The sequence below is a fragment of the Pseudomonas knackmussii B13 genome, from assembly GCF_000689415.1.
GTDB classification, from domain to species: domain Bacteria; phylum Pseudomonadota; class Gammaproteobacteria; order Pseudomonadales; family Pseudomonadaceae; genus Pseudomonas; species Pseudomonas knackmussii.
Genome location: NZ_HG322950.1, coordinates 2319981 through 2434767 on the forward strand (window position 1 = coordinate 2319981; position 114787 = coordinate 2434767).

99 protein-coding genes and 2 pseudogenes (2 of these 101 only partly in view) are annotated in these 114787 nt (G+C 65.8%); 41 read left to right on the forward strand and 60 right to left on the reverse strand.

Translation table 11 applies throughout. The features are described from left to right. Positions 1-1625, reverse strand: partial view of an ATP-dependent nuclease gene (locus PKB_RS29065; protein WP_084166611.1) — the 5' portion only. Its footprint begins 478 nt before the window's first position; only the first 1625 of its 2103 coding nucleotides appear in the window; the start codon lies at positions 1623-1625; its stop codon lies off the left edge, out of view. 594 nt (positions 1626-2219) lie between these two features. On the opposite strand from PKB_RS29065, the gene PKB_RS11015 reads away from it, so the two are divergent. Then, positions 2220-2714: a BRO-N domain-containing protein gene (locus PKB_RS11015; protein ID WP_242411217.1), complete on the forward strand. Its 495-nt coding sequence runs from the start codon at positions 2220-2222 to the stop codon at positions 2712-2714. A 203-nt stretch (positions 2715-2917) separates the two neighbouring features. Then, the gene (locus tag PKB_RS11020) at positions 2918-3478 is read left to right on the forward strand and encodes a nitroreductase family protein (RefSeq protein WP_043251682.1); all 561 of its coding nucleotides are present in this window, start codon (positions 2918-2920) and stop codon (positions 3476-3478) included. Between the two features lie 140 nt (positions 3479-3618). On the opposite strand, the gene PKB_RS11025 is transcribed toward PKB_RS11020, so the two are convergent. Continuing rightward, entirely contained in the window at positions 3619-4620 is a 1002-nt protein-coding gene (locus tag PKB_RS11025) for a zinc-dependent alcohol dehydrogenase family protein (protein WP_043251684.1), read from the reverse strand. A gap of 107 nt (positions 4621-4727) precedes the next feature. On the opposite strand from PKB_RS11025, the gene PKB_RS11030 reads away from it, so the two are divergent. Continuing rightward, on the forward strand, positions 4728-5606 hold the full coding sequence (locus PKB_RS11030) for a LysR family transcriptional regulator (RefSeq protein ID WP_043251686.1): 879 nt from the start codon (positions 4728-4730) through the stop codon (positions 5604-5606). Positions 5607-5678: 72 nt separating this feature from the next. Here PKB_RS11030 and PKB_RS11035 read toward each other — a convergent pair whose 3' ends face one another. Beyond that, positions 5679-6092, reverse strand: coding sequence for a nuclear transport factor 2 family protein (locus tag PKB_RS11035; protein ID WP_197539250.1), 414 nt, complete (start codon positions 6090-6092; stop codon positions 5679-5681). A 747-nt stretch (positions 6093-6839) separates the two neighbouring features. On the opposite strand from PKB_RS11035, the gene PKB_RS11045 reads away from it, so the two are divergent. Next, positions 6840-7748 (forward strand): LysR family transcriptional regulator, encoded by a 909-nt coding sequence (locus PKB_RS11045; protein WP_043251691.1) that lies wholly within the window; start codon positions 6840-6842, stop codon positions 7746-7748. Here the strand turns inward: PKB_RS11045 and PKB_RS11050 are convergent. Together PKB_RS11050 and tcuC are read right to left on the reverse strand one after the other, a co-directional pair. Then, positions 7734-8510: a substrate-binding domain-containing protein gene (locus tag PKB_RS11050; protein WP_043251693.1), complete on the reverse strand. Its 777-nt coding sequence runs from the start codon at positions 8508-8510 to the stop codon at positions 7734-7736. The two genes, PKB_RS11045 and PKB_RS11050, sit on opposite strands and share 15 nt — an antisense overlap. 16 nt (positions 8511-8526) lie before the next feature. After that, entirely contained in the window at positions 8527-9828 is a 1302-nt protein-coding gene (tcuC, locus tag PKB_RS11055) for an MFS transporter (protein ID WP_043251696.1), read from the reverse strand. 193 nt (positions 9829-10021) lie between these two features. Between tcuC and PKB_RS11060 the strand changes: the two genes are divergently transcribed. Further along, positions 10022-10327 carry a BRO-N domain-containing protein gene (locus PKB_RS11060; RefSeq protein WP_156958024.1) on the forward strand — a complete coding sequence of 102 codons (306 nt, stop codon included), beginning with the start codon at positions 10022-10024 and terminating at the stop codon, positions 10325-10327. Here PKB_RS11060 and PKB_RS11065 read toward each other — a convergent pair. Continuing rightward, a complete protein-coding gene (locus tag PKB_RS11065) occupies positions 10287-11159 on the reverse strand; it encodes a LysR family transcriptional regulator (protein ID WP_043251702.1) in 873 nt (290 codons plus the stop codon). The two genes, PKB_RS11060 and PKB_RS11065, sit on opposite strands and share 41 nt — an antisense overlap. Before the next feature lie 103 nt (positions 11160-11262). Here PKB_RS11065 and PKB_RS11070 point away from each other — a divergent pair, with 103 nt between their 5' ends. From PKB_RS11070 to PKB_RS11075, 3 genes and pseudogenes are all read left to right on the forward strand, one after another. Then, positions 11263-12795 (forward strand): NADH-quinone oxidoreductase subunit L, encoded by a 1533-nt coding sequence (locus PKB_RS11070; RefSeq protein WP_043251705.1) that lies wholly within the window; start codon positions 11263-11265, stop codon positions 12793-12795. A gap of 98 nt (positions 12796-12893) precedes the next feature. Continuing rightward, positions 12894-13559 (forward strand): annotated as a pseudogene (locus PKB_RS30325) (putative inorganic carbon transporter subunit DabA); the annotation flags it as partial. Positions 13560-13570: 11 nt separating this feature from the next. Then, positions 13571-15274, forward strand: coding sequence for a putative inorganic carbon transporter subunit DabA (locus tag PKB_RS11075; protein ID WP_339325541.1), 1704 nt, complete (start codon positions 13571-13573; stop codon positions 15272-15274). A gap of 37 nt (positions 15275-15311) precedes the next feature. On the opposite strand, the gene PKB_RS11080 is transcribed toward PKB_RS11075, so the two are convergent. The 3 genes from PKB_RS11080 to PKB_RS11090 form a co-directional block, all read right to left on the reverse strand. Then, positions 15312-16256 (reverse strand): L-threonylcarbamoyladenylate synthase, encoded by a 945-nt coding sequence (locus PKB_RS11080; RefSeq protein WP_052355237.1) that lies wholly within the window; start codon positions 16254-16256, stop codon positions 15312-15314. A gap of 234 nt (positions 16257-16490) precedes the next feature. Next, complete coding sequence (locus tag PKB_RS11085; RefSeq protein ID WP_043251707.1) at positions 16491-17453, reverse strand: YbgA family protein; 963 nt, start codon at positions 17451-17453, stop codon at positions 16491-16493. A gap of 93 nt (positions 17454-17546) precedes the next feature. Next, the gene (locus PKB_RS11090; RefSeq protein WP_043251710.1) at positions 17547-17762 is read right to left on the reverse strand and encodes a TIGR02450 family Trp-rich protein; all 216 of its coding nucleotides are present in this window, start codon (positions 17760-17762) and stop codon (positions 17547-17549) included. 282 nt (positions 17763-18044) lie between these two features. Between PKB_RS11090 and hemH the strand changes: the two genes are divergently transcribed. Further along, positions 18045-19070 carry a ferrochelatase gene (hemH, locus tag PKB_RS11095; protein ID WP_043251712.1) on the forward strand — a complete coding sequence of 342 codons (1026 nt, stop codon included), beginning with the start codon at positions 18045-18047 and terminating at the stop codon, positions 19068-19070. A gap of 112 nt (positions 19071-19182) precedes the next feature. Here hemH and glsB read toward each other — a convergent pair whose 3' ends face one another. Then, positions 19183-20091, reverse strand: a complete 909-nt coding sequence (glsB, locus tag PKB_RS11100; RefSeq protein WP_043251714.1) for a glutaminase B — start codon at positions 20089-20091, stop codon at positions 19183-19185. A gap of 502 nt (positions 20092-20593) precedes the next feature. On the opposite strand from glsB, the gene PKB_RS11105 reads away from it, so the two are divergent. From PKB_RS11105 to PKB_RS11140, 8 genes are all read left to right on the forward strand, one after another. Next, positions 20594-21853 (forward strand): cystathionine gamma-synthase family protein, encoded by a 1260-nt coding sequence (locus PKB_RS11105; protein ID WP_052355238.1) that lies wholly within the window; start codon positions 20594-20596, stop codon positions 21851-21853. A gap of 144 nt (positions 21854-21997) precedes the next feature. Next, positions 21998-23437, forward strand: coding sequence for an amino acid permease (locus PKB_RS11110; protein WP_043251716.1), 1440 nt, complete (start codon positions 21998-22000; stop codon positions 23435-23437). A 47-nt stretch (positions 23438-23484) separates the two neighbouring features. Further along, a complete protein-coding gene (locus PKB_RS11115) occupies positions 23485-24375 on the forward strand; it encodes a LysR substrate-binding domain-containing protein (protein ID WP_043251719.1) in 891 nt (296 codons plus the stop codon). A gap of 19 nt (positions 24376-24394) precedes the next feature. After that, a complete protein-coding gene (thrC, locus tag PKB_RS11120; protein ID WP_043251722.1) occupies positions 24395-25780 on the forward strand; it encodes a threonine synthase in 1386 nt (461 codons plus the stop codon). Then, on the forward strand, positions 25777-26214 hold the full coding sequence (locus tag PKB_RS11125) for an Lrp/AsnC family transcriptional regulator (RefSeq protein WP_043251723.1): 438 nt from the start codon (positions 25777-25779) through the stop codon (positions 26212-26214). The genes thrC and PKB_RS11125 overlap by 4 nt, the downstream gene beginning before the upstream one ends. 195 nt (positions 26215-26409) lie before the next feature. Next, positions 26410-27453 carry a homoserine dehydrogenase gene (locus tag PKB_RS11130; protein WP_043251724.1) on the forward strand — a complete coding sequence of 348 codons (1044 nt, stop codon included), beginning with the start codon at positions 26410-26412 and terminating at the stop codon, positions 27451-27453. Between the two features lie 12 nt (positions 27454-27465). Then, positions 27466-28884: an aldehyde dehydrogenase family protein gene (locus PKB_RS11135; protein ID WP_043251725.1), complete on the forward strand. Its 1419-nt coding sequence runs from the start codon at positions 27466-27468 to the stop codon at positions 28882-28884. A gap of 96 nt (positions 28885-28980) precedes the next feature. After that, positions 28981-29328 (forward strand): RidA family protein, encoded by a 348-nt coding sequence (locus tag PKB_RS11140; protein WP_043251726.1) that lies wholly within the window; start codon positions 28981-28983, stop codon positions 29326-29328. 294 nt (positions 29329-29622) lie between these two features. On the opposite strand, the gene PKB_RS11145 is transcribed toward PKB_RS11140, so the two are convergent. After that, complete coding sequence (locus PKB_RS11145; RefSeq protein ID WP_043251727.1) at positions 29623-30609, reverse strand: GlxA family transcriptional regulator; 987 nt, start codon at positions 30607-30609, stop codon at positions 29623-29625. 112 nt (positions 30610-30721) lie between these two features. On the opposite strand from PKB_RS11145, the gene PKB_RS11150 reads away from it, so the two are divergent. Further along, positions 30722-31363, forward strand: a complete 642-nt coding sequence (locus tag PKB_RS11150) for an HD domain-containing protein (RefSeq protein ID WP_043251728.1) — start codon at positions 30722-30724, stop codon at positions 31361-31363. A 97-nt stretch (positions 31364-31460) separates the two neighbouring features. Next, on the forward strand, positions 31461-32111 hold the full coding sequence (locus PKB_RS11155; protein WP_043251729.1) for an HD domain-containing protein: 651 nt from the start codon (positions 31461-31463) through the stop codon (positions 32109-32111). A gap of 35 nt (positions 32112-32146) precedes the next feature. On the opposite strand, the gene PKB_RS11160 is transcribed toward PKB_RS11155, so the two are convergent. From PKB_RS11160 to PKB_RS11185, 6 genes are read right to left on the reverse strand one after another with little or no spacing between them, the layout of a single operon-like run. Then, positions 32147-33109, reverse strand: a complete 963-nt coding sequence (locus PKB_RS11160) for an aldo/keto reductase (RefSeq protein WP_043251730.1) — start codon at positions 33107-33109, stop codon at positions 32147-32149. 22 nt (positions 33110-33131) lie between these two features. Further along, positions 33132-34739 (reverse strand): gamma-glutamyltransferase family protein, encoded by a 1608-nt coding sequence (locus tag PKB_RS11165; protein ID WP_043251731.1) that lies wholly within the window; start codon positions 34737-34739, stop codon positions 33132-33134. 16 nt (positions 34740-34755) lie between these two features. Beyond that, positions 34756-35535 (reverse strand): amino acid ABC transporter ATP-binding protein, encoded by a 780-nt coding sequence (locus tag PKB_RS11170; protein WP_043251732.1) that lies wholly within the window; start codon positions 35533-35535, stop codon positions 34756-34758. A gap of 1 nt (position 35536) precedes the next feature. Next, the gene (locus PKB_RS11175; RefSeq protein ID WP_043251734.1) at positions 35537-36304 is read right to left on the reverse strand and encodes an amino acid ABC transporter permease; all 768 of its coding nucleotides are present in this window, start codon (positions 36302-36304) and stop codon (positions 35537-35539) included. An 11-nt stretch (positions 36305-36315) separates the two neighbouring features. After that, entirely contained in the window at positions 36316-37125 is an 810-nt protein-coding gene (locus PKB_RS11180) for an ABC transporter substrate-binding protein (protein WP_043251736.1), read from the reverse strand. 60 nt (positions 37126-37185) lie between these two features. Then, positions 37186-37851 carry a GntR family transcriptional regulator gene (locus PKB_RS11185; protein ID WP_043251738.1) on the reverse strand — a complete coding sequence of 222 codons (666 nt, stop codon included), beginning with the start codon at positions 37849-37851 and terminating at the stop codon, positions 37186-37188. A 444-nt stretch (positions 37852-38295) separates the two neighbouring features. Between PKB_RS11185 and PKB_RS11190 the strand changes: the two genes are divergently transcribed. Both PKB_RS11190 and PKB_RS29070 read left to right on the forward strand, forming a co-directional pair. Further along, the gene (locus PKB_RS11190) at positions 38296-38526 is read left to right on the forward strand and encodes a hypothetical protein (protein ID WP_043251741.1); all 231 of its coding nucleotides are present in this window, start codon (positions 38296-38298) and stop codon (positions 38524-38526) included. 213 nt (positions 38527-38739) lie between these two features. Further along, a complete protein-coding gene (locus PKB_RS29070; RefSeq protein WP_084166789.1) occupies positions 38740-39096 on the forward strand; it encodes a YkgJ family cysteine cluster protein in 357 nt (118 codons plus the stop codon). 248 nt (positions 39097-39344) lie between these two features. On the opposite strand, the gene PKB_RS11195 is transcribed toward PKB_RS29070, so the two are convergent. The 3 genes from PKB_RS11195 to PKB_RS11205 all read right to left on the reverse strand — a co-directional run bounded on the left by PKB_RS11195 (position 39345) and on the right by PKB_RS11205 (position 42053). Beyond that, entirely contained in the window at positions 39345-40385 is a 1041-nt protein-coding gene (locus PKB_RS11195) for a sterol desaturase family protein (protein WP_052355239.1), read from the reverse strand. A 314-nt stretch (positions 40386-40699) separates the two neighbouring features. Continuing rightward, positions 40700-41389, reverse strand: coding sequence for a GNAT family N-acetyltransferase (locus PKB_RS11200; RefSeq protein ID WP_043251743.1), 690 nt, complete (start codon positions 41387-41389; stop codon positions 40700-40702). 322 nt (positions 41390-41711) lie between these two features. After that, positions 41712-42053, reverse strand: a complete 342-nt coding sequence (locus PKB_RS11205; protein ID WP_043251745.1) for a YciI family protein — start codon at positions 42051-42053, stop codon at positions 41712-41714. A 297-nt stretch (positions 42054-42350) separates the two neighbouring features. Here PKB_RS11205 and PKB_RS11210 point away from each other — a divergent pair, with 297 nt between their 5' ends. The 3 genes from PKB_RS11210 (at position 42351) to PKB_RS11225 (ending at position 44762) form a co-directional block, all read left to right on the forward strand. Further along, the gene (locus PKB_RS11210) at positions 42351-43277 is read left to right on the forward strand and encodes a cation diffusion facilitator family transporter (protein ID WP_043251747.1); all 927 of its coding nucleotides are present in this window, start codon (positions 42351-42353) and stop codon (positions 43275-43277) included. Between the two features lie 337 nt (positions 43278-43614). After that, positions 43615-44172, forward strand: a complete 558-nt coding sequence (locus PKB_RS30330) for an EthD family reductase (protein WP_084166612.1) — start codon at positions 43615-43617, stop codon at positions 44170-44172. Positions 44173-44252: 80 nt separating this feature from the next. Next, positions 44253-44762, forward strand: a complete 510-nt coding sequence (locus tag PKB_RS11225; protein WP_043251748.1) for a ProQ/FinO family protein — start codon at positions 44253-44255, stop codon at positions 44760-44762. Between the two features lie 193 nt (positions 44763-44955). Here PKB_RS11225 and PKB_RS11230 read toward each other — a convergent pair whose 3' ends face one another. The 5 genes from PKB_RS11230 to PKB_RS11250 form a co-directional block, all read right to left on the reverse strand. Then, positions 44956-45951, reverse strand: a complete 996-nt coding sequence (locus PKB_RS11230; protein WP_043251749.1) for an AraC family transcriptional regulator — start codon at positions 45949-45951, stop codon at positions 44956-44958. Positions 45952-46156: 205 nt separating this feature from the next. Beyond that, positions 46157-48079: an alkyl/aryl-sulfatase gene (locus PKB_RS11235; protein ID WP_052355431.1), complete on the reverse strand. Its 1923-nt coding sequence runs from the start codon at positions 48077-48079 to the stop codon at positions 46157-46159. Positions 48080-48336: 257 nt separating this feature from the next. Beyond that, positions 48337-49005 (reverse strand): DUF3313 domain-containing protein, encoded by a 669-nt coding sequence (locus tag PKB_RS11240; RefSeq protein WP_043251752.1) that lies wholly within the window; start codon positions 49003-49005, stop codon positions 48337-48339. Positions 49006-49074: 69 nt separating this feature from the next. Further along, the gene (locus PKB_RS11245) at positions 49075-50316 is read right to left on the reverse strand and encodes an OmpP1/FadL family transporter (RefSeq protein ID WP_242411218.1); all 1242 of its coding nucleotides are present in this window, start codon (positions 50314-50316) and stop codon (positions 49075-49077) included. Positions 50317-51049: 733 nt separating this feature from the next. Then, positions 51050-52486, reverse strand: a complete 1437-nt coding sequence (locus PKB_RS11250) for an IS1182 family transposase (protein ID WP_043251757.1) — start codon at positions 52484-52486, stop codon at positions 51050-51052. Positions 52487-52733: 247 nt separating this feature from the next. On the opposite strand from PKB_RS11250, the gene PKB_RS11255 reads away from it, so the two are divergent. Then, positions 52734-53306 (forward strand): TetR/AcrR family transcriptional regulator, encoded by a 573-nt coding sequence (locus PKB_RS11255; RefSeq protein ID WP_043251759.1) that lies wholly within the window; start codon positions 52734-52736, stop codon positions 53304-53306. After that, entirely contained in the window at positions 53303-54259 is a 957-nt protein-coding gene (locus tag PKB_RS11260; RefSeq protein WP_043251761.1) for a DMT family transporter, read from the forward strand. Before PKB_RS11255 ends, PKB_RS11260 begins: the two co-directional genes overlap by 4 nt. A 171-nt stretch (positions 54260-54430) precedes the next feature. Here the strand turns inward: PKB_RS11260 and PKB_RS11265 are convergent, their stop codons facing one another. Then, positions 54431-55234, reverse strand: coding sequence for a lytic transglycosylase domain-containing protein (locus PKB_RS11265; RefSeq protein WP_043251763.1), 804 nt, complete (start codon positions 55232-55234; stop codon positions 54431-54433). A 495-nt stretch (positions 55235-55729) separates the two neighbouring features. Between PKB_RS11265 and PKB_RS11270 the strand changes: the two genes are divergently transcribed. The 3 genes from PKB_RS11270 to PKB_RS11280 all read left to right on the forward strand — a co-directional run bounded on the left by PKB_RS11270 (position 55730) and on the right by PKB_RS11280 (position 56960). Next, the gene (locus PKB_RS11270) at positions 55730-56080 is read left to right on the forward strand and encodes a DUF3147 family protein (RefSeq protein ID WP_043251765.1); all 351 of its coding nucleotides are present in this window, start codon (positions 55730-55732) and stop codon (positions 56078-56080) included. A 73-nt stretch (positions 56081-56153) separates the two neighbouring features. After that, entirely contained in the window at positions 56154-56441 is a 288-nt protein-coding gene (locus PKB_RS11275) for a metal-sensing transcriptional repressor (protein WP_043251767.1), read from the forward strand. 81 nt (positions 56442-56522) lie between these two features. Continuing rightward, a complete protein-coding gene (locus PKB_RS11280) occupies positions 56523-56960 on the forward strand; it encodes a YqaA family protein (protein WP_043251768.1) in 438 nt (145 codons plus the stop codon). Between the two features lie 5 nt (positions 56961-56965). Here PKB_RS11280 and chrA read toward each other — a convergent pair whose 3' ends face one another. The 4 genes from chrA to PKB_RS11300 all read right to left on the reverse strand — a co-directional run bounded on the left by chrA (position 56966) and on the right by PKB_RS11300 (position 61149). Further along, positions 56966-58330, reverse strand: a complete 1365-nt coding sequence (gene chrA / locus PKB_RS11285) for a chromate efflux transporter (RefSeq protein ID WP_043251769.1) — start codon at positions 58328-58330, stop codon at positions 56966-56968. Positions 58331-58412: 82 nt separating this feature from the next. After that, positions 58413-58895, reverse strand: coding sequence for a BRO-N domain-containing protein (locus tag PKB_RS11290; protein ID WP_043251770.1), 483 nt, complete (start codon positions 58893-58895; stop codon positions 58413-58415). A gap of 446 nt (positions 58896-59341) precedes the next feature. Continuing rightward, positions 59342-60418 (reverse strand): ATP-binding protein, encoded by a 1077-nt coding sequence (locus PKB_RS11295; protein ID WP_043251771.1) that lies wholly within the window; start codon positions 60416-60418, stop codon positions 59342-59344. Then, entirely contained in the window at positions 60415-61149 is a 735-nt protein-coding gene (locus tag PKB_RS11300; RefSeq protein ID WP_043251772.1) for a response regulator, read from the reverse strand. Before PKB_RS11300 ends, PKB_RS11295 begins: the two co-directional genes overlap by 4 nt. 162 nt (positions 61150-61311) lie before the next feature. On the opposite strand from PKB_RS11300, the gene PKB_RS11305 reads away from it, so the two are divergent. From PKB_RS11305 to PKB_RS11315, 3 genes are read left to right on the forward strand one after another with little or no spacing between them, the layout of a single operon-like run. Beyond that, entirely contained in the window at positions 61312-62466 is a 1155-nt protein-coding gene (locus PKB_RS11305) for an efflux RND transporter periplasmic adaptor subunit (protein ID WP_043251773.1), read from the forward strand. Positions 62467-62482: 16 nt separating this feature from the next. Further along, positions 62483-65620: a multidrug efflux RND transporter permease subunit gene (locus tag PKB_RS11310; protein WP_043251776.1), complete on the forward strand. Its 3138-nt coding sequence runs from the start codon at positions 62483-62485 to the stop codon at positions 65618-65620. After that, entirely contained in the window at positions 65620-67056 is a 1437-nt protein-coding gene (locus PKB_RS11315) for an efflux transporter outer membrane subunit (RefSeq protein ID WP_043251778.1), read from the forward strand. Before PKB_RS11310 ends, PKB_RS11315 begins: the two co-directional genes overlap by 1 nt. A gap of 443 nt (positions 67057-67499) precedes the next feature. On the opposite strand, the gene PKB_RS11320 is transcribed toward PKB_RS11315, so the two are convergent. The 4 genes from PKB_RS11320 to PKB_RS11335 all read right to left on the reverse strand — a co-directional run bounded on the left by PKB_RS11320 (position 67500) and on the right by PKB_RS11335 (position 73444). Then, on the reverse strand, positions 67500-68297 hold the full coding sequence (locus tag PKB_RS11320; RefSeq protein WP_043251780.1) for a class I SAM-dependent methyltransferase: 798 nt from the start codon (positions 68295-68297) through the stop codon (positions 67500-67502). A 271-nt stretch (positions 68298-68568) separates the two neighbouring features. Next, positions 68569-69948 (reverse strand): purine-cytosine permease family protein, encoded by a 1380-nt coding sequence (locus PKB_RS11325; protein WP_052355240.1) that lies wholly within the window; start codon positions 69946-69948, stop codon positions 68569-68571. A 596-nt stretch (positions 69949-70544) separates the two neighbouring features. Then, the gene (locus tag PKB_RS11330) at positions 70545-71177 is read right to left on the reverse strand and encodes a response regulator transcription factor (protein ID WP_043251781.1); all 633 of its coding nucleotides are present in this window, start codon (positions 71175-71177) and stop codon (positions 70545-70547) included. 11 nt (positions 71178-71188) lie between these two features. Beyond that, positions 71189-73444: a PAS domain-containing sensor histidine kinase gene (locus tag PKB_RS11335; protein WP_043251783.1), complete on the reverse strand. Its 2256-nt coding sequence runs from the start codon at positions 73442-73444 to the stop codon at positions 71189-71191. A gap of 204 nt (positions 73445-73648) precedes the next feature. Here PKB_RS11335 and PKB_RS11340 point away from each other — a divergent pair, with 204 nt between their 5' ends. Together PKB_RS11340 and PKB_RS11345 are read left to right on the forward strand one after the other, a co-directional pair. Then, positions 73649-75271, forward strand: coding sequence for an acyl-CoA synthetase (locus PKB_RS11340; protein ID WP_043251785.1), 1623 nt, complete (start codon positions 73649-73651; stop codon positions 75269-75271). A gap of 57 nt (positions 75272-75328) precedes the next feature. Continuing rightward, the gene (locus tag PKB_RS11345) at positions 75329-77104 is read left to right on the forward strand and encodes an acyl-CoA dehydrogenase C-terminal domain-containing protein (protein ID WP_043251786.1); all 1776 of its coding nucleotides are present in this window, start codon (positions 75329-75331) and stop codon (positions 77102-77104) included. Positions 77105-77230: 126 nt separating this feature from the next. Here the strand turns inward: PKB_RS11345 and PKB_RS29570 are convergent. After that, positions 77231-77508 (reverse strand): annotated as a pseudogene (locus tag PKB_RS29570) (ArsB/NhaD family transporter); the annotation flags it as partial. Positions 77509-77537: 29 nt separating this feature from the next. After that, a complete protein-coding gene (pdxR, locus tag PKB_RS11350) occupies positions 77538-79058 on the reverse strand; it encodes a MocR-like pyridoxine biosynthesis transcription factor PdxR (RefSeq protein WP_043251788.1) in 1521 nt (506 codons plus the stop codon). A gap of 140 nt (positions 79059-79198) precedes the next feature. Between pdxR and PKB_RS11355 the strand changes: the two genes are divergently transcribed. Together PKB_RS11355 and PKB_RS11360 are read left to right on the forward strand one after the other, a co-directional pair. Continuing rightward, entirely contained in the window at positions 79199-80404 is a 1206-nt protein-coding gene (locus tag PKB_RS11355) for an NAD(P)/FAD-dependent oxidoreductase (protein ID WP_043251790.1), read from the forward strand. Positions 80405-80678: 274 nt separating this feature from the next. Beyond that, positions 80679-81326, forward strand: coding sequence for a TIGR02466 family protein (locus PKB_RS11360; protein WP_043251791.1), 648 nt, complete (start codon positions 80679-80681; stop codon positions 81324-81326). 21 nt (positions 81327-81347) lie between these two features. Here PKB_RS11360 and PKB_RS11365 read toward each other — a convergent pair whose 3' ends face one another. From PKB_RS11365 to PKB_RS11395, 7 genes are all read right to left on the reverse strand, one after another. Further along, complete coding sequence (locus PKB_RS11365) at positions 81348-82451, reverse strand: hypothetical protein (RefSeq protein WP_043251793.1); 1104 nt, start codon at positions 82449-82451, stop codon at positions 81348-81350. Continuing rightward, the gene (locus PKB_RS11370; RefSeq protein WP_043251795.1) at positions 82452-83858 is read right to left on the reverse strand and encodes a DUF2252 domain-containing protein; all 1407 of its coding nucleotides are present in this window, start codon (positions 83856-83858) and stop codon (positions 82452-82454) included. Positions 83859-83993: 135 nt separating this feature from the next. Then, complete coding sequence (locus PKB_RS11375) at positions 83994-84185, reverse strand: hypothetical protein (RefSeq protein ID WP_043251797.1); 192 nt, start codon at positions 84183-84185, stop codon at positions 83994-83996. 12 nt (positions 84186-84197) lie between these two features. Next, positions 84198-86240, reverse strand: a complete 2043-nt coding sequence (locus PKB_RS11380; RefSeq protein WP_043251799.1) for a pyridoxamine 5'-phosphate oxidase family protein — start codon at positions 86238-86240, stop codon at positions 84198-84200. A gap of 54 nt (positions 86241-86294) precedes the next feature. After that, positions 86295-86921: a glutathione S-transferase family protein gene (locus PKB_RS11385; protein WP_043251801.1), complete on the reverse strand. Its 627-nt coding sequence runs from the start codon at positions 86919-86921 to the stop codon at positions 86295-86297. 136 nt (positions 86922-87057) lie between these two features. Next, positions 87058-87960, reverse strand: a complete 903-nt coding sequence (locus PKB_RS11390) for a LysR family transcriptional regulator (protein ID WP_043251802.1) — start codon at positions 87958-87960, stop codon at positions 87058-87060. A gap of 3 nt (positions 87961-87963) precedes the next feature. After that, the gene (locus tag PKB_RS11395) at positions 87964-88878 is read right to left on the reverse strand and encodes a LysR family transcriptional regulator (protein ID WP_043251804.1); all 915 of its coding nucleotides are present in this window, start codon (positions 88876-88878) and stop codon (positions 87964-87966) included. Positions 88879-89127: 249 nt separating this feature from the next. On the opposite strand from PKB_RS11395, the gene PKB_RS11400 reads away from it, so the two are divergent. Further along, positions 89128-91053: a tyrosine-protein phosphatase gene (locus tag PKB_RS11400; protein WP_043251806.1), complete on the forward strand. Its 1926-nt coding sequence runs from the start codon at positions 89128-89130 to the stop codon at positions 91051-91053. Between the two features lie 99 nt (positions 91054-91152). Here PKB_RS11400 and PKB_RS11405 read toward each other — a convergent pair whose 3' ends face one another. Next, positions 91153-92133, reverse strand: coding sequence for an AraC family transcriptional regulator (locus PKB_RS11405; protein ID WP_242411219.1), 981 nt, complete (start codon positions 92131-92133; stop codon positions 91153-91155). Between the two features lie 199 nt (positions 92134-92332). On the opposite strand from PKB_RS11405, the gene PKB_RS11410 reads away from it, so the two are divergent. Next, positions 92333-93214, forward strand: a complete 882-nt coding sequence (locus tag PKB_RS11410) for a helix-turn-helix domain-containing protein (protein WP_043251809.1) — start codon at positions 92333-92335, stop codon at positions 93212-93214. A 374-nt stretch (positions 93215-93588) separates the two neighbouring features. Then, positions 93589-94539 (forward strand): IS110 family transposase, encoded by a 951-nt coding sequence (locus PKB_RS11415; protein ID WP_043248478.1) that lies wholly within the window; start codon positions 93589-93591, stop codon positions 94537-94539. Positions 94540-94833: 294 nt separating this feature from the next. Here the strand turns inward: PKB_RS11415 and PKB_RS11420 are convergent, their stop codons facing one another. The 7 genes from PKB_RS11420 to PKB_RS11445 all read right to left on the reverse strand — a co-directional run bounded on the left by PKB_RS11420 (position 94834) and on the right by PKB_RS11445 (position 101287). Beyond that, positions 94834-96129 (reverse strand): NAD(P)/FAD-dependent oxidoreductase, encoded by a 1296-nt coding sequence (locus tag PKB_RS11420; protein ID WP_043251811.1) that lies wholly within the window; start codon positions 96127-96129, stop codon positions 94834-94836. A 14-nt stretch (positions 96130-96143) separates the two neighbouring features. Then, positions 96144-97241, reverse strand: coding sequence for a polyamine ABC transporter substrate-binding protein (locus tag PKB_RS11425; RefSeq protein WP_043251813.1), 1098 nt, complete (start codon positions 97239-97241; stop codon positions 96144-96146). 43 nt (positions 97242-97284) lie between these two features. After that, positions 97285-98643: a glutamine synthetase family protein gene (locus PKB_RS11430; protein WP_043251815.1), complete on the reverse strand. Its 1359-nt coding sequence runs from the start codon at positions 98641-98643 to the stop codon at positions 97285-97287. A 295-nt stretch (positions 98644-98938) separates the two neighbouring features. Beyond that, a complete protein-coding gene (locus PKB_RS11435) occupies positions 98939-99421 on the reverse strand; it encodes a BRO-N domain-containing protein (protein WP_043251817.1) in 483 nt (160 codons plus the stop codon). A gap of 412 nt (positions 99422-99833) precedes the next feature. Next, positions 99834-100229, reverse strand: coding sequence for a sulfurtransferase (locus PKB_RS29975; protein ID WP_197539251.1), 396 nt, complete (start codon positions 100227-100229; stop codon positions 99834-99836). 73 nt (positions 100230-100302) lie between these two features. Next, on the reverse strand, positions 100303-100839 hold the full coding sequence (locus PKB_RS29980; protein WP_197539252.1) for a sulfurtransferase: 537 nt from the start codon (positions 100837-100839) through the stop codon (positions 100303-100305). Positions 100840-100909: 70 nt separating this feature from the next. Continuing rightward, positions 100910-101287, reverse strand: a complete 378-nt coding sequence (locus tag PKB_RS11445) for a sulfite exporter TauE/SafE family protein (protein WP_043251818.1) — start codon at positions 101285-101287, stop codon at positions 100910-100912. 327 nt (positions 101288-101614) lie between these two features. Here PKB_RS11445 and PKB_RS29085 point away from each other — a divergent pair. Then, a protein-coding gene (locus PKB_RS29085; RefSeq protein WP_371365441.1) for an IS3 family transposase occupies positions 101615-102756 on the forward strand; the annotation gives its coding sequence in 2 pieces (ribosomal slippage) (positions 101615-101867 and positions 101867-102756; 1143 coding nt in all). A gap of 81 nt (positions 102757-102837) precedes the next feature. On the opposite strand, the gene PKB_RS11460 is transcribed toward PKB_RS29085, so the two are convergent. Beyond that, positions 102838-103257, reverse strand: a complete 420-nt coding sequence (locus tag PKB_RS11460; RefSeq protein ID WP_043251821.1) for a hypothetical protein — start codon at positions 103255-103257, stop codon at positions 102838-102840. A 331-nt stretch (positions 103258-103588) separates the two neighbouring features. On the opposite strand from PKB_RS11460, the gene PKB_RS11465 reads away from it, so the two are divergent. After that, complete coding sequence (locus tag PKB_RS11465) at positions 103589-103981, forward strand: GFA family protein (RefSeq protein WP_043251823.1); 393 nt, start codon at positions 103589-103591, stop codon at positions 103979-103981. Here PKB_RS11465 and lipA read toward each other — a convergent pair. From lipA to PKB_RS11505, 8 genes are all read right to left on the reverse strand, one after another. Then, positions 103978-104937 carry a lipoyl synthase gene (gene lipA, locus PKB_RS11470; protein WP_043251826.1) on the reverse strand — a complete coding sequence of 320 codons (960 nt, stop codon included), beginning with the start codon at positions 104935-104937 and terminating at the stop codon, positions 103978-103980. The genes PKB_RS11465 and lipA overlap by 4 nt on opposite strands. 99 nt (positions 104938-105036) lie before the next feature. Then, positions 105037-106158: a glycine cleavage system aminomethyltransferase GcvT gene (gene gcvT / locus PKB_RS11475; RefSeq protein ID WP_043251827.1), complete on the reverse strand. Its 1122-nt coding sequence runs from the start codon at positions 106156-106158 to the stop codon at positions 105037-105039. 40 nt (positions 106159-106198) lie between these two features. Continuing rightward, a complete protein-coding gene (locus PKB_RS11480) occupies positions 106199-107575 on the reverse strand; it encodes an L-serine ammonia-lyase (protein ID WP_043251828.1) in 1377 nt (458 codons plus the stop codon). A 227-nt stretch (positions 107576-107802) separates the two neighbouring features. Beyond that, positions 107803-109056 carry a serine hydroxymethyltransferase gene (glyA, locus tag PKB_RS11485; RefSeq protein WP_043251829.1) on the reverse strand — a complete coding sequence of 418 codons (1254 nt, stop codon included), beginning with the start codon at positions 109054-109056 and terminating at the stop codon, positions 107803-107805. A gap of 62 nt (positions 109057-109118) precedes the next feature. Beyond that, positions 109119-111992 (reverse strand): aminomethyl-transferring glycine dehydrogenase, encoded by a 2874-nt coding sequence (gene gcvP, locus PKB_RS11490; RefSeq protein ID WP_043251830.1) that lies wholly within the window; start codon positions 111990-111992, stop codon positions 109119-109121. Between the two features lie 10 nt (positions 111993-112002). Beyond that, positions 112003-112380, reverse strand: a complete 378-nt coding sequence (gene gcvH, locus PKB_RS11495; protein ID WP_043251831.1) for a glycine cleavage system protein GcvH — start codon at positions 112378-112380, stop codon at positions 112003-112005. A 331-nt stretch (positions 112381-112711) separates the two neighbouring features. After that, positions 112712-114232, reverse strand: coding sequence for a sigma-54-dependent transcriptional regulator (locus PKB_RS11500; protein ID WP_043251832.1), 1521 nt, complete (start codon positions 114230-114232; stop codon positions 112712-112714). Positions 114233-114259: 27 nt separating this feature from the next. Continuing rightward, positions 114260-114787: the 3' portion of a LysR family transcriptional regulator gene (locus tag PKB_RS11505; RefSeq protein ID WP_043251833.1), read on the reverse strand. It continues 387 nt past the right edge of the window; 528 of the gene's 915 nt are visible here — the last part of the coding sequence; the start codon falls outside the window, past its right edge; its stop codon occupies positions 114260-114262.

The following is a 114787-nucleotide window of genomic DNA, read 5'->3' on the forward strand; positions in this document are numbered from 1 at the left end:
TTTACCATCGTTCCTTTCTTGTTCTTCCTTTCAACAGCTTTTGTCGAATCTAGGTCGGTAATGATGAGTGTTTTTAGTTCAAGGAAATCGAGTAGGGGGTAGAATATGTGTGCGTGGGCCCCACCTACCTCGACACAAGTTACATACTGTCTTGCAAGTTTGTTTTTTTCGTCGAGTGATTTGTCAGCAATCTCGCACAATCGAGGCATTAGGAGACGCTCTGTGGTTCCCTCTACCATAATTGCTTTGTCAGCAAAATAGAGGTCGCATTTGGTCAGTGTCATGTATTGATGCAAGAAATATTGGTCGTCAGATGATATGCTGGTCATTCCTTTTTTGAAGTCCTTTACCTTTGTCTGCCGGTTTCCGGTTTTATTTGGAGATTCATGCAGGAAGTATCGTACTGCTTCAAAGGATGCGGCGTTCGCGACATGGGGCGAATGCGTTGTGATGACGAATTGGACTTTCCAGGCAGGCTCGTCGGGATAACTCGCTGACAGCTTCCCAATTGCTGCGTTTAATTGATTTATGAAGACTTCTTGCATCTGAGGATGCAGGTGAGCTTCCGGCTCTTCGATAAAAATAAGGTGGGTAACAGGACGGGTCACTTTTGCGCGATAAGCCTTGTGGTAACTCTCAAGCTGCAAAAGCATATAAATCAGGTTGCGGGTTCCTAGTCCATTATAGCCTTCAGGTAAATGAACCCCATCTGAGCCGGTGTAGACGATTCTTGTATGGTCCGATAGAAGCGCTTCAACATTCAGCGCAGTTTCTGGACGAAGCTCGGTGTCATTGAGGCTCGGGAATCCCATGACTTCCATGGCAGGTAGTAGCTTTTTCAGCATTACATCGAAATCGCCTTGAACGCTCCGTTCAATGCCTTCGACGGATGCTTTTAGTTTGGATGCAAGCTCTTGGTCAGCAGCTGCAGCTGTCGGAGCAGTGGCAGTCTTAAAAAGAGTACTTAGTAATTTCCCAATAACATCTGTGTCGCCATGCTTCGCATGGTCGAGAGTGCGTTGGGCGCGTACGAAGTTGCACTGTATCAGTGCAGTGAGAGCGGCCGTTCCGTCGAAGTCGCGGCGATTGGTGTCGTCTGTAGGGTCTATGGCGCAGACGTGGACAGCGTACGCCTTAGGGAGCGTTTCGCGCAAAGAACGGAGAAAGTGCGCACTCGGATCAGCATCTTTTGGCGGAGGTTGCACGTCGAGCAAGGTGTGGAGCGTTGCTAACGTTGGTGCGTACTCAACACGCACAATGGCCTTAGTTGATGACACATCTAAGTCGATGACGAATGGAGCAAGTGGGCCCAGATTTGGCGCGGCAGCGTCATAAGCGAAGGTAAGCGTCAGGGCGATTTTCGGAAGTGCAGCGAGCACTGCTTCCGAGCTTGCTTCCTTTAGTCTTAAAGCTTTGGCATCAAAAAACTTACCTCGCGCACTCGCCGAGAAGTCCTCCAATCGGAAACGGGGCCCATTCTCTCCTGTGAAGCGATCAAATATTTCGGTGAGCGATGTCTTGCCGCTATTGTTCCGCCCCACAATCACTGTGGAGGTTGACTCCAGCAGGATCTCGACATCTTGAAGCAGTCTAAATCCCTCGACCCTTACCTTCTCAATACGCATTTTTGCTCCTTGAAGTACTATCCGTAACACTTCTTCAGTTGTCAGACGTGCGCGCGGTTTCTGTGCACGCCTGGTTAGATCGCCAATTTTGATTCTGTAGTTGGTCAATCATACATGCGGTGTGTGTTTGCCGGCTGTGCCGCGCCAGGGCTTTTGCTGCGCCAGAGGGTCGCATCATCAATTCATTGCCAGGCAATAACTGCAATCTATATCAAGCGGCCAATTGAGCTGGCAGTTCTAGCGGAGCGCTTTGGTAACCACGTTCCTGCTGGCAAATTTGATATGCCCGGTGGAGTCCCTCCCAACCACCCCCAGGGGTCTTGTACAAGGTTACCCGGTTGTCCTGCTCGGACAGCTCCAAGCTGATCGAAAGGGGGACAGGAAAAAGGGGAAGATCTCTTTTCCCTATCCAATATGTCTGCTTTTGGCCGGCTGCGGACCTTTAGAAGGTCCACACTGGGCCCAAATCCCTCCCCAGTTGACCCCCTCCCCACAACCTACTAAATTCCGCCCCCGGTGCTGAACACACCTCTCGTAGCGGTCCCTCCATGCCCGACAGCATGCGAATCACCTGACTTTCAGGAAACCGCACAAATGACTATGAATACCTTCACTGCCCCCGCGCAGTCCCTCGCTGCACCCCTCGTTCCCACCCACTTCTACCGCCACAAACGCCGCCTGCGTGCCCTGTTGATCGACGGGCAGGCGTGGTTCGTCGTGCGGGATCTCGGCAAGTTGATGAATGCCTGGCTGGAGGAGCGCGCCGTGCGCAACCTCGATGCGGATCAGGTTTGCCGTGCCGTGATTCGCGATGACAACGGCTTGGCCGAGGAGGCTGAGCTGATGAGCGAGTCCGGCGTGTATGCCACGCTCATTCACTTCCACCATCCGGAGAACCGCTGCATTCGGCAGTGGCTCAGCCATTCGGTGTTGCCGAGCCTGCGGGATGTGGCGCTGGGCGCGCCGGGGGAAGTGCCGCGTCGGCGGTTGCTGCGTTGGGAACAGCAGCAGTTGAGCGTGCTCGACTGGCAGGGGCAGATGTGGGTGCCGCTGGGTGAGTTGCCGCAGGTGATGCGGATCGGGTCGTAAGCTCGGCACTGCCCGGCTACGGAGAACTCGCCGGGAACGTAGGGCCGCATAACCCTCCGGGTTATGCGCCGATTGGCCGTGGCCATGCCCCGCTCGGGATCGAGCCCGGAAGAGCCCGCTGTCTCGCGCCGACTTGATCGGCATCAAGGATGCGCCCGCCAGGGAGCGCAACGTGGAGGCTCGGCAACAGGGAGCCCCCGTCCATGAACATCTACGAAGCCCTCTACGGCCGCCGTTCGGTCCGTAACTACAGCGCCGAACCGCTCGACGACGAGCTCATCCGGCGCCTGATCGACGCGGCCATCCAGGCGCCCAGCGCAGTCAACGAGCAGCCGTGGACATTCACGGTGGTGCGCAACCAGGCGCTGCTGGAGCGCATCTCCCACGACGCCAAGGCGTACATGCTGGAGAACCTGCCCGCCGTTCCCCAGTCCGAGCGCTTGCGCTCGATGCTCGGCGACGCGGGCTTCCAGATCTTCCACCATGCGCCGGCGCTCATCCTGGTATCCGGCCGGGCCGAGGAGCCCTGGATAGTCGAGGACTGCACCCTGGCCGCGGAAAACCTCATGCTCGCTGCCCACGCCGACGGCCTGGGCACCTGCTGGATCGGCTTCGCCCAACGCTACCTCGACACGCCGGAAGGCAAGGCCGCGCTGGGCATTCCGGCGCAGTGGAAACCGGTGGCGCCGATCATCGTCGGGCGCCCGAGGTCGGTGCCGTTGCCGGTTTCGCGCAAGGCGGCGGAGGTGATGTGGCTGGATTGAGGGCCTGCACTGCGGGTTGCCTGAATCATGGGCGGCAGGCCAAGGAGCGTCTGGCCGGTTTCTGCAGGTCGTGACAGGCAGGGATCGGCCGGAAGCGGAAGCTTCCGGCCATGGGCATTTATCGAGAAAGGGTCTGGCGATTATTCACTCACCAATCGAATGACCGTCTTGCCCTTGCCGCGACCTTCCGCGACCTGACGAAACGCCTCATTGACCTCATTCAGTGCAAAGGGCTGCTGATCCACTCGGATCGTCAGTTGCCCGTTGTTGGCCAGCTCAGCCGCCGCGCGCAGGATAGCTCCGTGGTGTTCCCGTCCCTTGCCTGTGAGCAGCGGCGTCAGCGTGAAGACGCCCGAATAGGTGGCGCTCTTGAACGACAGCGGCGCGAGGCTGTGCTGGCCCCAGCCGAGGCAGCTCAGTACGTGCCCGGTATAAGGCTTCACGGCCTGGAAGGAGGCATCCAGGGTGCTGCCGCCTACCGTGTCGTAGACGATGTCGAAACCTTCGCCGGCCGTGTATTGCTCGACATAGGCCTCCACGCTCTGCGCCTGGTAGTTGATCGCCGTGGCACCAAGCGAGCGAATGAAGTCGAGACTCGCCGCCGAACCGGTGGCGTACACCTGGGCACCACGCGCCTTGGCCAGTTGCACCGCGACCTGGCCGACGCCACCTGCGCCGCCATGAATCAGCACCCGCTGGCCGGCGCGGACGTTGGCGCGATCCACCAGGCCTTCCCAGGCGGTGATGAACACCAGCGGCAGGGCGGCTGCCTCAGGCATGCTCAAAGCGTGCGGCTTTGCCGCGATCAGCCGGGCATCCACGGCGATGTACTCGGCCATGGTGCCCTGGGCTCCGCCAATGCCACCGGCCATGCCGAAGACTTCCTGGCCCGGCGTGAAGCCCTCGACCGCCTCGCCCAACTCGACGACCGTGCCGGCGAGATCCAGCCCGAGCACCGCCGGCAGCGCCTGGCGGGCATGCGCCCCTGCGCCGGTGGCGATCTTGGTGTCGAGGGGGTTGACCCCCGCGGCGTGAACCCTGACCAGCACCTGCCCCTTGCCGGGAACGGGGCGGGCGATGTGGCGCACAGCCAGAGGGGTTTGGGCGGACTCGGCGATGGCGGCAAGCATGGTCTGATTCATGACGGGGACCTCGGATTGAATGGACGCCTTCAGATTGCCCCGCCTTGCCAATTCCGATAAGAAACTAAATTCGGATATGACTTATTCCCCAAAGAGGCCTAATTACGATGGATCTGTTCGACAGCATGCGCATCTTCGTCCGCGTCGTGGAGCGCGGTTCGTTCTCGGCGGTTGCGCGCGAACTGAACCTGGGGCAACCGGCAGTCAGCAAGCAGATCCGCGCCCTGGAGCAATACCTGGGCGGCCCGGTATTCGCCCGCAGTACCCGGCACTTGGCCCTGACCGACCAGGGGCAAGGTTTCTACAGGCACTGCCAGGAGATCCTCGGCCAGCTCGACGCTGCCACCCGGAGCTTCGCCAGCGGCCAGGAGCAGATCGCCGGCCCCCTGCGCATCACCGCACCGGTCAGCTATGGGCGGCTGTGCATTGCACCGCTGATCCCGGGTTTTCTGCAGCGCTATCCCGAGGTGCGGATCGACCTGCGCCTGAGCGATCACAACGAAGACCTGCTCAAGGAAAACATCGATCTGGCCATCCGCATCGGCGTGGTGAAGAGCGAGGGGCTGGTGGCCGTGTCCCTCGGCACCAGCACCCGGCGGGTCTATGCCTCGCCCACCTATTTGCAGCGCCACGGCCTGCCACGCGAGCCCGCCGAACTGGCAGGCCACAACTGCATCGCTTTCACCTTGCTGGAGCACTACGACCGCTGGCACTTCAGCCACGGTGCGCAAGCGCTGGATGTCGTCATCAAGGGCAACGTCACCAGCAACAGCAGCGAGGCCATTCGGGAAATGGTCCTCGGCGGCCTGGGCGTTTCACTCTCGCCGGATTGGCTGTTCGCCGCGGATCTCCAACAAGGCAGCGTGTGCAGCCTGCTCGACGATTACCAGACCACTGCGCTGCCGGTCAGCGCTGTCCTGAGTCCTGAACGGCGACGGTCGGCGCGGACTATGGCTTTCATCGACTTTCTTCGCGTGCACTTGTAGGTTCGCCCGACGCTGCCGGGGATGGTTTCCCGGGAAACGACCCCGCGAGGAGCCCGTGTTCAGGGCAGGCGTTCACTCCAGATCAGCGTCGATGCGAATGATCAGCCCGTCACTGTTGACGGCAATTTGCAGCACGCCGATCTCGTGGCCGAAATCTCCGGTGAAGTCGACCCGCACGCTGGCACGGTTGGCGCCCAGAGGCTCGATCGACAGCATGCGAGTCACCGTCTTGTAGCCAATGAAGTACTGCTCTACGTAAGTGCGAATGCCCGCATGGCCGTCGAACCGATGCCCGGTGGACGGGTCATCGATCAACGCATCCGCTGTGAACAGTTTCAGAACACCCTCGACGTCGAATGCATTGGTAGCGCCGATCAGGGCATCAGCGACCCTGTGCAGGTTGTCTTTCTCCGGGGTCATCGCATCAGCTCCCATGCTGCCAGTCTTGTTTGGTTGAAAGTGACGCTGCAGCCACATGAGATCCATGGCTGCATCGCGCAATGCTCAAAAGCGGCGTGAAGGGGGCAACCCTCTCGCATACCCGTGCTTGGTCGTAATAGTCGTGCGTATACATCCCGCCACCTCTTGAGCCACCGCAAGGCGGGTACAAAGCGGGCGACTATGGGGTGACGAAGCGGGGGCGGGACAGGCTCAGATTGGCGGAAAAAATACGGAGCAGATGGCATGCGTCCGACAACCGGGGCGACGCGACTGAAATCGGCGGATTCAATCGCGCCGTGCAGGCTCGCGGGAAAGCCTGCCTACCTCGCCCTTGTACAGACGCCCAAGAGTAGATTGCGCAGCCAACGAGGTGCCGGATCAGCGCTGTTCGCCTAAGCGCCGCGTTCGCGGACATGATGTAGGGGCGTCCGTACTTCACCTCGTCACCCCCGCGAACGCGGGGGCCCAGAAATGACGGCGATGGAGCAGGGCCCTTCCGACCTATGGCCGGCGCATCTCACCCCTTGCCCACAGGACGGGGCCGTCGATGCGGACCGGCCCGGCGACGTTGCTTCCAGGCGCCATTGCCTAGGCAGTTCGCTTCAGTTGTTCAGCCAGGTCGAGCGCTCGGACCTTCGCTTGGCATCCGGAAATGCCTGGCAACGGCATCGGCACGGCCAAGGGCCACCGGTGGCGGCGAGCGCTGACGTCGTCACCGAGTTGTTGCGCTTTTCCGAGCGCGACCGAACGTGTTATTGATGCCGTTCAATTATCAATCCCCCGTTCGATCCGATGAGCATCAACTTCGATCTAGACGATCTCCAGGCGTTCCGGGCCATCGTTGAAAACGGCAGTTTTCGCAAGGCGGCCGAGGCGGTGAAGATCACCCAGCCGGCGCTCAGCCGGCGTATCGAGAAGCTGGAATCCGCCTTGAACGTGCGGCTGTTCGACAGGACGACCCGCAAGGTCAGCCTGACCGCTGTGGGCCGTGCCTTCGTGCCGGAGGTCGAGCGGGTGCTCGACCAGCTGGACAATGCGTTGATGAGCATTGCGGACGTCGCCTCCAGCAGGATGGAGCGCGTCACCATCGCCTGCGTGCCATCGGCTGCCTATTACTTCATGCCCACCGTCATCAGCGAATTCCATCGCCTGTACCCACGCATCAAGATCATGGTGGTGGACTCCAGCGCGCATGAGGTAAACGTCGCCGTGGCGACTGGCGAAGCTGATTTTGGCGTGACCTTCAGTGGCAACCTGAGCCCGGAAGTGAGCTTCGATCTGTTGCTCGAAGAGCGCTACGTGATGGCGTGCCGACGCGATCATCCCTTGGCCAGTCGAAACGCGGTGACCTGGTCCGAGATGTATGAGCACGACTACATCTCACTGGACAGGACCTCCGGCAACCGGCTCATCCTGAGCCAGGCGCTGAAACGCATTTCCCCCTCCAGGCACAGCATCTGCGAAACGCGGCATGTCACGACCGCGATCGGGCTGGTGGAAGCCGGCCTGGGTGTGGCAGCCGTGCCCTCCATAGCCATGCCCCGGACCAGCCACCCCATCCTCAAGGCCGTTGCATTGGAGGAGCCCGAGGTGGTGCGCAGCGTAGGCTTGATCAAGCACCGCGGGCGCACGTTGACGCCCGCCGCGCTCGAGCTTGAGCGGCTTCTCAGAAGTACGCCGGTGAAATCACCGGGGGACTGAGTCCAGGCCGGTGGATTGCACGATGGGCTGCGCAGCGGCGGACGACAGGTACGACAACAGTTCCTTCGCCTTCTCCGGGTGTTTCGCATGACGCGGAACGCCGGCGGCGTAGCGGGTAACGGATTGCAGGCTTTCTGGAATCTTGCCGACGAAGGTCACCCCGGGAACCGGCAGCAGCTCGGCGACCTGCTGGAAACCGACCTCGTACTGGCCCGACGCAACGACCGAGGCAACCGGAATCCGCTCGATCATCTTCGCCTTCGAGCCGACCTGTTGCTCCAATCCAAGCTTCTTGAACAGTTTGCCGCTGATGTAGACCCCGCTGGCGCTGTCCGAGTACGCAATCGACCCGGCGTCCAGCAGGCTTTTCCTGAACGCCTCTTCCGAATCGATCCTGGGCTTGGGCGCGCCCTGCCTGACCACCATGCCGATGCGCGAGTCCGCCAGTTCCACCCTGGATGCCGGATCCACCACGCCCTGCTTGATGAGTTCATCCAGCGCGTAGCCGACCATGATCACCACATCGGCATTTTCCCCGCGCGCCAGGCGATTGGGGATCGCTTTCGCGGCCTTGCCCATGGACGGACCGAGGATGGTCTGGATGCTGTCGCCGCTGTCCTGGGCATACTTCGGACTCAGCCGCTGGAAGGCTGCGGTGAACCCACCCGACGTCATGACGTCCAGCTCTTCGGCATGAGCGGCGGTGTTCAGCGCGCAGAGGCCGATTGTCAATGCGGCAAGGTGCTTCGTCAGTGCTTTCATTCGGGATGCTCCTCGATCAGGCAGGAATGGGGGTGCGCGAGGAGCTCCCGCGGTAGAGCACCAGGGTCGAGCAAAGCGCGCAGAGGGCGGCGAAGGTCATCCAGTATCCAGGTGCGCTCTTATCGCCGCTCAGATGGATGAGCCACGTGGAAATGGCGGGGGTGAATCCGCCGAACACGGCGGTCGCCAGGCTGTAGGCCAGCGAGAAGCCGGCGACCCGAACCTCCACCGGCATGATTTCGGTGAGCGCCGGAATCATCGCCCCGTTGTAGAGGCCGTAGATGAACGAAAGCCAGAGCAGCACTTGCAGCATGTGGCCGAAGCTCGGGGCCTGAGCCAGGAAGGACAGCGCTGGATAGGCCGTGAAAATGGCCAGCACGGTCATTGCGACGAGCACGGGCTTGCGTCCGAACCGATCGCTCAGATGCCCGCCGATGGGCAGCCAGACGAAGTTCGAGATGCCGACAAGCAGCGTGACGAGCAGGGCGTCGGTCGTACTCAGGTTGAGGACCGTTTTGCCGAAGGTCGGCGCGTATACCGTGATCAGGTAAAAGGCCGTGGTCGTCATGGCCACCATCAGCAGGCCTGCCAGGACGACACGCCAGTTTTCACCCAGCGTGGCGAACACCTGCTTCATGCTCGGGCGCTGGGAGCGGCGTGCGAACTCCTCGGTTTCCTCGAGGCTGCGACGAAGCACGAAGATGAACGGGACGATCATGCAGCCGACGGCAAAGGGAATTCTCCAGGCCCAGTCCGCGATAGTCGCAGGCGACATCAGTTGGTTGAGCCCGTAACCCAGGGCTGCCGCAACGACAATCGCCACTTGCTGGCTCGCGGATTGCCAACTGGTATAGAAGCCCTTGCGCCCGGCCGTGGCCATCTCCGCCAGGTAGACCGAGACGCCTCCCAGTTCGGCGCCGGCCGAAAAGCCCTGGAGCAGTCGTCCTGCCAGCACGAGCAAAGGCGCCCATAAGCCGATGCTGGAATAGCCCGGCACCAGGACGATCAGCAGGGTGCCGCTGGCCATGATCGACAGGGTGACGATCAAACCCTTCCTGCGGCCAACATCATCGATGTACGCCCCGAGAATCACCGCTCCCAGCGGACGCATCAGGAAACCTGCGCCAAACACGGCGAAGGTCATCATGAGCGAAGCGAACTCACTCGACGCGGGGAAGAAAACGGCCGCTATCTGCGTGGCGTAGAAGCCAAACAGAAAGAAATCGAACTGTTCGAGAAAATTGCCCGAGGTGACGCGGAACACGGCGCCCGCCTTGGAGCGGGCAGGTGACGAGCCGGGATGGGGAGAGGCATGCATGGGGTTGTTCTCCAGCGATCTTATTTAGGCTTGTTGGCGCTTGCGGTCGCTGGATTCTGCTCGACACACTTTGAAACGATAAGTGCTATGTTTGCATCCATTGATGCATGGAAGTTATCAGTTGGTCATTTGCCGGGCATCGAACACGCGGTCCGCTGTCGTCTTTGCAAACCGTCTTCGGCTCGGGCGAGCCATGAGCGGCTGCTTCGCGTCCTTCTTCCACCACAAACACCGCCTGCGCGCCCTGTCGATCGACGGGCAGGCGTGGTTCGTCGTGCGGGATCTGGGCAAGTCGATGAATGCCTGGCTGGGGAAGCGCGCCGTGCGCAACCTCGATGACGTGGGGGCGCCGGCACTTCACCTCGTCACCCTCGCGAACGCGGGGGCCCGGAAACACGGGCGCACAACCCGCCGGGGCATGCGCCGCCTGGCCGCCGCACTTGGCCACCCGGACGCCTTTAGCCTGCGCGAAGCAGCTCGTCGAGAATGCTCAGGCTGAACTGTCGTTGCAGCGTGACGGCGAAGAACTGTTCGGCGATCTCGGGAATTTCCGCGTAGAGCTGGAGCGAGCCGCTCTGCAGTTCGTCCTGCACCACCACCGCCGGAAGCAGCGCCAGATCGCCGGAGTCGCGGGCCAGCAGGCGCAGCATGGCCATGTCGTCGACTTCTGCGCAGATCACCGGAGCGAGGCCGTGGCTATTGCAGTAGACCTCGAACTGGCTGCGGATATCGCTGCTGCGCCCCGGCACGATCAGGCGCGCCCGGTCCAGGTCGCGGCTCAGTTCGAAGGCTTGCCCGGCCTGCCGCGGCGGCCCGACCAGGCACAGGGTCTGGCGATCCAGCAGGCGGCATTGCCAGGTGCGCTGGGCGTCGGCGCTGACGGCCTTGTTGGTTAGCACGACATCCAGCTTGTGCAACGCCAGGCGTTCCAGCAGCTCGTCCAGGCTGCCGGATTCGAGGGTGATGCGCAGGTCCTCGCGCCCCAGGAAGGGGCGCAGGAGATTCTCCTGGAAGTTTCGCGACAGGGTTGCCACGGCACCGATGCGCAGCGCCTGGCTGGCCTGCTGGTTGCCCTGCAGTGTCGTTTGCAGCTCGCTGCCGAGGGCGAAGATGGTGTCCGCGTAGTCCAGGGCCATCCGGCCCGCCTCGGTCAGCTGCAGGCTCCGGCCGGAGCGGATGAACAGCGGGTGTCCGAGCTGTTCCTCCAGCGCGCGGATCTGGGTCGACAGGGACGACTGCGAAACGTGCAGGGACTGTGCGGCACGGGTGAGGTTGCCTTCCTTGGCCACGGCCCAGAAGTAGTGCAGGTGGTGGAAGTTCAGTCGGCGCATGGTCTGTTCTTCAAAAGGGAACGATAGATTCTGATCTATCTATTTTTCATGGATCAAGCGCTGCCGGAGACTATCGCCATCGATTCGCCGTGGAGATGCTCCGATGCCAACCGTGTTTTCCCACCTCGCTGCGCTCTTGCCCTGGGTCTATGCCCTGGCGCTGTTACCGGCGACCTGCAGCCGCAGCCCGGCGCGCTTCTGGCTGCCCGCCCGCGTGGCCGCTCACCTGGGGTTGGTCCTGGTGCTGGGCGCCTGGCTGCAGGCGGCGCTGGACGGGCGCGACAACGACCGCCTGGGGTTGGCGATGGCGGGCCTGGTGAGCCTGCTGGCGCTGGTCATCGTCGAATACTCCCGGCGCTACCTGGAAGGCGAACCGGGCCAGCGGCGCTATGTGCTGTCGCTGCTGGGCACCCTGAGCGCGGTGGCCACGGTGGTGACCGCCGGCGATCTGTGGCTGCTGGTCGGCGCCTGGATCGTCTCCAGCCTGTGCCTGCACCAGTTGCTCACCTTCTACCCCGACCGTCCCATGGCCCTGGTGGTGGCGCACAAGAAGTTCCTCGCCAGCCGCCTGGCCGATGCCTGCATGCTGCTGGCGACCCTGTTGCTGGTGCGCGCGGCCGGCGGCAGCAGCCTGGAGGTGATTCTCGAACAGGTCTCGACGCGCCTGCAGGCGTCCGCCGCCCTGGGCTGGGACCTGCACCTGGCCGCCGTGCTGCTGGCCCTGGCGGTGATCCTCAAGTCCGCGCAGCTGCCGGTGCATGGATGGCTGATCCAGGTGATGGAAGCGCCCACCCCGGTCTCGGCGCTGCTGCACGCCGGGCTGGTCAACCTCGGCGGTTTCCTGTTGCTGCGCTTCGCGCCGCTGATTTCCGCAGCGCCGCCCGCGCAGACCCTGCTGGTGGTCATCGGCGGCCTCACGGCGGTGCTCGCCGCCCTGGTGATGATGACGCGCATCAGCATCAAGGTCCGCCTGGCCTGGTCCACCTGCGCGCAGATGGGTTTCATGCTGGTGGAGTGCGGCCTGGGGCTCTATGAGCTGGCCCTGGTTCACCTGCTGGCCCACTCGCTCTACAAGGCGCACGCCTTCCTGGCGGCGGGCGAGACGGTCGCCCAGGCGCGGCACCATGCGCTGCAACCGCAAGCCCCCGCGATAGGCCTGGGCGGGTTCCTGCTGGCGCTGCTGCTGGCGGCCGTGGGGCTGCTGCTGGTTCAGGCGGCCTGGCAGCTGTTGCTTCCCGGATACGCGCTGCCCCAGGTGGCCCTGGTGATTCTCGCCATCGGCCTGGCGCCCTGGAGCCTGCGCCAGGGTAGCTGGCTGTACGGGCTGGCCATGTTCAGCCTGCTGCTGGGGGCCTACCTGCTCTGGCACCAGGCCGCGGCCTGGATCCTCGGTGCGAGCCCCGCACACGCGGTTCATCCGCCGTACCTGACCCTGCTGGCGCTGCTGCTTTTCGCCGCGCTCTACCTGCTGCAGGCGGTGATCCTTGCCCGCCCGCAGGGGGCGCTGGTTGGCCGGCTGTACACCCAGGCCTTCGCCGGCTTCTACCTGGACGAGCACTTCACTCGCCTGACCTTCCGCCTGTGGCCGGTGCGCCAGCCCCAGTCCACCCCGTCCTTCGCCGGAGACCGCCCATGACCGCGCTCGAACCCCTCGCCAACCTCCACCGGGATGCCCTGCTCGCGGCCGCTCGCCAGGCCTGCGCGCGCATTGCGCCGACCTGGCCGCTGGACCGCATGATCGCCGTCAGCCCGCTCTGGGAACGCCGCGAGCAGCCTTGGGGCGAAGTCGCCGAACAGCTCTGGCGACGTGCCGGCAGCCGCCTGACCCTGGGGCCCGACGACTATCGCCAGGCCTGGCAGGAGGGGCATATCGCCGAGCGCCACCTGCGCCAGGCCCTCGCCGAGTCCGGGCTGGACTGGACTCCGGCGCACCTGCTGCAGGCCCTCGACGGCCCGGCAGCGCAGCCCCGCCGCCTGCCGCTGCTGGAAGACGTGGCCGAGCCTGGCCTGCCTCTGCCGGGCTGGCCGGTGCTGATCACCCAGCAGATCGGCCAGTGCTGCGCGGCCTGGTTCGACCGGGAGCAGGCCGACTGGCGTCCGGGCGAGGCGGGCGGGCTCTACCGGGCCTGGCGGGCGACCCTGCGGGAAGACCGGGGCCTGAGCGTGCTCAGCGACTGCCCGCGTCTGGGTGAGCGCATCACGGAGCTGCCGGAGGCGCCGGAGGCGGCCCTGGAAGCGGCGGTGCAGCACCTGGGCCTGGCTGCGCAGGAGTGGGATGAATGGTTCGACTGCCTGCTGTTGCGCAGCATCGGCTGGGCCTCCTGGTGCGCCTACCGGCGCTGGCAGGCGCGACTGCAGGGCGGCGACGACGATACGTTGCTGGATCTGCTGGCCATTCGCGCGGCCTGGGAGTGGTTGGTGGACGACCGCCAGCGCGAGCCGCAAAGCCGCTGGCACGGCTGGGGGGGGGGCCGGGGGGGGGCCGCTGGCACGGCTGGCGGGCGGCCTGGCAGGCGGCGCGCCGGCAATCGCCCGGAACGGCCTGGCAAGCGCTGCAACTCTGGCAGCGGGCCGATGAGCTGGCCTGGCAGGAGCAGCTGCAGCGGCGCCTGTGCCGTGCCGAGGCGCCCGCGCCGGCGCAGGCGCCACTGGCCAAGCTGTTCTTCTGCATCGACGTGCGTTCCGAACCGCTGCGCCGTGCGCTGGAAGCGGCCTGCGCGGATCTGGAAACCGGCGGCTTCGCCGGATTCTTCGGCCTGCCCATCGCCTACACCCCGCTGGGGACCGCCGCCACGCGGCCGCAACTGCCCGGCCTGCTCGCGCCGCAGCTGCAGGTCGGCGACAGCACCGGCGATGCGCGGCAGGACCATCTGCTGGCGCAGCGGCGCCAGGCCCGCCTTGCCCGTAATGGGCGCTGGCGGCTGTTCGAGCGCGTGCCGGCGTCGACCTTCACCCTGGTGGAAAGCATCGGACTGAGCTATGCCGGCGCACTGCTCGGGCGCACCTGGGGGCTGCTCAAGGACAGCGGCGAAGCGCACCGTGCCGCCTGGCGCGGGGCGGAGTGGCAGCGGCTCAAGCCGGTGCTGCCGGCGCTGACGCTGCCCCAGAAGGCCGAGCTGGCCGCACGCATCCTGCGCGCCATGGGGCTTGGCGCGACGGTCCCGCCGCTCCTGGTCCTGCTCGGCCACGGCAGCCAGAGCGCCAACAACCCCCAGGCGGCGGGGCTCAATTGCGGCGCCTGCTGCGGCCAGAACGGCGAGGTCAACGCCCGCCTGCTCGCCGACCTGCTCAACGATGCCGAGGTGCGCCGCGCGCTGCGCGAACAGGGCCTGGACCTGCCGGACCACTGCCATGTGCTCGCCGGCCTGCACAACACCAGCACCGACGAAGTGCAGGTGTTCGCCCCCGAGACCGTGCCGCCCGCGCTGCAACCGGCCTGGCAGCGGGTGCGCCAGGCGCTGGACGAGGCGGGCGCCCGGGTGCGCCGCGAGCGGGCCGGGCGCCTGGGGCTGGCGCCCTTGGCGGAGCGTCCGCAAAAGCTGCTTGCCACGCTTCGCCGCCGCGCCCGCGACTGGGCGCAAACCCGCCCGGAATGGGGGCTGGCGGGCAACGCGGCATTCATCGCCGCGCCCCGCGCGCGCACCCGCGGCGTGGATCTGCAGGGCCGCGCCTTCCTGCACGACTACGACTGGCGCCAGGACGGCGAAGGCCAGCTGCTGGAACTGATCATGACCGCGCCCATGGTGGTGGCGCACTGGATCAACCTGCAGTACTTCACCTCGACCACCGACAACCTGCGCTTCGGCAGCGGCAACAAGGTGCTGCACAACGTGGTGGGCGGGCATATCGGCGTGTTCGAGGGCAACGGCGGCGATTTGCGCATCGGCCTGTCACGCCAGTCGCTGCACGACGGTCAACGCTGGGTCCATCGACCGCTGCGCCTGTGCGTGGTGATCGAGGCGCCGCGGAACATGATCGACAAGGTGATCGACAAGCATGAGGTCGTGCGCCACCTGGTCGATCAAGGCTGGCTGTACCTGCTGCGCCTGGATGGCAGTCCGGCGCGACTGGAACAGCGCGTGGCCTCGGGCTGGAAAGCGCTGGAACAGGCCTGAGGCGCCTTGCCGACCCCGACTTTGGGCGGATAGCCGGTCAGTCCGGCCGCTGGCAGGCCCGGGCCAGGCGGTCGTGCACCGCTGCCCAATCGTCTTCCCGGGGCGGCAGCTGGACGTAGAGGCGCTCCAGGCCCATGGCGTCCAGCCGGTAGAGCGCCGCGTACAGGCCGGCCGCGTAGTCCTGCGCGGCATCGCCCAGGTCGATCGCCGGCCCACGGCTGGGTTGTGGCCGACCGCACCAAAGCCAGCCGCAGCGTGGCGAGGCGAGCGCGTCCACGGGAGCCTGGTCGAAGGCCAGCGTCGGAGTGTTCGGCGCATAGTGCCGATGATGCTGGCCGGGCGCGCGCACGCCGCCCGCGCGATCCGCCAGCGGCTGGCCAAGCACGGCCTCCAGGTGGGCCTGGCCGAGCATGCCGCGCCTGAGCAGGCGCGGACTGTCGCCCGGCAGCAAGCTGACGATGGTCGATTCGAGGCCGACCTGGCAGGGGCCGCCGTCGAGGATCCACAGGTCGCTGTCGGCGAATTGCCGGGCGACATGGTCCGCGCTGGTAGGGCTGATGGACATGTAGCGATTGGCCGAGGGCGCCACCAGGCCGCCGCCGAAGGCGCGCAGAAGCTGGCGCGCCACGGGGTGCGCCGGCACCCTGAGCGCCACGCTGTCCTGTCCGGCGGTGACGCTGCGCGATACCTCGTCGCGGACCGGCAGGACCAGGGTCAGGGGCCCCGGCCAGCACGCGGCCATGAGGCGCTCGGCTTCGGGGGGAATCAGGCTTGCCCACTGCGAGGCCCGTTCCGCGTCTTCCAGATGAACGATCAAGGGATTGCTGCTCGGGCGCCCCTTGAGGCTGAAGACCCGCTGGATGGCCTCTTCCTGCCGTGCGTCGGCCGCCAGGCCGTAGACGGTCTCCGTGGGCATGGCGACCAATTGGCCGGCTCGCAGGATGCGCGCGCAAGTGTCGATGCTGTGGGTGATGGTTGGCATGTTCGGATGTCGATCGAGTTGGCGACCGGGATGCTGCCGCGTGAAGGCTTTGCTCTGGCAGGCACGCCCGGGGTTCAGATTTCCGGTCGCGATTCTAGGGGTATTGAAGCCGTGGTGAAGCCCCTTGTGCGACGCTGCGGTCGAGCGCAGTGGCGAGCGGATCGAGCCGCTCCTTGCCTGGCCGTTTGCCGGGCACGCCGCCGGCGCAGAGGCCGGCCAGGGCGGGGCTGGCTGTCAGATCGCATTGCGCAGGCTGAGCGCTTCGGGGTGCGGCTGCAGGTAGGCCTGGCCGTCGACGTAGGAGCCGGGGTGGCGGCGCAAGTGGTGCTTGAACAGGGTCAACGGCACCACCAGCGGCACGATGCCTTGTCTGTACTGGTCGATCAGGTGCCGCAGTTCCTGCCGTTCCTCCTGGCTGATCCGACGGCGCAGGTAGCCGACCAGGTGGTGCAGCACGTTGGTGTGCGTGCCGCGGCTGGCGTTGACCCGCAGGCCGCGCATGAACTCGGCGAAGTAATCGTCGGCCAGGCGTTCGAGATCCTGTCCGGCCAGGTTGGCCAGCTTCCGGCCCAGGCTCCGGTAGTGCGCCGGGCTGTTGGCCAGCAGCTGGAGCTTGTAGCGGCTGTGGAAGGCGATCAGCGCCTTGCGGGTGAGGCCGGCCCGGCGCAGGTCGCGCCACTGTGCGTAGGCGTAGACCCGCGTCAGGAAGTTCTCGCGCAGCACCGGGTCGTTCAGCCGCCCGTCCTCCTCGACCGGCAGTTCAGGACGGCAGCGCATCAGGGCGGCGGCGAATATCCCGCTGCCGCCCGCTTGCGCCGGATGGCCGTCGGCCTGGTAGACCTTGACCCGCTCCATGCCGCAGGAAGGCGACTTCTGCATCAGGATGAAGCCGCAGATGTCCTCCAGCTCACCCGCCATGCGCTCGCCGAATGCGTCCAGCGCCGCGGTGACGTCCAGCTCGGGGCGCCGGCTGCCCACCGCGCGCGGCGCACGGGTGTCGCCCACCAGGCGGATGGCCTCGCGGGGCGTGCCCAGGCCGATGGCCACCTCGGGGCACAGCGGCACGAATTCGAAGTGTTGCGACAGCATTTCGCTGCACAGGCGCGATTCCTTGTGGCCGCCGTTGAAGCGGACCGGCTTCCCCAGCAGGCAGGCGCTGATGCCGAGGCGGATGGGGGCAGGGGCGGGGCAGGGCATGGGGACCTCGTACGGGCAAGGCGAGATGATCGGGTGCGGCAATGACCTTTAGGGGTCAATAATTGTACATTTAAGTTGCGATGTACAAGTTTATCAATGCCAACCGATGATCCAGGTCTCCGCGTCGCGCAGCGTTCGCCAGTCCAGCCATTGGCTGCGGCCGCTGTGCACCGCTTGCAGCTCCACGCGCAGCAGGACGCCATCGTCGTCGAACTCCAGGTCCGTCACCAGGAAATGCCTTTCGCGGTTCTGGGGGTGCCGCGCGGTCCATTTGGAGAGCTTCAGTTTCGCGGGGGCGAAGCGATTCATCGGGGGTTCCTCGGGCGGCTGAGGGTGGCTGTTGCGTGCCTCGCCCGGCGCGGGACGGTCGGACGACGAATACACGTAGGCGGACGCCCGGACGCCAGGCTTACGCCGTATTGATGAAGGCTAAAACTGTACATTAGTTTTATTTTGTATAACATCGCCGCTCGGGTCGTCCGCTCGTCTCCCTGCATAGCGGGGAGTCCGGCCGGCCTGCGGACCGCTTCGGTTCGCCACCTGGCGCCGCCCCGGCGCGCAGGCTCAGTCCCACACCGTCAGGAATCTCCCATGGCCAAGCAGGCACTGCTGTTAGTCAACCTAGGCTCGCCAGCCTCTACCCAGGTGGCCGATGTGCGTCGCTACCTGAACCAGTTCCTGATGGATCCCAACGTGATCGACCTGCCCTGGCCGCTGCGTCGCCTGCTGGTTTCGCTGATCCTGGCCCGGCGGCCCGCCCAGTCGGCGCATGCCTATTCCTCGATCTGGTGGCCGGAAGGCTCGCCGCTGGTGGTGCTCAGCCAGCGCCTGAAGGAGGCCGTCGAGCAGTCCTGGCAATGCGGCGTGGTCGACCTGGCGATGCGCTATGGCGAGCCGTCCATCGAGCGGGTCTTGCTGCGCCTGGCCGGGCAGGGCGTCGAGGACGTCGTCTTCGCTCCGCTGTATCCGCAGTTTGCCCAAAGCACCACTACGACCGCGGTGGAGGAGGCAAGGCGCGTGGTTCGCAGGCACGGCCTGACGCTGCGCTTGCAGGTTCTCCCGCCGTTCTACGACGAGCCGCTGTATCTGCAGGCGCTGGCCGATAGTGCACGCCCCTACCTGGAGCAGGGCTACGACCACCTGTTGCTGAGCTTCCATGGCCTGCCCGAGCGGCACATCGAACGCAGCGACCCCAGCGGCAAGCACTGCCTCAAGAACCCGGATTGTTGCCAGCGGGCGTGCGGCGAGGTGCTTGCCAGTTGCTACCGCGCGCAGTGCATGCGGACTGCCGAGGGCCTGGCCCGGGCAGCCGGGCTGGAGGCCGGTCGCTGGTCGGTGGGCTTCCAGTCGCGCCTGGGGCGGGCGAAGTGGATCGAGCCCTATACCGAGAGCCGCCTCGACGAGCTGGCCGCGGCGGGCGTCGAGAAGCTGCTGGTCATGTGCCCGGCCTTCGTCGCCGACTGCATCGAAACGCTGGAGGAGATCGGCGACCGAGGGCGCGAGCGCTTCCTCGCCGCGGGAGGCAAGGAGCTGGTTCTGGTGCCCTGCCTGAACGACCATCCCGCCTGGGTCAGGGCTTTGACCGAGTTGGTGAGCCGCGTGCCGCGCGAGAGCTAGGAGGGGTGGGAAAAGGGCAAGGGGAAAGGGGGCCGATTCGTTGCTCTTGCTCCCACGTTGTCGTGGTGGCCAGGCTCAGCGTCAATGGAATGAATCTTCCCCTGCCTGCTGATCAGAACACCGACCAGCCGATCCGCGCACTCAGCAACTCAAGCGCCGCCATCCCGGCGTAGGAGTTGCCCGCGGCATTCAACTCCGGCGACCACACGCATACGCTGAATTGACCCGGCACGATTGCCACGATCCCGCCACCCACGCCGCTCTTGCCTGGCAACCCCACGCGGTAGGCGAAATTGCCTGCTTCGTCGTACAGCCCGCTGGTCGCCATGATCGAGTTCACCTGCTGGGTCTGGCGCCGGGTGAGAATTTGCTCACCGCTGTGTTTGCAGAACCCATCGTTGGCCAGGAAACAGAACGCCCGGGCCAGATCGAGGCAATTCATTTGCAGCGCGCAGTAACTGAAGTAACTGCGCAGTACCGTCTCGACCTCGTTATGGAAGTTGCCGAAAGACTGCATCAGGTAAGCCATGGCAGCGTTGCGCGCGCGGAACTGGTACTCCGAGTCGGCTACACGGGCATCCATCGTCACGTGCGGATTGCCCGACAGGCGGCGCACGAAATCGCGCATCGACAAGATGGGGGCGGCGAAGCGCGATTGGTTGATATCGCAGATCACCAGCGCACCGGCATTGATGAAGGGATTGCGCGGGCGCCCGCGCTCGAACTCCAACTGCACCAGCGAGTTGAACGGCTGGCCCGAGGGCTCATGACCCAGCCGCTCCCAAATGGCTTCGCCGGAGTGGCCAATCGCCTGGACCAGGCTGAACACCTTGGAAATGCTCTGCACCGAGAACGGCACCAGCGCGTCGCCTGCGCAGTAATAGCTGCCATCGTTGCCATAAACCGCGATGCCCAACTGCTGCGCCGGCACGTCGGCCAGCGCGGGAATGTAGTCAGCCACTTTGCCCTTGCCGATCAAGGGACGCACTTCTTCGAGAATCTCGTTCAACAGCGTTTGCATGGAAGGCCCTGTTAGCAGTCCCCAGACGACGGAGCGGGGTAGCATCCTTGACGCAGGTTGCGTAGGAGAAATCACACATTCCGATTCCGGAAAAGGACAAGCGGACGGATTCATTTTTCCGTATGCGGCAGGGCGCAATGCAGCACCCTGCCGGCTTTGTCGCCGTGATACTCGATCAGGCGCTGCAACGGGCCGGCATCGGCGAAAGGCGTTCATCCTGCCCGGGCTGGGATTCGCCGTGAGACCTGTCGCGGCTTCCTGGTGGCCGTCGACCAAGCGAGGACCCTCGCCCTGCGCACCCGCGATCGAGTTCAGCAGGTCCAGGAGATGCCACGCCCGGCAGGTGGCCCGCCAGCCGAAACCGGAGGGCAGCCGGAGCCATTAAAAAAAACGGCTCTTAGACCCGGATAACATCGTTTTTCACCGCTCCGCCGCCTCCCTATAGTCCCCGCAGACAGACCCACGGGTCAGTGAAGTCATCTCAGCGTTGCGGGAACCGGATATGAACAAGAAAGTGGAAGTCGAACAGGGCAACACCGCCAGCATCGAGACCCGAGTGGTCTGGGGCGGTGAGCAGGTCCAGCATCCGTACAATGCGACCCAGACGCCGATCGTGGTCAGCGCGGCCTACGGCTACCAGGACATCGATGCCTGGTACGACGTCGCCCTGGGCAAGCAGCCGGGTTACATCTACAGCCGCATGAGCAACCCCACGGTGGCGACCCTGGAGGCCAAGCTCTGCGACCTGGAGCAGGCGGAATCGGCGGTGGCCTTCAGCAGCGGCATGGCAGCCATCAGCGCGGTGCTGCACACCTTCCTGGCAACCGGCAAGCGCGTGGTCTCGACCCGCGACAGCTACGGCGGCACCAACAAGATCTTCGAGGAGTTCCTGCCGCGCATGGGCGTGCAGGTCTGCCTGTGCGACACCCTGGACACTGAAGCCATCGAGCGCGAAATCGCCCGCGGCTGCGACCTGCTGTACCTGGAAACGCCCACCAACCCGACCCTCAAGGTGCTCGACATCCAGCGCCTCGCGGCGGCAGCCAAGCGCGTCGGCGCCCTGGTGGTGGCCGACAACACCTTCGCCACGCCGCTGAACCAGAATCCGCTGGCGCTGGGCGTCGACGTGGTGGTGCACAGCGCCACCAAGTTCCTCTCCGGCCATGGCGACGTGCTCGGCGGCGTGGTCTGCGGCGACGAATCGCTGATGGCGCAGGTGCGTCACTACCGCGAGATCAACGGCGCGTCGCTCGACCCGTTCTCCGCCTTCCTGATCATTCGCGGCATCAAGACCCTGGCCTTGCGCGTGCGCCAACAGCAGGCCAGCGCCCAGGCGCTCGCCGAGTACCTGTGCGGTGAGCCGCTGGTGGAGTCGGTGAACTATCCGGGCCTGCCGCAGCACCCCGGGCATGCCGTGGCGCGGGCGCAGATGCGCGGCTTCGGCGCCATCGTCAGCTTCGTGCTCAAGGGCGGCATGCCGACCGTGACCCGCCTGCTGCCGCGCCTTCAATACGCCCACCGGGCCGGCAACCTGGGCGCGGTGGAAACCATCTACGGACCGGCGCGCACCACCAGCCACGTGGAGAACACCCTGGAAGAACGCCTGGCCCTCGGGATTTCCGAAGGGCTGGTGCGGATCTCCGTGGGCATCGAGGACACCGCCGACCTGCTGGCGGATCTCGCGCAGGCTTGCGCCGCGGTACGCGAGGAACTGGCCAGGGAGGCTGAAGCGGTGGTTCGCCACCCCGAGCCACAGGTCTGAGACCTGTCTTGCGACGCCTGCCGCTCGGCGGGGGGCCGTTCATGAAGTCGAACAACAACAAGACGCCAAGGCAATTCGATTCGCTCTGCCCAGATGCAGGTCGTAGCTACGTCCTTGCCCGCCCACTTTCATGAGAGTCCAACAATGTCCGTGCAGACCACAACAAGCAAAAATGCGCCGGCGCATTCCTTCAAACAGGACATGCAAACCCGCCATATCGTCATGCTCGCGCTCGGTGGCGTCATCGGCACCGGCCTGTTCCTGACCTCCGGCTACACCGTCAACCAGGCCGGACCGCTGGGCGCCGTGATCGCCTACATCATCGGCGCGATCATGGTCTACCTGGTCATGATGTGCCTGGGCGAGCTGGCCGTGCAGATGCCCGAAGTCGGCTCCTTCAGCAGCTATGCCACCCGCTACCTCGGCCCCGGCACCGGCTACACGGTGGCCTGGATGTACTGGCTGACCTGGACCGTGGCCATCGGCTCGGAATTCACCGCCGCCGGCATGCTCATGGTGCGCTGGTTCCCCGATACGCCTGTGTGGATCTGGAGCGCGCTGTTCGGCATGGCGGTGTTCATCAGCAACATCGTCTCGGTGCGCACTTTCGCCGAAACCGAGTTCTGGCTGTCGCTGGTCAAGGTGCTCGCGGTGATCGCGTTCCTGGTGATCGGCGGTGGCGCCATCCTGGGCATCTTCGACATCAAGCAGGCGCACAGCGTCGGGCTGGGCAACTTCACCCGCGAGGGGCTGTTCCCGACCGGCTTCTGGTCGATCGCCATGACCCTGCTGGCGGTGTCCTTCGCCTTCTCCGGCACCGAGCTGATCGGCATCGCCGCCGGCGAGACCCGCGACCCGCAGAAAAACGTGCCCAAGGCCATCCGCACCACCGTACTGCGCCTGGCGCTGTTCTTCGTCGGCACCATCTTCGTCCTGGCCACGCTGTTGCCGCGTGAGCAGGCCGGCGTCGTGGAGAGCCCCTTCGTGATGGTCTTCGAGACGATCGGCATTCCCTACGCCGCCGACATCATGAACTTCGTCATCATCACCGCGCTGCTGTCGGCCGCGAACTCCGGCCTCTACGCCGCCGCGCGCATGCTCTGGACCCTGAGCGACCAGGGCAACATGCCGCGCAGCTACGCCTCGCTGTCGCGTCGCGGTACGCCGTTCAACGCCATCGTGCTGAGCATGGTCGGCGGCATGGCTTCCCTGCTGAGCAGCGTGTTCGCGCCGGACACCATCTACCTCGCGCTGGTGTCGATCTCGGGCCTTGCCGTGGTGGTGGTGTGGATGAGCATCGCGGCCAGCCAGATCGCCTTCCGCCGCCACTACGTGGCCAACGGCGGCAAGGTGGAGGACCTGAAGTTCCGCGTGCGCGGCTACCCCTTCGTGCCGCTGGCGGCGCTGTTCTGCTGCGTGCTGTCCTGCGTCGGCATCGCCTTCGATCCGTCGCAGCGGGTGGCGCTGTACTTCGGCTTGCCGTACATCGCCTGGTGCTACTTCGTGTTCTGGCTCACCCGCAAGGGCCGCGAGCAGCGCAAGGCGTCGCAGTTGGCGGCGGTCGGCGGTTCCGAGGTTGCCTGAGCGACGCGATACTAGGCTGCTGGAACAGTTGCCATGAGGAGCCGTCGTTGAGCCAGAAAGCCTTGCCCCCGTTGAACTGGCTGCGCGCCTTCGAAGTGTCGGCGCGCCACCTGAACTTCACCCACGCGGCGGAGGAGCTGCACCTCACCCAGGGCGCGGTGAGTCAGCAGATCCGCCAGCTGGAAGGCCAGCTCGGGGTGGCGCTGTTCAAGCGCCTGCCCCGGGGGCTGGGCCTGACCGAGGAGGGGCAGTCGTACCTCCCGGTCGTGCAGGACGCCATCAGCCGCCTGGCGGTGGGCACCAACGAGATCTTCGGACAGCGCCAGCGCCGGCCGCTGAAGGTGCGCGGCAGCCTCTCGTTCCTGCACTTCTGGCTGGCGCCGCGCCTGGAGGACTTCCGCCGGGCGCATCCGCAGATCGACATCCGCTACATCAGCAACCTGTGGGTCAAGGAACTCGATGCCGAGGACGACCTGGAGATCCGCTGGGGCAGCGGGCAGTGGGCCGGCGTCGAGGCGCAGCGACTGACCTGGGATTACCTGGTGCCGGTCTGCTCGCCGGCGCTGATGAGCGCCTCCGGCCTGCGCGAGCCGCGCGATGTGGCGCGGCTGCCGCTGCTGCACGTGCTGGGCTACGAGGAGGGCTGGGGCTACTGGCTGAAAAGGGTCGGGGCCGGCGATGTGGATTATTCGAGCGGCATGCAGTTCGACACCCTGGTCTCCACGCTGCGCATGGCGGAGCTGGGGCTGGGGATCGCCCTGGCGCGCTCGTCGCTGGTCGAGGACCTGCTGGGCGAAGGCCGCCTGGTGGCGCCTTTCGCCCAGCGCATCGAGGCCAGCGAGTCGTTCTACCTGGTGCGTGGCCTGGGCGAGGCGCTGACCCCGGACGCACAGGCCTTTTCCAACTGGCTGGTGGCGATGGTCCACCGCCAAACATGAGTACGAACCTGGAGTGACGATGCAGTACACAAGCACGCGCGGCGCCGCGACACGAGTGGATTTTCGCACGGTGGTCCTGTCCGGCCTGGCCGAGGACGGCGGGCTCTACGTACCGGTGTCGCTGCCGCAGTTCAGCGCGAACGAGATCGCCAACTGGTCCTGGCTGCCGTTCGACGAGCTGGCCTGGCGCGTCATCTCGCCCTTCGTCGGCGACAGCATCGACGAGGCGAGCCTGAGGTCGCTGGTGAGCGACAGCTATAGCCGCTTCCGCCACCGGGCCATCGCCCCGCTGCAGCAGATCGGCCACAACGAATGGGTCTTGCAGCTGTTCCATGGGCCGACCCGCGCGTCCAAGGATTTCGCCGCGCAATTGCAGATGCGCCTGGTGCAGCATTTCCTCGGCGAGAACGGCGACCGGGCGATGCTGGTCGGTGCGAGCAATGGCGATACGGCGGTGGCGGCCATCGAGGCGCTCGATGCCTGCCCGGGGGCCAGGCTGCTGGCGCTCTATCCGCGCACCGGCACTCCGGGCGACCGCATGGCGATCCTGCAGGCGGCGGATTCCGGCCGTGTCTGCGCGCTGGCGGTGGACGGCAGCTTCGACGATTGCCAGTCCCTGGTTTCCCGGTTGTTCCGCCAATGGCCGTTGCCGGACGTGGTGCCCATCAGCTTCAACTCCACCAACTGGGTCGGCGTGCTGGCGCAGATCGTCTTCTACTTCCACGCCGCGCTGCAGTTGGGCGGGGGCCTGCGTCCGGTGGGCTTCAGCGTGCCGGCGGCCAGCTTCGCCGAGATCTACGCCGGCTTCATCGCGCAGAAGATGGGCCTGCCGATCAACCAGATCATCGTGTCCACCAACCGCAACGACGCGCTGCACCAGTTCATCCATAGCAACCGCTACAACACGGGCTCATCCAGCCACACGCTGTCGCCGGCCATGGACTTCTCGCTGTTCTCCAACCTGGAACGCTTCGTCTGGGAGCTCTACGAGCGCAACGGCCCGGCGACCCGCGCGCTGATGGAGCACTTCGAGTACTGCGGCGAGCTGAGCATCGGCAACCGCCAGTGGCTGCAGGCTCGCATGCTGTTCGACTCCTACGCGGTGGGCGATGCCCAGACCCGCGAGGAGATCGCCACGCTGTTCCGCGAAACCGGTTGCGCGGTGGACCCGCACACAGCCACGGGCGCCTTCGCCGGGCGCCTGCACCGGCGCAACATCGGCGCGCCCATGGTGACGCTCGGGCAGATCGCGCCGGAGAAGTCGGCGGCGCTGCTCGCCGAGCTCGGGGCCTGGCACGGCGAGGTGCCGGCCAGCGCCGCCCTCGGCGCCCCGGCGCGGGTGCTAGGCCGTGACGACCTGCAGGGTCTCGGCGAAATCCTGGCGCAGTTGCAGGCCGGCCGATGAAGCGAATCCTCGACCCGCTCGACGAACGCATCCTCGCCGAACTCACGGCCAACGCGCGGATCGCCCACGCCGAGCTGGGCGCGAAGGTCAACCTGTCGCGCAATGCCGTGCGCCAGCGCATCGAGCGCCTGGAGCGCGATGGCGCCATCCAGGGCTACACGCTGCGCATCGGCGAAGGCCGGCGCCCGGCCTCGCTGATCAGCGCGGTGATCTTCGTCTACCGCTACGACCGCATGCGCGGCGAGGCCGTGCTCGACGCGCTGCGCGGCATCCCCGAGATCGTGCAGTGCGAGGTGCTCAGCGGCGAGTTCGACCTGATGCTGCGGGTCGAGGCCGCGAGCCCCGAGCGCGTTCACCTGGTCTGGAAGGAAATCGCCGCCATGCCCGGCGTCGAGAACACGGTGACTTCGTTCGTTCTCTCGGCGGTGATCTGACCCTTACCGCCCCAACCGACCGCTGTTTCGCCAACGCCGCCCGGACGCTGTCCGGGCGGCGTTTTTTCGTTGTGGCGCGGGCTGCCCGGGACTGGGCAAAACGCCCAACAAATACAGCGTTTTGACCTATTCAACTGCCATGGCCCGAACCCTAGGCTGAGCTCCATCGAACAACAGCCTGGAGGAAGGCAAACCATGACCGAATACAAGATCGCCCTCGTTGGCTTTGGTGGTGTGAACCGTGGCCTGGCCCAACTGATCGCCGAGCGCAACGCCACCTGGCAGGCCGAGCTGGGCTTCAGCCTGAGCATCGTCGGCGTCACCGACCTGTTCCTGGGCTCGATCATCGACCGCAACGGCCTGGACGCCTCGACCCTGGCCAGCCTGCCGGCAGCCAAGGGCGCCTTCGCGCAACTGCCGGGCGGCTCCGCCGAAGCCTTCAACGAAGCGGTGATCAAGCAGTCCGGCGCCGACATCGTCGCCGAAGCGACCTTCACCAACCCGGTGGACGGCGAGCCGGCGGCGACCTTCTGCCGCTGGGCCCTGGAGGCCGGCAAGCACGTGGTCACCACCAACAAGGGCCCGATCGCCCTGCATGGCGCCGAGCTCAAGCAACTGGCCAAGGCCAACGGCGTGGCCTTCGAGTACGAAGGCTCGGTGATGAGCGGCACCCCCGTCCTGCGCCTGGCGAACAAGACCCTGGCCGGTGCCGAGGTGCGTGGCTTCGAAGGCATCCTCAACGGCACCTCCAACTACGTGCTGACGCGCATGGAGGAGGGCCTGAGCTTCGACGAGGCGGTGGCCAAGGCCCAGGAGCTGGGCTACGCCGAGGCCGACCCGAGCGCCGACGTGGACGGTTATGACGTGCGCCTGAAGGTCGTCATCCTGGCCAATGAACTGCTCGATGCGCACCTGCAGGTCAGCGACGTCGCCTGCAACGGCATCCGCGGTATCAGCTCCGCCGACATCGAGCGGGTGCGTGACTCGGGCGCGCGCTGGAAGCTGATCGGTTCGGCCCGCCGCGAGGACGACGGTTCGGTGCGCGCCAGCGTCGAGGCCCGCCTGCTGCCGAGCTGGCACCCGCTGATCGGCATTTCCGGCGCCACCAATGCGGTGTCCTTCGAGACCGCGCTGCTGGGCGCAGTAACCGTTTCCGGACCGGGCGCCGGACGCATCGAGACGGCCTTCGCGCTGCTCTCGGACATCGTTGCCATCCACGCATCCCGCCACAAGGCCTGAGGAACGAAGCCCATGAGCCCGACTACCGCATCCCTGGCCGCGACCCCGCAGCCCACCCAGATCGACGTGTTCAGCCCCTTCGACGGCAGCCTGGTCGGCAGCGTGCCTTGCCTCGGCCCGCAGGACGTCCCGGGCCTGCTCGCCATCGCCCGCCAGGGCGTGCGTGAAAGCGCGGCACTGCCACGGCACCGCCGCGCGAGCATCCTCGAGCGCACCGCGCAGCTCATCGAACGCGATGCCGCCGATTTCGCCGGGCTGATCGTCGACGAGGCGGGCAAGACCCTGCGCCAGGCGGAAAAGGAAGTGAAGCGCTGCATCAACACGCTGAAGCTTTCCGCCGAGGAAGCGCGACGCAATGCCGGCGAGGTCGTGCCCTTCGACGCCTATGAGGGCTCGGAGTCGCGCCACGGCTGGTTCACCCGCGACCCGCTGGGGCTGATCCTCGCCATCACGCCCTACAACGACCCGCTGAACCTGGTCGCCCACAAGCTGGGCCCGGCCATCGCCGGCGGCAACTCGGTCATCCTCAAGCCTTCGGAGCTGGCGCCGCTGTCCGCGCTCAAGCTGGTCCAGTACCTGGTGGAAGCCGGCCTGCCGGAATCGGTGGTGACCGTCGCAACGGGAGGCGCCGACCTTGGCCGGGCGCTGGTGGCGGTGCGCGAGGTGCGCATGATTTCCTTCACCGGCGGTTTCGCCACCGGCGAGCAGATCGCACGGGGCGCCGGCCTGAAGAAGCTCGCCATGGACCTGGGCGGCAACGCTCCGGTCCTGGTGCTGGAGGACTGCGACCTGGGCGCCGCCGTCGAGTCCTGTGTATCGGGCGCCTTCTGGGCGGCCGGGCAGAACTGCATCGGCACCCAGCGCATCCTGGTCCAGGCGTCGATCTACGAGCAGTTCCGCGAGCGCTTCGTCGAACTGACCCGCGCCATGGTGCTCGGCGATCCGGGGCGGCGCGAGACCGATATCGGCCCGATGATCACCGAGGCGTCCGCGCGGCGGACCGAGCAGCTGGTGAGCGAGGCGCTGGTCGAGGGTGCGCGCCTGCTGTGCGGGCACAAGCGCCAGGGCGCGCTCTACGCGCCCACGGTGCTGGAGAATGTCGGCCACGACAGCCGCCTCTGGCGCGAGGAGGCCTTCGCCCCGGTGGTCATGCTGGAGCCGTTCGACGACCTGGAGCAGGCGGTGGCGGCGGCCAATGCGCCGGAGTACAGCCTGCACGCCGGCCTGTTCACCCGCGACCTGTCCCTGGCGCTGTCGCTGGCCCGGCGCATCGAGGCCGGCGGGGTGATGGTCAACGATTCCTCCGACTACCGCTTCGACGCCATGCCCTTCGGCGGCTCCAAGTACGGCAGCCTGGGCCGCGAAGGCGTGCGCTTCGCCTACGAGGACATGACCCAGCCCAAGGTGGTGTGCATCAACCAGCTCGATTGAGTTCGGCTGACGACCTTCACGGCCGTCATTTTCACCGGGTGGGTCCGCTCGCCGCGCCACCCGGTGTTTTTTCAGCGCATCGACAGGGAGCAAGCGATGATCACGCGTTATGCAGAAGGCGCCAGGATGTCCCTGGCGGCGGCCTTCGGGCCCTTTTTCGAGACCGCCGGAGTGGCGGCGGAGGATACGAGCCAGGATGTGCAGGGGCAGCTCAGGGAGGTGCTGGCAACCATCGACGGGTTGATGGCCGAGGCGGGTGTCGGCAAGGAGCAACTGACCCGGGTGCAGATCTGGCTGGCCGATTACGCCCACTTCGATCAGGTCAACGCCATCTACGACGCCTGGCTGCAGGGCTATCCGAAGCCCGCTCGCGCCTGCGTCGGTGCCGATCTGGGGGAGGGCTACCAGGTGGAAGTGCAGGTGTTTGCCATCCGCGCTGTCTAGCTCGCCTGGCGCCTCTGGCTGGAGCATCGCCAGCCTCCTGGGGGGAAGGCGGGCCATGGATTCAACCGGTTGACGCAACAGTCCATGGCGGTATGCCGCGAAGGGCTGGCCTGGTGCTGTTATGGACTCGCCCAGGAACCACCTGTGCTCTTGCGGCCATGCGCCGCGACTTTGCCCTGGCGCCGATGGCCCTGGCTAATAGTCGCGGTCCCCGCGAAGCGCCAGCGCCGGCCAGGCCTGCCTTGCGTAACGCGACCAAGTGGGCGAAATGAATACCGAACAGGGCATCCTGTCTCACTCCAGCACCGTTGCGTGACGCTTGCGATACTCCGCCGGCGTCACCCCCACGACGCGCATGAATGCCCGCCGCAGCGTGTCGACGCTGGAGAAGCCGCATTCCGCCGCCACCTGCTTGGGCACGATGTTTCCCTCCTCGAGCAGGAGCCTCGCCGCCGACACCCGCGCGGCCTCGACCCAGCTGGCAGGCGTTAGGCCCACTTCATCGCGAAACAGGCGCGACAGGTGCCTTGGGCTGACGCCGATGCGCGCCGCCAGGCTCCGCACATCGTGGGGTTGCGCCGGGTGCGCCGCGACCCAGCGCTGCAGCTCCTGCAATGCCGAGCGATTCGCCGCCGCGGGCGCTTCGCGGCGGCTGAACTGCGCCTGGCCGCCGGGACGTTTGAAATACATCACCAGCTGGCTGGCGACCTTCAGGGCGATGTCGCGGCCCAGGTCTTCCTCGACCAGGGCCAGTGCCAGGTCCATGCCGGCGGTGACGCCCGCTGCCGTGCGCAGCTTGCCGTCGCGCACGTGGATCGCATCGGCATCCACCGTCACCTGCGGATAGCGCCTGGCCAGTGGATCGGCCATCGCCCAGTGCGTGGTGATTCGCCGGCCATCGAGCAGGCCGGCCTCGGCCAGGAGGTAGGCTCCGCTGCAGACGGAGCCGAAGCGGCGGGCCAGGGGCGCCGTGCGACGGATCCAGTCGAGCACCCGCGGCTCGGCGGGCGCGTCGCCCACGTGCGGCGCGCCGGCGACCAGCAGCGTGTTGAACCTGGGCAGGCTCGTCGCTTGGGGATCGTCCTCGATCACGATGTCCGGCAGCAGCCTGGCGCCCGACGACGCCCGCAGCGGACCGTGGCGCAGCGCTACCACCTGCAGGCGGTAGATCTCGGCGCCGGCTTGCACGTTGGCTTCGGCGAAGACGTCGAGCGGGCCGGATATGTCCAGCAACTGGAAGCCTTCGATGGCCAGAAGGCCGATGTTGCGTGCGCTAGGCATGGCGGGTGTCCGGAATGTTCGTGGATGGCTCGATTCGTCGTGTTAAGACGATTGAAGACATTGTGCGGCGACTCATAGACTCGAAACAACCCCCACCGAACAGGAGTCGACCATGAGCCTCACACTCGGCGACATCGCCATTCCCGACAGCAAGCTGGCCCGCGAAATCACCGAGCTGGTGCGCGATACCGAATCGCCTTTGCTGTTCCACCACTCCAGCCGCGTCTACTACTGGGCCGCGCTGGCGGCCCGGCATCGCGGGTTGCGCTACGACGCGGAACTGCTTTACGCCGGCGCCATGTTCCACGACATGGGGCTGACCGCTGCGCACAGCAGCCATGACAAGCGCTTCGAGGTGGATGGCGCCAATGCGGCCGCGGACTTCCTGCGCAGCCGCGGCATCGGCGAACGCGAGGTGGAGAAGGTCTGGACCGCCATCGCCCTGCACACGACGCCGGGCATTCCCGAGTTCATGGCGCCGGAGATCGCGCTGGTGACGGCAGGCGTGGAGATGGATGTGCTCGGCATCCGCTACCACAGCTTCGCCGAGGCTGACCGCGAAGCCGTGGTGCACGAGCATCCGCGTACCGAGCAGTTCAAGGAGGACATCATCCAGGCCTTCTACGACGGTATCCGGCACAAGCCCGAGACCACCTTCGGCAACGTCAAGGCCGATGTGATTTGCGACAAGGAGCCGCATTTCTATCGAGGCAACTTCTGCAGCGTGATCCGCGCATCGGCCTGGAAGGGCTGAGCGGGCCACCCGGGAGATGAACGCCCCCGGCGTTGCCCGCTCCCTCGGCAACGTCGGGGTAAGCAGGTAGACGAACCAGACGAAGGAGGTAGTGACCATGCAAACGAAAACCACGCGCGGCGCTGCGCTGCCGGACAGCCAGTTGGCACGCGAGGTCAGGCAGCTCATCCGGGACACCTGCAGCGAACTGCTGTTCGCGCATTCCACGCGCGTCTATCTGTGGGGCGCGTTGCTCGGCGAGCGACGGGGCCTGACCTTCGACCCCGAACTGCTCTATGTCGCCGCCATGTTCCACGACATCGGCCTCACGACGCTCTATCGCGACAGCCAGCTGCGCTTCGAGGTGGATGGGGCGAACGCCGCGCGCGATTTCCTGCGCAGCCATCGCATCAGCGAATCCGACATCGACAGGGTCTGGAATGCCGTCGCGCTGCATACCACGCCGGGGATTGCGGAGCACATGCATGCCGAAATCGCCCTGCTGCAGGCGGGGGCGGGCATGGACGTGGCCGGGCGGGGATTCGAACAGTTCACCGATGAAGAAAGGAGCCTGGTCCTGGCGGACTATCCCCGCGAGCGCGATTTCGCCAACCGGATGATCGACACCTTCTACCAGGGCATGAAGCACCGCCCCGCGAGCACCTTCGGCACCTTCAACGACGACTTCCTCGCCCACCGGGATCCCACCTTCGAGCGGGTGGACCTGTGCAACATCATTCTCCATTCCCGGTGGGAAAAACCGTGCTGAGCGCTGGCCGGCTCGCCCAGCACGGAGCGCCTTCGCTATGCCGTTGCGGCGCGGCTGGCGCCGTTCAGGAGTGCCAGGCTGTCGCTATCGAGCTGCAAGGTGCTGGCGCGGATCAGTCTGGCCATCTGGCTTTCGCTGGTGGCGCTGGCGATGGGTGCGGTGATTCCCGGCTGCTGGCGTAGCCAGGCCAGCGCGGCTTCCGAGGGGGCGATGCCGTGGCTTTCGGCGACCTGGTCGAGGGCGGCCAGGATGCGCATGCCGCGCGCGTCGAAGTACTTCTCCAGGTCTTCGCGGCGGGCGCTGTCGCCGAGGTCGGCCAAGCGACGGTACTTCCCCGAGAGGAAGCCGGAGGCGAGGCTGAAATAAGTCACCACCGCGCAGCCTTGCTGGATGGCGATTGGCAGGCTTTCGGACTCGAACCCCGCGCGGTCGTAGAGGTTGTATTCCACCTGCAGCGCCGAGTAGGGCGGCAGGTCCAGTTCGTCGGCGGTCGCCCTGGCCGCCTGCAACTGGGCCGGGCTGAAGTTGGAGGCGCCGATGGCGCGGACCTTGCCGGCGGCGACCAGGTCCTCGTAGGCGCGCAGGGTTTCCTCGTGCGGCGTCTGCGGGTCCGGGTAGTGCGAGAAGTAGAGGTCGATGTAGTCGGTCTGCAGGCGTCGCAGCGAATCCTCCGCCGCCTGCAGTATCCAGCGTCGCGAGAGTCCCTTGCGGGTCGGCGAGAGCTCGGCGCCTACCTTGGTGAATAAGGTAATGCGGTCGCGCTGCCCGGGCCGGGAGGCGAGCCACTTGCCGATGATGCGTTCGGACTCGCCGCCGCTGTGGCCTGGCACCCAAGTCGAATACATGTCCGCGGTGTCGATGCTGTTCAAGCCGGCATCGAGGAAGGTGTCGAGCAGGCGCAGCGAGCGGCTCTCGTCGATCGTCCAGCCAAACACGTTGCCGCCCAGGACGAGCGGGGAAATGGCCAGCTCGCTGGCCGGAATGGATTTGAGGGGCATGTTGGCTCCTGGCCGATAGCTGTCAGCAGACCGCGATGTGCGAGTCGGCCCGTGGTTCAGTCCCGCCGCAGAGAACGCCGGTTTCTGGGTCGCGAACGATGATCTGGCCGCGACCGTAATCGGTCAGGTCGCATGCCACTTCCACCTCGTGGCCGCGGCGGGCGAGGGCGAAGGCCAGGTCGCGCGAAGCGCTCTGCTCGATGCCCACCTTCATCCCGCCCAGCCATTGCCAGCGCGGGGCGTCCAGCGCGGCTTGCGGGTTGAGGCCGAAGTCCACCAGGTTCATCACCACCTGCACGTGGCCTTGCGGCTGCATGTAGCCACCCATGACGCCGAACGGGCCGACCGCCACGCCGTCCTTGCTGAGGAAGCCGGGGATGATGGTGTGGAAGGTCTGCTTGCCCGGGGCCAGCGCATTGGCGTGGGCCGGGTCGAGGCTGAACTCCGAGCCGCGGTTCTGCAGGGCGATGCCGCTGTCGGGCAGCACCACGCCCGAGCCGAAGCCGTGGTAGGCGCTCTGGATGAACGAGACCATGTTGCCTTCGCCGTCGGCGGTGGCGATGTACACCGTGCCGCTGGCGTGCGGGTCGCCGTGCTGCGGAGCCTGGGCGCGCTCGCCGATCTCGGCGCGGCGGCGGGCGGCATAGTCGTCGCTCAGCAGGGTGCTGGCCGCCACGCGCATGTGTTCCGGGTCGGTGATGTAGTGCAGGCCGTCGGCGTAGGCCTTCTTCATCGCTTCCAGCTGGCGGTGCCAGGTGAGCTGGCTGTCGCGCTGGTCGAAGTCAAAACCCTGGAGGATCTTCAGGGTCATCAGGGCGATCAGGCCCTGGCCGCTGGGCGGGATCTCCCAGACGTCGTAGCCACGGTAATTGGCCTTGATCGGCTCGACCCATTTCGGCCGGTAGCCGGCGAGGTCCGCTGCGCTCAGTTGGCCGCCGGTGGCCGCCGAATGTGCTGCCAGGCGTTGGGCGATGCTGCCGCGATAGAAGCTTTCGCAGCGGGTCTCGGCCAGTTCGGCGAGCGTCCGCGCTTGCGCCGGGTTGCGGAACAGCTGGCCGGCCCTGGGCGCTTGGCCGTCGATCAGGAAGGTGTCGAACCAGGCTTGCAGCACCGGCTCGCGTTCGCGGCTGGCCTGGTATTCCGCCTGGGCGATGCGCCACTGGTGGGCGACAACTGGCGACACCGGGAAGCCGTCGCGGGCCAGGGCGATGGCCGGTTGCAGCAGGTCGGCGAAGGGCAGCTTGCCGTAGCGTTCGGACAGCTCGGCCCAGGCCGAGGGAATGCCCGGCACCGTGACCGGCAGCCAGCCGTGCACCGGCATCGTGGCGTGGCCCGCGGCCTTCACCTTGTCGATGGACAGCGAGGCCGGGGCGTAACCGCTGGCGTCCAGGCCGTGCAGTCGGTCCTTGATCCAGACGAGGGCGAAGGCGTCGCCGCCGATGGCGCAGCCGGTGGGCTCGACCACCGTCAGCGCTGCAGCCGTGGCGATGGCCGCATCGATGGCATTGCCGCCGGCGCGCAGCATGGCGATGCCGGCCTCGGCGGGCCGCGGCTGGGGCATGCCGTTGCGGGCGAACACGCTCTGGCGCTGGGAGGCATAGGGGTATTCGTGGGCAGAAAAGCTCAGCATGGAGAGAGTCCTTGAATCACAGCACGCGGCTGAGGAATTCCCGCGTGCGCGGATGATGGGGGTTGCCGAACACCTGGGCTGGCGGACCTTCTTCGATGAGCTCGCCCTGGTGCAGCACCACCACGCGGTCCGCCACTTCGCGCGCGAAGCCCATCTCGTGGGTGACGACCACCATGGTCATGCCTTCCTCGGCCAGCTCCTTCATCACCTGCAGCACCTCGCCCACGGTTTCCGGGTCGAGCGCGCTGGTGGGTTCGTCGAAGAGCATCGCCTGCGGCTTCATCGCCAGGGCGCGGGCGATGGCCACGCGCTGCTGCTGGCCGCCGGAGAGCTGGGCAGGGTAGTGCTCGGCCTTGTCCGCCAGGCGCACCCGGGCGAGCAGGCGGCGGGCCAGTTCGAGGGCTTCGCCGCGCGGCACGCCGAGCACCTGTACCGGCGCCTCGATGATGTTCTCGAGCACCGTCATGTGCGGGAACAGGTTGAAGCGCTGGAACACCATGCCGATGTCGCGGCGGCGCCGGGCGATGTTGCTTTCCGAGTCGCGCACGAGCTTGCCGTCGGCACGCTCGCGGTAGCCCATCAGCTCGCCGTTGACGCGAATGCTGCCGCCCTGGATGTCTTCGAGCAGGTTGATGCAGCGGATGAAGGTGGTCTTGCCCGAGCCGGAGGCGCCGATCAGCACCACCACCTCGCCCTTGTGTACGTCCAGCGACACGCCCTTGAGAATCTCCAGCTCGCCGAAGGCCTTGTGCACGTCGCGGGCCTGGATCACCACGTCTTTCGCGGTCGGGATCATCTCAACGCCCCCTCAGCAGTTTCATGGCCTGCTGGCCGAACATCCGGCTAGGCGCCGGCGCGTGGCCCTCGGACTTGCCGAAGCGATTTTCCAGCCAGCGCTGGAAGAAGCCCCAGAGGGTGGTCAGCAGAAGGAAGTAGATGGCCACCACCAGGTACAGCTCGAACACGCGGAAGGTCGCCGAGGTGACCATCTGGGTGCTCAGCAGCAGTTCCTGCACGCCGATCACGCTGACCAGGGTGGTGTTCTTCAGCATCACGTTGAACTCGTTGCCCAGCGGCGGAACGATGACGCGGAAGGCCTGGGGCAGGACGATGCGCCGCATCAGCTTGGCGAAGGTCATGCCCAGGGAACGCCCGGCCTCGTACTGGCCCTTGTCCACCGCGCCGATGCCGGCGCGGATGATCTCGGCCATGTAGGCGCCCTCGTTCAGGCCCAGGGCGATGATCGCCGCCTGGATGTTGCCCGGCAGGATGAACAGCCCGAGGTTCAGGTCCTCGAAGCGGAACACTCCGCCGGCGGCCAGGGCCGTGTAGAGGAAGACGATCTGCACCAGCAGCGGCGTGCCGCGCATCAGCCACACGTAGAAGCGCACCGGGTATTGCAGCAGCGGGTTGGACGACAGCCGCATCAACGCCGCGAGCAGCCCCAGCACGCAGCCCAGGAGCATGGCGCCGACGGCGATCACGCAGGTCAGCCAGAGGCCGTACAGGTAGATGTCGCTCGGCTTGAGCAGGTATTGCCAGAACACGTCCCAACTGAAGTTCATGACCGGTCACCTCAGTCGAGTTTGTCGCCTTCGATATGCCATTTGGCGAGCAGCGCGTGGTAGCTGCCGTCGGCCTGCATGTCCTTGATGATCTGCTGCACGGCTTCGCTCAGCTGCTTGTCTTCCTTGCGAATGCCCAGGCCGGTACCGATGCGCGCGAACGCCGGTACGCCGATCTCGAAGAGGTCCGGTGCCATGCCCTGGTAATAGCCCGCCGTCTCCACGGTGGTGCCGTAGGCGTCGGCTTGCTGGATGCGCAGGGCCTGGAAGGCATCGGTGTCGGTGTTGTAGACGACCACCGTCATCGGTGCCTTGCCGGCCTTCTTCAATTGCTCGTTATGGGCGTCGAGCAGGGTGCGGATGGTCGAGCCGTTGAGCACCGCGACCTTCTTCCCGGAGAGGTCGTCCAGGGTGTGGATCCCCTTGGGATTGCCCTTGGTCACCACCACGGCCTGGCTGGAGTACATGTAGTTGACCATGTCGATCACCTGGCGCCGTTCGGGCTTGTCGAACAGCTGGTCGACCAGCATGTCGCACTGCCTGGCCAGCAGCGCCGGGATCAGCCCGGAGAAGGGCGTCACCCGCCACTCGATCTTCTTGTCGCCCAGCCGCTTGGCGATGGCTTCGCCAAGGTCGACGGTGACCCCGGTGAGCTTCTGCGAGCTGTCGTAGAAGCCCATGGGCGGGGAGTCCATGCCGCCGCAGAACACCATCTTGTCGGCGTTCTGCAGGCGGTCGGGGATCTTCACCGTGTCGGCGTGGGCGAGCGGGGCGGCCAGGCAAAGGGCGATAAGGCACTGCGGAATCCTGCGTACGAACATGTTCAGCTCCAGTGGGTGAGGTTGCCGGGGCAGTTCAGTGGGACAGGCGAAGGTCGGGTCTCAGGCGCCCGTTGCTTCGAGGAACCGGGTGAGCGAGGGCACGGTGCCCTCGATGTGCTCGCAGAGCACCCGCTCGGCTTCGCGGGCATCGCCCGAGCGCAGGGCGTCGAGGATCACGGCGTGCTCCTCGCGGGCGCTCATGGGCTTGTCGACGTGCTGCAACCACAGGCGCATGTGCGGTTCGATCACCGAGTACAGCGCGGTGATCTGGCGCATCAGCCGCGGGCGCCCGGCCAGGCTGCAGAGGTATTCGTGGAAGGCGCGGTGACGGCTGACCCATTCGGCGCTGTCGTCGCGGTAGTCGTCCATTTCGTCGAGCATCCGCTCCAGGCGGGCGATGTCGCGCTCGGTGAGCTTGGGGACGGCGACGCGGATCGCCAGCCCTTCGAGGGCGCTGCGCATCTCGAAGACTTCGTGCATCTCCTCGATGTTCAGGCCGCTGACGATGGCCCCGCGGTTCGGCCGCAGGGTAACCAGGCCCTCGGCGTCCAGGCGTTTGAAGGCGCCGCGCACCGGCATGCGGCTCATGCCGATGTCGCTGGCGATGTCTTCGGCGACCAGGCGGTCGCCGGTCTTGTAGCGGCCGGTACAGATGGCTTCGAGCAGGTAGTCGTAGGCCTCGTCTTCGGCGCTCATGGGTTGGCGCGGGGCAGGTACCAGGCGCATGGGGTCGCTCCTTTTGGATGTTTGGATCCAATTATCCATGAATTCAAAAAGGCAAAACCCATGCCACGAGCCTGTGAATGGGCTCAAGTAATTGATTTTGTGGAGATTGATCGGGGGAGGGCGGTTTGCCTGAAGTGGGGTGCTGGGGTGGAATGTAACGATGGCGTGCACGCATGGCCTTGTTCTGGTGCGTGACGGGCTTCTTCGTAACAGGCCTCCGGGATGACCCGGCAAGGAACATCGCCCCGTCCCCATTCGCAGCCCGGGTACCGCAGTCATCTCAGGCTCATCAACTGGGGAATGTGAATTGCATTATCATGTAATGATAATGGTTGATGCCCGGCGCTGGCGGCTCCAGCAGGAAGGCCGGCCGGTGCTGAAGTGAGTCCCCGGTTGCCGCAGCCACCGGGCCGCCGAGTAGCAAGACGCAGAGGGGTGCAATGAATGAGACGAACTGATGTGAGGGCCCGGCATGCCGAGGGTGTATCCTTCGACACCCATGTGATTGCCAATCCCACCAACACCAAAGAGTGGATCGTGTTCTTCAAGAAGAACGCCGGGAGAAGCTTTTTCCTGGTGGATGAGAACGAGGAAGTCGAGTCGTTCGCGCACCTGGATGACCTGATCCACGAACTGCGTGACCTCGGAATCAAGAGCGCAGAGATCCATATCTGAGTTGCCGGCCATTGGGATGCGACTTTCTGGCCAGTGAAACGCGAGCAGCTGACCGGCCAGGGTGAAGGGTTCTGGATGGTCTGCCCGGGAATCGGCCTGGTGCGGTTTGGCCACGAGCGCTGCGCCTGGGAGTTCCTGGCGAGCGCAAGGCGCGCGTCGAGGCACCGCCTGGCTTCCGCTAACGATGAATGACGAAATGAGTTGGCCAATCAAGTGAGCTGTACAACCCGTCGAAAGATCGAGCACTTGCGTCGGCAGATTCCGGCTTTCGCCTGCGTGCCAGGCTGCCACGACTGCTGTGGGCCGGTGACCGCCTCGTCCGAAGAAGTGTCGCGACTCCCCGTGAAAAGCGACGCTGAGCATGACGCGGCCCTGGCGCAATGGAATTGCGTGCATCTGGGGGCGAACGGCTGCGAAGTCTACGAGGAGCGTCCATTGATCTGCCGCCTGTTCGGGACTACTCCGAGCTTGCCCTGCCCACGCGGCCGCGGTCCGGAAACGCCGACAGAGGCGCATGTCGAACGCCAGGTGCATGAATTGATTGCCAGCACCCGCCAAGTGCTGGTCTAGCGGACCTGCGCGAAGTTCATCGCCACGCTGGATGAATCGGCAGCGCACAGGCTGCATGGAGGCTTGGTCACATCGGGTGTCCTTCTTCCGGGCTTTTTGCTGGCAGGGCTGCAGAACAGAAGAGAGCAGGGCCGCGCAGATGCAGGGCGCCTGGTATTGCCCAACCCTGGACGTGAGCGACAAGCGCTTGCCTGGCGGGCGACGCGACGTTCAGGGTCATCGCGGGCTGCCGTTTCGCTCGTCGCCCGCTACGAATACTGCGTAGACGCTGCCTCGGTCGGCGCAGCCTTGGGCTCCTTCGCCGGGCGGAGCTTGCGGATCGTTTCCACGAAGGGCGCGGCGATCAGGCTGTAGATCGTCAGGTAGCGGTCTTCATGCTGCTCGCCGACGCCGAAGCGGATGTGCTCGGGCGTTGGGCTGGTGACGTAGAGCGTGCCGAACATCCAGTCCCACACCGACAGGTTGGTGCCGAAGTTCTTGTTGAAGTGCCGGGGGGAGTCGCTGTGGTGCACCTGGTGCTGGGCGGGGCTGTTCAGCACGTGCTCGATGATCGGCCCGAACGACAGCCAGACATGGCTGTGGCGCAGGTTCGAGGCCAAGGCATTGAAGATGAAGACCAGGTAGGTCACGCCGAACAGGGTGTAGCGGCTGACCTCTTCGCCGCACAGGTACCAGAAGACCCCCGCGTAGGCGCCAACGGTGATGGACGTCACCAGGTTTTCAACGATGTCTTCGACGAAATGGATGCGACTCGCCGTCACCGGCACCAGCACGGGCGCCGAGTGGTGCACCTTGTGGAACGCCCACAGCCAGCGGCTGTGAAACGCCCGGTGGACCCAGTAGTTCCTGAGGTCGTTCAGCAGGAACAACCCCAACCCGTACAGCAGCGAGAGGGAGAGGCCCGCGCCCGTGCGTGGGCGTTCGCCCCACAGGCGGGTGAAGAAGGCGATGTAGTCGCCCGATTCCAGGATGTAGGGATCGACGAGACCCGCGATGGGCACTACCCAGGCGACGGTCAGGATGGCCCGCACGAAGTAGTAGCGGTAATCCAGCAACGCCGAGCGATGGAAGTGCACGCGGTTGCCGCCGATGAATTGCCAGAACGAAGGGGCGTCCGTCTGCCCGCGTTGCTTCCTGGATCGGTACAGGCCGTAGGCGACTGCATAGGAGATGAAGAGAAAGAGCACGCCGAGGCGACCGTTCAGGTCGAAGATGCCGCAGAACTGGTTGGAGACGGGCTCGATCACCAGTTCGCTCAGGTGGTGGTAGATCTGCGAGAAATCATTCACGGCGAATCGGTCTTCGTCGAAGGGCAGTGGCCAGTAACCGGCCTGCCCGCGGGTGCTGGGGCGGACCGGGCAGCAGGCTCGACCCTGTTCGGTTGTGGCTCTGAGTGCCTAAGGATCGCTTCTTGTTTTTGCGGCGATCCACCGACCGCGCCGGCGCGGCTACGATGCGCTTCGGGCTACGCGCGCCTTGGGGTGGATCTTGCGTGAGTCGCAATCCTATTTGTTAGTGATTCCTAACGTCAAACGGCACGGCGCGTCAGCGCGTTTCGCTTGGGCTGGATGCCGATGGGGCGGCAGGCTTCGCCCCCGGGGCGTCAGTGAATCGTGGGGAAGCGCTCTTTAACCAGCGCCTGGGCCTGGTAGGCCATCTGGTCGAGCAGGCGGTCGCGCTTGTCTTCGGCCTCGCTCATGGCCTTCTTGCCGCGTTGCTGCAGCAGGTAGGCGTGGATCTGCCGTACTTCCTTGGACTGGAAGATCGGCGCCAGGTCCTGCACGGCGACCATGCCGTTCGAGCGGTGGTCGCGGGTGTTCAGCAGCACGTGCGGCCCCTGCGCCGCCAATACCCGGAAGCCCATCGACTCGAACACCGGCACCTTGCTCGCCGCGCAGGCCAGCTCGACATGCGGGCGCTGCTCGATCATCTGCTGCAACAGGGCCCGGGCAATGCCGTGCCGGCGGTGGCTGGCCTGCACGGCCAGGTAGGCGAGGGTGCAGGCTTCGGCATCGTCCTGGCTCGGCAGGTACAGGGCGAAACCCAGCACCTGCGACGGGTCTTCGTCAGCCAGTGCCAGGATCAGGCGCGCGGGGCTTTCCGGGGTGCCGTTCATGGTCTGCAGATACAGGTGCACCTCGTAGCCGATCACGTACTGATACAGCTGGTACAGCGGGTTGCTGGGCGTCAGCGGCACCGGGCTGATGTCGCTGAAGTAGTCCACCACCATCTGCAGCACCTGGCTCTTCAGGGCTTCGGGCGGGGTGGTGTCCAGGTTTACGAGGGTGAACATCTGCAGCGGGCTCCGGGCGTGCCCGATCCGGGGGATCGGGGAGGGGCGCCATTGTAACGCCCGCGCGCGGTGAGCGTTGCGGGCTCGCCACATCCCTCGCATGCCTTCGCCGGTCTGGCGCCCTGCGCCTCGGCTCGACGGGGGGCTGCCCGGACCGCTCCAGGCTGATCGGCACCTGCTGCGCTGGAGCCGGCGTTCAGTGGGGGGCGCTTGCGCGAAGGCGGGGCGGGGTGTCGAGCGCACCGCATGTTGGTTCGCCGGCCGGGGACTATCCGTGGGCGGCATGGGTCTGCGGTCCATGCCTGGAGCAGCCAACAACCCCTCAGGACTGCGGGTCGAACCCGAAGACGCGAAGTTCTTGCTGGCACCGGCAGGCCTTCGCGATACGCGCGGCCCACGCAATGGCGTCCTCGCGAGAGCGCAGCTCGAGCACGGTGAAGCCGCCGTCGAGCGAGGGGGCCCAGGGGTAGCCGCCCTCGGCGAACGAACCGTCGGCGCAGACGAGCAGGGGTGGCACGGCTTCGTCGATGCCGCCGGCGAAGACGTAGACGCCGGCGGCCTTCGCGTCTTCGATCACGGCTCGCGCGTCGCGGCCCACGGCCTCCAGCTCGCCGTCGGGCACGATCATCGCGGCGCTGGGGAAGGAGATCAGGTACTTGGCCATGGTGCGCTTTCCTCGGGGGTGATGACGGTCGTGGCGTGAGGATTATGGGCCAGGCATTTGCGTCCGCGAGGCTTCGCTTCCGGCCGGTAGCGGCATGCCACGCGGGGTTGCCATGGGGCGGATGGGCATGCCCCGAATAGCGGCCAGCGCACTTGCGACAATGCACAGCGACATTGCCCGGGCGCCGATAGCCACGGTTTGGGCCCTGGCTTATAGTCGCGCCCCCCAGCGAAGCCGCCAGCGCCAGCCAGGCCTGCATCGGGCGACGTGACCCCGGAGGCGCAAGGAGCCCCTGCAATGAAAACCGAACAAGGCATCCTGCGCCTTTCCATCCTCGTGACCGTGCTGCTGGCCGGTTTCGGTATCGTCGTCGGCCTGCTTTCGGGCTCCTTCTCGATCGTCTTCGACGGCGTCTACTCGCTGGCCGATGCCAGCATGAGCGGCCTGGCGCTTATGGTGGCGACGCTGATCCGCCGCCACACCACCGAAGGCGACGCCAGCCGGCGCCTGGCCGAGCGCTTCAACATGGGTTTCTGGCACCTGGAGCCGATGGTCCTGGCGCTCAACGGCACGCTGCTGTGCGGCGTGACGCTGTACGCGCTGATCAACGCCATAGGCCGGCTGCTCAGCGGCGGTCACGCGCTGGAGTTCGGTTTCGCCATGCTCTATGCGGCGGTCGCAACCGTGGCCTGTTTCGCCCTGGCCGCCGTGCAATTCCGTGCCAATCGGCGCATCGGCTCGGACTTCGTCGCCCTCGACGCCAAGTCCTGGGTGATGTCCGGCAGCATCTCCCTGGCGCTGTTGATCGCCTTCGTCGTCGGCGACGTTGCCACGGCGAGTGGCCATGCGCAGATCGGCCCCTATGTCGACCCGGCGGTCCTGGCGCTGATCTGCCTGGCCATCCTGCCGATACCGCTGCTGACCATTCGCCAGGCCTTCAAGGACATCCTGCTGGTCACCCCGCCTGACCTGAAGCAGCACGTCGACGAGGTGGCCGCGGCCACTGTCTCGAAACACGGCTTCGTTGACTATGAGGCCTATGTCGCCAAGGTCGGGCGGGCGCAGCAGATCGAGCTGTACTTCATCGTCCCGCCGGGCTGGCCGGCACAGACCCTGGACGAGTGGGACCGGCTGCGCGACGAAATCGGCGAGGCCATCGGCGGCGAAGGCCCCAACCGCTGGCTGACCATCACCTTCACCACCGATCCGCTCTGGACCAAGTAACCCCGCTCAGGCCGCTGGATCGCGGCGCCTCACGCCGCGATCAGTGGGGCAGGGGGGGCCGAGACTGGCACGGGCTTGCATCGCACCTGACCAACCAATCGCATTGCCGCTGACCAGTCGGTTGCATCCGTGCTGACCGCCGTTTGCACCCGACTTGATCCGTACATGCCCAGGAGGCGAACGGCGGAGAACGGCCAGAAACGGTCGCTGAAGCCGCCTTGGCGCAGGGGTGGCAGGCTGGCGCGTGAGGGCAAAGGCCAGATTGCTGCCAACCGTGGCCGCAAGCGGGCATGATAGGCAGGAATGCAACCCGGTCCTAATCGTTGGAGACTTGCCCATGATCAAAGTTAGCGTGATGTACCCCAATGCCCCAGGCGTTCGATTCGACCACGACTATTACCGAGACATCCATATGCCTCTGGTGAAGGAACGCATGGGAGACAAATGCAAGTACTACACGATCGATAAGGGACTGGCCGGTGGAGAGCCCGGAGCCCCGGCGACATACGTTGGGATGTGCCACATCTTCTGTGACTCCGTGGAGGCCTTTCAGGCGGGCTTCGGTCCACACGCAAAAGAGATTCTGGCGGACATCGCGAATTACACCGACCAGACGCCAGAATCTCTCGACCACGACTATTACCGAGACATCCATATGCCTCTGGTGAAGGAACGCATGGGAGACAAATGCAAGTACTACACGATCGATAAGGGACTGGCCGGTGGAGAGCCCGGAGCCCCGGCGACATACGTTGGGATGTGCCACATCTTCTGTGACTCCGTGGAGGCCTTTCAGGCGGGCTTCGGTCCACACGCAAAAGAGATTCTGGCGGACATCGCGAATTACACCGACCAGACGCCAGTGCTACAGATCAGTGAGGTAGTTGTGGGCTGATCGTCCTGATTCAGCTGATCCCGAAGGCCATTTGGAATACCCTTGCGCCACGAATCAACCTCGAAGCTGTGAATTGAACGATGGGTTTTGAACAACTAGCTGGACTACGTGACCGCCTGCGGGCTGAAAAAGAGCAGGCAAAGACCGATAGCGCGAAGCGCCCCAAGCAGAGGCCCGCCCCGAAGGCGAAGCCGCGTGACCAGGACCCCGCGGTGGAAGCGATCTGGCGATTGCAGAAGCACTTCCCCTTGGCTTTCCCTGTCAATCCGGCGCCCAAGGTTCCGCTCAAGCTGGGCATCCTCCAGGATGCTGAGCAGCACCTGGAGCTGCTCGGAATAACCAGCGAACAGCTCAAGCTGGGCATCACCTCCTGGTGCAAGGGAACACGTTACTGGGCATGCATGGTGGAGAATGCGCCGCGCCTGGACTTGAATGGCCAAGCAGCGGGTACCGTGACGGCCACTCAGGCGCAGTATGCGAAGCAGCAGGCATCGCGGCAGCGCAGCCAGGACCGCCGAAATCGAGCGAAGCAAAAAGCGCGTGTCCCAGCCCCCGCCGCCGATACCCCAGCGGAACAGAGCGCGGACTGAACTCACGCGCGCCCTGCATGGAATCGCCCAACCACTCGGATGGCGGGCAAGGCGTGCGATGTGCTGGCAAGGAGAAGCGAAGGGCTGCGGTTGGCCGCCTCTGCCCTTCGCGACCGGCAGGTTCGGGTCGGTTGCAGCCACTCGCGACTGGCTCCAATCGGCCAGAAGCGGTCACTTGAACACCTACCTTGGCTTAATCTCGAAGCAACCTGCGGTGTTCCAGGGGTGGCATGCCGTACCAGCGTTGATGCGCGCGGTAGAACGAGGTGTCGCGCCGATAGCCCAGTTCCTGGGCTATTTGCACCACGGACAGATCGGACTCCCCCAGAAGCTGCTCGGCCCTTTGCCGGCGAATTTCGTCTACGTGCTCCTCGAAGTCGAAGCCGTCCCTTGCCAGGCGCCGCTGCAACGTCCGTGGATGCAGGCCGAGAATCTTGGCGATCTCATCGAGGTTGCAGCGCTGCTTGGGCAGCAAGGCGTGGATGTGGCGCTCCACCTCGAAGGCGAGTTTCTCATCCGCGTGCGAATGCGCCTCCAGATAGAACTTCACGATGGAATGCAGCATGGCGTCATGCCGGGAACAGGGGCGCTGCATATCGCGTTGACTGATCGCCAGGGCGTTGCAGTCCTGGCCGAAGAGGACCTGGCAACCGAAGTAGCGCTGATAGACCTCGGCTCCCGCCTGTGGCTGGTGGCGCAGCAGTACTGTCTTGGGCTGAAGCGGCACGCCAAGCAGTTCGGTCATCAGCAGCCGGCCATGCAGAAGCGATTTTTCAACGATCTGCGGAATTTCCTCGATACAGGGCAGTGCGTTGTCGAAACAAAGCAGCGTACAGCCCGGCTTGCGCTCCAGATGGAAAAGGATCGAGGGGCTGTAGACGCGCATGTAGCGCACGACGGCCACCAGCCCTTCACCTGCGGTGGGGGCCGTCTGTGCCAGATGCTGGAGCGGGCCGAGCAGCGTGGACTTCTGGCGCGTCGCCAGTTCCAGACCCAGCTCGGGCATGGCAAGGGCATGGGCGCTGCCTTCGAAGATTTGCGCCAGGCTCTTGTAGGAGAATTTCTTCTCGTAATCGCCTACGACCTCCATGCCAATGCGATGGGGGGAGAGTTGCGAGCGAAGTGATACGCCGCGTTCGGCAAGCAGTTCGCCAAACTGCAGAAATGCAGTGCCGCGAATGGTGTCCATGAGCCGTTCCATCCTGCAGTGGCCTCCAGTCCGAGCGACTTGACCATGGCTACCTGGGTACGTCTGACTGCCGGACGCTCCGGGGCAATGGGATGTATCAAGCGTAGGTCGCTCAGGTCTGGCGCATCCTTTCCGATAGAAAAAAGGCAAGCCATTGGCAACTGCCAGTGGCTTGCCTCGATGCACTAGAGCATCAGGTGGAGCGTCACGGAGTGACGATGTTGAACCAGAAGTCGAAGTTGTCCATGTAGCTCATCAGCTCGTCGAGCTTGCCCTGGTCGCCCTTGACCTTCACGTCACCCGACTTTTCCGCGTCCTGCAGGGTGGCCTGCTTGAGCATCAGTTTGTTCAGGGTGTCGCGGGTCAGGGTGATGGTGGCGTCGGCATCCTTCGCTTGAACGCCCTCGGTGTGGTTGAGCACGCCGTTGACCATTTCCAGCGTGTACTTCTGCTTGAGGTCGGTGAAGTCGAAGTTGAGGGTGATGTGCTTGTCCGCCGCCTCAGGCCCTTTCAGACGCATGGCCAGGTAGTCGAAGAACAGGTCCAGGTCCATCGCCTTGACGGTGTCGGGGCTGGCGGTGTCCGGCGTCGGCAGCTTCTGCACGCCGTTGCGCAGTTCCTGCGCGCCGGTGAGGTAGAAGTTGCGCCACGGGCCGCTCTCGGCCTGGTAGCCCAGCTGCTCGAGGGCGTCGGCCTGGAGGTTCTTCGCCGCCTGGTTGTTCGGGTCGGCGAAGACCACGTGGTTCACCACCTCGGCTACCCAGCGGAAGTCCCCTTTGTCGTAGTACTCCTTGGCCTTCTTCAGCACGGCATCGGCGCCGCCCATCATGTCGACGTAACGCTTGGCCTCTTCGTCAGGCGGCAGCTGCCACAGAGGGGGAGGGTTGCCGTTGAACCAGCCGAGGTACAGCACATAGGTGGCTTTGACGTTGTGGTTCAGCGAGCCGTAGTAGCCACGGTTGGAGAAGCGCTGGGCGATGCCCTTGGGCAGTTTCACCTGCTCGGCGATCTCGGTCATGGTCAGGCCCTTGTTGGCCAGGCGCAGGGTCTCGTCGTTGATGTAGCGGTACATGTCTCGCTGCGAGGACAGCTGGTCGCGCACTTCCTTGTTGCCCCAGACCGGCCAGTGGTGCATGGCGTACATCACCTGGACGTCGTCGCCCCACATCTTCAGCGCCTCGTTGAGGTACTTCGACCAAGGCAGCGGCTCGCGGATCTTCGCGCCGCGCAGCGAGTAGGTGTTGTGCAGGGTGTGGGTGGAGTCCTCGGCGGTGTTCAGCGCCTTTTTCTCCTTGATGTAGTACATCATCTCGGCCGGCGCCTCGCTGCCCGGCGCGTAGAGGAACTCGTAGGTCAGGCCATCGATCACCCGCTTCTCTCCGGTCTTGGAGATGATGTCGGTCGGCGGAATCAGCGTCACGGTGCCGGCGGAGGTGGTGGTGCCCAGGCCTGCGCCCAGCTGGCCGGTTTCGCTCGGCGGCAGCAGGTTGCCGTACATGTAGCTGGCGCGGCGGCTCATCGCGGTGCCGGCCATCACGTTCTCGGCCACGGCGTGTTCGAGGAAGCCCAGCGGGGCGTAGATCTTGACCTTGCCGGCCTTCACGTCCTTCTCGTCCACCACGCCGCGCACGCCGCCGTAGTGGTCCACGTGGCTGTGGGTGTAGATCACCGCCACCACGGGCTTCTTCGGACGATGCTTGAAGTAGAGATCCAGCGCCGCCTTGGCAGTCTCGCTGGAGATCAGCGGGTCGAAGATGGTGATGCCGTGCTTGCCTTCGACGATGGTCATGTTCGACAGGTCGTAGTTGCGCACCTGGTAGATGCCGTCGGTGACCTGGAACAGACCGGAGATATTGATCAGCTGCGATTGCCGCCACAGGCTGGGGTTGGTGGTGGCCGGTGCCGCTTCACCTTCCTTGATGAAGTTGTACTTGGCCGGGTCCCAGATCATGTTGCCCTTCTCGCCCTTGATCGGGTCCGAAGGCAGCGGCGCGATGAAGCCCTTGTGCGCCAGTTCGAACGAGGTCTTGTCGTTGAACGGCAACTCCTGGAGCAGGGCGTCGTTGGCCGCCTTGGTGGCGTCGGTGGCGGGCTTGGGCGCTTCGGCTGCCCAGGCATGGGTGGTCATGGAGATGGCCGCCGCCAAGAGGAATGACGAGCTGAACTTCCAGAGCCTGGCGGCCCCTTGCCCATCCATTGAAATCGAAGTTTGCGCGATCAGTTTCATTTCAAGCTCCTTCTTGCTTGATGCGCTGTACCCTTCGAGGTAACTGCCAGCACTGCGTTGTGTAGGTATTGCTTACTGCTTGGGTCGAGAGTCGGGGTTGCCTTGGGGCGGGGGCGCTCGATGGCTCCGGCCGGGGTCCGTGTCGGCAGCGATTGCCGTTACTTTTTCAGCGATTCGAATGACTTCACCATGTCGCGCGCCCAACCATCGAGAACGGCCTTAGCGTCGTTGGCGGTCATGACCTGGGAGGAGTTATCCAACTCGGCGCCCGCGCCCTTGCGCACGACCTGGGCGACCACTTCGTTGTTGCCGCCATCGAGGAAAGCCGCTTCGGTGGCGATGGTGGTGTCCTGGTCGCGGATGCCGGTGGCGGTGCTGATGCCGGCGGCGATCAGGGCAATCGGGATCACCTCGTAGGGTTGCAGGCTCTTGGTCTTGGCGCTGACCGCGGTGATCGCCGGGCGCACCACGAGCACGTGCGGGCCAGGGCCGCTGGCCAGCGGCAAGGCCTTGGCGAACTGGGTCTGCAGCACCTGATCGTAGTATTTGGTGATGCCGTCCAGCGTGCTCTGCGGGATTTTCTCGGTCGGCTGCGGCTGCGGGTAGAGCTGGCTCGGCTCGACATAGACGCTGGTGAACTGGCTGACGTCGATGCCAGGCTTGATCCAGCGGCTTACCGCCGCGCCGGAGGGGGATTTCTCTTCTTTCAGCACCTGGTAGTTCTTCAGGAACCCGGAGTACTCCTCGGGCTCGATGTACTTGCTGGCACACCCGGCCATCCCCAAGGTGGCGAGGCATAGAACTACCGCTAGCGGCTTCAACGTCATAGTGGAACTCCTTGTGGTCCATCTTGCTGAGGGTGGTACGGGGCTGCTGCCGAGGGAGGTCCTCTCACCTCAGAAACGCCAGGTGGCACCGCCGCCGATGATGTGCAGGGCAGCGTTTTTGTAGGTGCCGGATAGCGTTTCGCCGGAGCGCGCCTTGGTCTGTTCGTCGTCCATGTTGCCCAGCCACGCCAAGGTGTAGGCGGCGTGCAGGTCGAGGCCTTCCTCGAGCTGGTAGTTCACCCCGGCGGCCAGTCGCCAGGTCTCGCCCATGGGGTTGTCGACGGTGCGGTCCTTGTCGTCCACGGCCGAGCTGTCGTAGCCCAGGCCCATGCTCCAGCGCCACTGTTTGGTGGCCTGGTATTGCGCGCCGATGGAGGCATGCCAGGTGTCCTTGTACTGGCGGTCGACAGTACGGCTGACGCCGGCGGCGTTGGCATCGACCTCCACGCCGATCTGGCCGAAGTCGCTCCAGTCCTGCCAACCGAGGCTGCCGAGCAGCTTCCATTGCGGGTCGAGGTCATGCGCGACGCTCAGCAGCACGGTCTGCGGGACGTTCATGTCCAGCTCCAGCGAATCGACGTCGGCGCGGCGCAGGGCGGCATTGATGATCGGGTTGGTGACACCGTGCACGGACGGGCTGTCCTTGAACTCCAGCTTGACCTTGCTGGTGTAGGCGAGGCCGATCTGGGTGCTCGGCGAGACGTGGTAGAGCAGGCCGAGATTGACCCCGGTGCCGACGTCGGTGTCCTTGTATTGCAGCTTGCCATCGGGGGCGTCGCGCAGGCCGAGCAGGTTGTTATTGACCGCCACTTCCGTGCGGTAGTAGCCGTACATGATGCGCGGGCCGATGCCGACCGAGAGATTGTCGGTGAACTTGTGCGCCAGGGTCGGCTGGAAGGACATGCCGATGACTGCCGCGCGCCGGCTGAAGTAGCGGCCGGCCCAGTCGTCGTCGTAGTCTACGGCCAGGCCGAAATTGCTGTACATGCCAAAGCCGATGGCCGAGCTGTCGTTGATCTGCTGGCTGACGAAGAAGCTCCCGCTGGGAAGGTACTTCAGTGCGTTGCCGCCTTCGTTGCCGTCGAACTGGTTGTCGCTGTCGCGGGAGAACTTCAGGTGGCCAAGGATCAGCTGGCCGTTGGTGTTGATCTGCGTGCCCTTGAGCTCGGCGATGCCAGCGGGGTTGCTCATCAGCACGCTGGGGTCGGTGGCCAGGGCGGCGGCGCCGGCGTTGGCAAGGCCTGCGCCTTCCTGGCCGGCTTCGTAGATGGAAATACCACCGGCATGAACGGAGGTAGCGATCAGCCCCATGCCCCACGCTATAAGAGCTGCACAGACTTTGAAAACCGTACGAGAACTGAAATAGCTCATTGCGCATCCCCTGCTGAAGTAACAGTCACAGCACTTCCGGTGGGTGGGCGCTCAACGAGTGAAGGTGCAGCCTTGAACGGTACGGCAACTGCGGTCTTGTAAATGCGGCCAGCCCAGCTATGACAGGCAAGAGCCTAGTAGCGATGATCTAACACGCAAATTCTTGACGGCATGAACTGTGACGCTCCTCTCTTCATACGACACTGCCAGACGCACGAAGGCAGCCACTTCCCTCGTCACAGCTGAATCCAAACCATCGAATGGATTCGCCTATCGCCGCTGCCACGCTCTCCTCTACCGCATGTCTCCTGTCATGAAATGAGAGAACGAAACAGGCCTATTTCCCTCGAGCAGGACGCGCGGTTGCGTGGTCCCTCGATGAAGAGTCAGTTCGGCTTCGCTAGCACCAAATCCCAGCGATCGCATCTGGCAGCAAACACCTGCACCTCCTGGATTGCAGAGCATCTTCGGTGTGTAACTCAGAACAGCTGCGATGTCGGCTTTGGGTCCAGGCTGTGTGAAAACAGCGAAGGGCTTGCGCCAGAATCGCATTTGGAATTGGGCCCCGAAAGTACATGCGACTATCTCGACCACCGGTTGTTAACCGCTGCCAGAGTCTTCTGAGGCGATCTACGGCAGTTTGCGGTGGAGAGACGCAGGAAAATGGCCGGCCTCAGGCGCGCAGTACCTCAATGACACCGCTGACGCCCAAAATGCTCAGCAGCCGTTTGAGGTTGTAGGCAAGCACATGCAAGCTCATTTCCGTGCTGACTCGAGGCAGCGTCTTGGTCAGAAAGTGCGTCGCGCCCATCCAATGTTTGAGCGTGCCAAACGGATGCTCTACGGTCTGTCGACGCACACTCATCATCTCCGGTTGGCGATCCAGCCGCTGCTGCATGGCCTCCAGGATTGCTTCGTGTTTCCAGCGCTTGAGTCGGCGGTAATTGCTGGTGGTGCAGTTGCTACGTATTGAGCAGCCCGGACAGTCAGAGCTCCAGTAAGCATCCAACTCGAGGCCATCTTCCACCGTCGAGAAGCGCTTGATCGCACGATGGCCAGCAGGACATTGGTACTCGTCATCAGCGGCTATGTAGATGAAGTCCTGTTTACCGAAGCGCCCTTCAGCTTTGCTGCTGGAAGTCATCGGCTTGGGCACGAAGGGCGTGATGCCCGCCTGCTCGCACGCGAGGATTTCCACTCCGCTGAAGTAGCCTCGATCGGCAACGACGCTGAGGCTTTCAGAACCGGTGGCTTCGCGAGCCTGCTCGGCCATCGTGGCAAGCGCCGCACGGTCATGGCCGACATTGGTGACTTCGTGCGCAACGATCAGGTGATGCTGGGTATCGACCGCCGTCTGCACGTTGTAGCCGACTACGCCGGTGCCTTTACCGCTGGTGGCCATGGAGCGAGCATCCGGATCGGTGAGCGAGACTTGTCCATCTGGTGCTTCGCGTAGCTGCTGCTCCATCTCCTTGAGCGCCTGCATCTGCTGGCGGAGCTTCTCGATTTTGTCCTGGAGGCGGCTGACCTTGGCTTCGGCGACATCGGATTGCGTCCGGTCGGCGGTATCCATCGCCGCCAGATAGCGCTCGATGCTTTTTTCGATCTGCTCCATGCGGGCGCGCAGCTTGCCGTGAGTGAAGTTGCGATCACGGTTGTTGACCGCTTTGAACTTGCTGCCGTCGATGGCCACCAGCGACTGGGAGAACAAGTCGAGTTGGCGACACAGCACGACGAACTGCCGGCAGACATTGCGAATGGCTTTGCCGTTGTCGCGTCGGAAGTCGGCAATGGTTTTGAAGTCTGGTGCCAGCCGCCCGGTCAGCCACATGAGTTCGAGATTGCGCTGGCATTCGCGCTCCAGGCGACGGCTGGACTGGATGCGGTTGAGGTAACCGTAGATGTAAACCTTCAACAGTACAGCGGGGTGATAGGACGGTCGCCCAGTTACGGCAGGAGTGGCCCCATCGAACTCCAGGGCCACCAGATCGAGTTGCTCGACGAAGGCTTCGACTACGCGGATCGGATTGTCTTCGGCGACGAAGTCATCCAGGCATTCGGGAAGTAAGCTGACCTGTGCCCGGCTCACCTCTTCGATGAATCGCTTCATACGCCGCCCCCGCTGAGGTTGCTCCAGCAACTCTAGGCGAGGACGACGTTTTCACACAGCCTGGGTCGGTTGCAGCCACTCGCGACTGGCTCCAATCGGCCACAGGCTGCCCTTCACTGCATCCTCGGCAACATCAGTTCAGTGGCCAGTGTCGCTGGCGACTTGGGAGTAGTCGCTTTTGCGCGCGATCGGTACTTACCGGTCGGTATAGTCGCATCACCTCCCCTCAATTCGACGGCCAACCACCATGGAAGAGACTCGCCAGCGACTGATCAACGCCGCCCTGGAGCTGTTTCTGAGCCAGGGACTGCATGTCACTGGGGTAGCGGCCATTGCTGCTCGGGCCAGGGTCACCAAGATGACGCTTTACGGGCACTTTCCATCCAAGGACTCCCTGATCGTGGCCTGTCTGGAGGAGCGCGATCGCCTCTGGCGAGCGAGGGTCGAGCAGCTGCGTGACGACTTGCCCGATCCACTGGAGGCACTTCTGGCGTTCTTCGATCTCTACCAAGGCTATGTCGAGCGCGACAGCCATCGCGGTTGCCTGTTCGTCAACAGTGCCGCTGAGTTCTCCTCGATGAGTCACCCGGTGTTCCGGGCTGTCGAGCGGCACAAAGAGGGGGTGCGCGAGCAACTGGCTGCCTTGGCCAGGCAGGCGAAGTTCAACGCCCCGCGACAGATCGCCGAGAGTCTGTTTCTGCTCCTGGAGGGCAGCTTCGTCAGCGCCGCGCGCGGCGATTCGACGGCAGTTTTCGATACGGCCCGGCAGATGGCCAGGCAGTGGCTGCAGTCCCAGCCTCACGAGGAGCAACGCACATGAAAGGAGGGTTGATCGCGGCCATCGCAGCCACCTTTTCCTGGTCGTTGCTCTATCTGTTGCCGAACCTGATCGGGGAATACAGCACCTTTGACCTGGCGGTCGTCAGTTACGCGTTTGCCGGCCTGGGATCGCTAGGTGTGCTGGCAAGGTTCCGTCGACAGTTGACGACTCTGACGCTTGGCGACTGGCTGACGGTCGGCCTGCTGGGCTTCCTGGGCTACATCGGTTACTTCTTCCTGATCACCAGTGCCGTTATCGCCGCCGGACCGGTCATTCCACCGGTCATGCTGGGTTGTGTGCCCATAGTCCTGGCCATCGCCGGCAATCTGCGTAGCCAGGCGATTCCCTGGCGCAGCATTGCGGCCCCACTGCTGCTGGGCGCGCTGGGCATCATGATGGTCAATGCCAGCAGTTTCGAGCGCGCCGATGGGCAAGCCTCGCAGCCCGCGGCGATGGTACTGGTGGGCATCTTGATTTCCCTGCTGGCGATCGGATTCTGGACCGCCTTCGGTCTGCTAAACGAGCGAGCCCTCAGCACGCGACCGGGTATGGATCCGTTGCTCTGGTCGGCACTGCTCATCCTGACGTGCAGCATCGAAATGGCCGCATTCCTGCCCGTGGGGCTGTACCTGAAGCTGTCCAGTTTCGTGAGCCACGGCGGCGCTCTGAAAGGAACCTCGGCGGTGCTTTTCTGTGGCCTGGTTCAGGGGCTGGGGGCAACCCTCGGAGGAGCCTGGGCTTGGTCGATCGCGACGCGGAGCATTCCTCTAGCGCTGGGCGGGCAGTTGATTGCCAGCGAAACGCTCTACGCCACCACCTTCGGTCTCCTCATCCAGCATCGCTGGCCATCGCCACTGGAGGCGCTGGGGACAGCAACCCTTTTCCTCGGCGTTACCGTGGCCATTCGACAGTTCTACCGTGCTGACCAACGTCGCCGCCAAGGCAGCAGTTGACCCGTCGGGACCGTCCGCTTCGGGTAGGTTGCAGCCGGTAGCTACTACGGTGCGACTGGTCAAGCCCTATGCGAGCGGTGGTCAGCGTGAATGCAAATGCTTGGTCCGGAGGAATGCAGGCGGGCGATCGAGTCAGCGCAATTACGCCCGCTTTTCTTGTGCGCCCCGTGATCAGCGCTGCCTGCGGTAGCGCTCGGTCAAGGACTGCACGAGGGAGACGTAGGATTGCGTCTCGGCGTAGGGCGGCACCCCGTTGTACTCGGCTACGGACGCTTCGCCGGCGTTGTAGCCGGCCAACGCCAGCGTCTGGTTGCCGTTGAAGCGCTTGAGCAGCCAGGCCAGGTAGCGCACGCCGCCACGGATGTTCTGCCGCGCATCGAACGGATCGTCCACGGCGAAGCGCTCGGCGGTGGCGGGCATCAACTGCATCAACCCCTGGGCGCCTTTTTCGGAAACGGCGTTGGGTTGAAACGCCGATTCGGCATGCATCACTGCGCGGACCAGCGCGCTGTCGACACCGTAGTGACCCGAGGCGGCCTCGATCTCGCGCCGATAGGAGCGGGTATCCAGGCGCACTGAGGCGACGTTGAAGCCCTTCGGCGCCGCGCACAGGTAGCAGCCCTTGATGTATTTGACCTCTAGCACATCGACCCGCGCGGAGATCCCGACGGGGCGCCGGCTCACGTACTGGCGAACACCCTTGTAGACGAACGTGTACACGCGAATCCGCCCCGGGCCTGGGGTGTCGTCCCGCGCAAGCTTTGGCCGGGCCTTTGCCTTGGCGCCGACAGCGGCGCTCGCCTTGCCAGCCTGGCGCGTGCAGTGGGCGTGGGCGATGGCGTGGCTGGAGTAGCTGAGGGTTCCGTCCTTGGCCTGGCACTTGAACTGGGCGCCGGCGCACAGGGGGGCGACCAGCACGGCCAACCCGATGCAGCCAAGCAGGCTCTTGCGAGCCCATCGTGCACTGGAACCCATCGCATCGCTCCGCGCCACAGGCGCCGATCAGGCCAGGGCGAACCTGGCGCGGGCAATCGGGAAACACACAACTGGGACGGTCGTTGCCGGCGGCAGCCCCAAGCGAGCCTTGCGCACGTTTGCCGTGCTCCTGTGACTGGCAGGCTCCCTGGGCTTGCCAGGCGCTGCCTTTGGGGCGCCTGTCCGCGGCGCTCCAGCTTTTGCTCCGCTAGTTATACCCCTTGTAACCGGCCCTGGATTTTGGATTGACGTACGGGCTGCCGACGCTCGCAGGGACGAGAAGGGGGCGGATTCGTTTTTCCCCCTCGTGCTGCCTGGGAGGTCGGGACTAGAGCGATTGAGTGAATCCGTCCCCGTCTTCGCTTCTTCGTCCGGCGTGGCAGCAAACGGTCGCTTGGCGCGTTGGGTGTAGTCTGGTCATATCCCCCTGGGGAGGATATTATCGCCAGCGTTCCGAAGCGGATCGACCGCCTCGGCGCTCGTGCGGGAGCTGCCATGGCATGGCTCATCACCAAGTACATCCTGACCGCCGGAATCGTGGTCCTCGTCTCCGAGCTGGCCAAGCGCAGCGACAAGCTGGGCGGCCTGGTGGCGGCGCTTCCGCTGGTGACGGTGCTGACGCTGATCTGGCTGTACGTCGAGCAGCAAAGCCAGGAGAAGATCGCCAACCACGCCTGGTACACCTTCTGGTACGTGGTGCCGACGCTGCCGATGTTCCTGGCCTTTCCGCTGATGCTGCCGCGCTGGGGTTTCTGGCCGACGCTGCTTGGCTGCATCGTCCTCACGATGGCCTGCTTCGGGCTGTTCGCCCTGTTCGTGCGGCGCTTCGGCATCGAGCTGCTCTGAGCCGCACCGGGTTGCATGAGGTATCCCATCCTGGGGGATACTCGCCCATCGTCTACCGACAGGGACTTCGCCCATGAGCAAGACCGACCATCCCCATACCCACCAGACGCACGCCGCCATCATCAAGCGCCTGAAGCGCGCGGAAGGGCACCTGCGCAGCATCGTCGCGATGATCGAGAACGAACGCGCCTGCGTGGATATCGCCCAGCAGCTTCATGCGGTGGAAAAGGCCGTCTGCCAGGCCAAGCGCACGCTGATCCAGGATCACATCGACCATTGCCTGGAAGACAGCGTCGGCGCGCTGGGCCGCGGCGAGCGAGTGCCGCTGGACGAGTTCAAACAGATCACCAAGTACCTCTGAGGTTCGCCAATGTCAGGCATCGTCGACGGTCGACAACTCGAAACGGCTCGCGAGGGCATCGGGGCGGGCGGCTGATTCCGTATGTGGGAAACGAGTGGATACCTGGGGCTGTTCGCCTCGGCTTTCGGCGCCGCGACCTTGCTGCCGTTGCAATCGGAGGCGGTGCTGGTGGCGCTGCTGCTCGCCAAGCAGCATCCGGCGCTTGCGCTCTTGCTCGTGGCCACGCTCGGCAATGTCGCCGGGTCGGTCGTGAACTGGGTGCTCGGGCGCTACCTGGAACACTGGCAGGGCAAGCGCTGGTTCCCTGTTTCCCCCGAGCGGCTGGCCAAGGTTCAGGGCACTTACCATCGCTACGGCCGCTGGTCGCTGCTGCTCAGCTGGGCGCCGGTGATCGGCGACCCGCTCACCGTGGTCGCCGGCTTGATGCGCGAGCCGATGTGGAGCTTCCTGCTGATCGTCACGCTGGCCAAGGCTACGCGCTATGCAGTGCTTTGCGCCGTCACGCTGGGGTGGGGCTGAGCGACTCAACCCCGCAGCAAATGCACCGCCAACCCCGCCAGCGCACAGGCGAACAGCACTTGAATCACGCCCCGCTTGAAGCGGAACAGCGCAACCGCCGCCGCGACGGCGATCAGTGCCGAGGGCCAGTCGAAGGCGCCGGAGAAACCTTGCGGCCAGAGCACGTGATAGCCGAAGAACAGCGCCAGGTTGAGGATCACCCCGACCACCGCGGCTGTGATGCCGGTGAGCGGCGCGGTGAACTTCAGCTCGTTGTGCGTCGATTCCACCAGCGGGCCGCCGGCGAGGATGAACAGGAACGACGGCAGGAAGGTGAACCAGGTGACCAGGCTGGCGGCGACGGCTCCGGCGAGGAACGGGTGGTCGGCGCCGAACATCGGGTGCACGTAGCCGCCGACGAAGCCCACGAAGGCCACCACCATGATCAGCGGGCCCGGCGTGGTTTCGCCCAGGGCCAGGCCGTCGATCATCTGCGTCGGCGACAGCCAGCCGTAGTGGCCGACCGCGCCCTGGTAGACGTAGGGCAGCACCGCGTAGGCGCCGCCGAAGGTGAGCAGGGCGGCCTTGGTGAAGAACCAGCCCATCTGCGTCAGCGTCCCTTGCCAGCCGAACGCGGCCGCCAGCAGGCCCATGGGCAGCAGCCAGAGCGCGGCACCGATCACGCACAGGCGCAGCAGGAGCGACCAGCGGAAACGCGCGTGCTCGGGCGTTGGCGTGTCGTCGTCGATCAGCGCGGGGCCGTAGCTGGCTTTCGCCGCGCCATGGCCGCCGCCGAGGGCGAACTTGCCGGGTAGCAGGCGCCCCCCGATGTAGCCGATAACGGCGGCCGCCAGCACGATCAGCGGGAACGGCAGGTTGAGCGCGAAGATGGCCACGAAGGAGGCCGCGGCTATCGCCCACAACCAGCCATTCTTCAGCGCGCGGGAGCCGATGCGATGCGCCGCGTGGACGACGATGGCGGTGACCGCCGGCTTGATGCCGTAGAACAACCCGGCCACCACCGGCACCTCGCCGAAGGCGACGTAGAGCCACGACAGGCCGATCAGCACGAACAGCGAGGGCAGCACGAACAGCCCCCCGGCGATCACGCCGCCCCAGGTTCGGTGCATCAGCCAGCCGATGTAGGTGGCGAGCTGCTGGGCCTCCGGGCCGGGCAGCACCATGCAGTAGTTGAGCGCATGCAGGAAGCGCTTTTCGCTGATCCAGCGGCGGCGCTCCACCAGCTCCTGGTGCATGATCGCGATCTGCCCGGCCGGGCCGCCGAAGCTGATGAAGCCCAGCTTCAGCCAGAACAGGAAGGCTTCGAAGAGGCCGACCGGCGCTCGGCTTGCCGCCGCAGCCTCGGCGCTGGGCGAGGGGGATTCCGTCATCACTGTTCTCGTCGTGTGCAAAGGCGACTACGTATACAGGAGCCCGGGTGGCGAAAGAAACACGCCCGGGCGAGCGACCCGATCAGGCGCTGGTCGCCATCATTCGCACCGCATCGTCCAGGCGAACCCAGACCTGGCCCTGCCACTCCAGCACCCCCAGTTCACGGCCCAGCGCCGGGGCCATGCGCCGGCGCGGCAGGTGCGGGTTGTGCTGCTGGGCGTTGCGCAGCATCGGCAGCACTTCGTTGGTCAGCCACTGGCGCAGGCTGCGGTTTTCCGGGTGGTAGAAGTTGACCATCAGCAGCGCGTAGACGCCGCTTTCGCTGATCAGCAGTTCCTCCTCGCATTCGCCACAGCTGTTTTGCAGAACCGCCTTGCGGTGCTGGTCGGCATCCAGCTTGTGGACGATGCGCTCGGTGATGTGGCTGTTGGTCAGGCGCGCCAGGTCGCGCCCGGCGAACCAGGCCTGGTCCTCGATCAGCACCGCGCGCAGTTGCCGGTGATGACGGAGGAAGACGGAAGGAATCAGGGCGGAATCGGAGGGGAAGGAAAGGGCAGGGTTCATGCTGTGCTCCTTGCATGCATTCAAGAAGCCGCCCCCGGGAGAAAGGGAGGCGGACCGTGCAAGGGTGGAAGACCGGGATACCGTAAGGCCGGCCAGGCCGAAGCCTGCCTTGCACAGTCCGCCACAGACCGCCAGAACTCTCCCGGCTTTGATGGCCTGATGAGCTCTGCTATGGCGTATTACGGTAATCAGGCTTCCACACCTGACCGCGGCAAATCCGCGGCGGGCGAAACCCTACGCAGGGAGCTTGTAGGACCGCAACGCCATAGGCGAGTAGGAAGTTTCCCAAAGCCTCCGCATGTGTGGGAACGCAGATTCTTTCTCGCCGGGCCGTCTGGCCCGGTTCATGCGGCCCGGAGGGGGCAATTGCGAGAGGCGACTATCCGCCCGGTGTGACCTGTTGCTTTTGGCTGCAATCGGCCAATTGCGGACATTTGGTCAAGAGACTATGTCTGAGCAACCGGCTTGCTTACCGGCCAAGAAACAATGAACAAACTTCCCATTCCAGATGCCTGGCATATCGCCTGACCACCATGGGCCTCTGCGATAGCTTTGACCACGGCGAGCCCCAGGCCACTACCGCCGCTTTTTCGAGAGCGCGAAGGATCGCCACGACGAAAGGCCTCGAAGATCTCTCTGGTCAGTTCGCTATCAATGCCGGGGCCATCGTCTTCCACGCTCAACTGACAGTCGTCGCCGACCTTTTGCAGACGCACTCGCAGGTTGCCCGGATCGGCATGGCGCAGTGCGTTCTCCAGCAAAGCCATCAGCGCCTGACGGATGCGTAGCCCATCACACTCCACTAGCAAGTTGGCATCCAGTTCGTCGTGTAGGTGGAAGCCCTTGGCTGCCATCGGCTCGGCGAAGGCCCGTAGCACAGTGCCGAGTTCATCGGCCAGACGGACGCTGGTGCGCTGTATATCCAGGTGGCCGCTATCCCTGAGACTCAGCACGCGCAGGTCTTCGATCAAACGGTTGAGTCCCTCCACCTGGCGTAGCAGGCCTTCGAACAGCTCATTGCTGGGATCGAACACGCCTTCTGCCAGGCCCTGCAGGCGGCCGCGCAGAATTGTCACCGGTGTGCGCAGCTCGTGGGCGATGGCTGCGTTCCAGAATTCGCGCTCGCGGGTCATGCACTGCAGGCGCTCGGCCATGAGGTTGAAGTCGCGTACCAGTTGCGCTGTCTCGCCCGTGGCCTGCTCGTCCAGCGGTGCGCGTGCCGTGAGATTGCCCTGGGCCACTTCGCGCAGGCTGTGTGCCACCGAGTTCAGCGGGGTGATCAGGCGCCGCGACAGGCGGATGGCGACGAACACTGCCATGCCCAGTGCGGCGGCAATGGTGCAGCCAATCCAGATCATCTCTACCCGCGAGGGCACCCAGGTATCCGAGATGCTGCCCGGCATGTAAGCCGTAGCGATGGCATAGAAAACGTAGGAGCCGAACACGGCGATGAAAATGATGCTCAGCGCCATCACCGCCAGGGACTGGATGAACTGCCGGCGCAGTCCGGTTGCCGGCTTCATGCGTCGCTGCCGAAGCGATAGCCCACGCCCCAGACACTGGCCGGCACGCCCTGGATATCGTGCGCTTCAAGCTTCTTGCGCAGTTTGCTGATGTGGCTGTCCACGGTGCGTTCCTGGGTGTCACCTTCGGGCAGGCAGTTGACCAACAGTTCGGCACGGCTGAACGCCCGTTTCGGCGCGCGCATCAGGCAGGCCAGCAGTTTGAACTCGGTCAGAGTCAGATCCAGTGTGTGTGTTTGGCCATGCTGCTGCACGCTGGCTTCATGGCTGTCCAGGTCGATCTGGAAGGCGCCGACGCGCAGGATCCGGGTGGCGGCCGGCGCGCTCGCCCGCGTGCGCCTCAGCACCGCCTGAACACGTGCCACCACCTCGGCCGGGTTGAAGGGTTTGACCACGTAGTCGTCGGCGCCCAGGCGCAGCCCCATCAGCTTGTCGATGTCCTGGTCGAGCGCGGTGAGCATGATCACCGGCGTATCGCCACGGGAGCGGATTTCGCTGAGCACGTGCCAGCCATCGAGATGGGGCATCTGAACGTCCAGCAGCAACAGATCCGGCTTGAGCGTCTGGTGCATGGCCAATGCCTGGTGGCCATCGCAAGCATGCTGGGTGCGCAAACCGCTACGTTGCAGATAGGCGATGAGGATGTCGGCGATCTCTGCCTCGTCCTCGGCGATCAGCACCAGTGCCGAGGCGTGGGAGGTAAGGCTGGTGCGCGCATTAAGATCGGCCATGAACAGTCTCGCAGACGGTGACGCCGAATTTTATAGCGCTCTCCATGCTTTCTCCACAAAGCCTCGAATCATTCGCAATAGCCACGCCCCAGACTGCAGCCTCGATCAGCTCCCGGCCGACATCAGGTCGGCCTGGGCGTAGCGTGCAACGAGGAGTGGGTTATGGGCAGTAAACAGCGGCCTCTGGGCGTCGTGTTCGCAGGACTTGCCGTATTGGCTCTGGCAGGTTGCGATGCGGCGCCACAGGAAACCGCAGCACCGGCGCCTGTCCAGGTGTCGGTACTGAAACTGCAAGCGCACGAGCTGGCCATCAACGAGGTTCTCCCCGCGCGCGTGGCAGCCGTACGCAGCGCCGAGATTCGCGCGCAGATCGGCGGCATCGTGCAGCGTCGTCTGTTCGAGCAGGGCGCCGAGATCAAGGCCGGTACCGTGCTGTTCCAGATCAACCCGGCGCCGTTCAAGGCCGAAGTCGATAGCGCCTCCGCGGCCTTGCAGCGTGCCAAGGCAGTCTTGGCGCGGGCGCGCGTGCAGGCCGAGCGCCTCAACCCATTGATGCGCGCAGAGGCGGTCAGCCGCCAGGTGTATGACGATGCCGTGGCGCTGCGTGAGCAGGCCGCCGCCGATGTTGCCCAGGCCCGGGCAACGCTGGCTCGGCGCAAGCTGGACCTGCAGTTCGCCAGCGTCGAGGCGCCGATTGCCGGGCGGATCGACCAGGCGCTCGTCAGCGAAGGCGCACTGGTGTCGCCGAGCGATGCCACGCCCATGGCGCGCATTCAGCAAATCGACCAGGTGTACGTCGATGTGCGCCAGCCCGCTTCAGTGCTGGACGCGCTGCGTCAGCGGGCTGGTGAGGCGTCGCCGGAACTGAGCGTGGACATCCTGGGCAGCGACGGCAAACCGCTGGGCATGCGCGGGCGCGTCCTGTTTTCTGGCGTTGAGGTGGATGCCGGAACCGGCGACGTTCTGCTGCGGATACTGGTGGACAACCCGCAACGCCGCCTGCTGCCCGGTCTCTACGTGCAGGCGCGGATTCCGCGAGCTCATTACCCCGCCGCTGTCAGCGTGCCGCAGCAGGCGGTGACCCGCAGCGCGGGCCAGGCCAGCGTGTGGGTGGTGGATGCTCAGGGCCGGGTACGCCCGGTGCCCATCGAGCTCGGTGAACTGGTCGAGCGTCACTACCGCGTGGTGTCCGGAGTCAACGCCGGACAGCAGGTGGTGGTCGAGGGGATCGAACGCCTGAGTCCCGACGCCCAGGTCGCCACACGCCCCTGGCAGCCCGCCACCAACCACGAACAGCTCAGCGCTGTCGCGCGCTGAGTCCGGAGAAGCTGTCATGCCGCAGTTTTTCATCAACCGCCCAGTGTTTGCCTGGGTGATCGCCCTGTTCATCGTGCTGGGCGGCGTCATCGCCATCCCGCAATTGCCCATCGCCCGATATCCGTCGGTGGCGCCGCCGTCGGTGACCCTCTACGCAAGCTATCCGGGGGCCACCCCGCAGACGCTCAACGACTCGGTGGTGAGCCTGGTCGAGCGCGAGCTGTCGGGGGTGAAGAACCTGTTGTACTTCGAGTCCTCGGTGGATACCTCGGGCTCCGCGCAGATCACGGCCACCTTCAAGCCGGGCACCGATACGGAGCTGGCTCAGGTGGACGTGCAGAACCGCGTTAAGGCCGTCGAGCCACGCCTGCCCCAGGCCGTAAGGCAGAACGGCCTGCAGGTGGAGTCCGCCGCCTCGAGCTTTCTGATGATGGTCGGCATGACCTCGCCCAACGGCCAGTTCGATGAGGTTGCCCTCAACGATTATCTGGCACGCAATATCGTCCAGGAGCTGCGTCGTATCGACGGCGTGGGGCGTGTGCAACTGTTCGGCGCCGAGCAGGCCATGCGGGTCTGGGTCGATCCGAACAAGCTCACGGCCTACGGCCTGACCATGAACGAACTGGCACAGGCCATCGAGCAGCAGAGCGCGCAAATCGCCCCCGGCCGGATCGGCGACGAGCCAGCATTGCCCGGTCAACGCCTGACCGTGCCGCTGACCGTGCAAGGACAGCTGAGCACGCCGGAACAGTTCGCCGCCATCGTCCTGCGCGCTGGCGCCGATGGCGCCAAGGTGGTGCTCGGCGACGTGGCTCGGATCGAGCTGGGCGCTGAGTCCTACGCCTTCTCCAACCGCGAGAACGGCGTGGCGGCGACCAGTGCCGCGATCCAGTTGTCGCCTGGGGCCAACGCCGTGCGCACCGCTTCAGCCGTGCGCGAGCGCCTGGCCGAACTGGCGCCGAGCATGCCGGCCGGCATGGCCTACTCGGTGCCGTTCGACACCGCGCCCTTCGTCAAGGTGTCCATCGAGAAGGTGATCTACACCCTGTTCGAGGCCATGGTGCTGGTGTTCCTGGTGATGTTCCTGTTCCTGCAGAACCTGCGCTACACACTGATCCCGGCCATCGTCGCGCCCATCGCACTGCTCGGCACCTTCGCTGTGATGCTGCTGGCGGGGTTCTCGATCAACTCGCTGACCATGTTCGGCATGGTGCTGGCCATCGGCATCATCGTCGACGATGCCATCGTGGTGGTGGAGAACGTCGAACGGCTGATGGCAACCCAGGGGCTGTCGCCGAAAGAAGCCACCTCACGGGCGATGCAGGAAATCACCGGCGCGGTGATCGGCATCACCCTGGTGCTCACCGCCGTGTTCATCCCCATGGCCTTTGGCAGCGGCTCGGTGGGGGTGATCTACCAGCAGTTCACCCTGTCAATGGCAGTGTCGATCCTGTTCTCGGCTTTCCTCGCCCTGAGCCTTACGCCTGCACTCTGCGCCACGCTGCTGCGCCCGGTGAGCGCCGACCATCATGAAAAACGTGGCTTCTTCGGCGCCTTCAACCGCGGCTTCGAACGTCTCACCGCGAGCTACGGCGCGCGGGTAGCACGCCTGGTCGGGCGCAGCGGACGAATGATGGCGGTCTTCGCCGTGCTTTGTGCGGTACTGGCAGCCGCTGCCACGCAATTGCCGTCTTCGTTCCTGCCCGAGGAGGATCAGGGCTACTTCATGACTTCCATCCAGCTGCCCACCGGCGCTACCAGCGAGCGCACGCTGGACGTGGTCAAGGCCTACGAGGCCCACGTCGCCTCGCGCCCGGGGCTGGACGCCAACCTGGTGGTACAGGGTTTCAGCTTCGCCGGCTCCGGCCCCAACGCGGCCATGGCCTTCACCATGCTCAAGGACTGGGATCAGCGTGATGGCGCAACGGCCGCCGAAGAGGCCGCGCTGGCGCAGCAGGCCATGGCCGACAACGTCGAAGGCACGGTGATGAGCTTGATGCCTCCGGCCATCGACGAGTTGGGCACGTCCTCCGGTTTCACCATGATCCTGCAGGATCGTGCCAACCGTGGCGAAGCTGCATTGCTGGCCGCGCAGGCACAACTGCTGGAACTGGCCGCGCAGAGCGCGGTGGTCAGCGATGTCTACCCCGATGGCTTGCCGTCCGGCGAGAGCATCCGTCTGGAGATCGACCGGGAGAAGGCCGAGGCCATGGGCCTTTCCTTCGCGGCCGTGAGCAGCACGCTGTCGGCGGCCATGGGCTCGCTGTACGTCAACGATTTCCCCAATGCCGGACGCATGCAGCAGGTCATCCTGCAGGCCGACGCCCCCGCGCGCATGCAACTGGACGACGTGCTCGGCCTGCGCGTTCGCAACGTCAGCGGCGGCATGGTGCCGCTGCGCGAGGTGGTGACGCCGGTGTGGAGCGAATCACCGCAGCAGATGCTGCGTTTCCAGGGCCTCCCGGCGGTACGTATTTCCGGAGGAGCGGCTCCCGGCGTATCCAGTGGCGCAGCGATGGCCGAAATGGAACGCCTGGTGGCGAAGTTGCCAAAGGGCTATGCCGCAGCCTGGACGGGGGCGTCATTGCAGGAACGCCAGTCGGCGGCGCAGGCACCGCTGCTGATGCTGTTGTCGGCACTGGTGGTGTTTCTGGTGCTGGCGGCGCTGTACGAGAGCTGGTCGATCCCGCTATCGGTGATGCTGGTGGTGCCGCTGGGCCTGCTCGGCGCGGTAGCCGCGGTGATGTTGCGCGGCATGCCCAACGATGTGTTCTTCAAGGTGGGCATGATCACCATCATCGGCCTGTCTGCGAAGAACGCCATTCTCATCGTCGAGTTCGCCCGCCAGTTGCATGCCGAGGGGCGCACGCTGATCGACGCCGCCGTGACCGCTGCGCGCCTGCGCCTGCGGCCGATCCTGATGACCTCGCTGGCCTTCACCCTCGGTGTGGTGCCGCTGATGCTGGCGTCCGGTGCCAGCGCCGAAACCCAGCACGCCATCGGCACCGGGGTGTTCGGCGGCATGCTCAGCGGTACCTTGCTGGCGGTGTTCTTCGTGCCGGCCTTTTTCGTCTTCGTCATCGGCACGCAGGAGCGCTTCAGCGCCTGGCGTGCGCAGCGTGGCAGTGCCGCGCTGACCCGGGAGAACCCCTGATGCGCCTGTTCCTGATCCTGCCGCTGCTCGCCTGCCTCGGCGCCTGCTCGCTGACGCCGACCCTGGAGCGCCCGGCCGCACCCGTGCCGGCGCGCTTTGCCATGGGCGCTACCACACCGGCCTCGATGCTGCCGCCCAGTGCCTTGGGCTGGCGCGCGATGTTCGGCGATCCGCGCCTGCAACGGCTGATCGCCCTGTCGCTGGCCAATAACCGCGACCTGCGCCTGGCCACCCTCAACGTCGAGGCGGTGCAGGCGCAGGCGAACATTCAGCGCGCCGCGCGCTTGCCGGCCGTTGAGTTGGACGCAACGAGCACGCGCGAACGCGTCCTAAACACTGATGCCAATGATCGCGCCAACCATGAAGTGAACCAGCAGACTGGGGTGAACGTCGCCCTCAGCGCCTTCGAAATCGATTTGTTCGGCCGTGTACGGGCACTCTCCGATGCCGCATTGGCGCGCTACCTGGCCAGTGAGCAGGGGCGCGACGCGGCGCAGATCGCTCTGGTCGGTGCGGTAGCCGAGGCCTACTTCGCCCAGCGCCTGGCTGACGAGCAACTGCAGCTCACCGAGCGCACCCTGGCCGACTGGCAACAGTCGCTGGAGCTGGCGCGCCTGCTCAAGCAGGCCGAGCAGAGCAGCAGCCTGGACGTGGCCCAGGCCGAAGGGCAGGTGGCCCTGGCCGAAGCCGACCTGGAGGCGCGTCGCCGCGCCCAGGCGCAGGCGGACAATGCCCTGCAGCTGCTAGTTGGCAGTGAGCTGCCGGGCGACCTGCCACCTGCTTTGCCGTTGGAGCGCCAGCCGTCGGTCGCACGTCTGCCAGCCGGGTTGCCGGCCGACCTTCTGCTGAGCCGGCCGGATCTGCGTCAGGCCGAGCAGATGCTGGTGGCTGCCAATGCCGATATCGGCGCGGCGCGGGCGGCATTCTTCCCGCAGATTTCCCTGACCGCGTCGTTCGGTTACGCCAGCACCTCCCTCGGTGGCCTGTTCGACCCGGCCCGGCAGGTCTGGCGCTTCGCCCCGCAGATTTCCCAGCCGCTGTTCCAGGGCGGGCGCCTGCGCGCCGAACTGCGCCTGGCCGAGGTGCGCAAATCCGAGGCGGTCGCCCAGTACGAGCGCGCCATCCAGACGGCCTTCCGCGAAGTGGCCGATGCGCTGGCGGGAACGGCTACCTTCGACCATCAGATCGAGGCGCAAATGCGCGCTGTGACCGCTGCCGAGCGGCGCCTACGACTGTCCGACCTGCGCTACCGTGCCGGCGTCGACGGCCGCCTGGAACTGCTCGATGCCCAGCGCCAGTTGCACGCTGTGCAGCAGGCGCTGCTGGAGCTGCGCCGCGCGGAAATCACCAATCGGGTGGCGCTGTACAAAGCGCTGGGTGGTGGCCTGCATGAGCGTGATATTACGAAGACTGCCGCTGTCGCGGTGGCTCACTAGAGTCGACCCAAATGGTCAAACCTTAGCCTGTCCCGGCTAGATCAAAGAGAGCCGGATCCCGCGCTCATTCTGCAATTTGAAGCCTTACTCGGATGGCCCAGATATCTTTCAAGCAGAGTTGGGTTTCTGCTCGACCCGTCTTTCTTTGCTCCAAAGCTGGCGACAGCAAGTAGCGCTGGTGTTCGCGACAAGTCGTCCACCAGTGTGCTGATAAGGATGGCTACTCGGAGTACTGGCCGCTAACCGGGAAGATGGAGACCTATTTCCTAGGTCCGCTTCTGGCCGATCTCTGCCTATCGTGATCGACAGAAGTCGACCCATTGCAGCCATTCGTGAGTGGCAGAAACCGGCCAATAGCGGCCTGTCGGATGATCGGTTGATCAGCCCCTACGAAGCGTTGTTGATCCAGCGATGCTGGGCGTTCTACCCGGCAGCGGGTAGAGCTATTTCTTCGTTGCCCGAGTCATCAAGTAGTGCTGACGCACCATGTTGTTCTCAAAGTAACGTGAGACAAAACTGTCGAGCTCCGCCCTGAAGGCCGCGAGTTTGGCCGGTTCATCTTGCAAAGCAGCAACCAGTTTCACCACCGGGCCAAGGGTTTCCTCTATGCCTTTGCGATAGTGCTGCGGACTTAACGCAGGAAACACCATGACTGAGCGATCAAACACTATGTCTGTCACGGCATCTCCGAGCCGCTGGCGGATGATGTTTGGATCTCCCCATTGCGGAGGCGCGGCTGCGCCTGGAGGTGGCGGAACGAACTTGCCAACCAGCGCGAACATCTGCCCCACGTAGTGCTCCGGCGGCCATGTTGAGAACGCAAGCGTTCCGCCCGGTTTGAGTACACGCAGCATCTCGGCAGTGGTTACGTCCGGTCTGGGCGCAAACATGTGCCCGAACTGGCTGATCACCACATCGAAGGTCGAGTCCCCGTATGGCAGGGCTTCTACATCACCCTCAGTGAAGTCGATCTCGACGCCCGCAAGGGCGGCGTGCTGCCTGCCGTGCTCGATCAATACAGGCGAAAGGTCGAGCGCGCAGACCTTCGCGCCCACGCGCGCCGCCGTCACCGCCCCCACGCCAGTGCCGCAGCCGACATCGAGCACCACCTGGTTTGCGCGTATGCACGCATGTTTGACGAGCACCGCTGCCGTCGTCGTCGTGACGGCTTCGAGCGGTGCGAAGAGCGACCATCCCTCTCGCTGAATGGCCTTGAGCTGGGCAAACGGATCGTTTGACACGGCGTACACCTCTTTGCAGCGGCGATTGAGGCAACGATTGAATTGTTTGCCGCAAGATGCAACTCGTCAAAAAAGGAAGGTTACCTCCCGCGCCCGTGCCCTGATTCGATGCCGGAACGCTCAGGTTTCATGTCCGCAACGGATCGATAACTGCCTCGGGCCGCGGGCAACTCCTGGCCGACTTCTGCCTGGCGTAATCGGGACAACCGCACCTTTGCATCCTGCAGACCGGGTTGGCCTCAGTGCGTGATGTCCCTCTGTCGCCAAGGGATCAGTCGGGAGCAGGGGAGCGGAACTGGCGTCGCGCGGTTGCGGGCTGGCTGTTCACCATGCAGTACAGCGCCCCGGCGAGTACCAGGCCCACTGCCCAGCTGATGTCCGCATCCAGCCAGTTCGCGACGAAGCCGGTGTAGAACGACAGCTTCATGAACGGGATCGTGCCGATGATCGAGACGGCATACACCGCCAGCGTGCGTCGATTGAAGCGTCCGTACTGGCCTTTGGGGTCGTACAGCTCGCCCACGTCGTACTGACCGCGGCATACCCAGTAGTAGTCGGCCAGGTTGATCGCGCTCCAGGGGATCAGCAGGTAGAGCTGCCCGATCAGGATGTCGGCGAAGAAGGTGTCGAAACGGTATTGGGTGGCGATGGCGATCAGCGTTGCGGCCACGGTCAGCACTGCCATGACCGACGCTTTTGCAGTGGCCGTGACGTAGCGCAGCCCACCGAAGGCCCCGAAGATCGTGACCGTGGACATGTAGGCGCTGTACAGGCAGAGCACGTTGTACTGGATCACCCCGAGCGCGATCACGGCCAGCGCCAAGGGGGCCCAGGGGCCGAACAGCGTGGCGATGGCGGTTGCCGGGTCATGCCCCAGCATGGTGGGGATCGCAACGGCCACCAGGGCGCCCAGGGCCATCATGGCGAAAGACCCCAGTGCGCAGCCGCAGTAGGTGGTCCAGAACGTGGTGCGTGTGTTGACGTGGGCCGGCAGGTAACGGGAGTAATCCGCCACGTAGGGGCCGTAACCCAAGGTCCACGAGGCCGCCTGCGCGACCACCAGGTTGAAGGCGGTCAGCGAAAAGCCCGCGCTTGCTGTCGTCGTCGACATCGCGTCGCCGGGGTGCAGCAGAATCAGAACCAGCGCGCCGGCAAATACCAGCGTCGACATCAGGCTCATCCACGCCCCCAGGCGGTGGATCAGCTCGTAGCCCACGAAACCGATGACGAAGGTCAGGATGCCTACCACCACGATGGCCTGGTCATCGCCGATGGGCAGCAGCGCCTTCAAGGCATCGCGCATCAGCACGCCACTGGCGGCCAGGAACAGCACCGCCGCCGTGACCATCACCAGCAAGGGAATCGCCGCGCCGTAGACACCGAATTGCGCCCGGCTCTGAATCATCTGCGGGACGCCCAGGTGCGGGCCCTGGGCGGAGTGCGCGGCCATGAAGACGGTGCCGACGAGGTTGCCGATCAGCAGGCCGAGCACTGTCCAGGCGAAGCTCAACCCCGAGGCGATGCCCAGGGTGCCGACCATCAGCGCGGTCACCTGGAAATTGGAGCTGAACCAGATGGTGAACAATCGTCTGGGCGTGCCATAGCGCTCAGCGTGAGGGACAAACTCGATACTGCGCTTTTCAAGCTTCACGACCGACTCCTTATTCTTTCCCTCCGATTATCAATAGGTTATCGAGGGCTATTCGGCCTGGTCGCGAACATCTCGTAGCTACCAGCGACCGATGCGATAAGCGGTTTGTGCGCCCCTGGCGTCGCCCAAGGCCTTCCTGCCGCACGAAGACGCCTGCAGTTGTTGGGCGTTCCCGTTCGATCTGACCCAGGGCTGGCTCCCGCCGCCGCCAGCTTCGAGGCGCAATCTGCTGGTGGTGGAGACAAGCGTCGGTCAGGAGCCGTCACAGGACTTTCCTCGTTTGCGAGCCGTTGCCAGCAGGCGCAAGGGCAGGGGGCACGAAGCCGTCTCCCTGAATTCGCAGGATGGTGGGGCGGTGCATGCCGTATCCAATGTCATGGAGATGCAGGGCCGCGGGGACTACGACCAGGCTAAAGCGGCGTTGACGCCTGAGAGCCCAGTCAACCGCGCCTGGAAAAAGCGTGCCGATCAGCTGGAAGAGGCGGCCGAGAATTCGTAGGTAGCGGGAGCGGATGCTTCGGGTCGGCAGCGCCACTGGCCAGAGGCAGCAGGACGCTCGATCCATGGATGGCAGGGCGTCCCCCCGGGAACGCGCGCTAGCTGGGGCGAAGCCGCAGCGGATCCACCAATCCGGCCGCGATGGCCATGCCCACCAGGTCCGGCAGTGTCGCGGCCTGCATGCGCTTCATCACCCGCGCGCGGTAAAGGTCGACAGTCTTCACGCTGATTTCCAGCTGCTCGGCGACTTCGCGGCTGGTATAGCCGCGCACCAGCGGCAGGAACACGTCGCGTTCGCGGGGCGTCAATGCAGCCAGGCGTGCTTCCAGCTCGCCCAGCCCGGAACGGGAAGCATGCTGCCGCTCGCGAGAGCTGAGCGCCTGCTGCACGCTGTCGAGCAGCAACTGCTCGTTGTAGGGCTTTTCGACGAAATCCACCGCTCCCGCCCTGAAGGCGCGGATCACGATGGGCACATCAGCGTGGCCGCTGACGAAGATCACCGGCAGCTCGATGCCGCGCCGGCGCATCTCTTCCTGCACCGCCAGGCCGCCCAGCCCGGGCATCCGCACGTCGAGCAGGACGCAGCCGTGGGTATCGACCGGGCAGGCGTCGAGGAACTCGCGGCCACTGGTGAACGCCTTCGCCTTCAGGCCGACCGACTCCAGCAGCCAGACTGTCGAGTCGAGCATCCGCTGGTCATCGTCCACCACATACACCACCGCCGTTTCCATCTTTGTCTCCGTCATTGTTCGGTTTTCCCTGCCGGCAGCCGGCACTCCAGGCGCAGGCCTCCGGTGGCCGCGGCACGGGCATCCAGCGTGCCGCCAAAGCCTTCGACGATACCGCGACTCATCGACAGCCCCAATCCCAGCCCTTCCGGCTTGCTGGTGAAGAACGGCGTGAACATCTGCTCCAGCGTCGCATTGCTCGCCCCCGGACCTTCGTCCTCAACCCAGACGCACAGCCGTCCATCCTCCTCGCGGTGACTACCGATACGCACTCCCGAGGGCTCGCCGGCATGCCGCTCGCGATTGGCCTCGACAGCATTACGCAGCAGGTTCAGGAAAACCTGCTCCAGCAGCACGCGATCGGCGTAGACGGGCGGCAGGCGCTCCGTCAACGCCTCGCTGATCGCCACCTCCGCACGGGCCGCCTCCCATGCGCACAGGCCCAGCGAGGTCCGCGCCACCTGGTTGAGGTCCAGGGCCTGCATGCGCCGCTGCCCCTTGCGCAGGAAGGCACGCAGACGGCGGATCACCTCCGAGGCGTGGGTGGTGTGCTCGACGATCCGCGCCAAGCCCTGGGCCACGCGCTGCGCCGCTTCCGGTTGGCTGTCGAGGGTCTTCAGGTAGCGCAGGCTGGCGCTGGCGTAGTTCATCACGGCGGCCAGTGGCTGGTTCATTTCGTGGGCGATGCCCGAGGCCAGTTCGCCGAGGGTCACCAGGCGCGCGGTGTGGGCCAGTTCGTCCTGGTGACGGCGCTGCTGGTTCTCGCGCAGTTCGCGTTCGGTCATGTCGCGAGCCACCAGCGAGTAGTAGCGCTGGCCGTCCGCCGCGCTGTGCGCCAGCAGGACCAGCGAGAGGGGCACGGTATGTCGGTCGTCGCCCGCGCGCAGCCGGCCTTCGGCACTCCATACGCCCTCGCGCCGGGCGGTCTCCCAGCCGTCATGCTCGAGCGCCGCGAGCAGGCCGTCGTCGAGTACCGTGGCGACGGACTCCGGCAGCGTCTCGCCGGCCAGCCTCAGGGCACGGCGCGCCGAGGGGTTCGCGTAGGTGATTCGCCCGGCAGGATCGACGAACAGCACCAGGTCGGTATTGGCTTCGACGACCTCGGCCAACCGCCGCAGGCTTTCCTCGGCTCGCACTCGGGCGGTGATATCGCGGGAAACGCTGACCACCTCCATCACATGGCCGGTGTAGGTCTCGCGGATGGCGCGGCTGGCAGTCTCGAACCAGAGGTAGTGACCGTCGCGATGGCGCAGGCGATAGGTCAGGGTCACGTAGCCGTCCTGCACCAACGCGTCACGGGTGCGTTCGGCGACCCGCTGGCGGTCCTGGTCGTGGAGCAGCGGCAACAGTGGCTTGCCGCGCAGCTCTTCCGGCCAGTAGCCGAGCAGCGTCCAGGAGGCCGGCGACACATCGAGCAGGCGGCCATCGAGGGTGCGGCGGGAAATCAGGTCGGTGGTGTTCTCGATGATCTGCCGGTACAGCCGGCTGGCCTTGGCCGCTTCGCGCTGCTCGCGCAGTTGCGCGGTGACCTCACGACCCTGGGCCAGCAGTTGCCGCTCGGCTGGCATCGGCACGAAAGTCCAGAGGAACTGCCGGCCCTCGCGCTCGCCGACCACCTCGTGCACCGCTCGCCCTTGTTCCAGACAGGTCTGCAGCAATTGCGCGTGGTTGCTCGGCAGCAGGTCGCGCGGATCGCTCCCGGGAAAGTCCGCGAGCAACTGGCGCATGGCCTGGTTGCAGTCGACCAGCGCGTCCGCGTCGTCCAGCACCAGGGCCGGCTGCGGATCGGCGCTGAGCAGCGGTGCAGCACGCCTGGCCCGATGAGCCAGGGCAAGCACTTCGCCGAGCAGCTCACCGATCCAGCCGAGCCAACCCTCGGCCTCCGGCCGGGTGCTTTGCAGCAGCAGCAACCCCAGCCCTCCGGCCCGCAGCGGCAGGACCAGCGCCAGGCCCTGGCTCCAGCCTCCACGGTGCAGCCGACCGCTGAGCCAGCACGGCACCTCCAGCAGGTCCGGCAGCGGAAGCTGAGTGCGTTCGCCCAGGCGCCCGACCAGCGCCAGGTCATTGGCCTGCAGCGGATCGCCGCTGCCCGGCGGCAGGCGGGACGCGCCGGCTATCGCTTCGAAGCTCTGGCTGCGCGGCTGCCACTCGACGTAGAGCGCACGCTCCACGCCCTCGCGTTCGAGGCAGAGTCGCTGCAAGGCGTCAGCCTGGACGGCGACGGGCGCCTGTTCACGGACCAGGCGCACCAAGGTGTTCAACTCGGACATGGGAGAGGCTCGAAGGGATTGCTGGTGAATATAGTATTTATACCATACACCTTAGGTTGTACTTCCATATAAAAGTGGACATTGCTATAAATCACCGCAATGACCGGGCGACAGCCTGCCGCACCGGTCACGACCCGCCTGCTGCCAAGCGCTCCACGGGTCACAACAGAACAATGAGCTAACAATCAGCCACAGGGTGTCCTCATGTCGATCTTCGAGCAGGGCCTGCCGCGCGCGGCCGTCAACCACATCGCGCTGTCGCCGCTGAGTTTCATCGAACGCACCGCCTCCGTTTATCCGGAGCGTACCGCCATCATCCACGGCAGCCTGCGCCGTACCTGGAAGGAAACCTACCAGCGCTGCCGCCGCCTGGCCTCCGCGCTTGCCGCCCGTGGTATCGGCCGTGGCGACACGGTGGCGGTGATGCTGCCCAATACCCCGCAGATGATCGAGGCGCACTTCGGCGTGCCGATGATCGGCGCGGTGCTCAACACCCTCAACGTGCGCCTGGATGCCGAAGCCATCGCCTTCATGCTGCAGCACGGCGAAGCCAAGGTGCTGATCACCGACCGCGAATTCCACGACGTGATCCACGCCGCCCTGGGCATGCTCGACCACCCGCCGCTGGTGGTCGACGTGGACGACCCCGAGTACGGCGAAGGCCAGGCCGTCAGCCCACTGGACTACGAGGCGCTGCTTGCCGAGGGCGACCCGGAGTTCGCCTGGCAGTGGCCGCAGGACGAATGGGACGCCATCTCCCTCAACTACACCTCCGGCACCACCGGCAATCCCAAGGGCGTGGTCTACCACCACCGCGGCGCCTACCTGAACGCCCTGGGCAACCAGATGACCTGGTCCATGGGCCAGCACCCGGTCTACCTCTGGACCTTGCCGATGTTCCACTGCAACGGCTGGTGCTACCCCTGGACCGTCACCGCGCTGGCCGGCACCCACGTCTGCCTGCGCCGGGTCGATCCGCAGAAGATCCTCACGCTGATCCGCGAACACCAGGTCAGCCACCTGTGCGGCGCGCCCATCGTGCTCAACGCGCTGATCAACATGCCCGAGTCGGCCAAGGCCTCCATCGACCATCCGGTGCACGCCATGGTCGCGGGCGCGGCGCCGCCGGCCAAGGTGATCGGTGCCGTGGAGGAAATGGGCATCAAGGTTACGCACGTCTACGGTCTGACCGAGGTCTACGGCCCGGTGACGGTCTGCGCCTGGCACGAGGAATGGAACGAACTGACGCTGGACGAGCGCGCCCGCATCAAGTCCCGGCAGGGCGTGCGCTACCCGACCCTGGAAGGCGTGATGGTCGCCGACCCCAAGACCCTCGAGCCGGTACCGCGCGACGGCCTGACCATCGGCGAGATCTTCATGCGCGGCAACACCGTGATGAAGGGCTACCTGAAGAACCCCACGGCCACCGAGGAGTCCTTTGCCGGTGGCTGGTTCCACACCGGCGACCTGGCGGTCTGGCACCCGGACGGCTACGTGGAAATCCGCGACCGCCTCAAGGACATCATCATCTCCGGCGGCGAGAACATCTCCACCATCGAGGTCGAGGGTGTGCTCTACCGCCACCCGGCCGTGCTGGAGGCCGCCGTGGTGGCCCGCGCGGACGAGCGCTGGGGCGAAACGCCCTGTGCCTTCATTACCCTCAAGGGTGAGCACGCCGCGGTCGAGGCGCAGGAAATCATGAACTTCTGCCGCGAGCACCTGGCCGGCTTCAAGGTGCCGCGCACCGTGGTGTTCACCGAATTGCCCAAGACGTCCACCGGGAAGATCCAGAAGTTCGTCCTGCGCGACTGGGCAAACGCCCTCTGACCCGACCTTTCGCCTGCCATTGCGCGCGCCCTCCATGGGGGCGCGCCGGAGTTCGCCATGCCTGACTACAACGCGCCCCTGCGCGACATGCGCTTCCTGCTCGATGAAGTGTTCGACGCCTCTGCCCTCTGGGCTCGCCTGCCGGCGCTGGCCGAGCGCATCGACGCCGACACCGCCGATGCCATCCTCGAGGAGGCGGCGAAAATCACCAGTGGCCTGCTAGCCCCGCTCAACCGCAGCGGCGACGAGGAAGGTGTGCAGTTCATCGAGGGTGACGTGCGTACGCCCGCCGGCTTCCGCGAGGCCTACGCGACCTACGCCGAAGGTGGCTGGGTCGGGCTGGCGGGCAACCCCGAGTACGGCGGCATGGGCATGCCGAAGATGCTCTCGGTGCAGTTCGAGGAAATGATGTACGGCGCCAACGCCAGCTTCAGCCTCTACTCTACTCTCTCCGCCGGCGCCTGCCTGGCGCTGGACGCCCATGCCGACCTGGCGCTCAAGACCACTTACCTGCCGAAGATGTACGCAGGCGAATGGGCCGGCTCCATGTGCCTGACCGAGCCCCACGCCGGCACCGACCTGGGGCTGATCCGCACACGCGCCGAGCCGCAGGCCGACGGCAGCTACCGCATCACCGGCACCAAGATATTCATCACCGGCGGCGAGCAGGACCTCACCGACAACATCATCCACCTGGTGTTGGCCAAGTTGCCCGACGCCCCGGCCGGCTCGCGGGGCATCTCGCTCTTCCTGGTGCCGAAAGTGATGGTCAACGAAGACGGCTCGCTGGGTGCGCGCAACGCCGTTTCCTGCGGCTCGGTCGAACACAAGATGGGCATCAAGGCCTCGGCCACCTGCGTGATGAACTTCGACGGCGCTACCGGTTGGCTGGTGGGCGAGCTGAACAAGGGGCTGGCGGCGATGTTCACCATGATGAACTACGAGCGCCTGTCCATCGGCATCCAGGGCATCGGCTGCGCCGAGATGTCCTACCAGAGCGCCGTGGCCTACGCCCGCGAACGCCTGCAGAGCCGCGCCGCCACGGGCCCGGTGGCGAAGGACAAGGCTGCCGACCCGATCATCGTGCACCCCGACGTACGCCGCATGCTGCTGACCATGAAGGCCCTGACCGAAGGCGGTCGCGCCTTCTCCACCTACGTGGGTCGGCAACTGGACCTCGCCAAGTACGCCGAAGACGCTGCCGAACGCGAAACCGCCCAGGCGCTGGTGGCGCTGCTGACACCGGTCGCCAAGGCCTTCTTCACCGACACCGGACTGGAAAGCTGCGTGCACGGCCAGCAGGTGTTCGGCGGCCACGGCTTCATCCGCGAATGGGGCCAGGAACAGTTGGTGCGCGACGTGCGCATTGCGCAGATCTACGAGGGAACCAACGGAATCCAGGCGCTGGACCTGCTCGGCCGCAAGGTGGTTGCCGACGGCGGCCAGGCGCTTGCCCTGTTCGCCGGGGAAATCCGTACCTTCGCCGATGCTGCCGACCACGCGGCCATGGGCGCCTTCAGCGTGCCGCTGCTGCATGCGCTGGACCTGCTCGAATCCGTCACCCGCCACGTCCGCGAGCGCGCCGCGAGCCAGCCACAGGAAATCGGCGCGGCCTCGGTGGAGTACCTGCACCTGTTCGGCTACACCGCCTATGCCTACATGTGGGCGCGCATGGCGCAGGCCAGCCTGGGCAAGGGAGACGACTTCCACGACGGCAAGCTGGCCACCGCTCGCTTCTACTTCGCCCGCCTGCTGCCGCGTATCGAGTCCCTGGCGAGTTCGATCCGCGCCGGCAGCGACAGCCTGTTCGAGCTGGGCGCCGAGCAGTTCTGAATTTCAGTTGAGCGTGATTGCGTGGCCAGTCGTCAATGTTGGCCACGCTTTTTTCTTGATGGCAGGTCTTCCGGCCGATGCAAGCAGGCTTCCAGCGTTGTATCGGCTCAGTACCTGTTGGCCAGTAATGCTGGCCAGGTTCACCGGCACCATCACTGCGGCGTACTCGGAGAAGCCGAGGTGGAAGTAGTCGGCGGAGACGATGTTCACCCGGTTCGACACCACCAGCGGCAGGCTCGCGGTGTCGGCGATGAAGGGCGGCCATGACGAACGCAAGGATGGCGGCGCGGGAGAAGCGCAGAGCCAGCAGCATGGAGATGACGATGGACGTGAGGATCAGCGCCGCGCCGTCGTTGGTGAACAGCGCCGAGCAGCACGCAGAAGGCAAACAGGCGCCGGCCGTGGTGCCGGCAGAACGCAGGCCCAACCCATCCTACGGGGTGCCGGTGGAGGGTGGAGCGCGCAAGGCCTGCTCCAGCGCCTTGGCGGCTTCGGCTATCGATTGCTCGTCGTAGGGCGCGAAGCCCATCACCAGGCCGGGCGGGCGTGGCGTTACGCAGTAGCGCGACAGTGGCAGCACGTCGATGCCAGCGGTATTGAGGCGGGCGAAGGCGTCGGCTTCCGTGTGGGCTTCGAGGGTGCAGGCGATGTCCAGGCCGGCGCGGACCTCCGGCACGCGGATCAGCCCTTGCCAGTGACGCTGCGCGGCCTCTGCGAAGACTTCGGCGCGGGTCGCGTAGAGCTTGCGCATGCGCCGCACGTGACGGTCGAAGTGGCCTTCGCGGATGAAGTCGGCGAGCACTGCCTGGCCCAGGCTGTTGGCGTGTCGGGCGGTGAGGGCGGTGGCGCGGGTGAAGGCTTGCACCAATTGCTCCGGCAGCACCAGGTAGGCCAGGCGGATCGCCGGGAACAGCAGCTTGCTGAAGGTGCCGGCGAGGATCACCGAACTGCTCGCGCCGGGCAGCGAACGCAGTGCCGGGATCGGCTTGGCGATGAAGCGGTACTCGCTGTCGTAGTCGTCCTCGAAGATGTAGGCGCCGCTTTGTGTCGCCCAGCGCAGCAGCGCCAGGCGCCGCGCCGGTGACATCTCCACGCCCAGCGCGGGGGGGGGGGAGGGGCTGACGCAGGCGAGGCGGGCGTCCGCCGCCTGGCGGATGCCGTCTTCCACGCGCAGGCCCTGGGTGTCGACCGGCACGTCCACCCGGTTTACCCCGGCAACTTCCAGCAGCTGCCGCGCGCCGGGGTAGCCGGGGTCTTCCAGCCACACTCGCTCGCCCGGCGGGACCAGCAGGCGCAGGCACAGGTCCAGCCCCTGCTGCACGCTGCCGAGGACGAGGATCTGCTCGGCGCTGGCATGCACGCCGCGGGCGATGTGCAGGTACTCGGCGATCGCCTCGCGCAGGGCGGGGAGGCCGGCCGGGTCGCCGTCGAGCAGCAGGCTCGAACGCGAGGCGCGCAGGTGTTGCTGGTGCAGCTTGCGCCAGAGGTCCATGGGGAAGCTGCGGACATCGCCGCGATGCGGGAAGAACGGTCGCGTGCCCGGCGCCACCGCGCGCTTGGCGAAGACCGGCGAGATCGATTCCAGGCGCTCGATCCAGGGCGTGCGGGGTGCCGCCCGCGGCGTTTCGCTGCCGGGCGTCACCTTGCGCTGCACGTAGCCGCTGCGCAGGGTCGCATCCGGCAAAACGGCACTGACGCGGGTGCCGCTGCCGGTGCGCGACTCCAGGTAGCCCTCCGACAGCAACTGCTGGTAGGCCGCCTGCACGGTGCCGCGCGCCAGGCCGTAGTGCTCGGCCAGCGCGCGGGTGCTGGGCAATGTGCTGCCGGCCGGCAGGCGGCCGCCAAGGATGCAATGGCGCAGGGCGTCGTACAGCCAGCGCTGTAGCCCGGCGCCTGGCTCGGGCTCGCCGAGGGGCAGGGACAGCACCAACGGGGCGGCTTTGTGGGCAGGCATGGCGGGGCTCCTGAAGTGGACCAGTCATGTTAGTGCGAAATGGATCAATACACGATCCACTTGTGCTCGCAGAATCGGCTCCGTGGTACGGCGAAGCCCGCCGGATCTTCTCTCTCTTCCCCCCTCTTCAGGAGCGAGCCATGCAACAGCGAATTCTGATCATCGGCGCCGGTTTCGGCGGTCTCTGGAGCGCCCTGAGCGCGCAACGCCTGCTGGACCTGCACAAACGCACGGACGTCGCCGTCACCCTGCTCGCGCCCCAGGCCGAGCTGCGCATCCGCCCGCGCTTCTACGAACCCGACCTGAGCACCTGCAGCGCGCCGCTGGGCGAGCTGTTCGACGCGGTGGGCGTGGACTTCGTGCGTGGCAGCGCCACCGGCATCGACAGCCAGGCGCGCCGGGTCACCTACGTCAACGGCAGCGGCCAGGCGGGCGAGCTGCACTACGACCGGCTGATCGTCGCCACCGGCAGCGAAGTGGCGCGTCCGGCCGGCGCCGGTATCGACCGCCATACCTTCGATGTCGACAGCCTGGAGTCGGCGCTGAAACTCGAAGCCCATCTGCTCGGCCTCGCCGCCCTGGCCGACAGCCCGGCGCGCAACACCGTGGTGGTGGTCGGCGGCGGCCTGACCGGTATCGAAGGCGCCACCGAGATGCCCGCCCGGCTGCGGGCGATCCTTGGCGAAGACGTGGCGGCGCGGGTGATCGTCATCGACCCGGGCCAGCGCGTCGGTGCGGCTTTCGGCGACGGGATCGCCGAAGTGGTCGCCCGGGCCAGCGACAGCCTGGGCATCGAGTGGCGCCTCGGTGAGCAGGTCGCCGCGGTGGACGAGGGCGGCGTGACCCTCGGCAGCGGCGAGCGCATCGAGGCGCTCACGGTGATCTGGTCGGCCGGCATGAAGGCCTCGCCGCTCACCGCGCAGATCGACGCCCCGCGCGACGGACGCGGCCGCCTGCACGTGGACCGCAACCTCAAGGTGCTCGGCCAGGAGCGCATCTACGCCAGCGGCGATACCGCCTACGCAGCCTCGGACGATATCGGCAACTTCGCCCTGATGAGCTGCCAGCACGCCATCGCCCTGGGCCGCTCGGCGGGCAACAACGCCGCCGCCGACCTGCTGGGCGTGGCGCCCATCCCCTATAGCCAGCCCAAGTACGTGACCTGCGTCGACCTCGGCGCCTGGGGCGCGGTGTACAGCGAGGGCTGGGACCGCAAGGTGGTGCTGGTAGGCGATGAGGCCAAGCAGCTGAAGATGCAGATCAACACCCAGTGGATCTACCCGCCGGCGGCCGACCGCGCGCAAGCACTGGCCGCGGCGGACCCGCTGATCCCGGTCGTCGCCTGACGCCGGGCAATGCCAGCCAGGCCCCGGAGGGTTATCGCCCTCCGGGGCCTTTTTTCGTGCGCCGAAGGTTGCTGTTCGCGCAGGTGGGCGGAATTGTCCGGTGGTTGATACAGCACTGCTCGAATGTGTCCGGATCGATGCAGTAAGGCGCATTTCGCCGGTTTTTTGTAAGCGAATCTCGACTGAGATCGTCGGCGACTGTCCGTATCATTCGCCGCCAGCAACGGTGGCCAAGCAGCGCCCCGCATCAATGTGATTCGCGAGGGACCAGGGCATGCGCTTGAACGACGAAGACATCCACATCCGCAAGCTTTTCCCGACCCCCGTGGCCAGCTACTGGCTTGCCGATAGCGACAGCCTCAATCGCGAACTCAAGGCGCGCATCCTCGCGCGGCGCGATGCCACGCCGGGCGTCACGCACAGCAACAAGGGCGGCTGGCAGTCGGACGGTGACTTCGCCGAATGGGCGGGCGAGGCCGGTCGACGCCTGCTGGATACGGCCCGGTGCCTGGCGAGCAGCCTTACCGCCATGCACCTGGACGGCAGCGGGCTGGTCCACTTCGAGCAGGACTGGCAGTACAACGTCTGGGCCAACATCAACCGGCAGGGCGACAGCAACATGCTGCACGGCCATCCTGGCGCCTTCTGGTCCGGGGTCTACTGGGTCGAGGACGGCGGTCGCGCGGCGGACCCGGCGGTGGACGGCGACCTGGAATTCCAGGACCCGCGCGGCATGCTGCCGTCGGTCTATCGCCCGGAGCTGCGCATGCGCATCGAGGAATGCCTGAGCGCGGGCTATTGCACCAGCGAGGCGGCGAGCAGCGGCCGGATGCTCATGTTCCCGTCCTGGCTGCTGCACCGCGTGCGGCCGTACCTGGGGCAGGGCGAGCGCATCTCGGTGGCGTTCAACTTCGGCGTCTGAGGCGGCTACGGCTACCCGCAGCTACTGCGCGGGGATTGTCACCAGCGGAGCCTTCTCGCTGCTGCCGGTTTCGGCCAGGGTGAAGAAGAACATGACCGCACCCAGTGCGCGCTTGGCGGCCAGGTCGCTGTCTTCGATCCAGTACCAGTAGTCCCGGTAGGGTACGGCGGCGTAGGCATGCTTCGGCCTTTCCTTGCCGCTGCGAATATGGATGCGCGAGCCCGAACTGTTCGCCTCGCCATCCTGGAAGGTCGGCAGTGCGCTGTGCTCGTCGAGATGCTCCTGCGGAACGTCGATGTAGCTGGAGAAGGCGGTCATGATCTGCAGCAGCGAGCGGCTGCTGACAGCCAGCTCGTCGTTTTCGCCGCGCACCGGTGAATAGCGGAGGATGAAGTGCTGGCGATCCTCGGGCAGGTGGAGCAGGGTGCGCAGCTCCTTCTGCTTGGCGAGGATCTCCGGTGCGACGTCGTTGCGCCGCATGAACAGCACGGCGGTCCTGCCCTTGACCTTGTCTTCGTCCACACGCATGCCGACCGCGCCGGCGGCCTGGATTTCGCGCATCAGCTGGAGCACGCGGATGAACTCGGGGTCCGCCTCGCGGATATTGCCCGCCACCGCCGAGCGATTACGTACGCCATTGAGCGAGTCCACGGTCAGGCCGAGGATGAAGTCCGCCGCATAGCCCGATTGCAGCATGGAGAAGATGTTCTTCGGGTCGATGGGGGTGACCAGGCCGGCGAGGAAGCGCTCGCCGGTCAGGGGCACGTAGGTGATGGTCGGGCGGTCGGTGTACTTGGCGGTGGCGCCGAGCAGCACGCTGTTGCCTTGCACCGCGTCCGCCGAGGAGATCTGCCCGCCCAGGCTGCCGCCGGTTTCCAGGGAATAGCCAGCGACGATCGAGGCCACGTCGACGAACACCGGCAGGTCCATGTAGCGCAGCTTGACGATATTCAGCAGCGTCTGCTGTTTCCAGGAGTCGGCCACCGCCGAGCTGTAGTCGAAGCGGTCCACGGCCACCGTGCCCGGCCCCATGTGGCTGCACGCGCCGAGGGCCAGGAGGGCGGCCAGGCTGGCGGCCGGCAGTACGCTGCGAAGTGGCGCCCGGCGGGGCGGGAGGAGCGCCACCTATTCTTCCTCGTTCAGCACTTTCACGCGCCCGGCGCGTGCCGCTTTGACCAGTACCGCGTGGTCGCGCTCGGTCTGGTCCGCGTAGAGCAAGGCGAAATCGCCCAGGGCCTCGTCGAAGGCGTCTCCGTTGCCGAGGTAGCCGGAGATGGTTGCGGCGTCGCCGGACTTGGCGTGGGCGCGCGCGAGGGTGAGACCGCAGAGGTCTGCATAGCGCTCCAGTTGGGAAGCCGTGATGTGCTCGACCGGTATGGAGAGCTTCATGTCGCGCAATTGCCGCACGAAGAAGTCGCGCCTCGCGCGGCCGCTCGTCCAACCGAGGAAGATGTCGCTGGACGACTGCATCAGGCGCTGTCCCATGACCACGCGCTGGCCCTGGTTCTCGTACTGGCATTTGCCGGCGTAGGGTTCCAGCACGGAACGGCAGGACTCCTTGATCTGCAGGATCAGCGGATGGTTCTCCTCCGAGAACAGCAGCACGATGAAGCAGCGCGTGCCGACGCTGCCGATGCCCACGACCTTGAGCGCGGCATCCACCATGTGATAGCGGTCGAGCAGCACGCGGCGTTCGTCGGAGAGGCTACGGCGATACAGGACCAGGGCCTCGTGTGCACGCTTCATGAACCCGGGGTCGGCAACGTGCTGGATGACCGGCGGCTGGTCGACGATGCGCGGATGCCCGGCGATCTGTCCGGCGATCTTCGGGAAGACGCTTTCCATAACCCGCTCACGGGCGCGGTCGATCAGCTGCTGACGGAACTTGCGCACCTTGGCGTCGGGGGCCATCTCCAGCAGCGTCTGCGCATCGAGACGCGAATACCACACCTCCAGCGGGCTCATCTTCGAGTAGGTACGCAAGTTCTCGCGGTAGGAACGCGCGCAGGCGACTGCGGCGTCACGGGCGCGCGCATCGGAGACGCTGCTGTCGCGCGCCGCCACGGCGAAGCTTGCGGCCAGGCGCTTGACGTCCCATTCCCAGGGCGCCGGCAAGGTTTCGTCGAAGTCGTTGAGGTCGAATACCAGGTTGCGCTCAGGGGTCGCGAACAGGCCGAAGTTGAGCAGGTGGCAATCGCCGCAGGCCTGCAAGCGCACGCCGATGTCCGGCCCCAGGGCCAGGTCGTGGGCCATCAGCGCCGCCGAACCGCGCAGGAAGGTGAAGGGCGTGCGCAGCATGCGCCCGTAGCGGATCGGCACCAGATCCTTGAGCCGGTCGCGGTTGGACTTTTCCAGGATGGCGATGACGTCGCGCTGGCGGCCGGGCGCCTTCCACTTGGCATGGCTCTCGCGAGGGACCTTGTCGCGCAATTGCTTGCCGATGGCCAGGCGCTCCTCGCGGGAGCGGAATACCGGCGTCGGCGGGGACTTCTTGCTGGTGTACTTGTGGGTGGATTTCTTATGGCTGGCCATGATGCTGTCGTCACCGATGCGCAGGGGAACGGGTTCGTGGCGAAACCCGGTCTCTTCAAGCTAGATCAATTCCGTCCTGCCAGCGCACACCGGCCTGCACCCTTAAAAGCGAACCTCTGCCAGCCTTGATCCGGATCATCCGCGACGAGTGCGCCTCAGCCAGTCGAGTACCGGCGGGAATACCCGCGAGCGCGACGGACAGTCCGGCGTGGCGAGCAACTGCGGGAGCAGATAGCCGACTTCCGCCTCGCCGGTGGTGCAAGGTGTCGCCATCGGTTCTTGCAGGTATTCGTCTTCCCAGTAGGGCAACCGCTCCGCCGTATGCATAGGGTTATCTCCTCAGAGGTCCAGGACCAGCGGCTTCACGCCGCCTTCGTCTTGCGCCGGCACCGCGCAGCAGATCAGCACCGAGCCGGGCTCGGGCATTTCCGCCGGCGGCACCGGGTAGTGCACCTGGCCGCTGAGCAGCCGCGTCTTGCAGGTGCCGCAGGAGCCGCCACGGCAGCTGAAATCGGGGTTCAGGCCACGGCTTTCGGCCAGCTCCAGCAGGCTGCCGCCGTCCGGTTGCCAGCGCGCTTCCTTGGCTGAAGCAGAGAAGTACACCGGCACCGGGACGCTCGCCGCCGGGGGCTGCGGCGGTGTGGCGAGGTGCGTCTGGTCGCTGCGCCGCAGGGTCGAGGGGCCGAAGGTTTCGGCGTGGATGCGCGCGTCGGCGATGTTCAGCGCGCGCAGGCCGTCGTAGAGCGACTGGGTGAATTCCCCCGGGCCGCACAGGTAGAAGTCGTAGTCGTCCAGCGGCAGGTGGGCCTTGATCGCGGCGATCTCCAGGCGCCCGGCGAGTTCGTAGTCGCGGCCTGCGACCGCATCGTCGTCCGGAACACTCAGCGCACGCAGGACCTGCAGCCGATCCGGGCAACCCTGGCGCAGCGCGTCGACTTCCTCGCGGAACGGCAGCTGGCGCAGATTGCGTGCGGACTGGAACAGGTGGATGCGCCGCTCGCCGCCTTGCGCCACCAGCTCGCGCAGCATCGACAGCAGCGGGGTGATGCCGACGCCCGCACCAATCAGCACCACCGGGCGGCTGGAATCGTCGGCCAGGGTGAAGCGGCCGGTGGGCGCGCGAACCTGCAGGCGGTCGCCGACCCGCACCTGCTCGTGCAGGTGGCGCGAGGCCAGGCCCTGGGCCTTGACGCTGATGCGCAGCTCACCGTCCGAGGGTGCGCTGGAAAGGCTGTAGGTACGCACCAGCGCCTGCTCGCCGATCTGCAGGCGCATGGGCAGGTGCTGCCCCGGCGCGAAGCTCACCGGCGTGTCGTCACTGGGTTGCAGGTAGAAGGAGCGGATCGCCTCGCTTTCCTGTTCCACGCGCACCACCCGCCATTCCTGCCACTGTTGGCGCTGTTCGCGGCTGGCCAGCTTGGCGTCGGCCTCGGCCCAGGTGCCGGTCATCAGGCTGGTCGGCGCGTAGTCCTGGAAATCCCAGCGGATCGACAGCGCGCCGGGGCGCAGCACGGCCTGCTGCACGTCGAGGGTCCAGATGCGTTCGGCGCCTTCGAAGGCGGTTATCAGCGGGCTGTCGAACAGCAGCTCGGTGCGCCCGTAGACCTGCAGCACATCGCCGCTGGCGAAGTCGACGAAGAGCAGCCCGGCCTGCGGATTGCTCCTGAGGTTGCCCAGGGTGTTGAAGTGCAGGTTGCCGGCGTAGTCGGGGATGGTCAGGCGGTTGCCCTCGACGCGGACGAAGCCGGGGCGGCCACCGCGATGGGAGACGTCCACCGAACGTTGCCCGTCCTCGTGCTCGACGTAGCTGGCGACGAAGAAGGTGTCGGCGTTGCGGATTCTTTGCGCCAGTGCCTCGTCCAGCGCGGTGAAGTCCTGACGCGCCGAGCGCTGGCTGGCCGGGCGTTCGTCGCGATGCCATTCGCGGCGCTGGATGTACTGCGGGCAGTTGCCGAAGGACTGCTCGACCGCGACAGCCAAATGCCCCTCGTCGGCCTGCTGCAGGATGCCGTTCATGCGGTTGCGCCGCCGGGTGTGCAGCTCGATGCCCAGCAGGCCGATGGCGTTGCCCGGCTGCAGGCCGCTGGCGGCGGGGTCTTGCGCGTCGGGTGCGGTTTCCAGCAGCAGGCGTTTCGGATCGGGCGAGGTGACGAAGCCTTCCGGCCCTTCGAGCAGCGTTGCCCACGGGCGGCCCTGCTCATCCACCGCGCCGGCGATGATGAACGGCAACTGGTGATAGAACTCGCGGTGCTGGTCGGGCATGTAGTCGCGGATCACCTTCTGGCCGAAGACTTCCATGCGTTCGGCCACGCCGACCCGTTCCTGGATCGCGCGTTCACCGGCATGCCAGGGCGAGTGGCGGTGCTTGGGAAGATGCTCCATGGCGGACACCTCGCGGGGAGGCTGCCGGGCGGCCCCGGCAGCGGGCGAATGGACTCAGATGGCCAGCAGGCCGGCGGCGGTGCGCTGCATCGGCACGAAGCCGGGCAGGGCCTCGATGCGTGCCAGCCAGGCGCGCAGGTGCGGGTAGTCCTGCAGCGATACGTTGCCTTCCGGCGCGTGGGCGATATAGGTGTAGTTGGCGATGTCGGCGATGGTCGCGCTGTCGCCGGCGAGGAAGGGCGACTTCGCCAGCTCGCTTTCCATCACCTGGAACAGCGCATGGGCGCGGGCGAGGACTTCCTCGGCGTTGAAGCGCGCGCCGAACACCGTGATCAGCCGCGCGGCGGCCGGGCCGAAGGCAAGCTGGCCGGCGGCCACTGACAGCCAGCGCTGCACCCGGGCGGCGCCCAGCGGGTCTTCCGGCAGCCAGCGGCCGTTGCCGTATTTCTTCGCCAGGTAGACGAGGATGGCGTTCGAGTCACTGACGACGGTGCCGTTGTCGTCGATCACCGGGACCTGGCCGAAGGTGTTCAGGGCGAGGAATTCGGGGTGCTTGTGCGCGCCCTTGGCGAGATCGACGAAGACCAGTTCGGTGGGTTGCTGCAGCAGCGCGAGCAGCAGCTCGACGCGGTGCGCGTGACCGGACAGCGGGTGGCGATACAGCTTGATGGCGTGCGACATGCGAGTGACTCCGTGGCAAGTGGGGGAAGGCAGCGCCGAGTCAGTGTCTCGCGCTGATGGGACCATGCTGCGCCCACCGGCGTTTTCGCAGAATCGCCAGGGCCGGCAATCCAGCGTTTCAGAAATCGCAAGAATGTCAGCCGCGCAGGGCTGGATGGGCGCGCAGGCGCGGCACCACGAAGTCGAGGAAGGTGCGCACGCGGGCGGCGGCGCGGCGGCCCTCGCGGTAGATCAGCTGGGCGGGCAGGGCGGGGCCGGCGAAGTCTTGCAGCAGTGCTTCGAGCTGCCCGCTACGCAGTTCCTGATGCGCCTCGTGGCTGAGGCAGCGGGCCAGCCCCTGGCCCAGGGTCGCGGCGCGGATCGCCGCCTGGACCGTGCTGCAGGTCAGGCGAGGCGCGAGGCGCACTGAACGGGCCGCTTCCTGCTGGCGGAAGCGCCATTCGCTGCTGGCGTGGACGGCACTCACGGCGATGCACTGGTGCGCCTTGAGCGCGTCGAGCGTCGTCGGTCGCCCGTGGCGTGCCAGGTAGTCCGGGGCGGCGCAGACGACGGGCGTCACCTGGCCGACCGGCAGGGCGAAGCCGGAGGAGTCGGGCAGGTGGCCGATCACCAGGGCCACGTCGATGCCGTCCTCCAGCAGCCGCGGTGGTTCCTCGTGGACCTGCAGGCGCAGGCGCACCTCGGGGAAGGCGGCGAGGTAGTCGAGGGCTATGGGGGCGAAGACCTGATCGGCCATCAGCAGCGGCACCGAGACCGTCAGCTGCCCGGCCGGGTGCGCGTGCAGGCCGGCGGCCGAACTTTCCGCCTCGGCGAGCGCCAGGAGTATCTGCCGGCAGCTCGCGGCGAAAGCTTCCCCGCTGTCACTCAGGCTGACCCCGCGCGGGCCGCGCAGCAGCAACTCGCAGCCCAGGCGTGTTTCCAGCGCGGCGACGACGCGCATCACCGTCGCCGTGGACAGCGCCAGCAGCCGCGCACCGGCGGCCAGGCTGCCAGCGCGCGCCACGGCATCGAACACCTGCATTTCGCGAAAGCGGTCCAAGGACTACTCCCGCGCGGCCAGGCGTAGCGCCGGGTCGTTGCGCAGGCGCTCGGCGCAATACTCGATGAAGGCGCGAACCTTGGCCGAGGCCCGCGCGCCGCCCGGCTGCAGCAGGTGGATGGGGAGCGGGGCGATGGAGAAGGCGTCGAGGACGATCTCCAGCTCACCGCGGGCGACGGCGTCGGCGACCTGGTAGGACAGCACGCGGGTGAAGCCCCAGCCCAGCTTCGCCGCATGGATGGCGGCGTTGTTCGAGGTGACCACGAAGCGTGCCTGTGGACGCAGGGTGACGGCGCCGTCCGCTGTGACGAACTGCCAGTCGGTGAGCAGGGTGCTGGAGGCGGACATCACCACCGGCGCGTCGAGCAGGTCGGTGGGGGTGGCCGGGCGGCCGACCTTGTCGAGAAAGGCCGGGGCGGCGCAGATGACCGGGCGGATCTCGCCGACCTTCAGCGCGTTCATCTCGCCCTCCGGCAAATGGCCGATGCGCACGGCGACGTCGACACCTTCGTCGATGAGGTTCACCAGGCGGTCCACCAGCAGCGCGTGCACCGACACCTCGGCATGGGCGGCGAGGAACTCGGCGATCAGCGGCACCATGTACAGCTCGCCGAACAGCACCGGCGCGGTCACCGTCAGGTTGCCACGCGGCCGTAGGGCACTGCCGGCGGCCAGTTCCTCGGCTTCCTCCAGCTCCTGCAGGATGCGTCGGCAATCCTCGGCGTAGCGCCGGCCCGCTTCGGTCAGGCGCACGCTGCGGGTGCTGCGCGCCAGCAACAGGGTGCCCAGGCGCTCCTCCAGCGCGGCGATGGCGCGGGTCACGCTGGGCGGCGACAGGCCCAATTGCTTCGCCCCGCCGGCGAAGCTTTCCGCCTCGGCCACCGCCAGCAGCACCTTCATTTCCTGGAACCTGTCCATGCCTCACCACTTCGCGCCGTGAACTCTTCGGGATGCCGGGGAACATAGTTGGTCCTTGGCATCCCGCCAATCTCCGGCGGCGGGCGATTCGGCAAATCGCTCGTCATTTCTGACCGGCACGGACAGATAACGCACCCCGCGGACAGAATGCGCAGCCATTTGGCTTTGCCGGCGTCCTGTCATATTCGATAGCGGATCGCCACCGAAAGTAGCCCGCTCAATCCGCATTTCCATCGACGAGGCTACACCGTGCTACATCGAGTTCTCTGCTGTTCGCTGTCCGTTCTCAGCCTGTCCATCGCTACCGCCCAGGCCACCGAGACCTACACCCTCGATACCCCGCGCCTGACCGGCATCGACAACTTCCGCGACGTGGCCGGCACTACCACCGCGTACACCACCCGCAACGACGGCACCATGCGTGCGGGCGTGTTCTACCGCTCCAACGCGCTGACCCCGTCGGCCGCCGACCTGGCCACGCTGAACACCCTGGGCATCAAGGAAGTCTTCGACCTGCGCACCGCCAGCGAGATCGCGTCTACGCCCGACACCCTGCCCAGCGGGGCGAGCTACCAGAACATCGACATCATTGGCAGCGCCACCTCCGGAGCCGACATCACCAATATCTCCGTCACCAGCGCCGCCCAGGCGATCGAGATGATGGAACAGACCAACCGCTCCTTCGTCAGCGATGCCGGGATGCGCAGCCAGTTCGCCACGCTGTTCAACGAGCTGGCATCGGCCGACGGCGCGGCGCTGTTCCACTGCACCGCCGGCAAGGACCGCACCGGCTGGACCGCCGCCGTGCTGCTGAGTATCGCCGGGGTGGACAGCGCGACCATCATGTCCGACTACCTGGCCACCAACGAATACACCGCCGCCCGCGTTGCCGCGACCCTGGCGCAGATGCCGCCGAGCATGGCGGCTATCTACGCGCCGCTGCTCGGCGTGCAGGCCAGCTACCTGCAGGCCGGCCTGGACCAGGTGGTTGCCGAGTACGGCAGCATGGACAACTACCTCAAGGAAGGCCTGGGCCTGTCCCAGGAAACCCTCTACGTGCTGCGCGGCAAGATGGTCTACTACAGCAGCCTGCCTGGCACCGCCGGCCTTTCCGGCAACGCCGCCGCCGGCGCGCAACTGTTGCTGCAACTGCAGAACAGCAGCCTCTCGGGCAACTACACGGCGTACAACTACTACCTGCAATCGGCCATCGACGCCGGCACCCTCGGCGGCGTGGAATCCACCGTCGGTGGCCAGGTGCACGCCGACGCCGCCAGCTACCTGCTGCGCCAGGACGCGCTGATCGACCGCGCTGCCGCCCCCTATACCAGCGGCGCCGACCTGAAGACCGGCCAGCGCCGCCTGTGGACCACCACCCTGGCCGGCTACCAGGGCAACGACGGCTCGTCCCAGGCCGCAAGCAGCAACGAGCACACCCAGGGCACCATGATCGGCCTGACCCAGCGCTTCTCCGACCAGCCCACCCCCCCCGCCGGTTTCGGCTACAGCCGTGGCAGCGTGGGCGGGGCGGGTGGCGAGGTGGACACCGACCTGACCTTCCTCCGCGCGGGCGCGCGCTTCGCCCCGGATAGCCTGGAGCAGGGCCTGTTCGTCGACGCCGACCTCAGCGCCGGCTGGCTCGACTACGACAGCAAGCGCGAACTGGGCGGCGGCCTCGGCACGGCCAAGGGCGACAGCCACGGCACACTTAGCGGCGGCAGCGCGTCGCTGGGCTATCGCATCCCGGTGAAGGACGCGATCCTCGAACCGAGCCTGGGCGTGCGCATCAGCCACCTGGACCTGTCCGGCTTCCAGGAGAAGGGCAGCGAGCTGGCGCTGGATGTCGACGGCATCGAGCAAACCCGCCGCAGCGCCATCGCCAACCTGAAGGTGAGCTTCATGCCGGTCGCACTGAGCGGCGGCTGGCAGCTGGTGCCGGGCATCGACCTGGGCTATGACCACGCGCTGGGCGACTACAAGGTCAACAGCGACGGCCACCTGCTGGGCCTGGACGTAGCCCAGCGTGCGGCCTTCGACAACCGCGACCAGGTCAGCGCCGCGGTCAACGCCATGGCCAGCCTCGGCGACCTGAGCGTGGGTGCGGAAGTCGGCGCCCTCGGCGGCAGCGGCAGCCACGGCTACAGCGGCAGCCTCAAGGCCAGCTACCAGTTCTGATCGACCACGTCGCCCGATCCGCCGGCATCCCCACGGCGGATCGGGCGGGTTTCGGCAAGGGCGCGCTGCCTCACCGGCAGCGCGCCTTTGTCGTTTGGGCTACGCGCGGCCCTTGCGCAGGTCCGCCGGGCTGACCCCGTAGGCGCTCTGGAAGTACTGGCAGAAGCGCCCCAGGTTGCTGAAACCCAGGCCCAGCGAGATATCGCGGATGGACTGCGGCGAGTCCTCCAGCAGCGCGGCGTGCGCCCGCTCCAGGCGCACCTGGCGCTGGTAGGCGACGATGGAGCTGCCCATGAAGCGGCGGAAACCCTCCTGCAACGCGCGCAGGCTGACATTGGTCAGTTCGGCCAGCTCGGTGCCGCTGATGAGCGCCTCGGGATGCGCCTGGATGTACTCCACGGCCCGCCGCACATGGCGCGGCGCGATCATCGGGCCCGGTCGCCGGAGGGCCTCGCTGTAGTTGTGCGGCCAGTTCTCCAGCACGGCGTCGACCAGCATCTCCTGCAGACGCGCGGGCATCAGCGCGCTGGATTTGATCAGCAGGTCGAACTCCGAGCCGGTGGCCATGCCGATGAGCGCCTTGATGCCCTGGAAGGCTTCCACCTTGAGGTCGACCACGGGCTGGAAGCGCATCTTGTGCACCACCGGCTTGCCCAGCAGCGTCGAGAGCCGCCGGGCGAAGAGGGCGCGGCGCACCGATATCCCGTGCTGCGCGTGGCCATCGACGAAGCTCGCCGAGCGCACCGAGGATTTCTCGATCGCCAGGCCAACCGTCGGCACCCCGACGGTCTCGCTCGCCTGGTTGAAGACGATCTTGCCGGCGGTGGGGAAGACGAAAGTGATCTCGTCGTCCTGGTCGGGCATGGCGGTGGTGAAGTCGCCGCGAAAGCTCAGGCGGCGGAAGCTCAGGCCGTCGTGGCGGCCGTAGACCCCGGCGATGGCGACCTTGCGCTCCGGACGCGGCAACCCCGAATAGAGGGGGCCGAACATCCGTGTGAAGAGGGCACCGAACTCGTCAGCGTCCATGTCTTCGGAGCGGATCAGGAATGGCGTGCGCGAAGAGCCCGAGTCCAGCTTCATGTCCAGTCTTCCATCCGGCGCGGTGGCGGCCTGCCCAGGGCGTTGCGAGCAGATTGTGGGCGCGCAATCTAGCAGCCGTGGATGACAGCACTATGATGCAACGGCTGGATGAAAGGTCGTGGCCGCGGGCGCGCGGCGCTTGCACGCGGCTCGGGCCGGTTGATAGCCTTCCCGGCCAGGAAAACCGCCAGGTCTGGGTATGTCGGTCAGGGTTGTAGAAGCACAAGAAGTCGATCAGCAGCGCATTGCGATTCCCGGTTGGGAACAGCAGTACACGCAGATGTCCGCGGGGCGTTTCGCCGGACGGATCCTGCATGCCGAGGTCGAGGGCATCGAGCTCTTCGAGGAGCAGATGAACCTGCGCGTGGAGCAGGAGTTCCACGCGCCGCCCGGGGCCCTGGTGTTCAGCTTCGACATGTCCGACAACACCCTCTACCTGCTCGACGGCGAGACCCGCAACGCCTGGGTCACCCCGGAGAACTACCGCGAGGTGGCGGTGGTGATCAAGCAAGCAGGGCAGTGGGGCCAGGCGCTCGACTCCTTCGCCGACCTGGTGCTCACGCCGCTGCGCTCCGACCACTGCAGCCAGGTCGCGACCTCGCTCAGCAACCTGCTCACCGGCGCCCACGGCGAGCAGCAGGCCATGGATGCGCCCGGCATCGCGCAAGGCATCGTGTCCAACTGCTTCTCCCTGCTCTGCGAAGCGCCGCCCAGCGACGCCCAGCGTTCGCGCTCCATCGTCCAGGCCAAGCGCGTGGTGCAGCGAGTCAAGGAGGTGGTGAACGATTGTCCCGAGGAAAACCTTGGCATGACCGAGCTGGCCGCAAAAGCCGGCGTCTCGCCGCGCAGCCTGCAGCAATCCTTCCTGCGCTACGCGGGCATCCCGCCCATCGTCTGGCTGCGCAACCGCCGCCTGAACGCCGCCCGCCGCGACCTGCTCAACGCCGCCGAGACCGGCATGAGCGTGGCCGATGTGGCGATGAAGTGGTCGTTCTGGCACCTGGGGCGGTTCTCCCAGTCGTACTACGCGCTGTTCGGCGAGTACCCGAAGGCGACCATCAAGCAGGGCGGTCGGTCCTGAGGCCCCACGCCTAACCTCGATGCCCCGGTAGGAGCGGATCTCATCCGCGAACGGCATGGCACGGCGTTTCCTTGTAGGAGCGGCCCATGGCCGCGATCGCGCGCATGGCGCGCTCCTACAGGGGCATTGGCGCGGGGATTTTCGCGGACAAGGTCCGCTTGTATGGCGTTAGGGTAGGAACCTGTCGGGGTGTGGAGGGACAAGATCCGCTTCTGCAAGCCAGACGGTAGGAGACTTCCCCCACCCACCCGCTCACGACAAGCGCCGATAAGGAATCCATCGGATTGAGTAGCCGCTCAAACCGACAATACCGGCAAGCCTGCGCCAATGTGAGCTCCCGACAGGTTGGACCATCTTCACTGTCGGAGAACCCCATGACAAGCCAAGTTCCGGTTATCGGTATCGATGTCGCCAAGGAGTCGCTGAGCCTCTGCGATACACGCTCGGGCGAGGTATTCGAACTGGCCAATGACGTCCGCACTATCAAGGCCTGGCTGAAAACCCTTCCTCCCTGCTGCGCCATCGCGATCGAAGCGACCAGCACCTATCACATGGATGTTGCGACCCTGGCGCATGCGCGGGGACATCGGATCTACGTCATCAATGGCTTTCGCCTGAGCAACTACCGCAAGGGGATTGGTGGGCGAAACAAGGATGATCGCAGCGATGCCCTGCTGCTGGCCCGTTACCTGACCCACGAACAAGCGCAACTGGAGCCTTGGCAGCCGCCGAGCAAGGCCTACTGCCGCCTGCAGACACTGCTGCATCGGCGTGCTGCACTGGTCCGTAGCGCCATCTCGTTGCGCCAGAGCTTTTCCCAGGATCGCTCCTTGGCCAAGGCGCTAAAGCCTGTTCTCAAGCAAATGGCCACACTGGAGTCACGCCTGGAGAAAGAGATTCAACAGGCGCTGCGAGAGGCTGGCCTAATGGAGCAAAGCAAGCGCTGCCAGGCCATCGAAGGGATCGGACCGCTGACGGCAGCGGCCCTGAACCTGGCATTTCTGCGGGGACGTTTTCGCAATAGCGATGCCTTCATCGCCTTTATCGGATTGGATGTGCGGCTCAAGGAGTCCGGCCGCTATAGCGGCCGACGAAAGCTGACCAAGCAAGGGGACCCTGAAATCCGTCGGCTGCTCCACAACGCGGCCATGGCGGCAGCGCGCACGCAGCGCTGGCAGGCCCTTTACCAAAGCTACCTGGCGCGCGGCCTGAAGAAGATCGAGGCCCTGACTATCCTCGCCCGCAAATTAGCCCGAATTGCCTTTGCCCTGATGCAATCCCAGACCAGCTACCAGCCTCCAAAGCAGGAGCCGTCATTGACATAGAATCTCCTACAGGATGACGCCGAACCCTCAGTGCATGCCGAACAGCCCCCTCTCCCTTCAGGGAGAGGGTTGGGGAGGGGGAACGGGGTCCCCTCGCAACGCCACTACATCCCAGAAGCACCATCTGCCCTTCGTAGGAGCGAGCTTGCTCGCGAACCGCACGGCACGGTGTTTCCTTGTAGGAGCGGCCCATGGCCGCGATCGCGCGCATGGCGCGGCTCCTACAGGGGTATCGGCGCGCGGAAAAAAAAGCCCCCATGAAGGGGGCTGAAGTAGTGCTACCGCATTCAGTGCTTAGCCGATGATTTCGCGCATCCGGTACCAGGCCATGCCCAGCGCCAGCAGCGGCGAGCGCAGCAGTTTGCCGCCGGGGAAGGTCAGGTGCGGGACGGCGCCGAACAGGTCCAGGCCCTTGCTCTGGCCGTGGTGGATGGCCTCGGCGAGGAGCTTGGCCGACCAGTGCGTGACGTTCAGCCCGTGCCCCGAGTAGCCCTGGGCGAAGTACACGTTCGGGTGCGCCTTGAGCCGTCCTACCTGCGGGAAACGGTTGGCGGTGATGCCGATCATGCCGCCCCACTGGTAGTCGATCCGCACGTTTTCCAGCTGCGGGAAAACCTTGAGCACCCTCGGCCGCATGTAGGCGCCAATGTCCTTCGGGTCGCGGCCGGAGTAGTGGCAGGCGCCGCCGAACAGCAGGCGGCGGTCGGCCGTCAGGCGGTAGTAGTCGAGCCCCACCTTCTGGTCGCACATCGCCATGTTCTGCGGGATCAGCTTTGCCGCGACCGCTTCGGACAGCGGCTCGGTGGCCACCACGTAGCTGCCGGCCGGGAGCACCTTGCCGGTCAGCTTCGGTTCGAGTTCATCCAGGTGCGCGTTGCAGCCGAGCACCAGGTTGTTCGCGAACACGCGGCCTTGCGCGCAATGGACGACCGCCGTCTTGCCGTGCTCGATGCGCAGCACCGGGCTCTGCTCGAAGACCTGCGCGCCGAAGCTTGCCGCGGCGCGGGCCTCGCCCTTCACCAGGTCCAGCGGGTGCAGGTGCCCCGAGCCCATGTCGATCAGGCCGCCGGCGTATTGGTCGCTGGCCACCACTTCGTGCATCCGCTCGGGCGGCACGAGTTGGGTCTGGTGCGGATAGCCAGCGGCATCGAGCGCCGCCTTTTCCTCGACCATCGCGGCGTACTGCGCGGGGGTATTCGCCAGATCGCAGTAGCCCCAGCGCAGGTCGCAGTCGATGTTCAGCTCGCGGATGCGCCCGGCGACCAGGGCCACCGAGTCCACACCGGCTTGTTCCAGATAGCGAACCCCTTCCTCGCCGACGTACTTGGCGAAGCCGCTGACGTCGTGGCCGATGCCGCGGATCAGTTGCCCGCCGTTGCGCCCGCTGGCGCCCCAGCCGATACGCCGGGCCTCCAGCAGCACCACGGAGTGGCCGCGCTGGGCCAGCTCCAGTGCGGTGTTGACGCCGGTCAGCCCGCCGCCGATCACGCAGATGTCCGCGCGAACGTCCCCCGCGAGCGAGGGGTACTGCTGTTTGTCGCGGGCGGTGGCGGCGTAGTAGGACGCGGCGTGCTCGTCGGAGTGAGTCATGGGTCGTTCTCGAGTCATTGGTTGAACTTGATCTTGCTCCAGCTGCGGGTCATCAGGCGCATGATCTTGGGCGGCGGCGCCTTGGCGATGTACAGCTTGTCGAGCACGGCCTGGCTCGGATAGACCTCGGGGTTGTTCTGCATTTCCGGGTCGAGCAGGGCCTTGGCGTCAGCGTTGGCGCTGGGGTAGCCGACGTACTGGCTGATCCCGGCGATCACCTTGGGCTCCAGGATGTAGTTGATGAACGCCAGCGCCTGGTCCGGGTTCTTCGCATCGGAGGGAATGGCCATCAGGTCGAACCAGAGGTTCGCGCCTTCCTTGGGAATGGCGTAGGCGATCTGGATGCCGTTCTTGGCTTCCTTGGCCCGCGCGGCCGCCTGGAACACGTCGCCGGAGTAGCCGAAGGCCACGCAGATGTTGCCGTTGGCCAGGTCCGAGATGTACTTCGAGGAGTGGAAGTAGGTCACGTACGGGCGCAGCTGCAGCAGCTTGGCCTCGGCCTTCTCATAGTCGGCCGGGTTGGTGCTGTTGGGGTCCAGGCCCAGGTAGTTGAGCACCGAGGGGATCAGCTCGTCGGCGGAGTCCATGAAGGCGACGCCGCACTGGTTGAGCTTCTTCAGGTTCTCCGGCTCGAACATCACCGCCCAGGAGTCGATGTGGTCGACGCCCAGCACCTGCTTGACCTTCTCGACGTTGTAGCCGATGCCGTTGGTGCCCCACAGGTAGGGCACCGAGTGCTTGTTGCCCGGGTCGTTCTGCTCGAGCAGCTTGAGCAGTTTCGGGTCCAGGTGGTTCCAGTTCGGCAGCTTGCTGCGGTCGAGCTCCAGGAACACCCCGGCCTGCACCTGGCGGGTCAGGAAGTGGTTGGAGGGCACGACCACGTCGTAGCCGGAACGGCCGGCCAGCAGCTTGCCTTCCAGGGTCTCGTTGGAATCGAAGACGTCGTAGACCGGCTTGATCCCGGTGGTCTTCTGGAACCCGGCGAGGGTGTCCGGCGCGATGTAGTCGGTCCAGTTGTAGACGCTGACCGTCGGTTCAGCGTGGGCGCTTACAGCCAGTAGCGGGGCCAGCGTGGCCAGGGCGAAGGGCGCAAGGGTGCGCAGCAGTCTCATTTCGACTCCTGAATTGTTGTTGTGAATGGCGCGGTAGGGCGGATCAGACGCTCAGCAGGAGGAACTCACGCTCCCAGGAGCTGATCACGCGCTTGAAATTCTCGTGCTCGGTGCGCTTCACGGCGACGTAGCCCTGCACGAACTTGTGGCCCAGGTATTCCTTGAGCACCGCGCACTCTTCCATCTGCGCCAGGGCGTCCTCGATGGTGATCGGCAGGCGCAGGTTGCGACGCTCGTACGCACGGCCTTGCACCGGGGCGCTCGGGTTGACCCCTTCGATCATGCCCAGGTAGCCGCACAGCAGGCTGGCGGCCAGCGCCAGGTACGGGTTGGCGTCGGCGCCGGGCAGGCGGTTTTCCACGCGCATGGCGGCAGGCGGGGCGGCCGGTACGCGCAGGCCCACGGTGCGGTTCTCTTCGCCCCACTCGACGTTCACCGGCGCGGAGGTGTCCGGCAGGAAGCGGCGGAAGGAGTTCACGTTCGGCGCGAACATCGGCAGCACCTTGGGGATGTACTTCTGCAGGCCGCCGATGAACTGCAGGAACAGCTGGCTCATGGAGCCGTCTTCGTTGGCGAAGATGTTCTTGCCGGTGGCGATGTCCATCACGCTCTGGTGGATGTGCATGGCGCTGCCGGGCTCGTCGGTGATCGGCTTGGCCATGAAGGTGGCGCTGACGTCGTGCTTGAGCGCCGCTTCGCGCATGGTGCGTTTGAACACGGTGATCTGGTCGGCGAGGCTCAGCGCGTCGCCGTGACGGAAGTTGATTTCCATCTGTGCCGGGCCGTCTTCGTGGATCAGGGTGTCCAGGTCCAGGCCCTGCAGTTCGCACCAGTCGTAGACGTCTTCGAACAGTGGGTCGAACTCGTTGGCGGCGTCGATGGAGAAGCTCTGGCGGCCGCTTTCCGGGCGGCCCGAACGGCCCACGGGGGCTTCCAGCGGGAAGTCCGGGTCGCTGCTGCGCTTGGTCAGGTAGAACTCCATTTCCGGCGCCACGACCGGGCTCCAGCCCTTGTCCGCGTACAGCTTCAGCACGCGCTTGAGGACGTTGCGCGGCGACAGTTCGATGGGGTTGCCGACCTTGTCGAAGGTGTCGTGGATGACCATCGCGGTCGGTTCCAGCGCCCAGGGCACCAGGTAGATGGCGTTCGGGTCGGGACGGCAGACCATGTCGATGTCGGCTTCGTCCAGCAGGTTGTAATAGATGTCGTCGTCGACGAAATCGCCGGTGACGGTTTGCAGCAGAACACTTTCGGGGAGACGCATGCCCCCCTCGCCGAGGAACTTGTTGGTGGGGGAAATCTTGCCGCGGGCGATGCCGGTCAGGTCGCTGACCACGCATTCCACTTCGGTGATTTTTTCTTGTTTCAGCCGTTGCTCCAGTTGCTCGGCGGGGGTGCTCATACAAGCCTCGAAAGGTTCAGGGATTCGGAAAGAAAAAGCGCCGCAGCCCGTGGCTGAAGGTCGCAGGGTTAGTTTCCGACGCGGAGGCGAGGCGGTTCTATCCACTTTCCGCACACATGCATCCAGACCATTCCCGGTCGCCCTGCAGCTGGACGGCACCGAAGACGCGTTCTACGGCCAGCCGAATGACGTCGTGAAGGTCAAGTAACCCTGCCCAAGTGCTGGCGGAGAAGAACCTCCGCCAGCCGCTCATGCCTCGTGCTCGGCTGCGGCCGAGCTTTTTCTGCCGGCTCGATCAGCTGCCGATTTCCATCATCCGCACGGCATCCCCCAGCCGCACCCACACCGAGCCCTGCCACTCCAGCAACCCCAGCTCGCGGCCCAGCGCCGGGGCAACGCGCCGGCGCGGCAAATGCGGATTGTGCTGCTGGGCGTCGCGCAGTGCGGGCAGCACGTCGTTGCTCAGCCACTGGCGCAGGCTGCGGTTTTCCGGGTGGTAGAAGTTCACCATCAGCAGCGCGTAGACGCCGCTGTCGCTGAGCAGCAGCTCCTCTTCGCATTCGCCGTGGCTGTTGAGCAGCAGCGCCGTGCGGTGCTGGTCGGCATCCAGCTTGTGCACGATGCGTTCGTTGATATGGCTGTTGGTCAGGCGCGCCAGGTCGCCGGCGACGAACCACGCCTGCTGCTCGATCAGCACGGCGCGCAGTTGCCGGTGGTGGCGGATGAAGACGGTGGGAATCAGGGCTGAATCGGAAGGGAAGGAAAGGGCAGGGTTCATGTTGTGCTCCTTGCATGCAATCAAGAAGCCGCCCCCCGGAAAAAGGGAGGCGGACCGTGCAGGGGTGGAAAACCGATGTCGCAACAACCGGCCGGGCCGAAGCCCGCCTTGCACGGTCCGCCATAGACAGCCAGAGCTCGTCGGGCAGTGAATGTCCGACGAGCTCTGCTATGACGTATTGCGACTGACAGGTTTCCACACCTGACCGCGGCAAATCCGCGGCGGGCGAAACCCTACGCATCGGGCTTGTAGGACCGCAACGCCATAGGCGAGTAGGAAGTTTCCCAAAGCCTGGCGTCTGTGGGAACGCAGCTTCTTTCTCGCCCCTACGGATGGCCGATTCAGGCTGCATGCCGGGGCCATTTCCAACGACAGCTATCGACCCATTGCAGCCGGCCACCCCTGATCGCTATTAGTAGGGCAAACCTTCCTCAATTGGTAAGGTCGGATCTCGGGACCATTCGTTCCAGGAGCCCAGGTAGAGGCGAACGTCCCTGATTCCTGCTTCTTCCAATGCCACAAAGGTATTTGAGGCACGTGCGCCCTTGAAGCAAAAGACCACCACAGGCGTATCGCGGCCGATTCCGACCGTAGCGCATTCCGCGAGAATCTCACTGGGTGACTTGAACATCGGCCCCTGAGCCGTCGGCTTCATCATCCGGTACCACTCCAGCCAGACCGACCCTGGAATTCTGCCCTTGCGCGGGCAGAAATCCTTGCCATAGGGTGACGAGCTTTCGCCTATCCATTCATCGACATCACGTACGTCAAGTTTGACGACATGGGGGTCGGCAACCACCCGCTTCATCTCGGCGAGATCGACAAAGAGGCTCCGCCCTCCTTCGCCAGAGGGGAACGTGGCAGGAGCCGGTGAGGAAGTTTCACTGGTGGCTGGGAAGTCCTGCATTGCGCCAGGCGTTGTAGCCGCCGTGCAGTATCCTGATCTTGTCGCGAGGGTAGCCGAGATAGCGGAGCAGCACGTAGCCGCGGCAAGACTGCCCAAAGCCGGTGGTCATGGACTGCTCATATACGAGCGCTGTTTCCCTGCCAGACAAACCGGCCTTTGCGAATGCTTGGGCGAATGTATCGCGCAATGCGACCAAGCCTTCCGGAGTGGTGGTCGCCAAGTAGGTAAATATTTCGTGGATGTTTACCGCGCCCGGTAGATGAGCCTCGGCGTAACTCGCGGCATCTCGGGTGTCGATGAGTACCATGGGCTCACGATTGATCATTGCCGCCAATTCGGACGGTGAAACGAGAACTCTGTTGTTCATGAAGCGCCTCACACAGCGGGACAGTGCCAGCCTAGGAAAGAAAAATTCCGTCATCCATCCGCCTTCTCTCTGAGGCGAAGTGGAAAATTTCAATGTGGGGCAACGAGCAAAGAGCTCATTGATGTGAATCAACTTCAGCAGCACAGCTTTATTCGTCGTACAGCTGTCCTTTACCGAATTGGCGCGGGGCGTAGACGTTCACGGACTCACGCAATCACCGCAGACGTTCATAGGCGCCGTAGACGAGGTAGATGCCCAGGCAACACACGAAGATGCCGAACAACAGGCGCAGGTGCGCCCCGCTGACATGGCTGGCGATGCGAGCACCAAGCCATGCTCCGAGGAACATGGTGATTGCGATTACTATCGCTGCCGTTACGTCCACGTTGCCATTGCGGTAGTACTCGAGCGCCGCGGCGAGGCCGATCGGAGGCAATAGCACGGCGAGCGAGGTTCCAGTGGCCATGTGCTGGGGAAAGCCCGCCCAGTAGATCAGCGCTGGCACGACGATCAGCCCGCCCCCGACGCCGAACAAACCTGCCGCCACTCCGCTGACGGTACCTATCACTACAAAAACCAGCCATGCAGGCATGGTCCTCTCCCTCTCGTGCGTGAAGGGATTCACCGGGGCGCCGCCTTACTAATCATTTCCGTGCGACAACCAGGCGGCGCGTCATAAATCTCCAGGCTCATGCCGTGCAGTCGCGCCACTGCCGACACCATGCTCAGTCCCAGCCTGTTTCCCGGTGTATTACGGCTCGCCTCGCCCCGGTAGAGGCGGCGGAAACCAGTGTCCAGTTTTTGCTTGGCCACGCCACCTAAATCTTTTGACAGGAAGCGCAGTGGCCTACACTGAAGTGGCCTAATGATTCTGGACACCCCGATAGGGCGTTAAGCTTCGCCCACAGCTGAGGTGTTCATGAGCAGAAGATCATTCAGTCCAGATTTCAAACTGGAAGCCGCCCGCTTGGTGGTGGATCAAGGCTATACGGTGCCGGCCGCCTGCAAGGCGATGGGGGTGGGGCCCACGGCGATGCGTCGCTGGGTGGCGCAGTTGCAACTGGAGCGTGGCGGCCAGACGCCTGCGCATAGCAAGGCGCTGACAGAGGATCAGCGGCGCATTCAGGAGTTGGAGGCGCAAGTCCGCCGCTTGGAGCGGGAGAAAGAGATTCTAAAAAAGGCTACCGCTCTCTTGATGTCGGACGCCCTCGACTAGTCAGGCTGGTCGAGGCATTGGGCGAGCAGTATTCGCGTACGGAACTGTGCCGGTTATTCCAGGTAAATCGCAGCAGTGTTTATGCGGCCCGAAAGCGGCAGGCACGCGTCTGCAGTCGACGAGAAGCGTTACGCCAGCGCGTGGTGGAACTGCATGCCCAGAGCCGCAGCGCGGCCGGTGCCCGAACGCTATCGGCCGCCTTGCGCAACGAGGGCTTTCCTGCAGGCCGTTACCTTGCCGCCCGGTTGATGAAAGAGGCCGGGCTCGTCAGTACACAACGCCGTAAACATCGCTACCGGGTTGCCAAGGAACACAGTGCCATCGCGGCCAATGAGCTGGCGCGCCGGTTCAATGTGAGCCGCCCCAACCAGGTGTGGTGCGGGGATGTGACGTACATCTGGGCCGGTGGCCGCTGGATCTACCTGGCCGCCGTGATGGATCTGTATGCACGTCGGATCGTCGGCTGGGCCATGTCCAACCGGCCCGACTCACAACTCACCGGGCGCGCTCTGCGGGTGGCCTACGAAGCCAGGGGCATGCCACAGCAACTGATGTTTCACTCCGACCAGGGCTGTCATTACACCAGCCTCGAATTTCGCCAAATGCTCTGGCGCTACGGCATTCGGCAAAGCATGAGCGGTCGAGGAAACTGCTGGGATAACGCGCCGATGGAGCGATTCTTCAGAAGCCTCAAGTCGGAATGGATACCGCCCTCCGGCTACGTCGATCAGCCCCAGGCGGAAGCCGACGTGCTGCGTTACGTCACCGACTACTACAACCACCAACGGCCACACAGTCACAACGATTACCAGACACCGGCACGGCGTGAAGAGCTGGCTGGATAGACCTAAACCAGTGTCCAGTTTTACTTGACCACTTCACACCGCACCTCCCCGGACCTGAGTGGGAATCCCCTTAAAGGTGCGCTAACTCCCCCCCTTGCCAGCGCCGTTTCCGCCGCCCGCTCCATTTCCGCCCTGTCCACCGCCTTTACCGGCCCCCGCTCCCTGACCACCTCCCATGCCGGGCCCCATGCCGCCTTTTCCGGGTTGAGGCGCATCGGGCAATGTCATGCCTTTCTCCTTGGCTCGCTTCTGCATCTCGGCATGATGCTGCTGGCGTATTTGCTCGCGTTCCTCGGCGGTCTTGGCGTTGCGCATCTTGTGCTGATACTCACTGCGCTCCTGCGGCGTCATGAGCTGACTGCCATAGATACGATCATGGGTCTGGGTCTGGGTTCGATCTTGCGTTTGATCCTGTTTCCTCTCCTGGTCTTCGGCAACGGCCATACAGGCGTAACCGGACACGAGTCCGGCAATCACAGAGGCTGCAATGATTCGGCGCATAACATTACCCTCCCACTGATTGGAGGTGAATTGACGTCTTTTGCATTGTGCTAATAGTCGTTCAGCACTAAACGGAACCAATTTTGAAGATGATGAGCGTCTTAGCCTTGCGCTAGGTCAATTTGCGTGCCGAACCCCGAGTCGCCGCCGATTGGCTGCTTCTGGCCGGGGTCGGCCCGTCGCGAGTGGCTGCAACCGACCCCAAGCGGCCGTACGAAAGCCGAGCGGATTCGCCGAATTCCTCGGCTGGCTGGAGCAGGAGCCGCTCGCCGTCCAGAGCGGCCCCTAGGCGCTAAGCTTCCTCCCTGCGCAAGCCCAGAGGAGGTGCACCATGGACACATTCACCGGCGGCTGCCTGTGCGGCGACGTCCGCATCCGCGCCACGGGCCGGCCTTACCGCGTCGGCCTTTGCCATTGCCTTGATTGCCGCAAGCACCACGGCGCGCTCTTCCATGCCTCGGCGGTCTTCCCGCAGGAGGCGGTGAGCATCGAGGGTGAGACGCGCGCCTACGACGGGCGGCACTTCTGTCCCCGTTGCGGCTCGCCGGTGTTTTCCCTCTCCGGCGACGAGGTCAACGTGAACCTCGGCGCGCTCGACGCCCCGGACCAGCTGACGCCGACCTACGAGCTCTGGACCATCCGCCGCGAGGCCTGGCTGCCGGCGTTCCCGCTCAAGCACCACTACGAGCGCGACCGCGAGGGCAGCAGCCGCTCCGAGGATTAGCTCAGGCCGTGCGCCTGCTGGTCGGCGTGGTACGAGGAACGCACCAGCGGACCGGAGGCGACGTTCTTGAAGCCCATCTTCTCGCCGGCTTCGGCGAACCAGGCGAAGGTATCCGGGTGGACGAAGCGCTGCACCGGCAGGTGGTTGCGCGAGGGCTGCAGGTACTGGCCGAGGGTCAGCATGTCGATGTCGTGCTCGCGCATGCGCTGCATGGTCTCGATGACTTCGTCGTCGGTCTCGCCCAGGCCGAGCATCAGGCCGGACTTGGTCGGCACGTGCGGAACCATTTGCTTGAACTTCTGCAGCAGGTCCAGCGACCACTCGAAATCCGAGCCCGGGCGCGAGGACTTGTACAGGCGCGGCACGGTTTCCATGTTGTGGTTGAACACGTCCGGCGGCTCTTTTGCGGTGATCTCCAGGGCGATGTCCATACGGCCGCGGTAGTCCGGCACCAGGGTTTCCAGCTGGATGCCGGGGGACAGCAGGCGGATTTCGCGCAGGCAGTCGGCGAAGTGCTGGGCGCCGCCGTCACGCAGGTCGTCGCGGTCCACCGAGGTGATCACCACGTACTTCAGGCGCAGGTCGGCGATGGCGATGGCGAGGTTCTTCGGCTCGTCCAGGTCCAGCGGCTTCGGCCGACCGTGGCCGACGTCGCAGAACGGGCAACGGCGGGTGCAGATGTCGCCCATGATCATGAAAGTCGCGGTGCCGCCGGAGAAGCACTCGCCCAGGTTCGGGCAGGAGGCCTCTTCGCAGACGCTGTGCAGCTTGTGCTTGCGCAGCAGCTGCTTGATGCGGTCGACCTCGGGGGAAACCGGGATGCGCACGCGAATCCAGTCGGGCTTCTTCGGCAGCTCGTCGGTGGGAATGATCTTCACCGGAATGCGCGCGACCTTCTCGGCGCCGCGCAGCTTCACGCCGACCTCGACCTTGGCGGCCGATTTCGTGGATTCCATGGTGGGTCCCTCTTTCTGTAGGAGCGAGCTTGCTCGCGAACGGACTCGGTAACGAGTTCGTCGGGCAAGCCGCTCAAGGATCGGTTGTTGAGTGAAGGCTCAACCGCGGTAGTAGCGCTGCGGCACGAAGGGCGTGCGCGCCACCTGCATGGGCACGCGCTTGCCGCGCACCAGCGCCCAGACCTCGGTGCCTATGGCGCTGAACTCGCTGGGCAGGTAGCCCAGGGCGAGCGGCGCGCCCAGGCTGGGGCCGAAGCCGCCGCTGCACACGCGGCCGATCACCTGGCCTTCGGCATCGACGATCTCCGCGCCTTCGCGCACCGGCATGCGCTCCTGCGGCAGCAGCCCGACGCGCTTGCGCGCCACGCCTTCGGCCTGCTGCGCCAGCACCCGCTCGGCGCCGGGGAAACCGCCGGCCCGCGCGCCACCGGCGCGGCGCTCCTTGGAGATGGCCCAGGCCAGCGCCGCTTCGATGGGCGTGGTCTGGGTGTTCATGTCGTGGCCGTAGAGGCACAGGCCGGCTTCCAGGCGCAGCGAGTCGCGCGCGCCGAGGCCGATGGGCTGCACGTCCGGATCGGCCAGCAGGGCGCGGGCCAGGGATTCGGCGTGCGCGACCGGCACGGAAATCTCGAAGCCGTCCTCGCCGGTGTAGCCGGAGCGGCTGATGTAGCAATCGGCGCCCAGCAGCGGCAGGCGGGTGAACTGCATGAAGGTCATCTGCGCGACCTGCGGGGCGAGGCGCGCGAGCACCTCGACGGCGGTCGGGCCTTGCAGGGCGAGGAGGGCGCGTTCCTCGAACAGCGGCTGGATTTCGCAGCGGGCGCCGATGTGCTTGCGCAGGTGCGCCAGGTCCTGCTTCTTGCAGGCCGCGTTGACCACCAGGAACAGGTGGTCGCCGGCGTTGGCCACCATCAGGTCGTCGAGGATGCCGCCCTCGGCGTCGGTGAACAGCGCGTAGCGCTGCTGGCCCGGCGCGAGGCCGAGGATGTCGACCGGCACCAGGCTTTCCAGGGCGTGGGCGGCGTCCTCGCCGCGCAGGATGATCTGGCCCATGTGTGAGACGTCGAAGAGGCCAGCCTTATCGCGGGTATGCAGGTGCTCCTTGAGCACGCCGAGGGGGTATTGCACCGGCATCTCGTAGCCGGCGAAGGGCACCATGCGCGCGCCCAGTTCAAGGTGCAGGGCGTGCAGCGGGGTTTGCGCGAGGATTTCGGTAGTCATGTCGGGCTCCGGTGGGGCTGTCAGTGGGCGCGCGGCCAGGTCAGCATTCGATGATGTTGACCGCCAGGCCGCCGCGCGCGGTTTCCTTGTATTTGCTCTTCATGTCGGCGCCGGTCTGGCGCATGGTGCGGATCACCTTGTCGAGCGAGATGAAGTGCTGGCCGTCGCCGCGCAGGGCCATGCGCGCGGCGTTGATGGCCTTCACCGCGCCCATGGCGTTGCGTTCGATGCAGGGCACCTGGACCAGGCCGCCGACCGGGTCGCAGGTCAGCCCGAGGTTGTGCTCCATGCCGATCTCGGCGGCGTTCTCGACCTGCTGCGGGGTGCCGCCGAGGACTTCGCAGAGCGCCCCGGCGGCCATCGAGCAGGCCACGCCGACCTCGCCCTGGCAGCCGACCTCTGCGCCGGAGATGGAGGCGTTCTCCTTGTAGAGGATGCCGATGGCGGCGGCGCACAGCAGGAAGCGCTCGACGCCGTCGTCGCTGGCGCCGGGCACGAAGCGGCTGTAGTAGTGCAGCACCGCCGGGACTATGCCGGCCGCGCCGTTGGTGGGCGCGGTCACCACGCGCCCGCCGGTGGCGTTCTCTTCGTTCACCGCCAGGGCGTAGAGGTTGACCCAGTCGAGCACGCTCAGGCTGTCACGCAGGTTGGCCTCGGGGCGCTCGCTGAGCTGGCGGTAGAGGCCGGCGGCGCGGCGCCGCACCTTGAGCCCGCCGGGCATGATGCCTTCCTTGCGGCAGCCGGCGCGCACGCAGTCCTGCATGACTTGCCAGATGCGCGCGAGGCCCGCGCTGGTTTCCCCGGCGCTGCGCCAGGCCAGCTCGTTTTCGCGCATCAGGTCGCTGACCGACAGGCCGTGGGTCAGGCACTGGTCGAGCAGCTCGCCGCCGGTGCGGAAGGGGAAGCGCAGCGGGGTGCGGTCGGAGACGATGCGGTCGTGCCCGGCCGCTTCCTCGTCGACCACGAAGCCGCCGCCCACCGAGTAGTACTCGCGGCTGCGGATCTGCAGGCCGGCCGCATCGAAGGCACGGAAGATCATGCCGTTGGGGTGGTAGGGCAGCGGCCGGCGGATCAGCGCCAGGTGCTCCTTCTCGACGAAGCCGACCAGGCGCTCGCCGCCCAGGCGCAGCTGGCCGCTGCGGCGGATTTCCTGCAGGCGCGGTTCGACGGCTTCGGTGTCGACGCTGTCGGGCAGCTCGCCCTCAAGGCCGAGCAGCACGGCCTTGTCGCTGCCATGGCCCTTGCCGGTGGCGCCCAGCGAGCCGTACAGCTCCACGCGCAAGCTGTGGGTGTTCGCCAGCAGGCCCTCGCGGCGCAGGCCATCGACGAAGCGCTCCGCCGCGCGCATCGGCCCGACCGTGTGCGAGCTGGATGGGCCGATACCGATCTTGAACAGGTCGAAGACGCTGAGTGACATGGAAAGGCTCCTGAAGTCTCGGATCGTGGTGCTCCTGATTTCTGGGCCCCCGCGTTCGCGAGGGTGACGCGGGAAAGCGAGTTTCAATCCCGTCACTCCCGCGAACGCGGGAGCCCAAAAACTTGTCGCCGGGCTGCTCTTCGTAGGAGCGAGCTTGCTCGCGAATTGCCCCGCAGCGGGGGTGGTTCGCGAGCAAGCTCGCTCCTACAGGTGTCAGGCCGGGTAGCTCAGCGGTAAACCGGGTAGTCGGCGCACAGGCCGGCGACCTGGGTGGCCACCTTGGCCTCGACGTCGGCGTCGCCCAGGTGGTCGAGCACGTCGCAGATCCAGCTCGCCAGCTCGCAGCACTGTTCTTCCTTCAAGCCACGGGTGGTCAGCGCCGGAGTGCCGATGCGGATGCCAGAAGTCACGAACGGGCTCTGCGGATCGTTGGGTACGGCGTTCTTGTTCACGGTGATGCCGACGCGGCCGAGGGCGGCGTCCGCTTCCTTACCGGTCAGGCCCTGCTTGACCAGGCTGATCAGCATCAGGTGGTTGTCGGTGCCGCCGGAAACCACGTCGTAGCCACGGTCGATGAACACGGCGGCCATGGCCTTGGCGTTCTTGATGACCTGCGCCTGGTAGTCCTTGAAGCCGGGCTCCAGCGCTTCCTTGAAGCACACCGCCTTGGCGGCGATCACGTGCATCAGCGGGCCGCCCTGGGCGCCGGGGAACACGGCGGAGTTGAGCTTCTTCTCGATCTCTTCGTTGCTGCGCGCCAGGATCAGGCCGCCGCGCGGGCCGCGCAGGGTCTTGTGGGTGGTGGTGGTGACCACGTCGGCGTAGGGCAGCGGGTTCGGGTACAGGCCGGCGGCGACCAGGCCGGCCACGTGGGCCATGTCGACGAACAGCAGCGCGCCAACCTTGTCGGCGATGGCGCGGAAGCGCGGGAAGTCGAGGGTCTTGGAGTAGGCGGAGAAGCCGGCGACGATCATCTTCGGCTTGTGCTCGACGGCCAGGCGCTCGACTTCGTCGTAGTCGATCAGCCCGGTCTTGGTGTCCAGGCCGTACTGCACGGCGTTGTACAGCTTGCCGGAGGACGACACTTTCGCGCCGTGGGTCAGGTGGCCGCCGTGGGCCAGGCTCATGCCGAGGATGGTGTCGCCGGCGTTCAGCAGAGCGAGGTAGACAGCCGAGTTGGCCGAGGAGCCAGAGTGCGGCTGGACGTTGGCGTAGTCGGCGCCGAACAGTTGCTTGGCGCGGTCGATGGCCAGCTGCTCGACTTTGTCGACGTGCTCGCAACCGCCGTAGTAGCGCTTGCCCGGATAGCCCTCGGCGTACTTGTTGGTCAGGCCGCTGCCCTGAGCCTGCATGACGCGCTTGCTGGTGTAGTTCTCCGAGGCGATCAGCTCCAGGTGGTCTTCCTGGCGGGCTTCCTCGTCGGCCAGCGCGGCGAAGAGTTCGTCGTCGTAGCCCTGGATCTGGTCATGCTTGCTGAACATGGGATTACCTCACGGATGTCGGGTGAGGCGCGCCCGGCCAACGCCGGGCGCGCCGTGCGGCTTCAGGCTTCCTGGTAGCTTTCCAGGGACGGGCAGGCGCAGATCAGGTTGCGGTCGCCGTGGACGTTGTCCACGCGGCCCACCGGCGGCCAGTACTTGCCGTCCACCAGGCTGGCGACCGGGAACACCGCCAGCTCGCGGCTGTACGGGTGCGACCACTCGCCGACCAGCTCCGCCGCGGTGTGCGGGGCATTTTTCAGCGGGTTGTCATCGGCGTGCAGCTCGCCGCGTTCCACTGCGCGGATTTCCTCGCGGATGCGGATCATGGCGTCGCAGAAGCGGTCCAGCTCCTGCTGCGACTCGCTCTCGGTGGGCTCCACCATCAGGGTGCCGGCGACCGGGAAGGACATGGTCGGCGCATGGAAGCCGTAGTCGATCAGGCGCTTGGCCACGTCGTCGACGCTGATGCCGCTGGACTCCTTGAGCGGGCGCAGGTCGAGGATGCATTCGTGGGCCACCAGGCCGTTCTCGCCGGTGTAGAGGATCGGGTAGTGCTCCTCCAGGCGTCGGGCCACGTAGTTGGCGTTGAGGATCGCCATCTGCGAGGCGCGGCGCAGGCCGGCGCCGCCCATCATGCGGATGTACATCCAGGTGATCGGCAGGATGCTGGCGCTGCCAAACGGTGCGGCGCTCACCGCGCCGACCTTGCGTTCCAGCTGTTCGCCATGGTCCGGCAGGAAGGGCGCGAGGTGCGCCTTCACGCCGATCGGGCCGACACCCGGGCCGCCACCGCCGTGGGGGATGCAGAAGGTCTTGTGCAGGTTCAGGTGGGACACGTCGCCGCCGAACTTGCCCGGCGCGCAGAGGCCGACCATCGCATTCATGTTGGCGCCGTCGATGTACACCTGGCCGCCGTTGTCGTGGACGATGGCGCAGATCTCGCGGATGCCTTCCTCGAACACGCCGTGGGTCGAGGGGTAGGTGATCATGATCGCCGCCAGGCGCTCGCGGTGTTCCTCGGCCTTGGCGCGCAGGTCGTCGATATCGACGTTGCCCTTGGCGTCGCAGGCGGTGACCACCACGCGCATGCCGGCCATCTGTGCGGTGGCCGGGTTGGTGCCGTGAGCGGAGGAGGGGATCAGGCAGACGTCGCGGTGAGCCTCGCCACGGCTGGCGTGGTAGGCGCGGATGGCCAACAGGCCGGCATATTCACCCTGGGAGCCGGCATTGGGCTGCAGCGACACGGCGTCGTAGCCGGTAGCGGCGCACAGCATGGCTTCCAGTTCGTCGGTCAGTTGCCGGTAGCCCTGGCTCTGCTCGGCGGGCGCGAACGGGTGCAGGTTGCCGAACTCCGCCCAGGTGACCGGGATCATCTCGCTGGCGGCGTTGAGCTTCATGGTGCAGGAGCCCAGCGGGATCATGCTGCGGTCCAGCGCCAGGTCCTTGTCCGCCAGCTTGCGCAGGTAGCGCATCAGCTCGGTTTCCGAGTGGTAGCGGTTGAACACTTCGTGCTGCAGGAAGGCCGACTGGCGCAGCAGGGCCGCAGGCAGGCGGCTGGCGGCGCAGGCGGCGAGGGTATCGAAGGCGAGCGGCGCGCCACCTTCGGCGAAGAGCGCCCAGAGCTGCTCGACGTCGGCCGGCGTGCTGGTCTCGTCGAGCGAGATGCCGACGCGCAGGGCATCGACTTCACGCAGGTTGATGCCGGCAGAGCGGGCCCGCGCATGCAGTTCGGCGACCTGCCGGCTGCTGCCGAGGATGAGTGTCAGGGTGTCGAAGAAGTGCTCCTGCTCCACCGCCACGCCCAGCTTGGCCAGGCCCAGGGCGAGGGTGGCTGTCAGCCGGTGCACGCGCTCGGCGATGCCCTGCAGGCCCTGCGGGCCGTGGTAGACGGCGTACATGCTGGCGATGTTGGCGAGCAGCACCTGCGCGGTGCAGATGTTGCTGGTGGCCTTCTCGCGGCGGATGTGCTGCTCGCGGGTCTGCATGGCCAGGCGCAGCGCGCGCTTGCCGAAGCGGTCGATGGAGACGCCGACCAGGCGGCCGGGCATGTCGCGCTTGAAGGCGTCGCGGGTGGCGAAGTAGGCCGCGTGCGGGCCGCCGAAGCCCAGCGGCACGCCGAAGCGCTGGGCGCTGCCGAGGACCACGTCGGCGCCGAATTCGCCGGGCGGGGTCAGAAGGGTCAGGGCCAGCAGGTCGGCAGCCACCGCCACCAGGGCGCCGGCGGCGTGGAAGCCGTCGATCTGCGCGCGGTAGTCGAACACGTCGCCGTTGCTCGCCGGGTACTGCAGCAGGGCGCCGAAGTAGGGGCTGAAGTCGCGCAGTTCGGCTTCGTCGCCGATCACCACTTCGATGCCCAGCGGCTCGGCGCGGGTGCGCAGCACGGCGAGGGTCTGCGGGTGGCAATGGACGGAGGCGAAGAAGGCCTGGGCCGCCTTGTTCTTCGCCAGGCGTTTGCAGAAGGTCATGGCCTCGGCGGCGGCGGTCGCCTCATCGAGCAGCGAGGCGTTGGCGATCTGCATGCCGGTCAGGTCGGCGACCAGGGTCTGGAAGTTCAGCAGGGCCTCCAGGCGGCCCTGGGAGATTTCCGGCTGGTACGGGGTGTAGGCGGTGTACCAGGCCGGATTCTCCAGCAGGTTGCGCAGGATCGGCGAGGGCGTGTGGCAGGGGTAGTAGCCCTGGCCGATGTGGTCGCGCAGCAGCTGGTTGCGCCGGGCGATGGCCTGGATCTCGGCCAGCGCCTGGGCTTCGCTCAGCCCTTCGGCGCCGTCCAGCACGCTGGTGCCCTTGATGCTTTCGGGGATCACGCTGGCGGTTAGCGCCTCGAGGTCCGCATAGCCGAGCAGTTCGAGCATGGCGCGGACGTCGCCTTCGCGCGGTCCGATGTGGCGGCCGACGAATTCGCCGGAGGTGCCCGGGGCACCGGTGTGCTTGGACATGGCGCGGGCCTCAGGCGTTGGCTTGGGTGAGGTTGAGGTAGGCGGCGGCGTCGAGCAGTTCGCCGAACTGGCCGGCGTCGCTGGGGCGCATGCGGAAGAACCAGCCGCCGTTCAGCGCGTCGTCGTTGACCAGTTCCGGCGAGCTTTCCAGCGCGGCGTTGACCTCGACCACCTCGCCATCCAGCGGCATGGTGATGTTGCTCGCCGCCTTCACCGATTCCAGGGTCGCCACTTCCTGGCCGGCGCCGTAGGTGCCCGGCTCCGGCAGCTGCACGAACACCACGTCGCCGAGCGCCTCTTGGGCGTAGGTGGTGATGCCGACGGTGATCAGGCCATCGGCTTCCAGGCGCAGCCATTCGTGTTCGACGGTAAAGCGTACTTCGCTCATGGGGTGACTCCTCGAGGTGGGGTTCGCCGCTTCTTCTGGCGGGCGATGGTTAACGGGCTCGTGCCGGGCAGCGAGCGGTCTCGAGGAAGAAAAAGCAAGGGCGGTGCCAATCTCAATTTATTCAATGGAAACAATGACTTGAGATCTATTCAGGATATCTGGACAGGCTTGCGCGTATCGAAACCCATACGCGCGGCGCCGTCCGCACTCCGGGCGTTGCCGGGCACCCCGCGTGGTGCCTGGCGTTGCGTGCTTTGGATTGAAATCGATACGTCGTATTGAAATCGATACGGGCGCCGGAAGCGCCCGTCCTTGAGGCCCGCGAGCGGGGTCAGGCCTTTGCGGGGATGCCGTACTTGCGCAGGCGGATGGCGATGGCGCTGTGCGAGGTGCACAGGCGCGCGGCGAGCTGGCGGGTGGAGGGGTAGCTGCCGTACAGGCGGCTGAGCAGGTCCTTCTCGAAGCCTTCGACGGCTTCTTCCAGGCTGCCGATCTCGCCGCTTCCGGGGCGGGCCACGGCGGTGCCGGCGATGTCCAGGTCGGCCAGCTCGACCAGCGTGCCCTCGCAGACGGCGGCGGAGCGGAAGATCACGTTCTGCAGCTGGCGCACGTTGCCCGGCCAGCGGTTGCCCAGCAGCGCTGGGAACGCGTCGGGCGCCAGCCGGCAGGGCGGCCGCTGGATCTGCGTGCAGGCCTGGCGCATGAAGTGCTGGGCCAGCTGCAGGATGTCCTGCCCGCGCTCGCGCAGCGGCGGCACTTCCAGGTTGAGCACGTTGAGGCGGTAGAACAGGTCTTCGCGGAAGTTGCCTTCGCCGACCATCTTCTCCAGGTCGCGGTGGGTGGCGCTGAGGATGCGCACGTCGACCTTCACCTCGCGGTCGCCGCCGATGCGGCGGAAGCAGCCGTCGCTGAGGAAGCGCAGCAGCTTGGCCTGCAGGTAGGGCGACATCTCGCCGATCTCGTCGAGGAACACCGTGCCCTGGTGCGCCAGCTCCAGCAGGCCCGGCTTGCCGCCGCGCTGGGCGCCGGTGAAGGCGCCGGGCGCGTAGCCGAACAGCTCGCTCTCGGCGAGGCTTTCCGGCAGCGCTGCGCAGTTCAGCGCGAGGAACGGCTGGTCGCAGCGGGCGCTGGCGGCGTGGCAGGCGCGGGCGACCAGCTCCTTGCCGGTGCCAGTCTCGCCGTGGATCAGCAGCGGCGCGTCCAGGGCGGCGACGCGCAGGGCGCGGGCCTTGAGCGCGCGGACCGGCTGCGAGTCGCCGATCAGCGCGTCGAAGCCTTCGGCATGGTCGTGGTGCAGCGCGGCGAGGCGCCCGCCGATGCGGTTCGGCGGGTAGAGGGTGAGCAGGGCGCCGGTGAGGGTGTCGTTCTCGTGGATCGGCATGGCGTCGAGCAGCAGCGCCTGGCCGCGCAGGGTGACTTCGCTCAGCGGCAGGCGGAAGCCCTGTTCCAGCAGTTGCGTGGCGAGCGCTGGATCGTCGAACAGCTCGGCCAGCGGGCGGCCTTCTGGCGAGCCTTCGCAGAGCGGGTGCAATGCGGGGTTGGCGAGCAGCACCAGGCCGTCGCGGTCCACCGCCAGCACCGGGTCGCTCATGGCCGCGAGCAGGGCGTCCAGCTGCAGGCTGCGGCGCTGGCCGGGGAGGATGTCGACCACGGTCACCGTCTGCACGCCGCGCACCTGCAGCAGCGCTTCGCGCAGTTCGTCGAACACCGTGAAGCTGAGCGCCGGGGCGTCCAGGTAGACGTTCGGCGGCACCATCTCCACGGCGTCGAGGTTGAGGTTGCGGCCGACCAGCAGGGCCAGGACTTCCTGGGTGATGCCGACGCGGTCGATGAAGCTGACGTGGATGCGCATGAATGGGTCCTGCGTGAAAGGGGGAGGTCAGCCGTGCACGGGCTGGCGCGTGTTGGCCGCGAGGTCTTCGAGGAAGGCGCGCAGGATCGGCGGTGGCGCCACGCCGCGGCGGGTGATGGCGTCGAACGGCGACATCAGGTTCAGCGCGCTGGCGCCCAGGCGGCGCATCTCGCCGGTCTTCACCCACTGCTCGGCGAAGTGCGCCGGGAGGAAGCCGATGTAGGCCCCGGAGATGATCAGGATGGCCGCCGCCTCGATGTTCTCCACGGTGGCGGCGGCCTTGCTCACGCCCAGCTGTTCGAGGTCGTACTGCTGCATGTAGCCGCGCGCGACTATGCGGCAGGCGCGCACTTCTTCGAGCAGGCGGCCGTTCTGTTCCTTGCTGGCGAACAGCGGGTGGCGGCGGCCGCAGAACAGGCCCAGGGCCTCCTGGTACAGCGGCAGGTACGACAGCCCCGGCACGCGCAGCGGGAAGTGCCCGATGGCCAGGTGCAGGCGGCCGTCGAGCACGCGCTCCTCCAGCTCCGCCGGGGCGCCGATGTAGACGTTGAGGTG

Coding starts and splice junctions, on each gene's coding strand:
- PKB_RS11015 (WP_242411217.1), top strand. CDS start 2,220: ATGACTATGAATACCTTCACTGCCCCCGCGCAGTCCCTCGCTGCACCC.
- PKB_RS11020 (WP_043251682.1), top strand. CDS start 2,918: ATGAACATCTACGAAGCCCTCTACGGCCGCCGTTCGGTCCGTAACTAC.
- PKB_RS11025 (WP_043251684.1), bottom strand. CDS start 4,620: ATGAATCAGACCATGCTTGCCGCCATCGCCGAGTCCGCCCAAACCCCT.
- PKB_RS11030 (WP_043251686.1), top strand. CDS start 4,728: ATGGATCTGTTCGACAGCATGCGCATCTTCGTCCGCGTCGTGGAGCGC.
- PKB_RS11035 (WP_197539250.1), bottom strand. CDS start 6,092: ATGGATCTCATGTGGCTGCAGCGTCACTTTCAACCAAACAAGACTGGC.
- PKB_RS11045 (WP_043251691.1), top strand. CDS start 6,840: ATGAGCATCAACTTCGATCTAGACGATCTCCAGGCGTTCCGGGCCATC.
- PKB_RS11050 (WP_043251693.1), bottom strand. CDS start 8,510: ATGAAAGCACTGACGAAGCACCTTGCCGCATTGACAATCGGCCTCTGC.
- tcuC (WP_043251696.1), bottom strand. CDS start 9,828: ATGCATGCCTCTCCCCATCCCGGCTCGTCACCTGCCCGCTCCAAGGCG.
- PKB_RS11060 (WP_156958024.1), top strand. CDS start 10,022: ATGAGCGGCTGCTTCGCGTCCTTCTTCCACCACAAACACCGCCTGCGC.
- PKB_RS11065 (WP_043251702.1), bottom strand. CDS start 11,159: ATGCGCCGACTGAACTTCCACCACCTGCACTACTTCTGGGCCGTGGCC.
- PKB_RS11070 (WP_043251705.1), top strand. CDS start 11,263: ATGCCAACCGTGTTTTCCCACCTCGCTGCGCTCTTGCCCTGGGTCTAT.
- PKB_RS11080 (WP_052355237.1), bottom strand. CDS start 16,256: ATGCCAACCATCACCCACAGCATCGACACTTGCGCGCGCATCCTGCGA.
- PKB_RS11085 (WP_043251707.1), bottom strand. CDS start 17,453: ATGCCCTGCCCCGCCCCTGCCCCCATCCGCCTCGGCATCAGCGCCTGC.
- PKB_RS11090 (WP_043251710.1), bottom strand. CDS start 17,762: ATGAATCGCTTCGCCCCCGCGAAACTGAAGCTCTCCAAATGGACCGCG.
- hemH (WP_043251712.1), top strand. CDS start 18,045: ATGGCCAAGCAGGCACTGCTGTTAGTCAACCTAGGCTCGCCAGCCTCT.
- glsB (WP_043251714.1), bottom strand. CDS start 20,091: ATGCAAACGCTGTTGAACGAGATTCTCGAAGAAGTGCGTCCCTTGATC.
- PKB_RS11105 (WP_052355238.1), top strand. CDS start 20,594: ATGAACAAGAAAGTGGAAGTCGAACAGGGCAACACCGCCAGCATCGAG.
- PKB_RS11110 (WP_043251716.1), top strand. CDS start 21,998: ATGTCCGTGCAGACCACAACAAGCAAAAATGCGCCGGCGCATTCCTTC.
- thrC (WP_043251722.1), top strand. CDS start 24,395: ATGCAGTACACAAGCACGCGCGGCGCCGCGACACGAGTGGATTTTCGC.
- PKB_RS11125 (WP_043251723.1), top strand. CDS start 25,777: ATGAAGCGAATCCTCGACCCGCTCGACGAACGCATCCTCGCCGAACTC.
- PKB_RS11130 (WP_043251724.1), top strand. CDS start 26,410: ATGACCGAATACAAGATCGCCCTCGTTGGCTTTGGTGGTGTGAACCGT.
- PKB_RS11135 (WP_043251725.1), top strand. CDS start 27,466: ATGAGCCCGACTACCGCATCCCTGGCCGCGACCCCGCAGCCCACCCAG.
- PKB_RS11140 (WP_043251726.1), top strand. CDS start 28,981: ATGATCACGCGTTATGCAGAAGGCGCCAGGATGTCCCTGGCGGCGGCC.
- PKB_RS11145 (WP_043251727.1), bottom strand. CDS start 30,609: ATGCCTAGCGCACGCAACATCGGCCTTCTGGCCATCGAAGGCTTCCAG.
- PKB_RS11150 (WP_043251728.1), top strand. CDS start 30,722: ATGAGCCTCACACTCGGCGACATCGCCATTCCCGACAGCAAGCTGGCC.
- PKB_RS11155 (WP_043251729.1), top strand. CDS start 31,461: ATGCAAACGAAAACCACGCGCGGCGCTGCGCTGCCGGACAGCCAGTTG.
- PKB_RS11160 (WP_043251730.1), bottom strand. CDS start 33,109: ATGCCCCTCAAATCCATTCCGGCCAGCGAGCTGGCCATTTCCCCGCTC.
- PKB_RS11165 (WP_043251731.1), bottom strand. CDS start 34,739: ATGCTGAGCTTTTCTGCCCACGAATACCCCTATGCCTCCCAGCGCCAG.
- PKB_RS11170 (WP_043251732.1), bottom strand. CDS start 35,535: ATGATCCCGACCGCGAAAGACGTGGTGATCCAGGCCCGCGACGTGCAC.
- PKB_RS11175 (WP_043251734.1), bottom strand. CDS start 36,304: ATGAACTTCAGTTGGGACGTGTTCTGGCAATACCTGCTCAAGCCGAGC.
- PKB_RS11180 (WP_043251736.1), bottom strand. CDS start 37,125: ATGTTCGTACGCAGGATTCCGCAGTGCCTTATCGCCCTTTGCCTGGCC.
- PKB_RS11185 (WP_043251738.1), bottom strand. CDS start 37,851: ATGCGCCTGGTACCTGCCCCGCGCCAACCCATGAGCGCCGAAGACGAG.
- PKB_RS11190 (WP_043251741.1), top strand. CDS start 38,296: ATGAGACGAACTGATGTGAGGGCCCGGCATGCCGAGGGTGTATCCTTC.
- PKB_RS11200 (WP_043251743.1), bottom strand. CDS start 41,389: ATGTTCACCCTCGTAAACCTGGACACCACCCCGCCCGAAGCCCTGAAG.
- PKB_RS11205 (WP_043251745.1), bottom strand. CDS start 42,053: ATGGCCAAGTACCTGATCTCCTTCCCCAGCGCCGCGATGATCGTGCCC.
- PKB_RS11210 (WP_043251747.1), top strand. CDS start 42,351: ATGAAAACCGAACAAGGCATCCTGCGCCTTTCCATCCTCGTGACCGTG.
- PKB_RS30330 (WP_084166612.1), top strand. CDS start 43,615: ATGATCAAAGTTAGCGTGATGTACCCCAATGCCCCAGGCGTTCGATTC.
- PKB_RS11225 (WP_043251748.1), top strand. CDS start 44,253: ATGGGTTTTGAACAACTAGCTGGACTACGTGACCGCCTGCGGGCTGAA.
- PKB_RS11230 (WP_043251749.1), bottom strand. CDS start 45,951: ATGGACACCATTCGCGGCACTGCATTTCTGCAGTTTGGCGAACTGCTT.
- PKB_RS11235 (WP_052355431.1), bottom strand. CDS start 48,079: ATGACCACCCATGCCTGGGCAGCCGAAGCGCCCAAGCCCGCCACCGAC.
- PKB_RS11240 (WP_043251752.1), bottom strand. CDS start 49,005: ATGACGTTGAAGCCGCTAGCGGTAGTTCTATGCCTCGCCACCTTGGGG.
- PKB_RS11245 (WP_242411218.1), bottom strand. CDS start 50,316: ATGGGGCTGATCGCTACCTCCGTTCATGCCGGTGGTATTTCCATCTAC.
- PKB_RS11250 (WP_043251757.1), bottom strand. CDS start 52,486: ATGAAGCGATTCATCGAAGAGGTGAGCCGGGCACAGGTCAGCTTACTT.
- PKB_RS11255 (WP_043251759.1), top strand. CDS start 52,734: ATGGAAGAGACTCGCCAGCGACTGATCAACGCCGCCCTGGAGCTGTTT.
- PKB_RS11260 (WP_043251761.1), top strand. CDS start 53,303: ATGAAAGGAGGGTTGATCGCGGCCATCGCAGCCACCTTTTCCTGGTCG.
- PKB_RS11265 (WP_043251763.1), bottom strand. CDS start 55,234: ATGGGTTCCAGTGCACGATGGGCTCGCAAGAGCCTGCTTGGCTGCATC.
- PKB_RS11270 (WP_043251765.1), top strand. CDS start 55,730: ATGGCATGGCTCATCACCAAGTACATCCTGACCGCCGGAATCGTGGTC.
- PKB_RS11275 (WP_043251767.1), top strand. CDS start 56,154: ATGAGCAAGACCGACCATCCCCATACCCACCAGACGCACGCCGCCATC.
- PKB_RS11280 (WP_043251768.1), top strand. CDS start 56,523: ATGTGGGAAACGAGTGGATACCTGGGGCTGTTCGCCTCGGCTTTCGGC.
- chrA (WP_043251769.1), bottom strand. CDS start 58,330: ATGACGGAATCCCCCTCGCCCAGCGCCGAGGCTGCGGCGGCAAGCCGA.
- PKB_RS11290 (WP_043251770.1), bottom strand. CDS start 58,895: ATGAACCCTGCCCTTTCCTTCCCCTCCGATTCCGCCCTGATTCCTTCC.
- PKB_RS11295 (WP_043251771.1), bottom strand. CDS start 60,418: ATGAAGCCGGCAACCGGACTGCGCCGGCAGTTCATCCAGTCCCTGGCG.
- PKB_RS11300 (WP_043251772.1), bottom strand. CDS start 61,149: ATGGCCGATCTTAATGCGCGCACCAGCCTTACCTCCCACGCCTCGGCA.
- PKB_RS11305 (WP_043251773.1), top strand. CDS start 61,312: ATGGGCAGTAAACAGCGGCCTCTGGGCGTCGTGTTCGCAGGACTTGCC.
- PKB_RS11310 (WP_043251776.1), top strand. CDS start 62,483: ATGCCGCAGTTTTTCATCAACCGCCCAGTGTTTGCCTGGGTGATCGCC.
- PKB_RS11315 (WP_043251778.1), top strand. CDS start 65,620: ATGCGCCTGTTCCTGATCCTGCCGCTGCTCGCCTGCCTCGGCGCCTGC.
- PKB_RS11330 (WP_043251781.1), bottom strand. CDS start 71,177: ATGGAAACGGCGGTGGTGTATGTGGTGGACGATGACCAGCGGATGCTC.
- PKB_RS11335 (WP_043251783.1), bottom strand. CDS start 73,444: ATGTCCGAGTTGAACACCTTGGTGCGCCTGGTCCGTGAACAGGCGCCC.
- PKB_RS11340 (WP_043251785.1), top strand. CDS start 73,649: ATGTCGATCTTCGAGCAGGGCCTGCCGCGCGCGGCCGTCAACCACATC.
- PKB_RS11345 (WP_043251786.1), top strand. CDS start 75,329: ATGCCTGACTACAACGCGCCCCTGCGCGACATGCGCTTCCTGCTCGAT.
- pdxR (WP_043251788.1), bottom strand. CDS start 79,058: ATGCCTGCCCACAAAGCCGCCCCGTTGGTGCTGTCCCTGCCCCTCGGC.
- PKB_RS11355 (WP_043251790.1), top strand. CDS start 79,199: ATGCAACAGCGAATTCTGATCATCGGCGCCGGTTTCGGCGGTCTCTGG.
- PKB_RS11360 (WP_043251791.1), top strand. CDS start 80,679: ATGCGCTTGAACGACGAAGACATCCACATCCGCAAGCTTTTCCCGACC.
- PKB_RS11370 (WP_043251795.1), bottom strand. CDS start 83,858: ATGGCCAGCCATAAGAAATCCACCCACAAGTACACCAGCAAGAAGTCC.
- PKB_RS11375 (WP_043251797.1), bottom strand. CDS start 84,185: ATGCATACGGCGGAGCGGTTGCCCTACTGGGAAGACGAATACCTGCAA.
- PKB_RS11380 (WP_043251799.1), bottom strand. CDS start 86,240: ATGGAGCATCTTCCCAAGCACCGCCACTCGCCCTGGCATGCCGGTGAA.
- PKB_RS11385 (WP_043251801.1), bottom strand. CDS start 86,921: ATGTCGCACGCCATCAAGCTGTATCGCCACCCGCTGTCCGGTCACGCG.
- PKB_RS11395 (WP_043251804.1), bottom strand. CDS start 88,878: ATGGACAGGTTCCAGGAAATGAAGGTGCTGCTGGCGGTGGCCGAGGCG.
- PKB_RS11405 (WP_242411219.1), bottom strand. CDS start 92,133: ATGAAGCTGGACTCGGGCTCTTCGCGCACGCCATTCCTGATCCGCTCC.
- PKB_RS11410 (WP_043251809.1), top strand. CDS start 92,333: ATGTCGGTCAGGGTTGTAGAAGCACAAGAAGTCGATCAGCAGCGCATT.
- PKB_RS11415 (WP_043248478.1), top strand. CDS start 93,589: ATGACAAGCCAAGTTCCGGTTATCGGTATCGATGTCGCCAAGGAGTCG.
- PKB_RS11420 (WP_043251811.1), bottom strand. CDS start 96,129: ATGACTCACTCCGACGAGCACGCCGCGTCCTACTACGCCGCCACCGCC.
- PKB_RS11425 (WP_043251813.1), bottom strand. CDS start 97,241: ATGAGACTGCTGCGCACCCTTGCGCCCTTCGCCCTGGCCACGCTGGCC.
- PKB_RS11430 (WP_043251815.1), bottom strand. CDS start 98,643: ATGAGCACCCCCGCCGAGCAACTGGAGCAACGGCTGAAACAAGAAAAA.
- PKB_RS11435 (WP_043251817.1), bottom strand. CDS start 99,421: ATGAACCCTGCCCTTTCCTTCCCTTCCGATTCAGCCCTGATTCCCACC.
- PKB_RS29975 (WP_197539251.1), bottom strand. CDS start 100,229: ATGAAGCGGGTGGTTGCCGACCCCCATGTCGTCAAACTTGACGTACGT.
- PKB_RS11445 (WP_043251818.1), bottom strand. CDS start 101,287: ATGCCTGCATGGCTGGTTTTTGTAGTGATAGGTACCGTCAGCGGAGTG.
- PKB_RS11460 (WP_043251821.1), bottom strand. CDS start 103,257: ATGCGCCGAATCATTGCAGCCTCTGTGATTGCCGGACTCGTGTCCGGT.
- PKB_RS11465 (WP_043251823.1), top strand. CDS start 103,589: ATGGACACATTCACCGGCGGCTGCCTGTGCGGCGACGTCCGCATCCGC.
- lipA (WP_043251826.1), bottom strand. CDS start 104,937: ATGGAATCCACGAAATCGGCCGCCAAGGTCGAGGTCGGCGTGAAGCTG.
- gcvT (WP_043251827.1), bottom strand. CDS start 106,158: ATGACTACCGAAATCCTCGCGCAAACCCCGCTGCACGCCCTGCACCTT.
- PKB_RS11480 (WP_043251828.1), bottom strand. CDS start 107,575: ATGTCACTCAGCGTCTTCGACCTGTTCAAGATCGGTATCGGCCCATCC.
- glyA (WP_043251829.1), bottom strand. CDS start 109,056: ATGTTCAGCAAGCATGACCAGATCCAGGGCTACGACGACGAACTCTTC.
- gcvP (WP_043251830.1), bottom strand. CDS start 111,992: ATGTCCAAGCACACCGGTGCCCCGGGCACCTCCGGCGAATTCGTCGGC.
- gcvH (WP_043251831.1), bottom strand. CDS start 112,380: ATGAGCGAAGTACGCTTTACCGTCGAACACGAATGGCTGCGCCTGGAA.
- PKB_RS11500 (WP_043251832.1), bottom strand. CDS start 114,232: ATGCGCATCCACGTCAGCTTCATCGACCGCGTCGGCATCACCCAGGAA.